The sequence below is a fragment of the Synechococcus sp. PCC 7502 genome, from assembly GCF_000317085.1.
Taxonomy (GTDB): domain Bacteria; phylum Cyanobacteriota; class Cyanobacteriia; order Pseudanabaenales; family Pseudanabaenaceae; genus PCC-7502.
In genome coordinates, this window is record NC_019702.1 from 1721740 (window position 1) to 1837082 (window position 115343).

Consider the following 115343-nt stretch of genomic DNA (forward strand, 5'->3'; position numbering starts at 1 on the left):
GCTTGTCATGATTAACTACTTCTAACCAATTTCTATACTCAAGTTCTGCTAAGGACATGGTGCCGTAAACTAAGGCGGAGATACCTTGAATTGTGAATTTAAATTCGGGCTTCACTAGAGAACTGGGCTTAACGTTAAGCAGATAATTAACGGCTTCTATGGAAAAAACATGACTATGCCAATCCTGGGGAGAATCATCAATTTGGATATTAATTGCGCCATGATCATGAACGGGTAAATTATGAATTGCTGCCACCAGATCAATCACTCTAACCATATAAGGCGGAGTTTTAATAGTAATTTCGTATCCTGACATCACATCACCAAACCATTGCTGGAAGTTAGTCCCAAACGGTACATCTAAGTAAAGATCATTAATCTGATCTCGATGTTTCGCAAAAAAACTAAATAGCCTAATTCGAGATTCAATATCCGTATAAAAATAATGATCTAGATAAATTTTACGTTCGATAATTGTCGAGTTAATCCTGTATATGCCGACAGCTAGAATTTTTCCCTGCTGCTTCACAAGTACACATTGCCGATCTTTAGTTACATCCTGCCATTGCGCTTGTTGCCAATAACTGGGAATGACCTCACCATGATTGAGAGTTGTATGTTTTAGGAATTCTAATAATTCAGTTTGGACACTAGGAGCAGACACCCGTTCGTATTCCCAAGTCGAAAAATTATCCGTGAAGTCGGAAATAATGCTAGCAATTGGTACCCTAACTTCAAGATTAGAATTAGCTGTAACATAGCCAAATTTCTGATAAAAGCTTTGCCTGAAAGGAATTAGCATACTTAATCCCTGTCCTTGGGCTTGCATTAACCTAAAGGCGACATGGATTAGTTCCTTCACACAACCCTGATTGCGATATTCGGGATAGGTCCATACACCGCCGATTCCTCCCATCTCTTTGATTACCCCCCGCAGGGATTGCTGAAACCGATGAATCCTTAACGCTGCGACTATTTTGCCTTGAATAAAACACCCTAGGGTTTGATTGGGAATTATGGTATCTAAAATATTATCTGAACTAGATGGATTAACTGACTGCTCTTGCCAATTACCGTAAGCATAGCGATCGCCCAGTAAAATTTCTTCCCGTTCTGAGTCCTTAATCTTTCTAATTTGCATGTTTATACCCTACAAGATACCGCCCGCAGTACCTCTGGAATTTGATCATCACTAAACTCTAGGGTGATTTCCTTAAGACGTAAATATCTGGATTCACTAAAGGACAACAGCATTCGCTGCAAAGCAAACCAAACATCAGCCTCATATTCCCAGTCGCGATCGCTTCTATGGGTGGCAGCAATGGAACGCAATGCCCAAAAATAACTATTCCGAACTATGGAGCCATCTTTTTTATATTTAGGCAGGTCTTCATGATCGATAAATAGAACTTCATCTTTGATTTTGGCACGCATAAAGACAGGAATTTTAATAAAATCGAGAAAATGCCATACTGGAAACTAAGTCTAAGTTTAAAGCAATTCTTCATAAATTCATGACCTCAGTTCAAGATGACCTAACCATTAGACCGATTCCAACTCCGACTCCTTTAGTAATTCAACTAGATCAAGTTTATAAAATCTATGGCATGGGTGATACAGAGGTAGTGGCACTGGCGGGAGTCAGCCTAGAAATTCAGCAGGGTGAATATTGCGCCATTATGGGAGCATCGGGATCAGGGAAATCTACGGCGATGAATATCATTGGCTGCTTAGATCGTCCGACTTCAGGTAGCTATTATTTGGATGGGCAGAATGTGGCAGAATTGGCTGAGTCTCAACTGGCAAAAATTCGTAATCTCAAAATTGGCTTTGTGTTTCAGCAGTTTCATCTTTTACCTCAGCTTAGTGCGATGGAAAATGTGATGCTTCCCATGGCTTATGCAGGAATTAAGGGGAGTGAACGGAGTGATCGGGCAGCAACAGCCTTAAAACGCATGGGTTTAGGACATAGACTTAATAACAGACCTAATCAATTATCGGGGGGACAACAACAACGGGTAGCGATCGCCCGTGCCATTGTGAATGAACCTGTACTTTTACTTGCCGATGAACCCACAGGTGCGCTTGACTCCAAAACCACAGAAGAAGTCATCAATATTTTTAGTGAATTAAATGCCAGTGGAATTACGGTAGTTATGGTCACCCATGAACCAGATGTGGCTCGCCATAGTAAACGGGTAATTTGGTTTAAGGATGGTCAGGTGATCCATAGCAAACTCGATCCTGCGGATTTACATCAATCTCTAAATTAATTTCTCTTATATTAATTTGCACTTAGGCTCAAGCATTTAGTTAACTTCATCCTCAAAACTGACTCTTGATTAATTCTTGATTAACGGGAGCTTCATTAAACTAATTGGCTGAAACCCATTTGCTATATCATTACTAGAATGTAAATCAAACCCGCACTCTGCATAAATTTTAGCGCATAAGTTTTAACGCATAGATTCTAGGCAAAATCATCGAGAGGATCATTATGAAATGGGTTAGTGGCATTTCGACTAAGGTTTCCTTAGAAGCAGCAGTAACAGAAGTAGTCCAAAAAGTCCTAGAAGGTTTGGCGGGGCGATCGCCAGATTTTGGTGTGGTCTTTATTTCTAACGCCTTTGCCAGTGAGTATCCTCGGTTGATGCCTTTATTAGCAGAACAAATCACGATTAAGCACTTAATTGGTTGTTCAGGTGGTGGGATCGTCGGAGATGGTCAGGAGCTAGAAGATATAGCCGCATTATCTTTGATGATTGGACATATTCCTAATGCTGGGATTAAAACCTTTCATATCATGGATGAGCAGTTGCCAGACCTTGATAGTGCGCCCGATCGCTGGCAAGAATTAATTGGGGTGAGTGCCTATGAAGAAGAACCAAATTTTGTCATTCTCGCCGATCCGTTTTCCTTTGCCGTTAGTGATTTTTTGCGAGGTTTAGATTTTGCCTATCCCCAAGCAGTAAAAGTTGGAGGCATGGCAAGTAGTGGGGGCATTGGCGCAAATGCTTTATTTTGTAGCTCTGGCGATGGCAAGTATGGTATTTATCGCAGTGGTTCAGTGGGGGCAGCGATTTGGGGCAGTATCGTGATTGATGCGGTAGTATCTCAGGGCTGTCGTCCCATTGGGAAGCCTTTACAGATATCTGAATGCGATCGCAATATTATTATTTCCCTAGAGGATCAGTCGCCTTTAGTAGCGTTGCAAAATATAGTTAATGACTTGAGTGCCAGTGATCGGGACTTGGCGCAAAATTCTCTGTTTGTGGGCGTTGTTATGAATGAGTTTAAGCCCATTTTAGAGCAGGGGGATTTTTTAATTAGAAATATTATTGGCGTTGATCCTAGAAGTGGAGCGATCGCCGTTGCGGATCGAATGCGACCCGGACAAAGAATTCAATTACACCTTCGGGATCGACAGGCATCCGCAGCAGATTTAGAAGATGCCCTAATTCGTTACCAGACAGAGCATGAGCAAGGTAGTATTTGCGCCGCTTTGATGTTTGCCTGTGTGGGGCGGGGGGAAAAACTCTATGGCAAGTCGGGGTTTGATTCCAATCTCTTGCGTCAGTATGTGGGTAATATTCCGATTAGCGGGTTTTTCTGTGGTGGTGAAATTGGTCCAGTGGGCGGCACCACCTTTGTGCATGGCTATACGTCTTCCTTCGGCATTTTTCGAGATAAAAGCTAAAACTTAAGCTAGTCAAATCTATGCAGACTATTCCTAATCCGCTCAGACGTTTTCCGCCTTTAGATCGGCTGTGGCAAAGGCTAGAATCTTTACCGATCCCCGAAACCGAAGAGTCTATTCCCCTCAGGATATTAGTCCAGATTTTGGTATTTATCGGCATTGCCGCAAGTGATGTAGCAGCAGGAACTAATAATAGTGTGTGGGGAATTCCCTTAAGTGCGATCGGTGGCGTGTGGGGTTGGTATGCACGGCGCAGTAAAAATGTAATGGTTAAGTTTGCGATCGCCATTGCCATGATTGTCATGCTGGTGGTATTTCTAGGGAAAATCGTTGCCCAGTCCGAAGATACAAAATTATTACTAGCAGGATTATTAATTCAACTTCAGGTGCTGCATAGCTTTGACCTACCTCGGCGTAAGGATTTAGGGTACTCCACGGTCATTGGCATTATCTTACTGGGTGTAGCAGGTACCCTGAGCCAGACTACGGTGTTTGGCATCTGGTTATTGGCATTTTTGGCGATCGCCCTGCCCGTATTAGTTTTAGATTATCGCTCACGGTTAGGACTATCTAAACATAAATTGAAAATTAGCCAAGCGGGGGGGATACCTTTGCGATCGCTGGCGGGATTTTTAGGGTTGGTATTGGTGATGGGCTTACTGATTTTTATCCTATTACCCAGATTACCCGGATTTCAGCTCCGTAACTTTCCTGTGAGTGCCAACTTAAATGTGCAGCGTCAAATCCCTGCGGGTGGAATTATTACCCGTAATCAAAAAAATTCCCAGTCTAATCAAACCAATGGTGGTAACACTGGCAATGGCACAAGTACCGATCCCAACGGTACAGGGACAGGGGGAAAAAATGAAGTACCTTTACTCCCACCCCTATTTGCGCCTGAAATTGATTTGGCATCTACGCAGTTCTTAAAATTGCAACTTAAACCTGAACTGGTGATGCGGGTGCGATCTCAGGCAGAATTATTTTGGCGAGTGATGGCTTACGATGACTACACGGGCAAGGGGTGGAAAATTTCCCGCAATCAGAAACCGCAAATTCAAACATTACGGCGATCGCCCTTTAACTATGAGTTCTTTATTCCGCCCCTACCTACAGCCAGTTTCAGTACGAAAAATACCCAAGAGGTAATTCAAACCTACACAATTACCACCGAGTCTTTTCCCAATTTAGTGCCTGCTGCCTACGATCCCACCCATTTATATTTTCCCAGTGATGAAATTGATCGAGATGTGGAAGGTAACATCCGTGCGCCTGGACCACTACCCTTGGATTTGACCTATACCGTAATTTCTCAGGTTCCCCTACGTGATCGCACTCTGCTAAGCCAAGCTCCAAAACGCTATCCCCGATCTATTTTCAATACATACTTAGATTTACCTGATACCGTAGATGAGGATGTGAGGGCTAAGGTTCTCAAAATTATTGCTGAGGCAACTAATGTGGTGGGAAATAAACCTCTAAATCTGGATAATCCCTACGATCAATCTTTGTATTTAACTCAATACCTCAAGCAAAAATTTCAAATCAAAAATGTGGCTTTCGATCCAGCTAAAGGTGATATTGCCTCTCAATTTATTACTAATCGTGGGGGTAATCCCGATCACTTTGCCACAACTTTGACTGTGATGTTGCGATCGCTTAATATTCCCGCTAGGTATGTGGTGGGCTTTGCTCCGGGTAAATTTAATGCCTTTACAGGACTGTACGAAGTCATGAATACAGATACCCAATCCGTGGTAGAGGTGTTTTTTCCTCGCTATGGTTGGATTTCTTTTGATCCCTTACCCGGTCGAGATTTATTTCCACCTAGTGTGGATTCCGATCAAACCTTTAGTGTCCTACGGCAGTTTTGGCAGTGGGTAGCGGGGACTTTACCTTCTCCAGTGACGGGATTCTTGGCAGTTATATTTAGCACAATTGGCAAGGCGATCGCTTCGGGATTAGCAGCTTTAGTTAACTGGTTGGCAAGTCTAGGTTGGGTAGGGATTTTCATTGGGGTTGTGATTTTATTTGGGATTGGGTTCCTTGGCTGGGGACTTTGGCAGTTTTATCAGTGGTGGAGCAATCGCCTGAAAATGCAAAGATTACATCCCATTGCCAGAACCTATAGACAAATGCTAGAGCTATTATCGGAACGGGGCATACCTAAGTCCAAGGCGCAAACGCCCCAAGAGTATTTTGATCAAGTTAAACCTAAAGTCAGCCCAGAACAAGCCTCACTAATTCAGCAAATCACTGTGGCATATCAAGACTGGTACTATGGCGACCACTCTATTTCATCCACTAGTCTTGATCGGATTTTGCAGAAATTAAAGGGCTTAAAGTCCTCTACTTCAAACAAATCTGGCTTTAATTTGACTAATTTAATCTAAGTGAGCGATCGGCTGCGCTTGCATTAATACTTTTTGGGTCAATAAATCCGTAACTGTGCCAATTAAGATTCTTTGGCTATTCACTGCTAACTTAATCTCTAGGCGATCAATCCCCATTTCCGCGGGAGGATTTAGCTTTAAACTGACATGACTACGATCGCTTTTAACAAGACTTTTGATCAAACTTTGGGCATAATTCAAAACTCTAAAGTCACTATGTTTTTGTAAGCGGGTACTAGTCATGCGTCCTTGGGCATCATAGGTTAATTCCAATTCGGCGGTATCTGCTAATTCCCCAATTTCCAAGCGAATTTCCGTTTGCCCATTGTTTGCCCCTTGTAAAATTAAAGGCTGCGATCGCTCACAGGGATGTTTTGTACCGCGCTCAAATAGGGTGTAGTAGTAGTGAGATTTAGTAAAGTTATCCCACAGCCGAATCCCATAACCGTGGTGTAAATAGTCCTGAATTGCCTCAAACTTCCCCACCGCTAAAGCCCCATAGCCGATCGCTTCTAAGGGACGATCCAACTTCACCCGAGATTTCCCAAAATAGGAAATGACTAAATCTTGAACCGCTCGAATTTGTGAACTCCCACCCACCATTAACACCTGTTGAATTTCTAGTTTACTTACTCCCTTACCATAGGCAATCGCTAACACTTCATCTAAACTCTGACGCACCTGTTCAATTAACTGCCGACTTTCCAATATTTCCGCCAAATCCGTTGCGGTTAACTGCAATTCATAGGCAAAGAAATTTTGATCATCAAACCAACTTTCTCTAACTTGTCCTAGGGTAGAAACCCGTATTTTCATACTTTCGGCAATTTCCAGTAAATTCAACCAGCCCGTACCATCAACTTGCTCCCTGGGTTTCCCCAGTTGTGCTAAAAAATATTCAGCCAGCCACAGATCAATATCAATACCACCAATGTAAGCATCAGCCTTGGCAATTACTTCCGCTTTCAGGGTAGTTTGCTGATCGTCAGTTTTAGCAGTCCGTACCAAGCTCAAATCCAGCGTACCGCCACCAAAATCTATCACTAACACTAAAGCTGACGGAGAAGATTGCATAGACGAGGCAGAAGAACTAACCGCATAACCCAAAGCCGCCGCCGTTGACTCATCCACAATCCGCATAGCTGGTAATTCCAGACTAGTTGCCAAGGAACGAAACCAGCCTAAATAGGACTCAAACGCTCCCACTGGTGCCGTAAAAATAACTTGAGTGGGTTGATATTGGCTTAAAACTTGCTGCCAAAGGGTTTCGATAAATTTTGTGGCGATCGCTTCCGCCGTATAAATAGTTCCATCAAGTTCTAGGGGTGGAGACCGAAACTCCGCTACTAGTTCCCGCTTAAAACCTTGGAATAACCTCTGGGGTTGGACAAATCCTAATCTTTGCGATCGCACCTGTTCCCCAATCATGATTTCCCCCGACTCAGCCACAAATACCAAACTGGGAATTACGTTAATATTACCCAAAATGCGAGATATGCTGGGAAATTTTAGAGTTATGGGACTATCGGTAATTGGGTCTTGGATACATACAACCGTATTACTCGTACCAAAATCGATCGCAATCGTAGTCATAATTTGATCGTAATGTGAGAATCAAGCAACTAGTTATAATCTCCACTCTAAATAAAAGCCAACTCGACTATCAGAACGCACAGGCGATCGCCGCCATTGAATATTGCTACCGATATTTAAGCGATTAGTTAGGGCATAGCTAGTGGATAAAGTTGTAATGCTAGTTTCGCGATCGCTTCCCGGTGCGGTAAAAGTTTGGGAAAGGCGTAAATCGGAGCTACGGGGCGACAATACTAAAACTCCCTGTACGCCAATATTAATACCAGAGACATTCTCCCCAAAGAAATCAATAGAGCGATAGCCAACCTGTGGTGCAAAATTAAAGTATCCCCCCAAAGGTAAAACATAATACTTCAAATCTGCATTTAAATCCGCCTCACGTCCACTAAACTCCCTCTGATAGCCAGCACTAATGGTGACAGGACTATTCCGACCTAAAAATAAATCGACCACGCCTAGATCAAAACCCAAAGACTGATCACGGGAAGTTAGTCCCAAGCGTAGTTTAGTTGTAAAGCTAGGATTTTCATAAATGTCCAATAAAATATCCGGTGGTTCCACTAGCCACCGCCGTAAGACTGGACTGTTATCAATAATCTCTTGATTTAATTTTAAGTTGTTAGTCTCCGCTCTAGCCCCATAACTAGTTAGCAAACTTGTTAAACCCACACAGAAGATACAACCCACTGCCCTAGAAGACATAACTAGCTACTTAGATTCAAATAGGTTTAATCATAACCCCAGATGTATCAAGGTTTGCATCAATTTATAAATTAAAACTCCAACTTGAAAAGCAGCAAGAGAATTCAGAAATGATAATGTAAGTGTCTATCTATAAGAATTTCTAAAACTAATTGCCTAATGACCAACGTTAAGCGCACTCGTGAAGATATTTTAGAAGCAGTTTTGGAGTTAATTCATCGCCAAGGTTTTCAATCTACGGGTTTAAAGGAGTTATTTACAGTCAGTCAAACTTCTTCGGGCAGTTTCTATAACTATTTTCACTCCAAGGATGATTTAGCCCATGCCCTTATTGATTTCAAATGGGAAAAAATCAAATCTGGTTTTCTCAAAATTGCCAATGATAAAGATGATTGGGCTGATAATGTAATTGCTCAAAAGGCGATCGCTAAGGTATATGCGCTTATAGATTTTATGGAAGCCAGCCATGCGGAGGAGCTAGATTGTAGTGGCTGTTTTTTAGGTAATTTGATTGTCGATTTAGTTGCCTATGATCCTTCGTTTCGGACACACCTTATAGAGATATTTAATCAATGGCAGGAATTAATTGCTCAACTTTTACACCAAGCAAAAAATCAGCTAAAACCAGAGATAAATCCAGATATGTTAGCTGAAGAGATATTAACCGTAATGCAGGGAACCTTACTGATGAATCGTCTATATAATCAGAGCGATCGCCTGCACCGAGGATTTAATTTAATGCGTAGTCTAGTTAATGCAGCCCTTATTCCTTGATTTGTTTAGGCTCAAGTTTAGTACCCAATCACTCTATAGGCTTGATAATCACCATCATAGAAGGGTTCATATAGTACTCCACTGCAATTGTATTGGGTCGCATCATTAAAGTTAGTGGGATCAGGAGTGCAGCCATCTGCCAGAGAATATACAACTGCCCCAATCGGGGGAGCGACCACAGTGTATCGGTTATTGATTGGGCGCAGAAATACTCCATCGGAATAGAGATAAGTATTTCCACTGACATATACATTGCTGTAATAGGGAGGCGGAGAAGTTAGAATTGCACCGATGATTAAGCCAGATACAAAATCAGCAATATTCCATCCAGGGGGGGTGTAGTAGCCACGACCATTCCATCCGCCTCCATACCAACCACGGTCTCTATTATTGAAAACGCTGACATAGTTGTTGTTATTGATAATAGTGGGGCGACTCCAATTATTCGGGCGAATTACAACATTACGGCGATTCCAATCATTGGAACGATTCACATTACGACGATCCCAATCGTTAGAACGATTTACATTTGAAGGATTTACATAAATATTGGGAACATTAGGGCGATTCCAATCATTGGGACGATTTACATTACGACGATCCCAATCGTTAGAGCGATTTACATTTGAAGGATTTACATAAATATTGGGAACATTAGGGCGATTCCAATCATTAGGACGATTTACATTCACATTGACGTTAGGACGAACCACATTAACAGGGCTGCGATTCCAATCATTGGGACGATTTACATTCACATTAACGTTAGGACGAATCACATTAACAGGGGTGCGATCGGGAGCATTAGTACGATTATTTCGATCATCGTTTCTTGTGGGTCTATTATCTTTATTGTCATTCCGATCATCATTATTGCGTTGACTTATTAAGGTCTTATTACTTTTAATAGAAGAGGTTTCAGTTTTCGAGAGCGCAAAGGCGGAATCAAAAGTAGAGATGCCAGCAGAGCCAAGCATGATTGCTAGCGTTAGAAGTGCCTGAGTTGTAGGGAATTTCATAAATTTAGAACCTTTTAGGGATGATTATTTTGATCAATAATTAATCAATAATTTGGGTAGGTTTTAGAAAGGAGGTTGATCTTATTTGCTCCTCTGAACACATTGAATTCACAACGATTTTTGATAGTTAGCCTAATAATTAGCTTGCCAATTCTATAAAGTGTGAGCATCGATTTTGACTTTTAGACTTTAAAAAATATGCTTTAAGTTCAAGGGATTGTATAAACACCTTGACAAGAATGTAGATAGAGAAGTTCCAAATTAATACCAAGTTAATAAATTTGCTCGGAATTTATTTGCGATCATGTCAATAGGATTGCGTCAACGAAGAAAATCAGGTTGGGAGTCCACATTCAAATTCAATTGCAAAGCTCTTGAAAACAGGTTTCCAATCTTTAATCAGCATCGACTGCTTTTTAGAAATATTATTAAGGGTGCCACTGGATATGCCTATTTATGCGGCAAAACACGGGAGTCCTTAGAAAAAACTGCTGCCTTGCTGGACGATCGCTTTTCTTTCCAATTACCAACTTCCCATCGCCACGATCAAGACCCAACAAATTTTAGATAGAGAAGATAAGTAGAGTTAGCTAGATGCAATTTTAATCTCCCCCACCATACGTGACCAATGAGGATTACGGGGTAGGTACTTAACTTGGATTTTTTCACCCTCTTGCGGTGGATTTTCAAGTAAAAAGCCAATAACACCTGATCGCTCAAATTTTTTATGACTTTGGGGCTCGATGAATCTATATCTGACAATACAATCACCCTCATCTATACGCACTTCAATAATATCAGCCCAGATAGTAACCCCTTGATTAAACACTTCACGTTCTTTTTTGACGGTATAGAGTTGAGCTATATAAGCCAAAACAAGAATACCTACCATCAGCGCAACAATAGCAATATAGTTAAGCATCTACATTAGATTCCTAATACTAAAAATTGGATTATATAGATGGGCTGTATTTACCCTTTAACCCCATTTGCAAATCGTTTTTGGTTGTTAGAGTGAATATTTAGTAAATTAATTAAATTAATCGAGTTTATTGATATTTTAATAAAAATATTACTTTAAAGCTAATTACAGCCCACTTCTCCCCCAGTAAAAGATTATGGTATTGAAGGTATGGAGGGCGATCGCTATATATTTCAAACCAAGGAATAGAGACCATCGTAGATATTTAGCTAACGACCAAATATTATTAATAAATATGAAGTATCAGCTTATGTTACGATTTTTTAATCGTTTGTAATTACTAAAAACCGTGGCTGTTCGTGTTCGTATTGCTCCAAGTCCAACTGGAAATCTTCATATTGGCACTGCTCGCACTGCTTTATTTAACTGGCTTTATGCTAAGCGGCACCAAGGAGAGTTTATTCTGCGTGTAGAGGATACTGATCAAGAGCGATCGCAGGATAAATATACACAAAATATTTTAGAAGGATTGAAATGGCTTGGAATCGACTATAACTCTGGTCCATTTTTTCAAACTCAACGCCTAGAACAGTATCGTGCTGCCATTCATATACTTTTAGACCAGGAACTTGCCTACTATTGCTACTGCACAGAGGCGGAACTGGAACAAATGCGAGAAGAGCAAAAAGCCCAAAAACAAGCTCCCCGCTATGATAACCGTCATCGCTATTTAACCAAACAACAACGTGCCGAGTTTGCTGCTGCTGGCAGAAAGCCTGTAATTCGCTTTATGATCGAAGAACCCCGTGAGGTCAGTTGGTTTGATATGGTGCGGGGCGAAGTCACTTGGAATACCAAGGATTTGGGCGGCGATTTGGTCATTGCTAGGGTGGATGATCACGGACAGGTATCTTTGCCTTTGTATAATTTTGCGGTGGTCATAGATGACATTGATATGGAAATCACCCATGTCATTCGAGGTGAGGATCACATTGCCAATACCGCTAAGCAGATTTTACTCTATGAGGCATTGGGGGCAGAGATTCCTGAATTTTGCCATTTACCCTTAATTCTTAATTCCCAAGGTGCTAAAATTTCTAAGCGAGATGGGGCAACTTCGGTGTCTGAGTTTCAACAATTGGGTTATGTACCTGAAGCATTTAATAATTACATGGTATTACTGGGTTGGTCAGACCCGAACGGCAGAGAAATTTTTACACCCTCAGAAGTGGCTGAAGTATTTGAGTTTGAGCGTGTTAACAAGGCGGGGGCAAGGTTTGATTGGGATAAGCTGAATTGGCTCAATAGTCAGTATCTGCATAGTATGGATGTGGAAGATTTATGCGATCGCCTGATTCCGTTTTGGCAGTCTGCTGGTTTTGAGTTGGGAGATCGAGGTTGGTTAATTGATGTCGTTAAATTAATTGCACCAAGTCTTACGGTTCTGACCGATGCCGTAGAAATGACTAGGTATTTATTTAGTGAAGACCTTGCGTATAAAGATGAGGCGATCACTGTGCTTAAACAAGAATCAACTAAACCAGTCTTAATCGCAGTGGCACAAGCATTAAAAGATATTGAAACCCTCACACCTGAGTCAGCCAGTAACTTATTCCAAACTGTGGCAAAGTCTCTAAGTTTGAAAAAAGGTGCGGTAATGAAACCACTACGCTGTGCGCTATCGGGAGATATTCATGGTCCTGATTTAAGTGCATCTCTACTATTGCTACATCAAAGAATACTGGATCAAAACAGCGTGGCTTTAACCAGAATTGAGAAAGCATTGAATCTCTAGATTGTTTAGCGGATATTAGATATTAATGGCTGCTGATTATCTGTAAATTTGGGGTAGTGTTAAAGAGGTCAGGGTTATGATTTTATTACCCTAATATTATTAATAATCACCTATAATCACATATTAATACTTTCTGTTTTCTATTAGATAGAACGTTCTAATTAACAAAATAAAATTTATGACTAAAACTGCAACCGCTACAGTCGCTACTCCGCTTCGTCCCATTAGTAAAGATGGCTTAATTGCCCTTGCGGAGAAAGCTAAGGCTAATCCCAATGTGATCAAGTCCCTTCCTGTCACCACCGTATGTGAAGGACAATTTCGCAACCTTACCTATGTGCGAGACTTACCTGCCCATGTCATTGATGAACCACCTTCGCTTTTAGGTGAGGATACTGCCCCTAATCCTTCGGAAGCGGTTTTAGCCAGTTTAGGGTCTTGCCTTTCTGTAGGTATTCATGCCAATGCCACCATGCGTGGAATTACTTTAACTAAGTTAGAACTACACCTAGAGGGTGATATTAACATCACTGGAGTTTGGGGAATTGGAGACTTATCAGAAAAACGCTTAGGTTTCACTGATATTAGGGTAAAGGTGGATATTGAAGGAGATGCCAGTCGGGAAGAATTAGATGCTTTAGTGGCTCACTCTAATATTTGGTCTCCAGTTGCCAACACTTTGCGGAATCCTGTCAGTGTGGAAGTCGGCTTAGCGTAGCATTCATAAACACTAGAGACAGAGGTTGTAACCAGATTGCGGAGGAATCATGCCAGTAGTTGGAAAAATTGAACAACTTGAACAACCAGTTAGCAAAGACTTATCCCAAGGTCATGAACATCTTATTCCTAAATTACGGCAGGCGATCGCCCAGAACTTAGCCCCTCAAGTTACAAGTATTGATCTTAAAGGTGAATATCCCACCCAGTTCATGTTTGAAATTGGCAAACTGGGAGCATATTCTCAAGCTGTAACTTCTGAATGTGGTGGAGTTGGCTCAGGTTTGCAGTCGGCATTGCGGGCGATCGAGGCTGTTTCAGAAACTTGTATGAGTACGGGCTTTATGGTGTGGTGTCATAATGCGTGCGCTTGGTATATCCAAAATAGTAATAATGATTACCTAAAGACTCAGATTTTACCGCAGGTGGCACAGGGGAAAGTGTTGTGTGGGACGGGTTTATCTAACCCTATGAAGCATTTTGCAGGCATTGAAAAGATTGCGATCGCCGCAAAACGTTGTGAAGGTGGATATATTCTCAATGGCATGTTACCTTGGGTTTCAAATATTGATGTGGATCACTATTGGGCGATCGCTGCTAAGGTTGAAGGCGGTGAAGATTACCTTATGGGAGTTGTTTCTGGTAACTTAAAAGGCTTAACCCTAAGACAGAATGCCCATTTTATTGCCCTAGAGGGAACTAAAACCTATAGCTGCGTATTTAGGGATGTATTTCTCCAAGATCAATGGGTATTAGCAGCACCCTGTGAAAATTATGTGGAGAAAATCAAGCCTGGTTTTATCCTGACTCAAGTGGGAATGGGACTAGGGGTAATTTCTAGCTGTATTGACCTGATTAAAAAAACTAATGTCAATAAATCCCATGTCAATTGCTATTTGGAGGATGGGGCTGAAGAATTAGAAGAAGAGTTAGATGCCTTGAGAATGAAGTCCTATCTATTAGCTGAAATTATTCACTGTGGGGGCAGGATTTTTAGTAAGGATATTCTCAAAGGTGTAATTGAATGCCGTGTTGCCTCTTCAGAACTATCCTTAAGAGCTTCTCAATCGGCGATGCTCCATGCCGGTGCCAGGGGTTATATTCATGGTAGTGAATTTGAGCGGAAGTTAAGAGAATCCTATTTTGTGGCGATCGTTACTCCCGCCTTAAAGCATTTGAAAAAGATGTTATACAAAATGCAATTTAATTCATAAATATTTGCTTAGATTTTGTTTAGATAAATGGTTTAAATTTTTTGATTTTAGTGGATTAGCTAAATAAATTAATTCATAGGAATAAGCTTAGATTTTAAGCATGATCATCTTTACTTTTTACATACATAACACTTCATTTAATAACCTTATTGTCTATGAATAGAAGTTATTTATAACAGTTTTATACAATTAATATATAAATATTTAGGCGAATATCCTGCTGTTTTAGATTTAATATACAGTCTATTTCAAGACTAAGAGTATACTGAGATTTCATTTCTATACACAGACCCATAAAGACTGTGAACCTTTCTATTTTTTATATTCAGATTTATGGGGTAATTTAGATGAAACCCAATTACAATCTATTTTAGAATTTCTCTAAGGTTAAAAACTTTATTTATTATAATTTATAGAATAAATTGAATTAAATCAACGCAGTCATAAGGACAGTAAAATAGGCAAATTTGATAATATATGTTAATGGTTTAAGTATCAGAGTTTACATATTAAGTATGGCGTGTTTTGTTAATATCTAGTAAATAATTTAGATGTTCAATAGGAAAGAAGACTCATGAATGCTCTAGTTGAAGAAATTGCGAATGGGGAAGCTTATTCTTTAGATAATTTCAGAAGTCAGATTAAGTGTTCCTGTGGTGGTTCTCATTCTGAAGATGAACATTGGAAATACGTTTCAGATATGCCTTCTGATCCCATTGCCTTAGCTGATGATTACCTGAGAATGGGATTATATAAACCAGAGGCGATCGCTTTAGGTGAGAATTTAACCAAGGCAGAAATGATGGAGGCTTTATTAATCCAAAATACTGCTGGTGATGATCCGTTAAGACGACAGCTTTGTGAAGAGTTAATTAAGGAAGCAGGTGGATTGGATGCGGCATTAAGTGCTGCTTTTGGCGTGAATGCTGATGAGTTTTTAGGAACTACCCTAAATAGAGGCGAATTTAGCAGAAGAAGGTTTCTGAAACAGATTACCATGGCGGCGGGACTTCTTTCTTTGGGATTTTCCACCCAAGCTGCCCTAACTCAGCAGGATTTACAAGCTCAGGGAAGCTTAGAGAAATCAAAACTAAGAATCGGCTTTATTCCCATTACCTGTGCCACGCCAATTTTAATGTCTAAGCCCTTGGGATTCTATAAGAAATACGGCTTGGAAGTAGATTTAGTGAAAATGCCTAGTTGGGCAGCAGTCAGAGACTCGGCGATCGCGGGAGAATTAGATGCCTATCACATGCTTACGCCTATGCCCATTGCCCTATCCATCGGTTTGGGTTCGGCTACGTTTCCTGTGCGGCTGGCTAGCATTGAGAATATTCACGGACAGTCGATCGTCCTTGCCAATAAGCATAAGGATAAAGTCAAGTCTGCTAAGGACTTCAAAGGATTAAGTATCGGTATTCCTTTCCCCTTTTCCAATCATAATCTGCTCATGCGCTATTATTTGGCGGCTGGTGGACTTAATCCTGATAAAGATGTCCAACTTCAAGTAATTCCTCCTCCTGATGCCCTAGCAAAGATGACCTCTGGACAGCTAGATGCTTTCCTGTTACCTGATAATGTGGGACAGAGGGCGGTATTTAATAAAGTTGGGTTTATTCATTTACTAACTAAGGAACTGTGGACGGGACATCCCTGTTGTGCTTTTGCTGCCAGTCAAGCATGGATTAGTACTAACCCTAATACCTTCCGTGCCGTGAACAAAGCAATTATTGATGGCTGTGGCTATTCTCGCAATGCAATTAATCGTTCTGTGATTGCTAAGGCGATCGCTCCACGGGAATATCTCAATGCCCCTGAACCAGTAATTAAAGCAGTGCTAACTGGAAATTTTGAAGATGGACAGGGTAATACCTTTAATATTAAAGACCGAGTAGATTTCGATCCCTATCCTTGGAAAAGCTTTGCCTACTGGATTAATTCCCAATTAGTACGTTGGAATCTGCTCCCTGCCCAAAAAGCCAGATATGAAGCAATTGCTAACCAAGTATTTTTAGATGATATTGCCAGAACTTTAGCAAAGGAAGTAGGACAGAAGCCGCCGAGTGCTGAGCTAAGGACAGAAAAGCTTAAGTATGATACCTTTGACCCCAAAAAAGCATCAGCCTACATTGTCGACCAAAAGAAGAAGTACGGAGTTTAGGATGGGTAGGTTTTGGGAACAAAATCGCAATCTTATGGCATTTGGGGTATTTATAGTTTCTTTTTGCCTAATTGCGGGCTTTTGGGAACTTGGTGCTAAATTACAAATTTTCTCTCCATTAATGCCATCAGCTAGTCAGACTGGGGCAGATTTCTGGCAATGGATTAGCGATCCCTTTTATGATCGAGGTTCTAATGATAAAGGCATAGGCTGGCAACTGTTAGCGAGTTTACGCCGAGTTTTAACTGGGTTTGCCATTGGGTCAGCGATCGCCATTCCTTTGGGAATTATCATCGGCTTATCTGAGGTGCTATCTAAAGCGATTGATCCCTATATTCAGTTACTCAAACCAGTATCACCGTTGGCTTGGCTACCTTTCCTTTAGGCTTAGGGTTACTTAAGGACTCTGAAAATACGGCTTTGTTTGTCATTGCCATCACCAGTATGTGGCCCACGTTAATTAATACAAAATTTGGCGTTAGTAATGTCGATAAATCCTACTTAGATGTGGCGAGATCGCTGGGAGCATCCAAATGGCGAACTATTCAAAAAGTGATTTTGCCTGCGGCGGCTCCGAGTATTGTAGCTGGACTTCGCATTAGTATCGGTATTGCTTGGCTAGTGATTGTGGCAGCAGAAATTTTACTCGGTGGCACAGGGATAGGCTATTTTATTTGGAATGAATGGAATAATCTCAGCATTACCAGCATTATCACCGCTATTATCGTGATTGGGTTTGTGGGGTTACTGTTTGATCGCCTATTTGGACTACTGCAACATTGGGTATCTTTTGGGAGACAGGTATGATTTTTTCTGATTCTAGTCTTAATCGCAGAGAAGATAGTGAACCTAGTGTCCAGTTATCTCTCCAAAATATCTCTATGGTCTATACAGGTCGAAGAGGATTTGTGGATAAGTTGCTGCACCGCACCTCTAGGGATTACGTAGCTTTGGCAAATATTAGCCTAGACATCGCTCCTAATACCTTTGTATCCATTATCGGACCTTCGGGCTGTGGCAAATCAACTTTACTGAATGTGATCGCAGGGCTTGTCCAACCCAGTGCAGGCTCTGTGATTATTAATGGCAAAAAGGTAACAACACCGGGCGCAGATCGAGGTATTGTCTTCCAAAACTATTCCCTCATGCCTTGGATGACCGTTGCGGAAAATATTCGGTTTGCGATCGAAACTGTCTATCCTAAGTTGTCCCTGAACGAACAAAACTACATTGTCCACGAGTATATTGATTTAGTAGGATTAAAAGGAACGGAAAAAAGACATCCCCACGAACTCTCTGGAGGAATGAAACAACGGGTCGGTATCGCTAGGGCATTGGCAATTAATCCACAAATATTACTTATGGATGAGCCTTTTGGTGCCTTGGATGCTTTAACTCGAGGATTTCTACAAGATGAAGTGGAAAGAATTTGGGAACAACAGCGCAAAACCGTAGTTTTAATTACCCATAGTATTGAAGAGGCATTATTACTGAGCGATCGCATTGTGATGATGACTAGAGGACCTGCTGCAAAGATTGCCCAAATTTTGGAAGTTCCCTTTCCCCGTCCCCGCCACCGTGATACCTTAGATCAAGACCCCGCTTACCACGATCTAAAAGCACAAATGGAGCAGCACCTATCCCGTGAAACCCGTGCAGTTGAAGAATCTCGCTTATAAACTAGAAATTAAATTAGAATTATTTAAATTTGTAAATTAAATTTGTAATTAAATTCATTCACAAGGAGAAATCATGTCTATTACTTCCAAACTTTTAGCCGCCAAAAAAGCCAAAAACATCTCATTTAGCGATCTAGAACAATTAGTTGGAAGGGATGAAGTATGGATTGCGGCTTTGTTTTATGGTCAAGCCAGCGCCTCTACGGAAGAAGCGGAAAAAATTACCCAAGCGTTAGGGCTAGGTTCAGATGTAATCGAGGCTTTAACTAGCTACCCAATCAAGGGCTTAGGTCCTGTTGTCCCCACCGATCCCTTAGTCTATCGTTTTTATGAAATCATGCAGGTTTACGGATTACCCATGAAAGAAGTGATCCAAGAGAAATTTGGTGATGGCATTATGAGTGCCATTGATTTCACCCTTGATATTGAGAAAATTGAGGACCCCAAGGGCGATCGCGTTCTAGTCACTATGAACGGTAAGTTTCTGCCCTATAAAAAATGGTAAAAAATAGCAAATTTCTGAATCCTACTTTGGCTAATTCTGGTAGATTGGACTAGCGATAATATCCAAGACTGTTAAAAACTAAGCCCAATGACCGAGCAACTCAAAGTTTTTGTAAAAAAGCACCCCTTAATTGATCATTGGTTGACGATCGCTAGAGATAAAAATACCCCTGTACCTATATTTCGTACTGCCATGCAGGAGTTAGGGAAATGGCTAACCTACGAAGCGATTAGAGATTGGCTACCCACTCAACCTGTCAATGTGGAAACTCCTCTGGCTGTGTCCCAAGGTGAAGTCATAGATGCTTCTGTGCCTTTGGCGATCGTTCCGATTTTAAGGGCGGGACTACCCCTGCTAGAAAGTTGTCAGGCTCTAGTTCCCAATGCCAGTATTTATCATCTGGGTTTTGTTAGGGATGAAGCTACCTTAGAAAATAGTTTATATCTGAACAGGCTACCCCGCCAACTGCTACCCCAAACCCGTATTCTAATTACAGAGCCAATGCTAGCAACGGGGGGAACGATTATGTCTGCTTTGAATTTACTTACAGCCAGTGGTGCCGATCCCAGTTTAATTCGGATTATTAACATTGTGTGTGCGCCACCTGCTCTGCAGAAAATCAATCAAAACTTCCCTTCTGTGCAAATCTACTCTGCCATGATTGATCCAGAGGTAAATGCACAAGGTTGGATTGTTCCCGGTTTAGGCGATGCAGGCGATCGATCATTTGGTACTTTTTGATAAAATTTTTAGCGAGCTTTTTTGTAAGGCTTGTTTGTAAGTAATTGCAAAGGTTTGGAAGTTTTATATATCACCAATAGCCTAAATAGCATATTATGCCATTAGTAAATACCTGTAATGATTATGGAACCCTTACCTCCTGCAATTACACCTTACCAGATGGACATTCTCAGAGTAGTCACGGCTATGGCATGGTCTGATGGTGAGCTAGAAGTCGATGAAATTACCGTGATGCTAGAGCAGTTTGCTCAACTATTTGCCTCTAGTGATGCCGAACGTAGTGCCTTAGTTCAAGAATTAAGAGAATACTTTAATCAAAATCTGCCCCTTGAGGATTGTCTAAAACGCCTCCGCCGTCATGAGGATAAGCAGTTAGTCCTAAAATTATCCTATCAAGTCATTCAAGCCAGTCGTCGTCAGCCCGATGAGCCGTTGATTAACCTGGATGAGGCAGCAGCATACCAAAAATTAAAACAACTATTAGAATTATCAGATACTGAAGTGGCAGAGATCGAAGCCGAAGTGACAGAGAATTTGAGTATTACTGATATAGCTACTAATCTCCAAGCTTTAACATCTAGGTAAAATGGCTGAAAAATCCGATTCCCAGCAAAAAATTCTGTCAATGCCGTTTTTTTTGGGCTTACCTGAAGAAGCATCATTACGGGCTACAACTCAAATTGTTACGAGAACTCATCCCCCTGAACAGGTGATTTTACTGGAAAATGATTGGGGAAATTCCGTGTACTTTATCCTTAGTGGCTGGGTCAAAATTCGCACCTATAACCTTGACGGTAAAGAAGTTACCCTAAATATTCTTGGTACTGGGGAAATGTTTGGCGAAATGGCATCCCTCGATCAAATTCCTCGCTCAACGGATGTAATCACCCTTGCTCCTACAACGATCGCCTCGCTACCCGCCACAAATTTTATACACCTAGTGGAAACGGAACCGATCGCTGGTATCCATTTAGCTCGCCTTTTAGCAAAAAGATTACGTCAAGTTAACCGCCGTCTGCGTTTACGCGAATCCGATAGCACTTCTAGGGTGGTCGATGTTTTATTATTTTTGGCAGAAGGACAGGGAACCATGGGAAGTATGGGTGTAGAAATTCCGAATCTGCCCCATCGAGAACTTAGCAGTCTAAGTGGTTTAGCGCGGGAAACTGTGACAAGAGTTTTGGGTAAACTAGAACGTAAGAACCTAATCCAAAGAGATACTGAACGGGATGTTTTGTGTATTACTAATCCCACGGGACTAGAAAGCTTAATGGCTTAGAAAATTAACCCTTCCAAAGACTGCGGGTATTTACAATGGCAAAGCTTGAGTACAAAATTTTAGTCGCTAAAAGTCATAGCTCAGCCCATAAAGGTCAAGTTAGAGACCAAAGTTGTGACTATGAAAACTGGTTACGCAGCGATCGCCAAGTTAGTTATCATCTTCAGGAATTGGTACTTACGCCAAGTCAACTTGATCTAAATTCCATAGAGCAGATAGAGCAAATAAAACAATTTCAGAATACGGACTGTATCCTCTGGGATCGAGAACTTGATGATGGGTATCTTAAGAAATTAGAGAATTTGAATGTAGCGATCGTGATCCTAGTTGATCCTGCTGCTAACCTAGATCAGATCACGGAGTTAAATTATCTATCTAAAGCCACGCTCTCGCAGGAATTATTAAGCTCTACGATCCGTCATCAGATTACAGAAACTCGTCTAAGCCAAAAACTCCTTAAAGCTGAAGCTGCCCTAGCAGAACAGGAATTACTGAAACAAAAACTCCAACTAGAACAGTCGGTCAATCTATTACTGCAATCAATTTATAGCACCTTTGACCTATCTTCGATATTTACCGCCGCCACTACGGGGCTTGGGAAACTGTTAAAGCTAGATCGTGTGGAAGTAATCAAATATTTACCTGATCTGGAAACCTGGACTTCTTTAGTTCAATATCAGGAAATTAAAGACCTGATAAGTAAAGACCAAGAGGTGGAGCGATTGGATCGAGTAATGCCAGAGCAGAATTACCTGATCGCCGAAAAACTCAAGCAGGGAGAGATTATAGCCGTTAATAGTTGCAGTGAACTAGACTCTACCGTTAGTCAAGCTGTGCTTAGGGAATATCCCGAGAGTTGGCTAATTGTGCCATTAGTAGTTGGCTCAGAGCTATGGGGTGCAGTTAGTATGGAATCCCAGATCAAAAACCGTCACTGGTTGGGTATTGAGGTGGATTTAGCGATTAATATTTCTACCCAATTAGCGATCGCCATTCAGCAATCCAATTTTTACACCGAATTACAACAGGAACTAGAGCGTTACCAAACCGTAGAAACTCAACGCAAACAAGCGGAAGCTGCACTTTTGGCGAGTGAAAATCGCTACTATCAAGTAATTCAAGCCCAAAAAGATTTTATTTTGCGATCGCTGTCTGATACTACTATTACCTTTGCTAACGATTCACTATGTCATGTTTTAGGCATAACTACAGAGCAAATTATCGGACGTAAATGGGCAGATTTCGCCATAGCAGAGGATTTACCAAAGTTAATGACACAGTTATCTAATCTAAGTCCTGCCAATCCCAGTTTTTTAATTGAGAAACAAGATTATCTTCCTAACCAAAAAGTAAGATGGACGCAGTGGATTAATCAAGGCATTTTTAACGACGCTGGACAACTCATTGAAATTCAGTCGGTTGGGCGAGATATAACCGCCCTCAAGCAGGCGGAAGCAGAATTAAAACAACTAAATCAAGAGCTAGAAACTCGCATTGAAAAAAGAACTACTGATTTACGCCGTAGTAAGGAAATTCTCCAAATTAGTGAACAACGGTTCCGCAGTTTCTTTACCCTTGCCCCCATTGGCATTACGGTAGCGGACGCTAGTACTTTTCAAATTGTGGCGGTGAATCAAGCCTATTGTCGATTTCTCGGATATACAGAGGATGAATTATTAAAAATTGAATCTCTCAATTCGATTACTGAATCGGCAGATTGGGCATTGGAGAAACCATTGGCGGATTCCATGATCAAAGGCGGTATTAATGCCTATCAACTGGAGCAAAGATTCATTAAAAAAAGTGGACAGGTAGTGATCGGCGAAATCACTGCTACAAAAATTTCTGATCTTGATGGCAACGTCACCCATATTCTTAAAATGGTGCAGGATATTACAGATCGCAAACGGGACAAAGAAGCATTAAAGCGTAGTAAAGAGCTATTACGTTTAACCATTGAGAATACCCCCATTGGCATTTTAACTTTGAGCTTGGAAGGTAAGTTTCTTACTGTGAATCAGGATGCCTGTCGCATTTTTGGCTATTCTTCTGATCAATTATTGCAGATGACAACTAGAGATATTACCCATCCCGACTACTTAGAAAGTACGATCAATGTCCTCGAACAAGTGGTTAGAGGGGAGGTTTTAAATGTGCAGCTTGAAAATCAATATATTCACAACACTGGCAGAATCATTGACGCTATCAGCCGCATCGGTATTGTCAGAGACGAGGATGGAAGACCCTTACACTTTGTGGCAGGAGTAGAAGATATTACCGAGAAAAAACGCACAGAAAGAATTCTCCGCCAACAGTTTGAACGCCAAAATTTTATTACAAAAATTACTCAACAAATTCGCCAATCCCTCGATTTAGAGGAAGTCTTAACCGCAGCAGTCAATGAAGTTAGTAGTTTACTCAACTGCGATCGCATTATTATTTTTCAGCTATTTCCCAATGGTGCTAGTCAAGTGGTCAAAGAAATTGTCAAACCACCGTACCCATCAATTATTGGTATGAACTGGCAGGATGAGCATTTCTCCCACGAAGGATTTGAATATTACATTAACTCTAATCCCCGTACTGTTAATGATGTATTTGAGGATAATGTTTTTGCCGATTGCCTTAAGGAGTTTATGTCCCAAGCGCAAATCAAATCAAAAATTGTCGCTCCAATTATTCAGCATATTCAATCCTGCTCCCTAGAGCCTTATAACCGATGGCGGCGAGATAACTCCCAACTCTGGGGATTACTGATTGTACATTCCTGTGGTGAATATCGGCAGTGGGATCAAGAAGAAGCTGACCTATTACAACAGGTTGCCAATCAACTGGCGATCGCTATTCAGCAGGCTGACCTTTACCAACAAGTTCAACAGGAACTCCAATCTAAAGAAAAGCTATATCTGAGACTTGCCAACGAGTTAAGTCAAAAGGAAATCTTACTAAAAGAAATCCACCATCGGGTCAAAAATAACCTGCAAGTTATGTCTAGTTTGTTGCGGATGCAGTTTCGCAAGACTACGCCAGAGGTTAAAGCCCTATGTGAAGAGTATCAAAATCGGATTCAGTCTATGGCACTAATTCACGATCAACTCCATCGCAGTAATGATTTAGCAAATATTGACTTTCACACCTATATCACTAACCTCACCACTAATCTATTTCAGTGTTACGGCACCAATACGAACGTAGTGCAGCTAAAGTTAGCCGTAAAAGATATATTCCTACCCCTAGATCAATCCATTCCGTTGGGGCTAATTATTAATGAATTAGTTTCTAATGCGCTCAAATATGCTTTCCCCGAAGGATATGGTGAAATTAATATCAATCTCACTACATCTAATAATTCCTTGCATCTGTGCATAGCCGATGATGGTGTGGGCATACCTGAGGACTTTGATTTTGAAACCAGTGATAGTCTAGGAATGCAATTGGTATATAGCCTCACGGATCAGCTAGAAGGAGAAGTGCAATGTGATCGCACCAGTGGCACCAAATTTGAGATCACCTTTCCCATTGTTTAGTCTCTGTTCTACCAAGAGATTAGAGTGATAAAATCAAGTTTAAAACCTGCCCCAAAATATCATGGTTGCTACTGCGGTCAAACTACCCTCAATTACATGGGAACCTCTACCGATTGACTACGTTTTACCTGATGATCCTGTGGAAAATATTCAACAACCCCTATTAGCAGCAGCCTTGACAGATGCGCTTCAAGATATAATTAAGCCCGAAATGCTGATTGGTTCTAATTTTGGTTTAGTAGCAACGGTTAATAAAAAGATTATAGTTAAAGCTCCCGATTGGCTATATGTTCCTCGGGTTTACCCCCTAGCCTCTGGCATAATTCGGCGTAGCTATACCCAAAACCTAGAAGGCGATCCCGTAGCGGTGGTCATGGAGTTTTTATCAGATACTGACGGCGGGGAATTATCCATGCGATCGACTCCTCCCTTTGGAAAATTTTATTTCTATGAACAAATCTTACAAGTACCGACCTATATCACCTACGATCCCTACGAATCTAACCTAGAGGTTAGGTATTTAGAGCAGGGTAAATATATTTTGCAACCAGCAGACGCTCGGGGAAGATGTTGGATTCCCCAGTTAGGCTTATTTTTGGGAATATGGGCGGGAGAAAGACTGGGAAATCAGATTAACTGGCTCAGGTGGTGGGATGCTGATGGCAATTTATTACTTTGGGGATTTGAGCGGGCAGAACAAGAGCGACAAAGAGCAGAGCTACTAGCAGCTAAGTTACAAGAACTGGGAATTGATCCTAATAATCTTTGAGTTAAACAATGAATTAGGCAATAAATGAGCCAAGAATTAGCAAAACATGACTAGTCAAATTGTAATTGTTGAAGATGAACGCCTAGTGGCACAGGATATTGCTCAACTACTTAAGGATGAGGGCTATACAATTTGTGCGATCGCTGCCGATGGTAAAACGGCTATTCAAAAAATCATAGAATTTTCCCCCGACCTAGTACTGTTGGATATTCGGATTAAAGGCGAAATCGATGGTATTGAAGTTGCCGAACATATTCAGTCTTTTTATGCCATTCCTGTGATTTTTTTGACGGCTTTTTCCGATGCTGAAACCCTCAAACGCGCGCAAGCTACTCATCCTATGGGCTATGTCTTGAAACCCTTTCGCCGTGAGCAGTTACTATCCTCAATTACGATCGCCCTCTCCACTTACCAAAACCATAAAATCGCCCCCGAACCAGAAAAAATTCAATCCAGCTACCGTCTTAAATCTACGATTACCTACATTCACGATCACTTACACCAAAATATTAATTTAGAAATGTTGGCAGGGGCGATCGGCATGAATCCCTCATACTTCTGTCGGGTTTTTCAACAGGACATTGGCTGCTCTCCCTATCAGTTCATTATTCAGCAAAGGGTAGAAAAAGCAAAAACTCTACTAAAAAATCGAGAACTTACCATCAGTGATATTGCCCTTCAGTGCGGGTTTGCCAACCATAGTCATTTAGATCGCCACTTTCTCAAAATTGTCGGAATCACGCCAAAGGCTTACCGTAGCAATATTTTTTAATTAAGCTCACCTCAACAAAAGGATCGCAGGGCTGGGGTTACCGTATTGGTTTTAGTATTTTTAGCTCTGATCACAATTTGCTGTGGGAGCCACAATCTTAAAACTAATGTCAAGAATGTACTAGTTAGACAAGAACAGATAAGACTGCGAATTAAGACTCTTCTATTCTAGTTTCCATAGAAAACAAGTTTTAATGAACGTTTTAATAAACGCAGATAGCCATGAAAAGTGATATTACGGCTCAAAACATAGAAGAAGCAATTGATAATGGCGAAATGCTTCTACACTACCAACCTCAGAGTAATTTAACCTCTGGAGAAATTACAGGATTGGAAGCTCTCGTACGTTGGCATTCAAAAACCCTAGGTCATGTAGATACCGCCCACTTCATCAATATTTTAGAGCATTCCGATATAAACTTGATTGCTAAATTTCATCGATGGCTGACTATAACTGCCTTTGAGCAAATTTTGACATGGCAACAAGTAGGCATATCACTACCTGTTTATCTCAACTTTTCTACTCGTTATTTACAAGAAAGAGACTGTTTAAACCTAATTAAGTCCCTTATTCATGACTACCAAATTTCACCATCTGCCTTTGGCATTGAAGTTACCGAAAGTTACTCGATTAAGGATATGGATGGCATTAAGTTTGTGCTAAGTGAACTCCACAATATGGAGATTAGGATTGCCCTAGATGACTTTTGTACTAGTTACTGCTCTTTAGAATATTTAAGCGATTTACCTGCGGATATTATCAAAATTGATAAACGCTTTATCCAAGGTTTAACCAGCGATAACTTTCAACGGCAGAATTCCATTCAGATTATTGTTGAATCAACAGTAGAAATGGCATTCAGACTAGGAATAGAAGTGGTGGCTGAAGGCGTAGAAACCCTAAAGCAGCTTGAAGCCGTAACTTTTTTAGGATGTGATACCTATCAGGGTTATTTACTCTGCCCGCCTGTACCTGTGGCTTTAATTACCCAGATGATTATCAGTGAACGTACTCGTCGTGATTCCCACATAAATCTATCTTCCGAACCATTTTGGCAGGCGATCGCCATTTAATCTCTAGCAAAATTAACTTAGGTCAAAACCATGTCTAACTCATCCAATTCATCTAATCCCCCCAGCACCCAAAAGCCTGAGCCGCTAGTTCCTCCAAAGCAAACGGTGTCCTCTATGCGGATAGTTATAGCTGAGTCTAATCTAACTCATCTATCTACACTATTAGAAACCATTGAGAGTATTGGCAAGTGGGTACTGTATCCCTGTGCTGAGTATCCAGAGTTAATTCAAACCCTATCTTCTGGGGCTGTTGACTTACTGATACTTGGCAACGTCGATCAAGGTAGTTGCTTTGAGATTTGTCGCCTCTGTCGCAAAGAGTGGGAGCATTTACCAATTATTCTAGTATCCCATGATGCCACCATTCCAGATTTCTATCGCCATTGGGTATCAGAGAAAGGGTTTGGCGATGTAGTTAGTAGTGACCCCTCAAATCGCAACGACTTAGTGCGAGTGGTGCAGAACGTTACCAGTGTGATTCGCGCACAAAAGCAAGCCTTAACCTTTGCTGTCCCTGATGTGCAGGATACCGAAACCTATATTGGTCTCAAAATCGATGGTAAACACGCCACCACGCCAAGGGAAACTAGATTACTCAGCATTTTACTCAATAACAAAGTATCCATCTTGAAAGCCTGCGGTGGTCAGGGTCGATGTGCCACCTGTCATGTTTTTGTTGATAAAGGCATGGAGTACCTTACTCCGCCCACAGAACAAGAATTAATGACCCTGAGCATGATGAAAATTGAGCAACCTAATGCTCGCCTTGCTTGTCAATGTAAAGTTCTCGAGCAGGGTGTGGAGGTTACTGTTCCTAAGGGTAAATACCTAGGTTCAGAAGCAGAACTAGAATCTTTAGTCGGTAAGCGTGCTCAGCAAACTTTAATTCACCCTTTAACTGGAGAAATCTTGGTTCATGAAGGGAAATTAATTTTACGTTCTGCATTGGAAAAGATGCAGTCAGTCAATAAAGAGTTTGAAAAAGAAATGGGTGTTTTACTATCCCGTAAATCTAAAAGGAGAAATTAACAATGACAGAAATTAGAACTTTCGCTACCCCACCTGTGTCCATGCCCTCTGTATGGAAAGTGTGTCACTATAGTCGCTATGACTTCTTCAACTTTGATATGAAGAATGGAGAGATCAAAGACTACAATCAACAGCGTAATCTGCTGGCGGGTGAAGATTTTATTATCTCCTTACTCAAGGGCTTAGAGCATGAAGTCGGTGATGCCGCAGGATGGTTACTCTATACAATCGGACAAAACTGGGGAAAACAGGATGCGATCGCCTTTAATGTCTGGTTTAAAGAGCAGTATAATCTGACCCTCCAAACTGCCAACTTAAACTTTGCGATGGAAACTTGGTGGTGGCCCCTCACGGCGCAAGGCTGGGGAACTTGGAGTTTAGATTTGAATTCCCTGAAAGATGGTTATATTTTCGTTGACCTATTTGACTCAGCAGTTGCTAAAACCCTAGGCTATGTGGGCAAGCCCGTCTGTCATCTCTATGCAGGTATGTTATCTGGATTTTTTAGTGCGGTATTTGAGAAAAATCTCAGTAGTACTGAAGTCCAGTGCTATGCCATGGGCAATGAGTTTTGTCGGTTTTTAATTGGTTCTGAAAAGCGCATCCGTGCCACTGAGTTTTGGATGTCTTCAGGTGCAACCCTTGCTGATATTGAAAATCGCCTCATGACAGATGAGATTTCCGCAGATGTTGAATTATTGGTGAGAACTAATAGTTAACCAATAGTTAAAAACTGATACTTAAAAAATAGGTGAAAGCAATGAAAACAAAATTTAATTTTTCTCAAGTTCTAATTAATTGGTTCAAAGGAATTTGGAATAAGTTCAATCGGTGGTTAATGCGTCGGCTGCGTCCCAAGCAGGGTTTGAGAGGCTCAGGCATATCTACTGCTACTCATAATACTCCATTGAGTGGTGTTGCACAGTTCCGCCATCCTGAATCTTTAACCGTCCAAGAGCTATTAGCTAAGGTGCAGTGGCAGTTACCTAAACAAGCTAATAAAACGGTTTCTACCGTAAGAGAAGAAATTAACTGGGATTAATTAACCTCTCAAGTCACTTTCTCAATATCCAAACCACAAAACCCATAAAAATACACAGAAAAGGAATAAAGCAATGATTACTCTATTAGAAAATGTACTAGAACGTGCTGATGGAAACTATGTTACTGCTCAAGATTTACGCTTACTAGATAAAGCTCTATCTTCGTGGCAAGCTCGTAAGGAAGCTTACAATAATATTCAAGTGCATGAAGCTGAAATTATTAATCAAGCTGTGGAGGCAATGAGAACTAGCGATCGCTTCACTGCCAAACCTATGGATACTTTAGGTGTTGATCGGTGCCGACGGGACATGATTCTAGGATTACGTTGTTGTGCTTTAGCTATGCTATTAGAAGATGCCGAAATGCTAAAAGATCGCGTTCTCTATTGGCAACAAAATATCTTTCTAGCGATGCAGCTTAACTACCACGGCTATAAATTTATCTGGTTAGCTTTACAATCTCAATTACCTAAAGAACAAGCCGAGCTTTTTAGCCCCTATTTGAAGATCGCTCACGAAATGATGAGTGGTAAGTAATTTGATTCCATTAATTGCATTCAGGGGTGGCTTCACCCCACCAGTCTTTGCAAAATTCGCAAATCAAAATTCGCACATAAAATTCTCAACCATCACTAAATTTTTACTATAGGAGATTCAATTATGGGACTCACGGAAATGCGCAGAGACACTGTTCCTGCCAACTACTTCAATCCGAGGGCATATGTAAAAGCTAACCCCGCTACAGGTTTGTTATATACCCGCCAAGGTAAACGCCTAATTGCGATCCCAGAGATACTTGTGCAAAGTATTCACCAAACCTTGTTATCAGAGGCAGGAGATGCAGCTTCCATGGCTTTTTATACCTTTGGGTATAGCTGGGGCAAATCCTTTTATGAAAGAATCAAAAAAGAAATTGAAATCTACTATGAAACCTCGATCGCTCAGATGAATGCTGCCGAATTTTTTGCTGTAGTTCAAGAAGTTTGGGGAGTTCATGGTTTAGGTAAAATTAATGTGGACTTTACCGCAGCTAAACAGGGCTTACTCATAGTAACTATCGAGAATTCGGGTATATCCGCATCCCAAAATGATCAAAAAGAGTCCAAAGAGTTTAGTGTTGAGGCTGGGTTTCTTTCTGGTTGGTTTTCTGCAAATACTCGTCAAGAGTTAAATGCGATCGCCACCGACTGGGAGCAAAATAGAACTCAATATTTAGTTGGGGCGAAGCTGCACATTGAGCAAATTAAACTGAACTTTGTGAGTAAGGGCATGAAGACAGCCGCAATTTTGGCAAAGAACCAGTTCACCCTCTAGGATTGGCGGTGAGATTACTGTGGGATTACGGTAAGATTGATTATGAACTAAAAATGAAAAGTTAAAGCTCTGAACACTAATCGATCGCCGAACCTATCGCCAAATTTTAAAATTGCTCTCACCACATTCATTACCGTATTTCTAGCTGAAATTGGAGATAAAACTCAAATTACAACCATGATGATTACGGCTGAATCCGACTCCCCTTGGATTGTATTTCTAGGAGCAGCGATCGCTTTAATTTCCACTAGTTTTCTAGGGGTGGCAGCAGGGAAATGGTTATCCCGTATATTTTCACCCTATTGGCTAGATACCTTAGCAGGACTAAGTTTTATAATTTTAGCGATCGCCCTACTCTGGGATGCTACGAGCCACCCTTAGGTTTAAGCGCAATTAGAAGCTCAAACTTACTGGTGTTTTTATTAGGCACTGAAGCAGTAACACCAATACCTCGGACAGTTTTAATCAGGGCTGTGATCTCTGGGGTAATTGATGACTGCTCTGTGGGTGGAATAAATCGGCTGCTATACCATGCCCAAGCTTTATCCATATCTAGATAAAAGTAACCAATATTAGATTTATCCAAAGAGCCAGTGACAGATTTAAATGTAGCTGAGCTATCCAAATTAGCTGTGGGTTTAGCAAGAGCATCAACTAAAGCACCCACCGATAAAAATACTGTATCTTGCTGGTACCAACCATAGCCGATCGCAAAACCGGGAGCTTGAGGACTAGTCCATTCCGTTACTGAGACTCCCTTCACATCCTTAGTGCTAACTTGAAGTCCGTTGCCCTTGACAAAAGTATCCAATTTTTTCAGAGTTGCTTCCGCCGCCGCCCGATTACTGGTTTGAAAAATTAAAGCAGGTCCAACCCCAGATTGAGCTAGTAATCCTTCCGAAGAAGCGATCGCCCCCACCGCATACTCCCCATCCATCCAGCCAAATACATCTTTATCTAAATCCAAGGCGATCGGTGAATTTTTTAGCCCATTTCTGACCTCGTCCAGTTGCCCTTTAAGAGTCGGGTCTTTTGCGGCATCTTTGGCAAACTGCTCCCATCGGCTTTTAATATCAATGCCTGTAATCAAGGCAAAGGTTTCAGGTGGGAACTGGGCAATGACTTTACCCGGCGAGGGCTTATATTCAATCTTAATAGCACTAGCATCTAAGTCCGTAATCCCTTTAAGCCTTAGACCATCACTATCTACACCTAGACCCATGGTTATAGACTTAACCGATTTTAACTGAGCAAGGGTCTGCGGTGGAATTGGTCGAGCATTGGGATTGAGAGATATTAACTTCTCAACGGAATTCGCAAAATCAGGCACATAAAACTGTACCAACGGGGTCTTTAACTCCAAACTAGCGGGAGCGATCGCTGGTGCTAAAGAAGCTTCACCTTGAAAAGTATCAATGGCTTTTTCCACAGAACCAGACTGGGGTGAAAATACCGTATAGTCGCCGAGCAAAGCTACATTAGTGGGCTTACCAGTTTTTCCCGTCACTATAGAAATTTGTACGCCTTTATAGTCCTTTTGCGTGACTGTAGCATTAGCCTTAACCTTATCAAAAAACTTATTGGCTGCACCTTTATCTTTAATCTGAACCACAACCAAAATATTGGGATCAGAGTTATCCAAGGCTTGAGCAATATTGGTAGTAGAAACTGGTAATAATTTTGGTAAGGTCTGCGCTTTAGGGGCAGCAGGAGGTAAAATTGCCAGCACTACATCTCCGACCCAGGGCTTAATATCCGTAGCAAAATTTAGATCACCCCTACTTAAAGCCTCTTTTTCTACCTTTTGTAACTCTTCATCAAGGTATTTTTTTACCTCTGGTGATTGAAACTGCTCCAACTGCGACCAAGCATTACTATCCCCAGAAATAGAAGTAGCAAATAAAACTTGCCTAGGGACAACTTTAGCTATATCCGCAACTCCCGAACTACCCGTAAGTGAGCTTTGTTTATATAAAATATAGGCACCAATTCCACCCGCTATAACTACTAGACCTCCAATTACAGGAAGTAGAAAATTTGATTTTTGATTTGACATTGTTTTAGTTCAAGTTTCAGTTCAATTGAATCCCTAGCAATGAGCAAGAATATCATTATTTGCACAATTTTGTTGTGCTTAGCAAAATGGTTAATGCCGTAATTTCAACAACTTGGTAATGAAGTTACTAAAATCTAAAGGCTTGGGATTATAGAAAAATATGGAAAAGAAATTTGGATCGTAGGGAATTGATAAACAGTTATGGTGATGCTCAGAGAAATTTAAAAATTAGGGAATTCTATAATTAATCCTTACCAATCGATATTTATCCAATCCTAGGGGCTTAAAGCGGTCATAGTAACCCTTTATGGTTTCAAGGGCAACCTGCTCTAGCTTACTATTGGTACTTTCTAAAACTATGGGGTCTTTTACCACCCTTCCGGATGGGCTAACCACAAGTACAAATACCACCGATCCACTGATGTTAGGTATAGATTTTTGATCAAGGGGAATCCACTCCATAGGTTCTCTTTGATCGGGAGAAACAGCAACATTGGGAGCAGCAATTTGACGCTGAATAACTTTGTCTGCCCCATACTGGCTAATAATGCTATTAATATCAGTATTCCTAATCATCAGATCGGAGGCTCTATAGCTATAACGAGTCACAGGGTCAAGCATAGGCACTGGCAGTGGTTCGGGTTGTATAGGTTTGGTGTTATCAATTAGATTAGGAGAATTATTTGGAATACCTAAAACTTCAGGCTTGATATTACTGCTAGTTACAGGAAAATTTAAGTTGCTTTGATTATTACCCTTGAGATTATTTCTAAGATTTGGCTGGAGATTACCAGCACTAGGCAGAATTTTCAAATTACTTTGCTGGGGGTCTTGGGGTAAAACCGATAGTAATGGTGGTGGCAGTATAGATGGATTATAACCAGAAGGAGGTGGAGGAGGTGACGGCAAATTAATTTGATTGAGATTTAAAGGAGTGAAAGACTGTGGTAGTCGTAGTTTTGACTTCAGTAATAATTCGGGTGGCAGGGTGACTACGGCAATAGTTGAGATTTTCTGGGTGTTGACAGTATTAGGATTACGTTTAATTGGGTTTGGTAAAAGTAACCAAAAAGCAGTATGAGCAGCAATTGTAGCAACCATAATCAGCCACACAGACTTCTGTGACCAGAATTGATCTCTGGGTGATCGAGATTGCCAAAATTTTAGACTTTTAGAAATCTCTGGCTCTACTGCTGATGGGTTAAAAATCTCTGACATAGGTTTACTTGGTGGTTCCTTAATTCTCTACCTTAACTTTAAGTAGCTAATTTAAAAAGCTAAGATTTAGATGTAGCGATCGCCACCCGATCTCCCGCCACCTTGCGTAAAGCCTCTAGGGTATTAACCACCTGTTGATAGCTCACACTGGCATCTTCAGCATTAAGAACTACTAGTCCTTGGGGAAATGCACCAATATAGCCCTTAATAGCAAGGTCTAAGCCTTCGGGGGTAAGCAGATTTCCATCTATACGGGTTTTACCATCAATATCAAGGGTTACTACTAACATCTCATTTAGAGCTTTAGTATTTTGGGGAGCCTTAGTATCCTGACTTTTAGTTGGTAAATCGACACCTATTTTTTGAATTGGAGCTAAACCTGCTGATACCAGCACAAAAAAAGAAAGAATCGCAAAGACTACATCTAATAGTGGAATAACGTTTACTTCGGTTGGGCTGCTTGGCTTATCTGTGGAACGGATTTTCATACTCTTGGGATACCACTAATTTTTTTATGACTTTATTTAAGGACTTTTAGGTTTGAACTTTTTAGGTACACTTTAAGTACAGAGGCTGAAATAATACATACTTAGCTATTAAATATTAAACTTCAAAAACAGCTAACTTCGGGTAAATAAAGATATGACCGTGACCTTAAAGGATTTTTTAGAAGAGTGTGACTCCTTACAACTGCTCCGCATCATTGTGAATACTGGTGTTGCCGTTTTAGAAGTGCGAGGACATATTCAAAATTTATTTTATGCCGATTTACCCAAGGGTCGCTACGCCAATATGCACACTGATGGGTTTGAATTTCACCTAAATATGGACAAAATCTTGAAAGTAAAGTTTGAAATTGGAGAGGCAAAGCGGGGTAACTTTACAACCTATGCTGTGCGCTTACTGAATGATCAAGATCAACCCGAAATGAGTTTATTTTTGCAATGGGGCAAGCCCGGCGAATATGCTGAAGGGCAGGTGGAAGCATGGGAATCTCTCAAAGAAAAATATGGCGAAGAATTTGCGGTAGCTGCTGGCTAAAAATTAGTAACTAAAAACCTAAATCTGCCTTGGCAACTTCAGCTACTCTTAAGACCTCAGATGTAGATATTTCTTCCCAGGGCACTTCGCCGACTTCTCGATAGAACTGATCATCATAGGCGCGAGTTTGGATCACTACTGGCATAGGAACGGCATGACCCAGAACTAAAGCTTGCTGTTTAGAATCCAGTTTAGACAGTACCGATCGCAGGTTTGTACTCCCAGCTACCCCTGTAAAAATTGCTTCGATATCTTTTTCATCATTTAGGAGAGCAGTAATTCTCGTACCAATTTGGGACATAACTTCATTATCTATACCCGATGGTCGTTGATCTACTACTAACAAAGTTACAAAATATTTCCGCATTTCTCGGGCGATCGTGCCAAAAATGGTTTGTTTTGCGGTCATGGGAGCCAGAAATTTATGGGCCTCTTCAATGGTGATCATGAGTTGTTGGGGGCGATCGCATATATTTTTAGTCTGAAGAAACTTCTCAGCTTTACGCACATACTCATGGTGAATCCGCCGAGTAATAATATTAGTTGCCAACATATAGGAAAGGAGATTTGATTGGGAGCCGAACTCGATAACTATATGTTTTTGAGCAGCGATCGCATCCAAGATTTGCTTAATATAATTATGGGGACAGCTACTTTTAATATATTTAAGATCATCAAGTCGATTTAACTTGCGTTGTAGAGCCATGATCGAGGATTTACTCCCCATCTTTTCTTCACAAAATGTTTGAATTTCCACATTAGACATCGCCAGAAGGCGGGTAATCCAGTTTTTGCCGAATTCATTGCGAAGGATAATGGCATTTTCTAAGCTTGCTTCCGATAGATTTAATTCATCCTTAATGAGCATCAAATCTTCCACATCAATTTGATCGTAGCTGATGTAAAGTTCTTGGGCATCTCTTACACCACGTCGCAAAGTTGACTCTGGATCAAGGGTATAAATTTGGACTTGGGCAGGAAATAGCTGTCGTAAGCCCTTAACAGTACTAAATTTTTTACCTTCCCTCGCTGCTTCCCAGCCATATTCAGAGTGCATATCAAAGATTAAATTCACGGCGGCTTGTTTGCGAATTACCCCTGAAAGCAGAAGTCTGGTTAAGAAGGATTTTCCCGTTCCCGATTTTCCAAAAACCCCATTACTCCTTTCCACAAAGCGATCTAAGTCTAAACAAATCGGCACAGGCATATCAATGGGCTGCCCGATCGCAAAATTGCGTTTGAGGGGATTATCTTCTGAACCAAAAATTATTTTGAAATCATTTTCAACGGCATCAAATACCTGACTGAAATGACTAGGAACAGTTTTGACTGGTTGCAGGCTTACTTCTTGATCTGGTTCGCCATGATTTAAATGCCCTAGTTGACGGATAACAGCATATTCGGGTGTTTGCTTTTTGCCCTTGGTTTTCTTAATATCAATCAAAATATCCAAGGGATCGGGCGGTGTAAACATTAGCATTGGCATTAAATTAATGGTGCCAAAGGTGGTAGTTCCTGATAAAACTTCAGCTAAAAAAGTATTACTTGGATCGGGAGGATTAATTAAAATGCGCTGACTAGAAGTACCTAAACTTACGTCCGTGAGCATACAAAAGAATCGCGATCGCTTGCCTTGGACTACTAAAAATTTACCAACACGCATATCTTCCACAGAAATATCGCCATTTAGTCTGACCTCTAAACCCTGACTTAAAGAGCCTTGGACAACTACCCCTAAAGATGATGATAAATTCATGGAGATTACTGGTTATGTTCTTCTGCTCATAATTATATGAAGTTACTAACAGAAAATAATACAAAACTTGGGTTAAATATAGATATTTTGACTTAATTTTTGCGCTCAACTGTAATGCTTAGCTCAATTTGTAGCGATGCAAACCGTTAAATTTAACTATTGAATAGCTTAAATGCCAGTTGATTATGCCTCTCTAGCAGTGGCTCTAATTCAATCGTAGTTAATCTTCCTTGATCCACAACTTTATATCCATTAATAAAACTGTAATCTACTTTATTTATCTGACAAAAGATCAAGGCTGCAACTAAATCATGATAGGCACCTGCCAATTCAATGCGGTCAATATCAATCGCAATAAAATCTGCGGACATCTGCGGAGCGATCGCCCCAATATCATCTCTACCCAAAACTTCTGCCCCACCAATAGTCGCTAACTCTAGTACCTCTCTAGCAGTAATAGCAGCCGCATCAAGTTCCCGTACCCGTGCCATCAGAAATGCTGTACGTGCTTCATTTAATAAATTAGAACCATCATTGGATGCTGAACCATCTACTCCTAAACCCACTGGCACTCGATAATTAAGCATTTGGCGAATTGGTGCCATCCCACTGGCAAGTCTCATATTACTACAAGGACAATGTGCCACCCCAGTGCCGGTTTTGCCAAATTTCTGAATTGCCAAATCATCTAACTGCACACAATGGGCGTGCCATACATCTTTCCCCAGCCAACCAACAGATTCCACATAGTCACAGGGAGTCATGCCGAAATTAGCGAGGCTATAGTCAATATCTGCCTTATTTTCTGCCAAATGAGTATGTAACCGCACTCCCGAAAATGATCTAGCTAGACTTGCCGATTCTCTCATTAAAGCTGTAGATACTGTAAATGGAGAACATGGTGCTAAGGTAATTCGTAGCATTGAATGGCGGTAATTATCGTGATACTGCTCAATTAACCTTTGACTATCCTTTAAAATATCTGCTTCTTTTTCCACTAGGTGATCGGGAGGCAGCCCACCTAAACTCTCACCGACGCTCATACTGCCACGACTGGCATGAAATCTTAGCTTAATTGAGTTAATCGCCTGAATTTGATCATCTAACCTACAGCCATTGGGATAAATGTAAAGGTGATCGCTGGCAGTGGTACAACCAGATAATATTAACTCTGCGGCTGCTATTTGTGAGCTTATAGATATAGCCTCTGGGGTAAGATTGCCCCAAATTGGATATAGAACTCTCAACCATTGAAATAGGCTACAGTTTTGGGCTGCGGGAATTACACGGGTAAGTGTTTGAAAAAAATGATGGTGGGTGTTAACTAATCCGGGCAGGACTATATGCTTATCCTGTAAATCTAAAATTTCATCGGGTGGCTCTGATAATTCAGAATTTATACTGTCCTGCTCAATTACTTGCTCAATCACATTATTCCTGACTAAGATCGCTGCATTACGTAATTCCCGCTGTGCCGCATCCATAGTCACAAGGGTATGAATATTTTTGACTAAAAGGGTGGACATAAGCTGCTATGGAAGCAATCAGATTTTCCAGATTACAACCGCGTTTAAAGCTCAATCTAGAACTAATAAGAAGCTAGTAAGGATAATTTATGAGTGAGCGGAAAGGGCAGAAATGACAGACTTTGCATCCGTAGTCCAGCCGATAATACCACCTTGGGCACGTAGCATTTTGATCGTAGCTTCTTTGAACTCAGGGAAATAACTTTCCGTTGCATCTTCCACTAACAGACATTCATACCCACGATCATTTGCCTCACGCATAGTGGTCTGTACGCATACTTCCGTAGTTACACCCGTAATTACAAGATGGGTAATCCCCTCTTTTTGCAGAATTGCCTCGAGGTCGGTGCGAGTAAATGCTCCTTTGCCCGGCTTAAGAATGACAATTTCGCCATCCTTGGGAGCTAGTTCAGGAATGATATTATTTCCTTCTTCTCCGTAAACTAGAATTCTGCCCATAGGTCCAAGGTCGCCAATTTTTAGTCCACCTTTTCCCCGATTTAGTTTTGAGGTGGGGCAATCGGAAAGGTCAGGTTTATGACATTCGATGGTATGGATAATTGGGAGGGAGAGCGATCGCCAAGTTTCCAATAATGCTTTGACTGTAGGTACGATCGCCTGTAAAAGCTGCACATTATTACCGAGGGCATCACCAAAACCCCCAGGCTCAAGGAAGTCACGCTGCATATCAATAATTACGAGTGCGATTTTTCCCTCTGTGGGAAGTTCATATTCGTAAGGTTGGGCGGCAATTGCGGTCATAAATTTACTAGTTCTCCATTACAACTGGTTTTTCCCAAATAATTAGGACTACACATCCATCTTTGCTATAAACATCGTGATTAGTACTTGGGGAATTAATTACCAAAGTGCCTGCTTCGTAGGTGCCATTTTGGTCGGATTGAGTTCCTTCTAAAATAAAAATATGCTCAAACCCTGCATGGGTGTGACGGGGAACCTTGGCTCCAACTTCGTACTTTAAGAGAGCTGCTTCTGCGCCACTATCAGCACCATAGAGTTTATGAATTTCCACTCCTTCCCGAAATGGACTCCATGCTAGAGCCTGATAGTCATAACCCTGCTTAAAAATATCCTTATAAATCACAATATCTAGTGTCCCGCCATACGCTGACCAATGGTAACAATATCAGCTTCTTCTCTAGTCCCTTCATAGACAAACTTGCCATCACTGATAACTAAGATGCGATCGGATAATTTTAGGACTTCATCTAGGTCTTCACTGACAAGAAGAACAGCTACCCCCCGATTACGAGCTTCAACTAATTGGTTATGGATATATTCCACCGCCGCAAAGTCTAAACCAAATACAGGGTTTGCTACAATTAATAACCGAATTTTATCTGCCGAGAGTTCCCTTGCTAGAACTGCCCTTTGCACATTTCCCCCAGAAAGAGTACCAATTAAGGCATTTGGCGATGGCGTTTTGACCGAAAAGACACGGATTAAATTAGTTGCCATTTCCCGCATGGCTTTAAACATGAGCAGGATGCCCCAAGCTTGGGGAGGGCGATCAAAGGTTCGCAAAGCTAGGTTTTCCGCAACACTCATATTAGGAACACAGGCATTTTTCAATGGCTCCTCTGGCAAAGAAAATACATGATGCCGAGCCATTTCCTGACGAGTGGCAGTGTAGTGTTCACCATTAACTTTAATTTCTCCACCTGTGCGTGGACGCTGTCCTGCCAAGACTTCTACCAATTCCCTTTGCCCGTTTCCAGAGACTCCAGCAATTCCGACGATTTCCCCACTTTTGATCGAAAGATTCATGTCAGCGATCGCTTCAAAGCCGTTATCTTTATCGGCATGGAGATTTTTTACTTCCAATATTAATTCCGTACTATCAACTTGAGTTTTTGAAACTTCCTTCGCTTCACGCTCTTCCCCTAGCATCATTGCTGCCATATCTGATACGGTCAGGTCTTTAACCAAACCATGCCCTGCAAATTTACCCTTACGCAGAACTGTAACTTCATCGGTAAATGCCATAATCTCACGGAATTTATGACTGATCATGAGTACGCTTAATTTACCATCATCAACTTCCTTGCGGATTAAACCCAGAACTTCATCAGCCTCTTGAGGGGTTAATACCGATGTGGGTTCATCTAGAATAAGAATTTTACTTTTGAGATAAAGCTGCTTAAGAATTTCTAATTTCTGTTTTTGCCCCGCTGCTAACTGGGATACAGGCATATCAATATCAATTTTGAAAGGGGAAGCATCCATAAATTCCTGAAGCTTCTCATACTCCTCTTTCCAGTTAATGAGGCTAGGTGTATCGGGACGTACCAGTAATAAATTTTCAGCTACGGTCATTGCTGGAACTACCGTAAAATGTTGATACACCATGCCAATCCCATATTTACAGGCATCTCTGGGGCTATTAATTTCTTGAGGCTTTTTATCAAAGAGAATTTCGCCGTGGGTAGCGGCATGAAAACCCATAATACATTTAACCAAAGTACTTTTGCCTGCTCCGTTTTCTCCCAATAGAGCATGGAAAGTTCCAGGTCTTAAGGTTAGAGAGACATCTTCTACCGCAGTAAAATTGCCAAACCGCTTGGTAACATTAACTACGTCTAGCTCTGGAGGTAAATTAGAGTTGGTTTCTGGATCATCAGCGATCGCTTCGGTAGTTTTTGCAGTCATTGGTATCTCTCTCTTTTTAAATTTTTACCTTTTAAACTTTTTAAAGCTATGCCAGCCATATATTTATTTATCAATCTACTTAAAAGTTGCTATTAATTGCTGTAACAAATGTGTCAGAATCCGTCACTGTACCAAATACACCACCCTGCATTTTGATCATTTTGAGAGCAGCAAGATAGTTACCATAATCCGTGGCGGCGGTACAATCTGATAGGACTAGACATTCATAGCCACGATCATTAGCATCTCGCATAGTAGTATGTACGCACACATCAGTAGTTACCCCAGCAAGAACGATATTTTGAATACCCTTACGCTTCAGAACTAAATCTAAATCAGTGGCATAGAAAGAACCTTTTCCGGGTTTATCAATAATTACTTCATTGGGTAAAGGTGCTAACTCGGGAATAATTTCCCAGCCCGACTCACCTCTAATTAAAATTTTGCCACAGGGACCATCATCTCCTATGCCTGCTCCCATTTGCCGCGATCGCCACTGCTTATTTTCGGGTAAATCTGAGAGATCAGGGCGATGTCCTTCACGGGTGTGCATGATATGAAAGCCTTTTGAGCGCAATACTTTAAGCACTTTCTGAATTGGCTCAATGGGCGCACGAGTAAGGGAAAGGTCATACCCCATTTTGTCCACATAACCACCATGTCCACAGAAATCTATCTGCATATCAATAATCAGAAAAACCGTGTTTTCGGGACGCAAATCACCGTTATAAGGATAAGGATAGGGATCGGCTTCAATAAACATAGGGAACTAAAACTACTGGCTTTAATAAATTAATACTTTGAATTTTTAATCTAGATAGGGCAAAAGCTATTCATTAGTCCCCAATGCCCCCGGAGAACCAGCCAATGTCCGTTTCGGAGAGCAGGTAATGATCATCACGATTAAAGTAAAAATATAGGGCGAAGCATTAAACAAGTAGCGGAAAGAATTAACTCCAACGGACTGTAAAGCTGGACCGATCGCTTGCGCTCCCCCAAATAAAAGAGCCGCCCATAAACATTGCATCGGTTGCCAACGGGCAAAAATGACCAGAGCTACAGCCATTAATCCCTGTCCACTGGAAATATTCTCTGACCAAATCCCTGGATAGTAAAGGGATAAGCAAGCTCCACCTATGGCAGAAAGAAAACTTCCAACCACCACAGAGAAAAATCTCACCCAAAATACCGAAATTCCCATCGCTCTGGCTGCACTAGGACTATCACCTACAGCCCTAACGTATAAACCCCAACGGGTAGATTTAAAGAACCATTGCATAATGGGGGCGATCGCAATCCCAATTAAAAGTAGAGGACTAATTTGCAAAGCTGATTGTAAAGGCGGATAACTACTCCATGCACCAAGATCAAAAATTGGGAGTTGAGGAGCTTTAGGTTGAATGAAAGCTTTACCAAAGAAAAAAGCTATGCCACTGCCAAATACGATCATCGCAATTCCCACAGCCACATCACTAACTCCGGGGCGCTGGGAAAGCCAAGCATGAATAGCACCTAAACACAAACCAGCACATCCTGCTGCTAATACTCCGAGCCAAGGTGAACCAGTCAGGAAAGAAACTGCATAGGCACTCATTGCCCCAGTTAGTAGAGTTCCCTCCAATCCCAAATTAATTTTCCCTGATTTTTCTGTTAAGCATTCTCCCAGACTTACGAATAAAAAAGGTGCACTTCCTCTTAGAGTTCCACCCAGAATTGCTAGAGGTACACCTAACCAGTCTGCTGTTTCTGCTGCCATAATCTGCTCCTTTACTGCTCTATTAGTTAATTGTGATGGATAAAATACTTAGGCTATAGATTGCGAAGTCGAACTAACTTTAGTTGGAATTATGCGATCCTTAAAGAAATCCAATTTCCCATACATGGACTCACTAAACAGAATCATCAAGAACACGATGCCTTGAAAAACCAAAACCGTAGCATCATTCAGTTCAAGCGATCGCTGTAATCCACTACCACTAGCTAAAAGACCACCGAGTAAAATAGCAACTAATACCGAAGCAAGAGGATTATTTCTAGCAACAAAGGCAACAAGAATGCCACTATAACCGTAGCCAGTATTAAGAGAAGCATTAGCACTATGATGAATTGCCGCAACTTCCACCATTCCCGCTAAACCTGCACAGGAACCAGCTAAGAAGCAAACAGATAGAATCAATTTACCCACTGGTAAGCCAGCAATCTTGGCGGCTCTGATATTTCCCCCTGCCGTTCGTACTCCAAACCCAAAGGTAGTACGCTGAATTAAAAAGTAAGCAATTACGCAAGCTATTAATCCATAAATAAGTCCATAATGAACTCTAGTACCAGGAATACTTTGCAACCAATTCACTTCTAATAATGGATAAGTTGAGGGTTTATTAAGGCTAGATGGATCACGCATTGGACCTTCAACTAAAGTATTAAGGATAGCGATCGCAATGTAGTTCATTAATAAGCTACTAATGGTCTCATTCACACCCCTAAAATACTTTAATGCCCCCACCCCCATAATCCAAACGCCGCCAAAGATAATAGCAGCGATCGCCATCGAAATTTGGACAACTAAAGGCGGTAAAGAACTAAAAGCTAAACCAGCAAGGATCGCCCCGATTCCTCCCATCACTAATGCCCCTTCGTTACCAATTACAACTAAACCTAAGCGGGCAGGTAAAGCCGTACAAAGGGCAGTAAGCATTAATGGAGCAGCCCTGACTAGGGTACCCTGCCAAGAGAAGGCACTGCCAAAAGCTGACTGATAAATTACACCGTATACAGCCAATGGATTTGTTCCTCTTACAGCACAGAAAATTCCAAACACAATAAATGAGAGAAATATGGCAGCAATGGGAATTACAACTTTTTCGGAAAGCGATCGCCAACTAGCTAAAACATTCATAGCCTTAAATATCCAAATTTATTTATCCAATCTTGCCGACTACACCTTCAACTAACCAATCCATCTGCTCTAACTTAGGATTAGTTTGCTCTAGTTTCACTCCCTTAGGAATAACAACCTTACCAGTATTATCCTTAATTTCACCAGCATAGATAATCTGGGTACCATCCATAAACTTAGCTAAAGCAGCATCAGCTTCTTTCTTGGTAGCTGCACTAACTGCCGCACCATAGGGAGAAAGCTTACAGAACTTCTCTTTTAATCCACCTCGAACTAGGTGAGGAATTCCCCCATCAGCTAAGGTTTTACCCGCCTTGACCTCATCCACATACTTGGTGTAAACCGTTCCCCAATCCCATTCTGAACCAGTTAAGAAGCCATTAGGAGCTAACTGAGATTGATCAACGTGATAGCCAGTAGAGAAAATTTTACGCTTTTCCGCAGTTTCAATTACCACCTTAGGACTATCAACGTGGCAAGTCATGACGTCAACACCCTGATCGACCATACTATTTGCCGCTTCTGCTTCCTTCACAGGAATAGACCAATCACCTGTAAAAATCACCTGAACCGTTGCCTTAGGATTAACACTACGCGCCCCAAGAGTATAGCTATTAATATTACGCAATACCTGAGGGATAGGCTTAGCCGCAACAAATCCTAGTTTTCCCGATTTTGTAGTTAAACCTGCGACAATCCCAGCAATATACTCCGCTTCATCAATGTAACCATAGTAGCTACCAACATTGGGAGGATGAACTCCATCTTTATATAATCCACCACAGTGTAAAAATTGCACTTTAGGATTTTCCTTGGCAATTTTCAGAATATGAGGGTCAAAATAGCCAAATGAGGTTGGGAAAAGTAGAGTAGCTCCATTTTGGTTGATCATACTCAACATGGTTTCCTGAACTGTCGCAGTTTCAGGTACATTTGCTTCATCAACTGTTTTTATTCCCGGTAGTTTAGAAATCACGCCTTCCCCTTGGAAATGGGATTGATTATAACCAAAATCATCCTTAGGTCCCACAAAAATGAAACCTATAGTCAAATCGGGAGTTGTGCTAGCCGTGGGAGTAGTAGTTGTCGACGGAGTCTCTGTGGAAGTACATCCAGTCCAAAGTTGAGAAGTAACGCCGAATGCTGTGGATGCCAAAATTCCACGAATTACCTGACGACGAGGTATAAAAAAAGGCTCTTTATCTTTCAAGGCTTTTGCTCCTATGGGTAGAGGTTATTTAAGGGAAAAATAAAACACTAGGATTAAAAGAGTATCTAACCCTAGTAAATATTGCTTGTTTAGAAACCAAATTGCAGTCTTAAGTTAGCCACAGTAACCGTGGGATTTGTTGAGACATTATTTGGGTTGAAAATCACATAGACGGCGGGAACAATGGAAACATTTTTGAAGATGGGATAGAAATAGGAAAGTTCTAGGTCATACTGCGTAGCACCATTTCCTTGACCTGAGACTAAGAGGTCACGACCACTGGTAAAGTTAAAGGGCATCACAAAGGATATAGTTCCTTGCGCCCCTTCTTTAAAGAGATCAGGGAATGCCGTACCAACCTGAAATGATTGGGTTGTTACATTACCGAATGAACCACCACTTAACTTATTGAGGTTTGTAAAGCTAATCCCGTAACGACCAAATAAGCCAAATCCTTTGGTAACTAACCAATCAAAGTTAGCCACAAACACATCAGACTGACCATTGCTAAGTCCAAGACCAGTACCACAAGCTGTTCCAGGTAATGATGGAGTTGCCCCAACACCACCGACACAACCAAATATATTCTGGAGGTTAGTACGGCTGTAGAGAAATCTGAGATTTACATCTTTAGTGGGCGCGTAATCAATTTCAGCAGTTAGAGCATTGGTGCCGCCAGTTAGACCTTCATTAGGGTTAGAGGCAGAGTTAAATAACGGAGTTGGTAAAAACTCATTGCTCTCAGCCAAATAAGCAAGTTTGAAGTCTAACTGCTTAGTCAAAGAAGTTAAAAAGACTGCCCCAGCACCACGTTTTGCATTAGTAAGTAGCGGACTGTTAATAGAGTTAAAGCTACTTGCTCCATTGAGGAACAGGGTAAAGCGATTATTGTCAAAGTACTTATAGAAGTTAACTCTTGGACCTACAACTAAGCTGGAATTAGCAAAAATTGGGAATTGGTAAGAAAGTTCTCTTAAAACAAAGACATTTGGAGTTGCACCTGCGGTTTGGTCAGTGAATGGAGTTCCTGTGGAGTTATAAAAACCTGTTACAGGTCCACCAAGTCCTGCTATTCCAGGATCAACATAGCTGTTAATTGGAGAGTTACCATTACCTGCGGCTAACTGAGTAACTAATAAATCCTTACCAGTAAATGATGTCTTAAAGTCTAACCACACTAGTCCACTGAATGTGGTGTTAGAACCTTTGGTTGGTGTTTTTCCATCTGGTGCTAGAACTCCACTACCGCCTGTAGCTCCAGTCAAGTTAAAGAAGGCAAGAATTCCCAGCTTGGTAGTAGTAGAAAATTGTTGTGCTTCAAGGGTTTCCGTTTTAGCTTCTAAGTCAGTAACACGACCTTTAAGTGAGCTCAGCTCTGCTGCGAACTCAGTTTGGAGCTTTTGGAGAGTAGCTAAATCTTCTTTTCCGACTTTATCAGCTAATCCTGTAGATATAAGTTCATTGATTTTGTCTAAACAAGCATTTAAGCCAGCCGCAAACTCGTAACGACTGGTAGCACGACTACCACGGAATGTGCCATTAGGATAACCAGCAATACAACCGTATCTTTCTACTAAAGATTGTAATGCGGTAAATGCCCAATCGGTAGGTTGTACATCACTTAGTTGAGATACAGAAGTAACTTGAGCAGTAGTTTGTTCTGCTTTCCCTTCTTTCCCAAGTTCTTCCAATTTTGGTAAAACACTACTAGTATCAGTAGATTTACCACTAGTAACTAAAGTCTCAGCATTTACACGGTTGGCAAGACCACCGCCAGCAAGACATAACAAGGTAGCACAGGAAACACTCTTTAACAGAGTCACTCTCTTAAGGATATTTTTTTTCATCACTTCACACCAGATATTAGGCTGTATTAATTACGATATGTAAACTTTTAAGTCCTTCAACACTATCAAAATCAAACTTTCAATTAAGCCAAACCAATCTAGGCATAGCTCAAAAACAATTTCAAGCTTTTCGACTAATAAATTAGCAGCTTAATTGTAAGAATTAATTTTTTTGAGATATGCTTAAAGTCTTTAAGTTTATGGGATCAATATATCCACTTTAAAATTGGTAGATTGTAATCTCAGATACATAAACCCAATTGAAGAAGGATAGATAAGCTTATGCAGAAAGAGTAAAAAAATTTCCCCTTTATAGAAAAACAAATTTCTCAGTTGCTTACTGAGCTTGCTGATTAGATAGCTTCAGTTGTTCTAACTTTACTAGCAAAAGTTGTTAAAAGTAGAGAAGATAAAACCTATCCAAAACGCATAGTCACAAATACGAATCTAGCCACAAAAATAAGAGCAAGAATCCAAGTTACTAAGGAAATCTCACTCGATCTGCCTCGAAATAATTTCATAATAACGTAAAGGATAACGCCAACCGATAATCCTTCAGCAATTGAGAACCCAAAAGGAATAAAGAATAGGGTGGCAAATGTTGGTAGTGCCTCTGAAAAATCATCCCAACGCACATTACTAATACTTCCCATCATTAGAACACCTACGACCACGAGAGCAGGAGTTGTAGCAAACGCTGGAATTGCAGCAAAAATTGGCGCAAAAGGTAAAGAAATTAAGAAAAGTATTGCCACTATAACAGATGTAAAACCCGTTCTACCCCCAACAGAAGTTCCTGCAGCTGACTCCACATAGGTTGTTACCGTAGATACCCCAAGAATGGAACCTGCAACTGCTGCTATAGAATCTGCCATTAAAGCTGAATTTGCTCGGGGTAGCTCTCCTCTTTCATTAATAAAACCAGCCTGCTTGCTAACACCAGCCAAGGTGCCAACATTATCAAAAACATCTACAAACAAAAATACTAACATTGCTGCTAGAAAATCCAAAAAGTTGTTTGCATTAACTCCCCCCAAACCTACAAATGCCTGTCCAAATGTATGAACTGGCAAAACTGGAAAATCAATGAAACTAGTTGGAGGCTTTGCAATACCTAGTATCCAGCCTAAGATCGCAGTACCCAAAATTCCCCATAATACTGCGCCTTTGATACGTCTTGATACAAACAAAACCGTCATAATGATACCAAAGGCTGCTAAAAGGGTTGCAGGATGACGAAAGCTTCCAAATGCTGTTTTAGTTGCTTCGCTTACAACTATCAGTCCTGCTCCTCCTTCGTTTAAATTGCTACCTAGCCCAATATATGCCAAGAATAGTCCAATGCCAGCTATTGTGCCAGTTTTGATACAATCAGGTATAGCAGTAATTAGATGACGACGGATATCGGTTATTGTTAACAAGAAAAAGATTATTCCCTCTACAAACACGCAGCCGAGGGCAAGTCGCCAGTCAAGTTTAAGCCCTATGACTACTGAGAATGTAAAAAAGGCATTCATACCCATGCCAGGAGCTAAAGCAAAAGGGTATTTGGCAAATAATGCCATTAATAATGTACCGATCGCTGCACTAACTGCGGTAGAAAATACTAGTTCCCCGAATAAATCCTTTGGTGTTTCTAGGAAAATAGCTTTAGACAAGATGAGCGGATTAACCACAAGGATATATGACATTGTCATAAAGGTGGTTAGCCCAGCTAGAATCTCCGTCTTGAATGTGGTGCGATACTCATCAAACTTAAAGAAATCAGCGATCGCCCCTTGCCAGCCTTCGTATTTTTTCCCCAACTGAGTTGAATCTAAGTCAAACAGATCATCATCTAATTCCATAGGGCATCCATTCGTAAACTTCCTAATGGGGTGGAAGATAACTTATAAATTTCCTAGAATTAGTGCTTTTCACTACTTATCAAACTTGATTGTATGATTCAAGCCAAAGACGCATTTCCGAATCAGAATCGGCATAAACCGATTGACCAGATTTTGGATCATAGGCATGCCACCACTTGTTTCCATCTGTGTCCAATATTTGTTTAACCTGTAGTCCTGTTTTAGGGACAAAATTATCGATAAAGCTATTTTTTAAAGTGTTCAGCCAATTAATCGTTACATCTATGAATGATGGGAATGCTTTTGGAGAATCAGAGCTTGTGTTAGACCTAATGGATATAGGACTAATTCCCTTTCTTTCTGTCTCTAGGACTTGGACAAGTTGATAATTTTGTTCTAGCTTGGCAACTTTAATGCGGTGTTCTAAAGATGCCATCATATTTAATTGATGAGTATTAAGTACATAGGTACAACTCAATGGAAGTAATTTAGACATAACTGATACTAGAAATAAACTGCATATGTCTATATTATACAAAATTTCTGTATTAATTGCTACAAAATCATCATGAATGAATTTTCTTTAAATAATGAATCGATCACGCCAATTACTCTAGTTATCTCAGAGGTTATTGATCCAAATTGCATTGATGAGTATGAAGCATGGACAAAAGGCATTAATCAGGCGGCGCAGAAATTTGCTGGTTTTTTGGGGGTAGAAGTGATCAGCCCTAGAAATGATGAATATCCTGAATATGTGGTCATTGTTAAGTTTGATCATTACCAAAATTTTCGGACTTGGATGACTTCACGGATTTATCAGGAGTGGCTAGAAAAATCTCGGGGCTTAGTTGCGACTAGATCATTACAACAGCTACCCAATGGCATAGAAATGTGGTTCTCTCTTCCTAAGAATAATGGGGCTGAATACAAAGAGCCACCGTATTACAAGAAGGTGATTTTGGGTGTGTTAGCGGTATATCCATTGATTGTATTAGCGAATATTGTCTTGAATCCTTTTTTACAAAACCTCAATTCATCCCTAAGCCTATTAATTTCAGTTACTTTTGTTTCAGCATTATTGACCTATCCCGTTATGCCCAAATTAACGGAATTACTGCGCTTTTGGCTCTATCCATCCTTACCACGACGCAGATATACCAAAAGATAGGAAAAGTTAGGCTTCACCACTTACATAACTATGAGGATTTTTCCAGAATTTTTCTAATGCCTTAATGCAAACTTGATCGTTATAGAGGCGATCGCTATTATTTTTAATCTTTTCCACAATACTGGCACGCCAAGGGTGATCCAATCCCAACTTTACGGCAATGTCTATATACTCAGACTCACTAGAGGCTATGGTTTCTGTAACTTCTAACATTTGCAGCATGGCATAGCTGTGGCGACCGCGCATAAATTGAGTAGGCAGAGTGACAACGGGTAAATTACAAGAGATAGCTTCTAGGGTAGTATTGCCCCCAGACCAGTCAATGGTATCTAAAAAAATGTCAGCAATACGATTTAAGCTGAGGTATTCATCCCGATTGAGGCGGGGCATGATCAGACAATGTTCCTCACTATTCTGATTTTGCCGGGCAAAGGCTATGTCCAACCGTTGCTTAAATTGTCGGGTCACATAGTCGCCGTTATTACTATAGATAAATGCAAATTTTGCCTTGGGTACTCGTTTAGCGATCGCCGCAAAAATATAATCGTACTTGGGCAGATATTTATATAGGGACTGACAGCACAGATAAACTATGGCATCTTCGGAAATTTGAAATTGCGATCGCTCCAGTAGATACTGGGGAGATTCGGGTCGGGCATAGGCAATACTAAGATTGGGCAAACGAATTAATTGCTCTCGATAATGTGCCTCTGCTCCCTCTGGTTCCATTAAATCGCTAGACAAAAAGTAATCGATCGTGGGTAGTCCAGAGGTGACTGGATGTCCCCAAGCCAAACACTGCACAGGAGCTAATCGTAAAGCTGCTACTTGAGTAGTTTCAGGGTGCATTCCAATATCGGTAAACACCAAAATATCCAGTTGATCTTGGGCAATTTGGTCAATTACAGTATCAAGGCGAGGTAGGTGGTAAATAAAATCACTGACGGCAGCAAAAGCATCGGTTGCAGGCGTAGGTAGCTTACCCGTGTAATAACAATAAATTTCAAATTGCTGGTGATCGCAGGATTGGAGCCATCCTAAAAATAATTTACCAACGGTATGATTCCGAAAATAGTTGGAAATAAAGCCTAAGCGAATTTTGGTAGATTTAGGTCGATTAGGATTAATTTGGGCATACTGGGGATAGGCTGCGATCATAATTCGATGCACTAGGTCGCCATACTGAGTTTGCAACTCCAGATCGTTTTGGGCTTGGTAGGCAAGGTAGAAATTAGTGGAATTTTGGATAGCTTTGACTGCCTCACTAATTTGGATGGGAGTATCTAGGGGAACGCTTTTAATCAACTGATTTAATCCCTCAATGAATCGAGTACGCCATTGGCTAACTTGGGCTGTGGTTTCATAGATAATCGGTAGCAGTAGCCAAATTTTTAACCGAGCTTCTAAACAATCTGGTTTATACATCAATGCGGTTTGAAAGGTGGCGATCGCCTCTGGGATTTTATTTTGATCCTTGAGTAAAGTACCTAGGGTAATATACCAATCAGCACGGTCATGTTTAATTAGTAGTGCCTGACGATAGGAAAACTCTGCCTCTTCAGCCCTTGCTCTAACCGTATAGGCATTGCCGAGATTATAGTAAGCCTCCGCAAAATCTGCTTTAAGTTCAATTGCTTTGTGATAAACCACGATCGCCCGATCAAAGTCATAATTTGCCTGTAGAGCATTACCTAGATCGTTATAAATCTCTGCGGATTGCGGCGACAGTTCCAGAGCTTTCATGTAAATATCCAAAGCCTCTAAAATCAGTCCCGACTCTTGGAGCGCATTCCCAAGACTATGCAGAGCTTGGAGATAGTTGGGATTAATTGCCAATGCTTGACGATAGGCGGCGATCGCCTTAGTAGTATCACCTTGAGCTTTTAATAAGAAACCAAGATTATGATGTGCCTGGGCTAAATTTGGGATTAAATCTATTGCCCGTTGATAGTGAGAGATTGCCTGCTCCAGATTACCCTGAGCTTGCAAGGCATTACCGAGGTTATAGTGGGTTTTGCCATTATGGGGTTGAAGTTTTAGGGCTTTTTGGAAACTAGCGATCGCCTCTGTAAACTTACCTGATAATCGATATGCTTCCCCTAAATTGCCGTAGAAATCTGGATTGCGGGGATTAAGCTTGATTGCAGTTTCAATATAGGCGATCGCTACGTCATAGTTACCAACTTGGTGGGCAAGAACTCCAAGTAAATGATTGGCATCAATGTGGTGCGGTTGCTGAATCAAAATCTGACGATACAGTCGCTCCGCTTCAGCTAAATCTCCCGCCTGATGATACTTAAATGCTAATTCAATGGAAAGTGTTGGCATAACCTAAGTAGCTTAAATAAATGAACTTAAATAAATGTATAGCTAAACACCATTACCTCCCAATCTGGCTCACAATAACAAACATAAAAAACTACATTATTCACCTAAATTTACCGAGTTAACTAAAAATATGGCAATTTATAAAGTTAGACTGATTGACGAAGCCGATGGACTAGATGAAACTATTGAAGTGGATGAAGATGAATTTATTCTTGATGTGGCAGAAGCAGAAAATATTAAGTTACCCTTTAGTTGTCGGGCGGGAACCTGCTCAACCTGCACAGGTAGGTTATTAGAAGGGGATATTAAAGAATCTGGCGGTAATCCCGATATGTTTTTTAATAAGGCACAACGGGAGGCAGGATTTAGACTTTTATGTATTGGCTGTCCCACTTCTGACTGTACAGTATTGATTCATCAAGAACCTAATATTTCTAAATTTTAGGAGTATTAATTATCCAATATGCAGTCTGATCGCTTCACAATTATTTGTCCTGGCAATCGCCAATAACTTCTCGGAACTAAACAACTAAGCGAACCATTTTCGAGTGCTTAATTTCGGCTAGAAACGGACAACCTTAACGGGCATATTGCTGTTGGCATAACGGCATCGCATCAGCGGACGGCGATGCATGATAGAGATGATGATTACATGATGCCCCGTTCCGCTGCATGCAGTAGTTAGACACACGGCTTAGACAAAATGCTTCCTTAGCGCCAGTTTCGTAAAATATGCTTGACATTTGCTTATTAATAATTAATACTATAGTATTCAAAATTTCTGGGTGACTGATGTTCTACTACTACGGAAGAAAAAAACAAATAGCAAAACATTATCCCTCTCCCAACTTTGACAGGATTATAGAGCCGTTTGCAGGATCAGCCGCCTATTCACTATATGGGGAGAAATGGAAAAAGGAAGTTATTTTAATTGAGAGAGATGAGCGAGTTTCTGGAATCTGGGAATGGTTGATTAATGAGGCAACACCATCAAAAATCAAAAATTTGCCCGACTTAAGTATTGGTGAAAAAAGTTCTGAATTTCTTCACATTATTCATGCTGCTACAAAAATGGCTTTTCACTACAAGACCATTAAAGTAACTCCTGTTTTAGCAAGAAACTGGGAGATCAGTAAACGATATATGTCAGAGAATATATATAAGGTTAAGCATTGGAAAATTATTAACGGAGATTACACATTAGCACCTGAACTAGAAGCAACTTGGTTTATTGACCCACCTTACAAAGAAGATGCTGGCAGAGGTTATCGATACGGTAGCAAACTCATTGATTACAAAAAATTGGCAGAGTGGGCAAAGGAGAGGAGAGGAGAAGTCATATTTTGCGAGGGGCATTGCGGTGACTATTTGCCATTCACTCCTCTACTAGAATTAAAGGGTGTGGCAGGTAAAACCAACAAAGAAGTCATTTATTATCAATCTGAGAGATCAAACAAACAGCTTGAGCTTCTTCAACTTTCTTTTTGAACAGAAAACTTCATAATCTTCTGGTAAGCTTCCGAATAACTCTGGTCATTAATTAATGCCACCCAGCCTTGTCCCATCTTTTGCTTACCACTTACTTTCATACCTGTAACTTTAGTGTTCCTGCCTTCTGTTCCACTGATCTCTCCCCAATCGTTTGTAGTAAGATTGTCTGCATAAAATATAGCTGTAATTCTAGGATAGTTGAAATCATGTTCGCTCTTTACAAAGTCCCATACTAAACCCAGAAGCTTCTCAACCTCTCGATGATGAGCTTGCCAAGTGATCCCTTCCAATGCTCCAATTCTAGGCTGTCCCGCTCTTAAATTTGCACCTTTTGTTATGTTTCCAACAGTACATTTGATTTCCAACCCTACAGGATAGTTACGCAGTTCTTCCTCTGAAGAGTTTTCACCTGCCTTTGGAATAACATCAGGATGCCCCTTTTCAATCGGATTAACCATAGCCCCCGTTGTACTTGCAATGAATTGACAGAATATTGAGCCAACGATTGAACTTGTAGTTTTATAGTCAATATTTTTGTAAACACTTGATGGGATAATTGCCAAAAGTTCATTTGTTTGATGCACAGCAGATTCAATATGGTGACTATTTACCTCAAATCCACAAGAAATATTTAATAGAGGGTTTATGGTGTAATTCATCTAAGATATGTCATTCATGATTTGTTCCACCTCGGCAATTAAACTACTGGCTGTGGTGTTTAACGAATTTGAAACTTGAAACAAAACGGACAAAGTTGGGGACTTCAAACCGCGCTCCATTTGACTAACATAGGTGCGGTGAATCCCAGCTCTGTCAGCAAGCTCCTCTTGAGAAATTTTTGCTATAGTTCTGTACTTGGCTAAAACTTTACCCAGAGCTTTATTAATGTCTGTCATGTATGAAATATCTCAGAAGAAGAGACTCTGAGTCTACAGACAATAGTATTCAAACGTATCTAAATCTCTTTTGAAAAGCCTTGCTGTTAGCTTATTGATGATTGAAGAGAAAAAGCTGAGGCAGGCTAATAAATGTAGTGCGTCTAACTATGTATTAGACGGAAAATTTCTGCCTAATCACCCAATAAGGGATATTATACGGAAAAAATCTATCTAATCTAACAACATTTAGGGGTTATACCAAATCGAAGAGTATAGGCTACAGATGGTATAAATATATAAACCGAGTTCAAAGAAAAAAATGGCAGGAGTATACAAATTAGAGATCAGCGAAAGTGAAGAAGAGCTAAAACATATGCTGAGAGTGCAAAAGACCGCATCAGATAAAGAAAGAATTCAGATGCTGTATCTGTTAAAAACAAAACAAGCAAGCACAATCCAGACAGCATCGACAATACTGGGACGGCATCGAGTTACATTGCAAGATTGGTTAGGGAATTATCGCAAAGGGGGAATAGTAGGACTAAACCTAGAACAGGGCGAAAACAGAGTATTCCACAATGGGCGCAGAAAGCATTGATAAAAAAGCTGGAAGAAGCAGAAGGCTTTGAAAGTTATGGGCAGATCTGCCAATGGTTAGAGAACCAATTAGGAATCAAATCAAACTATAAAACTGTGCATCATCTAGTCCGATATCGGCTGAAAGCCAGACCGAAAGTGACACGTCCAGTCAGCGCAGGAAAGTCAGAAGAGCAAGTAGAAGCATATAAAAAAACCTTGCCAGTATTATAAGCATGATTGCCTGGTTCGGCATTAATATAATCGGACTAAATGGCAAAGTGAGATTCTTTTGTCAAGATGAAACACGAATTGGGTTAAAGACAATTAGTGGAAGGAAGATCACAGCAAGAGGAGTCAAACCCAAAGGTAAAGTTCAGTGGCAGTTTAAGGCAACTTACCTCTATGGAATTGTAGAACCATCAACAGGGGAAAGCTTTTTCTATGAATTTACTCACCTTAATAGTGAATGCTTCCAAGTATTTCTGAACTTAGTAAGCGCATATTTTCAAGGTGACATCATCGTTATGCAAGTGGATCAAGCAGGAGCACACAGAGCAAAACGGTTAAAGATTCCTAAAAATATTATTTTGCTATTTCAGCCTGCCCATGCACCTGAGACTAATCCCATTGAAAGAGTGTGGCAGCATTTCAAATTAGGGTTGAGGTGGAAACTGCCAAAAGATCTTGACCAGTTGCGTGCATTAATGCGGGAAAGGTTAGAAGTTATGACTCAGGAGGTAATTGCTTCGATTGTTGGGTGGGATTATATTTTAGAGGCTTTATCTGTAGCTCGTATTTAACGATTTGGTATTATTCTAAGGCTCAGATATGGCGTACAACCCGTAAACTCCACCTAGAATTAAAGCGATAAAAAATACTTTTTTGAAATCAAGGGATTCCTGAAAAAGTACCACTGCCAAAATTTGTTCCAACTAAGCCAACCCCTGTCCAGATTGAGTAGGCAATTCCCACGGAAATCTGATTCAGCACCTTTGATAAGTGATAAGCTGACAACAGAGGCGATCTCGCATCCTCTTGCTCGTATTGATTAGAGGTGATCGCGTGATCGATTTCTTCGCAATTCCATCAGGCTTATTCTCTTTCTTATTCTGGATTTGCTAATTTTGATCTTCTTTCTCTTTTATCGCACATACTTAAGGCTTTCCGTATTCTTGAAGAAGAAATCCGTGAAAAGACTAATAACAGTACGATTACGAATTTTGATGTTAGCAGATAAGGACATTCCTGACTGGAGCCGAATTTCACGCCCATTTACATTTAATGACTGCTTTTCAATGGCAATTTTAGCAGGGAAGCGATAACTAGGATTTGATTGATCTGGAGGTAGGGCATCAGAACCAATCCAAATTAGCTTGCCCTTCACATCACCAAACTCACTAAAAGGGAATGAATCTAGCCTGACATCTACGGGCATATTTTCTTTCACAAAGCCAATATCTTGATTGGTAATATAAACTTTGGCAATTAGCTGATCATCTGGAACGATTTTAAGAATGGTTTCTGAAGTGTTAGTATTTGCCACATAACCCAGACCAGCTTTAAGTTCAAATACTGTTCCAGACGTAGGAGCACGGAGTTCTTCATATTGCAAAGCAACTTCAGCTTGGCTAATTTGACCCGTAATTTCAGCTAGGCGTTTACTGTTATCAATTAGAGCTTTAGTTAATTGGCTATCAATTTCGGCAATACGCTTAGTATTATCAGCAATCTGCGTAGTTAACTCTTTACGATTGACATCAAAGGTATTAGTTAAACGAGAACGTCCCTCAGCGATCACAGCTTTTAATCGCATTTCTTCTTGAGTTAATTGTTGAATTTCTGCTTCCGTATTTATGACTTCATCCTGCTGTTTGAGATATTGAATTTTAGATATTCCACCCGCTTCTGCAACTTCTTTAATATCAGCTAAAATCTTCTGACTAAGGGCTAAGGACTGTTGACGGGCAAGGCGTTTAGTTTGAGTTTGATTTAACTGTTGAATGGATTGATTGACCACTGCTTCTGCCGCCTGTGACCTTGAACTTAGTTCAGCTTGATTAGCATTCAGGCGATCTTGCTGATCTCCCGTGAGACTTCCACCGCCACCATTTACCTGCATTCGATACATTTGCGATTCAGATATAAGTATATTGCGGTTACGAGCAAGGTCTAAAAAATCCACAGGAATTACAGCTAGGTTAGGACTAGAAATGGGAAAACCATTAAGAACATTGCGATAAAACTGATTTTCAGCTTGGAGATTTTGCTGTAATTTCCTTAATGAATCTAACTGGGCTTTAGTAGCGGTAGAATCTATCCGCAAAATCACCTGTCCTGCTTTGACTCGATCGCCATCTTTAACCAGAATTTCCTTAAGCACACCACTGGCAGGAGCTTTGACTTCTTTAACTGCTCCTTGGGGTTCGAGTTTGCCTTGGGCTGGGACAGATTCCTCAATACTAGCAACTGATGCCCAGATCAGACCAAAGGTAACAGAGCCAAGTAATGTCCAAATGATTGCTTGTGTCCATTTGGGAGATTGAGTTAAAACTAAGGGCTGATCAAAGGGAGCGATCGCCTCTGCATTTTTTTTAACCAAGGCATGACTATTATTACCTTGCGGAACTAAGGATCCATCAGATTCTAGTTTGGTGGTTTGAGCACTTAATTCTTGATCGTTATGATTAGTCATATCTATTTAACCTATATTGAAAACTTGCATCATGATTCTCCTGCGGCTTCCTGTTGGTGATAGAGCGTATAGTAGCGTTCTTTTAGCACCATTAATTCACTATGGGTTCCCTGTTCTGCCACTCTGCCACTATCCATCACTAAAATCAAATCTGCATTCTGAATGGTAGCAAGGCGATGGGTGATAAAAAATACGGTTCTGCCTTGGAATTCTTCGGCTAAGTTGCTACAAACCTGACGTTCAGTGTTGTAATCTAAGGCACTAGTTGCTTCATCTAAAATTAGTAATTGCGGCTTTTGTAAGACTGTGCGGGCGATCGCAATCCTCTGTCTCTGTCCACCCGATAGTGCGGCACCTCTTTCTCCAACCCGTGACTCATAACCTTGAGGCAATTGCATGATGAAATCATGGGCGCAAGCGATTCGGGCAGCATCAATAATTTCTGCGGGTGTAGCATCGGGATTAGTGAGAGCAATATTTTCTTGAACCGTGCCATCAAATAGTAATGTATCTTGCAGGACTACACCGATCTGACGGCGCAGCGAATAAAGCTCGACTTTGCTAATATCGTAGTCATCAATTAATATCCGTCCTGATTCTGGCTCGTACAGGCGGGATAATAGCTTGGTTAAGGTACTTTTTCCTGCACCACTAGCTCCCACTACGCCCACAAATTTACCCGCAGCAACTTCTAAACTGACATTGTTTAATTGCAAACTGCCATTGGCAGCAAAACGAAAGTTGACATTTTCATAGCGCACAGTTCCAGCGATCGCAGGCATGGGGATATTACGGCGACCCGCTTCTTCTTGCTCTTGGGGGTAATTAATAATATCGCTGAGGCGTTCGAGGGATAGGGCAGTCTCTTGGAAGTTTTGCCATAGCTGTATCAACCGTAAAAGTGGTGTTGTGGTATAGCCTGCAATAATCCGAAATGCAATTAGCTGTCCAAGGGACAATTTGTTACTCAGTACTAAATATGCACCAACCCACAGCAATAGTAGGTTAGATAATTGGTTCAAAAATTGACTAGTCGATCCCGCGGTGGTGGAAGTTACAACAGTTTTAAATCCATCGGAAACATAACGGGCATAGCGACGTTGCCATTCCCATCGGGATTTTAATTCGATGCTCTGTGCTTTTACCGTCTGAATTCCTGAAACCACCTCAACCAGATAGGACTGCGTGGCAGCATTACGTTCAGCTTTGCTTCGTAGTTGCCCCCGAATGATGGGCGCAACGATAAATGTGAGCAGTGCAAATAAAGGAACTGTGCCGAGAGCGACTAAGGTTAAAAGCCAGCTATAACAAATCATTACGATGATATAAATCACCGAGAAAACTGCGTCTAAAACGACAGTAAGAGCCGTGCCTGTCAGAAATTGGCGAATGTTTTCTAGTTCCCCAATACGGCTAGATAGTTCCCCAACTGATCGCTTCTCAAAGTAGCGTAGAGGTAAGCGCACCAGATGATCGATGGTTTCAGAACCGAGGGTTAGGTCGATGCGATTGGTGGTATTGACGAATAGATAGGTGCGTAAGGCACTTATCAGTGCTTCAAAAACTGAAATTGTGATTAATAGAATCCCTAGGGTATTGAGAGTCGTGGGAGCATTTTGAATGATGACTTTATCAATAATTACTTGTGTGATTAAAGGATTGGCTAGTCCTAATAGTTGGACAAAGAAGGAAGCAACTAATACCGTGATTAAAGTGTTTTTATACCGCTTGAGAGAAGGCAAGAACCAAGATAGTCCAAACTTCTGTTTTGGTGTGTCTTTGGTGGGCTGAATTAATAAAACCTGCCCTGAATCTCCCCAAATATCGGCAAACTGAGCCATCTTTTTCGTCACAATCCCTTGCTCTGGAATCCCCAAAACTAGTTCCCGATCGCTAGCTTTATAAAGTACGGCAAAGGTGTCTTGCCAAGCTAACATTGCAGGGGTAGGAACTTGAGTGATCGACCTTGTCGGAATTGTCACTAATTGTCCATTTAGTCCCATTAGTTCTGCGATCGCCCCACATACCTGCAATGACAACTTAGGTGATCTGGCAAATTGACTGTCTAATGCCCGTTTGACCACATGGCGAGCAAAAGGAACCTGCCAATATCTTGCTAACATCTGCAAGCAGGCAAGGGAAGCATCTACGGATCCACGTCCATAAAAGTGCGGGTAATCTGTACCCTTGGGATCAGGGCGATCTCCCACTGCTGGTAATTCGGGAGCGTAGGGAATATCATCGGCGGTTAGAGTCGGTATTTCTTCTACGACCTCTACTTTCACCGCAAATGCGTCGGGGATACCAATTAGTCGCACAAATCCGTTCTGTGGAACTTCAAGGAAGTCATTCCCATTTAGCGATTCAATCCGACTGCCAATTGGAGCAGGAAAATTATTGCCACCACTAACTAACCATACAAAGTCACGATCAAGCTTAGCTAATGGTATTTTCCCCGCTTCTAACGTCATAACCACAGCTTCTGGTAGCGACTCACGCGCTAACTGAGCTGGATTGGCAGGAGACTGTGCCCGTCGCTCCATCTCTGCTGTCAAGAGGTCGAATACTTCAATCATTGATGGCTTATCAGTAAAAGCTGACTTGAAAACAGGATCGCGATCGCAAAACCGCCAAAAATCTGAAGCCTCTAGAGCCAGACATGTACTTTCAACTGAAGCAATCACCATCTCACAGGGGACATTGCGGATCAAGCTCAACCAACCAACTGACGCACCAGATTTGAGGATATCTAAAGTTACCGGGGACGGGGACTTAGGGATTTGTCCAAGCACTCTTGCCTGTCCTTCCATCAAAAATAAAATTTGTGCTGGCATCGTCTCTCGCCGCAAAATCACCTGTCCCATGCGATAGCGTAATGGCTGTAATCGCTCACCTAATTCTTTTAGAGTAACTCGATCAATAGTCTGTAACTCTGGGATGGAATGAAGAAAGTCTTGAATAGAGACGGTTTTAGCTGTCATGAAGGCGTTTATGAAACTATGGGAGCTATATATTTATATGGAGCTTTAAAATTGACAATAATATAAATTGGGGTTTCTTAAGTTAAGACCACTTTAAGAAATCAAATGGTTTTATTGCTTTTAAAAATTGAATCTAAGTTTTTCTTGAAATATACCTACATAATTACTACATAATTACTTTAGATAGTAGTTAAATTTTTAATACTTAAATTTTATTTAAATAAATTAAATTACAAAAATATCAAGATATTGAAATAGATTTAATTTTTTGGTGAATAGAATCTTCTAACCATTTATTGAAATTCTCATCAATTAGCCTTTGCTTCATGGCAGAATCCAGCTTAGCAGGTAGAATTTTCTCTAGTCTTACGAGAATAATCCAATCACCAATTACAGTTGGAATATGAATTTTCCCAACATCAATGGATCTTAAAATTTTTCCTAAAGTTGGGTCAATAGAAGCAAGTTTCACAGGTCCAACCAAACCTCCAGTCTCAGCTTCGGGACCCATTGAATACTCTCTGGCTAACTGATCAAATGGTTGTTCTCCTTCATTAATGCGAAAATATAGTTCTTGAGCAGTACAAAAATCTTTAGTACGAATGAGTGAATAAATAACTCGTTCAAGGTTTTGTTTTCGCTCCAAAAAAGTAAAATTAACTTTTGATTCCCATTTTTGTTGCTTGAATTTTGTTAACTTTAATGCTCTTATCGCCCTTAATTCTAACTGATTCATTGACATGCAATGGTATCTTAGCCATTGTTCCAGCTTTTCATTGCTATCAATGTTTAGCTGTTGTAGTGCTTGTTGTAGAGCCAACTTTCCTTCATCTTGAGTGATTTCTATGTTAGCAGTGACTTGATCAATAATAATTTCCCTAACTAACTGAGGAATCATGCCATAGTTAACAACTCTTTCAATTAATTCTTCTGATAAGAATTTTTGATTATTAATTTCAAGATGTTTATACTTCAGTCTATCAATTTCTTGATACATTACACTTAATTTGCTTTAACTTGGAATTAAACTTAGACGCAGCATGCTTCAGGTATTAATTTTTACTATACATTAGTCTGCAAACAAATTATAAAATATTAAATCTTAGATTTAAGTTAACCTTAACATAATACTTTCTTAACCAAATCCTATAAAGACAAATAAACTAATTAGCATAAGTAAGTTATTTTGTGCCGTATCTAATTTGTAATTTGCGATATTAATACAGTTTAATTTTGGGTTAAGATTCGGTTATCTTTGTGCAATATCAATTTTATTGTTACCACTTCTAGTGCATAGTTTAGAATAAACATTTTTGAAGAAAATCATTTGTTGATGTGTTAGAGAATACCTAGATTTGTCAATTTTATGTGATAAGTTCATCAATGGTTGGACTTAAACTCCAACTTATAAAACGGAAATAAAAAACAATAGTTGCGGAACTAAAGCTATGACAAGCCTTTCATTTGATACAACCCAGCCCTCACAAACTATTGGGCTTAATGGCTACACAGTTGACCCCATCTTTACCGTTGGCGACAAAATTGGAACCTACGTTCCTCCTGGTATTCTTGATGGTATTGGAGCAACATCACTTAATGACACTACAGTTCGCTTTTATGTCAACCACGAGTTAGGCAATACTGTTGGTTATAAATACACACTTGCAAACGGTACACAACTCTCTGGTGCTAGAGTTAGCTACTTTGATGTTGACAAGCGTACATTTCAAATTGTTGATTCGGGACTTGCTTACAACACCATTGTCAACCGCGCAGGCAATGTAGTATCTTCTTCTGCGGTCTATTCAGCTACTAACGTTAACGGTATAGATACCCCTAGTGGATTTAATCGTTTCTGCTCAGCTTCTTTGTATGAACCAAATCAGTTTGGAGCTGGTAATGGTCTAGTAGATAAAATTTACTTCGCTAATGAAGAAAGCGGAACCTCTGCAAGCGAGGCTTCTGAATATGCCCTAGACGTTAAAACCAATACTTTGTACGCAGTGCCTTGGTTTGGTCGTGCTGGCTTTGAGAATGTTACAGAAATCAATACTGGTACTACAACTAAAGTTGCCTTTTTAATTGGTGATGATCGCTCTCCTGCTACTGGAGTTCCTCTGACCCTCTATGTTGGTGATAAAGTTGCAGGTAGCTCTAACTTCTTAGAGCGTAACGGTTTGTCTGGTGGCAAGTTATATGTTTGGGTTGCTGACGATCCTACTAATGCTACCGATGTAATCGAAAAAGATCCTAGAGAATTCAACGGTAATAATTCTTCTTTAAAGGGCAAATTTGTTGAGATTGATCAGTACGATGCCGCTAAAGCTGGCACTACTGGATATGACAGTTTAGGTTTTGTCACTCAAGCACAGCAGGATTCTTTAGCATTTGCTGCTGGAGCATTTGGATTTGTTCGTATTGAAGATGTCTCTACCAATCCTAAGGATGGTACTCAAGTTGCTTTCAATGCAACTGGCAACTCTAGTTTGTTTGGAGGTCAAGATTCTTGGGGTACTACTTACAGAATTGATATTGACTTCAATAACATCGCTACTGGCGACATTGTTGGAAAAGTTGACATCCTTAACGATGGAAATGTTAGCAAAGATGCTGGTGCGCGTAGTGTTGACAACCTTGATTGGGCTGACGATGGCAAAATTTATCTTCAAGAAGATCCTGCTTTCAGTGGTTTTGGTCAAACATCCAAGATTGCTAACTCGATCTTCAGCATTGATCCTGCAAATGCTAACCCCTCTTCAACCGTAACCCGCGTTGCTACGTCTGATCGCTCGGCGGCTGGACTTCCTGCAACTCAAACCGATTCTGAGCCATCTAGTATTGGTGCTTGGGAAACCTCTGGTATTCTTGATGTCTCTAAATTGTTTGGTAATCAAGGTGGTCAGGTTTTAGTGTTTGATACCCAAGCTCACTCATTAAAAGACGGCACTATTATTACTGCTACTAATATTGATGGTAATGGGGATGGAACTAAAACTGCTGCTGAGAACCTTGTGGAAGGTGGTCAAGTTGCATTTTTGATCGCTCCTAACGCTAATTTGATTCAAAACTCTTCTTTAGTTTCTGGTACTTCAGGAGATGATGACATCGCCGCAACTGTCACCCCAAAATTTGATGGTGTCAACGACATTGTGTTTACTGGTGCTGGTAATGACACGATTGATGCTCCGATTGGCGGTGTGCTTGCAAGTGGTAACCGTGTTGATGCTGGTAGTGGCAAAGATACAATTTTTATCGCTAACAATGATCGCACCTTTGGTGGATCAGGTGACGACATACTAGACGCAACTGATGCAAGTGGCTACCGTGCTTCTGGCGGCACTGGAAATGATGACTTCTTCCTTGGTTCCAATGGTCGGGCATTGGGTGGCGACGGTGATGATCGCTTCTTCGTTCAAGCTGGCGGCGGTAACTTATTATCTGGTGGTGCTGGTGCTGATCAGTTCTGGATTTTTGGTGGGCAAGCTCCAACTACATCTAATACTGTGCTTGATTTTCAAGCTGGAACTGATGTAATCGGCTTTATTGGCGCTGGCGCTGGGGTTGGCTTTGCTCAGTTGACACTCACTGGTAATACCATTGCCCTAAGTAGCGATCCAACTAAAGTTATAGCTACATTAACTGGTGTTGATACAACCACCCTGACTGCAGCAAACTTTGCGTTTATCTAAATGCAACTCACTAATCAATTTATGAACTAATCTTGATTGCAAACAAGATATGTATCCTAGATTAGTTCTTGATTTTGACAAACCTATTCAGAACTTTTTTCTTACTTAGTTTTGAATGGTTTGTCTTTTTGAGTATTAAAGTTTGTGGCTAAAGATGCTGTTCCCAAAAACCTGAATGTCTGACATTACTAATCCTTGTAACTTTTTAACAGATAAGTAGTTGAGGGGATTAACTGAAATTTAAATAATGAGAGGAAAATTTAATGACAACAATTAACGGTACTCCTAACGATGATGATTTGTTCATCGCCGCAGGTATTAGTGGTGATACTCTGCTAGGTTTAAAGGGGAATGATACCCTTGATGCTGGATTTGGAGCAGGTAATAACATTCTTAAAGGTGGCGATGGCGATGATCAGCTATTTGCTTATTTTAACGATCAACTATTTGGCGAAGCAGGAAATGATGTCCTATCTGCTACAGATGGTAAGGGTGGAAATATACTATCTGGTGGTGAAGGAAATGACACTATCTTCGCTTCAGTTAATGACAGTGTTTTCGGAGATGCAGGCGATGATGTTATTTTCGGTGGGCTGGGCAACAATACTCTAACTGGTGGTTCAGGGAAAGATGTATTCTGGATTGCTAATGTAGATGTGCCTAATAATTCCAATACCATTACTGATTTCAATCAAATTCAAGACACTATTCGAGTAAATTTGGCGGGAGTTACCAAATTAAGTGACTTGGCGATCGCTCAATCAGGAAATGATGTCACTATTAGCCTTGATGGAAAACAAATTGCGATCGTCAAGAATATACAAGCTCAAAGCTTGAACTCTAACAATTTTGTAGTTGACCCCAATGCTCCGAATAGTAATGGTAGTAGTAATGTATCTAGCTATAACTTTACTAACCTTCCAAAATTGGGAACCACTTCCAAAGGGCAAGATATTTTCTTAGGTGGTTTTTCAGGGTTATCTTTTCAAGGTACTAATCCTGATAATGGTAACTTGAAGTTCATTACTCTTACGGATCGTGGTCCAAATGGTGATCCAACTGGACAAAATCGTCCTTTCTACTTACCAGACTTCCAGCCAGAAATTATAAGTTTTGAACTTAATCGCAGCACAGGCGAGATTATTATCACTAAAAGAACAGGATTATATAGAGCCGATGGTAAAACAAAGCTCACTGGACTTCCTAATTTACAGGCAGGAGCAGGAGGAACCGCATACACCGATGAAATTGGCGTTAATTTAGACAACCAAGTTTTATCTAATGATCCATTGGGTATAGACTCTGAGGGGATTGTTATCGATCCTAATGGTAATTATTGGGTGGTAGATGAGTATCGTCCTGCAATCTATCAATTTGATGTGAATGGGAAATTGCTAAATCGGTTTATTCCTAAAGGAACTGCTGCTGCCCCTGCTGGTACTGCTAATGATTTTCCTGCAGGCACTTTTGGAACTGAAGTATTACCAGAGGTATATGCTCAGCGTCGTAATAATCGGGGATTTGAAGCTGTAGCTCTTGAAGGGAATAAGCTTTATGCTTTCATTCAAAGTGCGATCGATAACCCAGATAGTACTGGGGATACAACCTCCAGAGCTTCACGTAATTTAAGAATCCTAGAATTTGATATTGCCTCTAAAACGGTTACAGGGGAGTATCTTTACTTGCTAGATGACATCAGTGGCAGTGGTAATGCTAAAACCGATAAGATTGGCGATGCCGTATCTTTGGGCAATGGCAAATTTGCAGTTGTAGAACGAGACGATCTTTCTACTACTAGCTCTAATAAACTTATTTACCAGATCGATCTAGCTAAAGCAACTAACATCAATAACCTTGCCGTCACATTTCCCTCTGGAAAAACTACCATTGAACAGCTTACAGAAGCGGAACTAAGTGCTGCTAATATCAAGCCCGTGAGTAAAAACTTAATTGCCAATGCAGCTAAGTCAGGTTATACAGGGGTTGAGAAGCTCGAAGGGTTGGCACTTGTTGATCCTAATACATTGGCACTAGTTAATGATAATGATTTCAATGTTGTTCCTGGCTCAGCAGTACCAGAGAAATTAGGAATTTTAGAATTATCTAACACACTTCCTGTACCGTTACAATTCCAAAAAAATGACTTGGGAATATTTAGCATTACTGGGGGTACTTCTGCGAAGCCTTCCTTATCCTTCACTGTTGCTAGCAGCGAAGCTAATCAAATAAGTGAACTCGGTGTATTTATTGTTGATGATGCAACTGGCACTATTGATGGCATAGCTCCAAATCAAACTGGATATACAGAAAAAGCCTTAGCAAGGGCGAGGGTCATTTTCTCAGCGATCGACAATAATCCTGATGGTTTTAGTGCCAGTGGATTAAATCGCTTGTTAGACTTTAACTATAGTGATAAATTGCGTTTTTATGCTATCAATGACAAAACCACAACGACCGATTTGGTCTTAAAAACTAAGTCTTTTGATAAGGTTTCTTTTCCACCTTCCTCCGATCTTAACCTTAAAGAGTTAAGTAGTAGTGAGTCTTCTATTACCTTTAATAATCTTGTAGTCAATATTAAGGCTAATAATGATGATTTATCCATCGGTACCAATTTGCAAGGCAAGAGTCAAAGTGAAGTTCTGGATTTGCGTGGGGTTGATAAAAGTTCATTCCCAAAAGTCAAAGCGGATTTTGTTGTGAATCGTGAAGCTGCCTTTGATAACTTTGTAGGATTCTATAAAGTTGAAAATGAGAAAGGTGATATTAAAAAATCTGATGGAACTATAGTATCTGTCGGACAATCTGGCTATATTCAAGCGGCAGTTGGTAGTAGAGTCTCAGGAATCGACTTAGCTGTTAATAATCAATCAACTCAAACTAGTTCTGGAATATTCACTTCTGGTTCGATCTTTGCACCTTTTATTATTATCAACGGAAGACCAGATGCTCTTTTAGATAGTAATTCTAGTAATGATCCTACAGTTTATTTTCCTTATCTAGGTGCAAATTCTGATGGTATTGATCATGTGCGGTTATTCGGAAATAATACCTTCGGATTTGAGGATATCTTAGGAGGAGGGGATTTTGATTACAACGATTTTATTGTTAAGGTGAAACTCACCCCAACTGCCTAAACTCTGTTTAAGTTTATTGCTGTTAATTGATTCTACTTAAATTAAGTTAAGAGAGCCAGAAATTCTTGTTGGTTCTCTTATTCTTTAAGAGGGGTCATCCCAATGTTAAAACTAACGGCAATACGTTCCTCTTGACTCATGTTTATATCCACACCATGTAAAAGCCAACTTGGGAATATTAGCATCGTGCCTTCATGGGGCTTATAACTAATTTTGGGTATTGTCCATAGGTTAAAATCCAACACAGGTGGAACTAGCATTTGAGAAGCTGGGCGTGGATCGGTAAAGTATATACTTCCACAGTTTTTGGGGGCTTTCAAGTAATAAGCTCCACTTAATATCGAATTAGGGTGATTGTGTACGGAGTTGGAGGCAAGCTTCCCATTAATGATTGCCCAACAAGTGGTGATATTTAATGAAAATTTCTGTAAATCCCACTGTAAAAAATTAGCTATTTCTATGACGTTTTTATCGATGATTTGTGTAAATTCTTGGAAGCGATCGCATTGATGAAGATTGTTTGCACTATGCCATCCAAGGATACTTGACCATTTCTCCCCTTTGGGGTCTTGCTTTTGGGCTTCTCTAATTTCAGCTAAAAGTGAAATATTCAAATGTTGGTAGTTGTCAAGATTGAAGTGCCATACTGGGGTGGGAAACCAGTCATTTCTATAACTGGACATAAGCTCTTTTGTGATACCAGTAATAACTATATATTACCCCAAATTTGTCTTCAGGTAAACTCAAAGGGTTTATAGCAGTAATTCTCATTTTGCAACAAATTATACCAAATCGAAGAGTATAGACTACAGATGGTATAAATATATAAACCGAGTTCAAAGAAAAAAATGGCAGGAGTATACAAATTAGAGATCAAAGAAAGTGAAGAAGAGCTAAAACATATGCTGAGAGTGCAAAAGACCGCATCAGATAAAGAAAGAATTCAGATGCTGTATCTGTTAAAAACAAAACAAGCAAGCACAATCCAGACAGCATCGACAATACTGGGACGGCATCGAGTTACATTGCAAGATTGGTTAGGGAATTATCGCAAAGGGGGAATAGTAGGACTAAACCTAGAACAGGGCGAAAACAGAGTATTCCACAATGGGCGCAGAAAGCATTGATAAAAAAGCTGGAAGAAGCAGAAGGCTTTGAAAGTTATGGGCAGATCTGCCAATGGTTAGAGAACCAATTAGGAATCAAATCAAACTATAAAACTGTGCATCATCTAGTCCGATATCGGCTGAAAGCCAGACCGAAAGTGACACGTCCAGTCAGCGCAGGAAAGTCAGAAGAGCAAGTAGAAGCATATAAAAAAACCTTGCCAGTATTATAAGCATGATTGCTTGGTTTGGCATTAATATAATCGGACTAAATGGCAAAGTGAGATTCTTTTGTCAAGATGAAACACGAATTGGGTTAAAGACAATTAGTGGAAGGAAGATCACAGCAAGAGGAGTCAAACCCAAAGGTAAAGTTCAGTGGCAGTTTAAGGCAACTTACCTCTATGGAATTGTAGAACCATCAACAGGGGAAAGCTTTTTCTATGAATTTACTCACCTTAATAGTGAATGCTTCCAAGTATTTCTGAACTTAGTAAGCGCATATTTTCAAGGTGACATCATCGTTATGCAAGTGGATCAAGCAGGAGCACACAGAGCAAAACGGTTAAAGATTCCTAAAAATATTATTTTGCTATTTCAGCCTGCCCATGCACCTGAGACTAATCCCATTGAAAGAGTGTGGCAGCATTTCAAATTAGGGTTGAGGTGGAAACTGCCAAAAGATCTTGACCAGTTGCGTGCATTAATGCGGGAAAGGTTAGAAGTTATGACTCAGGAGGTAATTGCTTCGATTGTTGGGTGGGATTATATTTTAGAAGCTTTATCTGTAGCTCGTATTTAACGATTTGGTAATACCAAATCTAGAATCGCCGATGTATTTGTGCAAAAAACGGAGAAGTTGCAATAAGTGCAACTTCTCCGTTTTTAGATATTTTTCAACAACAACTTAAGTATTCTTAAAATTTGGATTACTGAAATACGAAGTTAGAAGCAGTTAAAGAAGAAGTATCAACTCCAGTTAAGGTCGCAATCGCATTATTTCCAATAATGATGCTATTACCAGTGAGAGTCAAATTGGCAAAGCTGAGTATTCCTCCGCCATTGATGCCAATGACATCTGTTCCCGCTTGGAAATCAACAATGGTATTTGCAGCAGTGGGAGCAGAAACATTGAAAATCCAAAATTGGTCAGCACCAGCACCACCAGATAACAAGTTATTGCCACCAGTACCAACAAAGAATTTGTCATTACCGTCACCACCCAGAGCGCGATCTCCAAATCCTAAGAAGAAAGTGTCATCGCCAGTACCACCAGACATGCGGTTGCCGCCTTTGGCATCAGTAGCTTCAAAAGTATCGTTGCCAGCACTACCAAATACGCGATCGCCCTGAGTGACGAAGATTGTGTCGTTGTTGCTGCCAGTGTCAATACGACTATTGCCAACTGCAAACGAAGTGTTAAATTGCAGATCGACAGTGTCATCACCTGCACCTGTGAACGCGATGTTGCTACGACCATCAAACACACCGCCATTGGTGGCAATCAAATCGTCATTACCTGATGTTCCGATACTAGTCAATTTACTATCCGCCACAACCGCATTGGGTGTGACTTCAAACTGACTGACAATTTGCGGTTGCAGGGAAGTAAAGGCGCTGGGATTTGCTTCCAACTGAGCGCGGGTATAGGCATCAATACCCCACGTTGTGACGGTCAACTTCTGTGTGGTGGGATCGATATTAAACTCAGTCCAGCCATAGGTATTGGTGGCAACATAATCTCCCTTCAATAACTTGGCATTAATTAATCCATTTGCTTGAGAGAGATTGTTATCTAGACCCACAGGATCGTAACCCAATGGAGTCAAGCCACCATTGACAATATTCTTGATGAAGGCATCCTTACCAGCATTAGGGAAGGAATCATATAAAGCCTTTTGCGGAGCTGTGATTAATCCAGCCGCAAGAGCTAGCTCAGCTACAGTAGGACCGAATGGTGCATCATAGGCAACTGAACCAGTAACAACTTCAAAAGCACTAGTAGCAATTTGAGGTTTGCCAACTCCTTCTTGATAGGTAAGGTTATTTACCAATGTGCCGTGAATATCGGCGGAAACGAAGACTACGTTAGTAATTTTGTTGTCATTGATGAATTTGAGGATTTCCGTCCGCTCAGCGGCATAACCTTCATAGCGATCGCTCGCAGCAAGCACACCCAAATTCTCAATTGGTTCGGGAATATCGATGAACTTCCAAGTTACTCCATCCTTTTGAGCTTGTAAAAGATCGCGCTTGAGGTCATCAACCTGAGCGCGACCTAGGAGGGTGCGCGTAGGATCGAAGGACTTAGTTAAGAAAGCCCCAATTGCAGCAGTGTCAGCAGGATTAACGACACCATCAAGCTCCTGACTGCGGAAAGAACGAGCATCTAAAACGATATTGATTGCATCGCTACCGTAAGTATTTGCCCGATAGAGTTTGCGTTCGCCAGCAGTTTTGGTGTCGCCAGTTTGTCCGTAGAACTGGTCTTGGACTGGTTTGTAATCTTGGAAAGCTTGTAAGCCATTCTCAAAAAGCGTACTGTCATTAATCAGAGTATTAGGATTGTCGCTTGGGAAAGCTGCTAAAAATCGATTAGTTCCGCCAGCGCCACCCTTATCGCTACTAATAGGAGCCGCACCTGCAAAGTCATTGGTAACTTCGTGATCGTCGATAGTAGCCAAAATGGAAGTTGAAGCGCGAAGATCGGCAAAAGTATTTTGACCGTAGCGACTTCCATATACTTCGGCATATTTTGCGCGGTAGTCATCTATGGATGTAGCTTGTTGCTTCTCAGTACCATCTGCATTCTTTAGCCCAGGGGATGCAACATCACCGTAAATGGTATCGCCAAATTCTACAAAGAATTTGAGATTGCGTTCGTCAGCATTAGAGATGGAAGGATAGGGGCTGAGTTCACCACGCCAATCGCCAGAAATACCAAAGCCCAAACCTGTCTGAGTTCCACTTGCTGCCGCTGTGCTGAATTGACCAGTAGCGCGATCGCCTAATGCATCGGTAACTCGATAGAAATAATTCGTGTTTGGATTCAAGCCATCGACACCAACCTTTACGGGTTGCAGGGAGTTGGTAACGGTAGCCGTTTTCGTACCAGCGATCGTACTAAAATCGGCACTTGTGGAATATTCAAAAGTGACGTTACCGAGAATCGGCGTGCGTGTCCAAAGAACTGTGGAAGTTTGTGTAGTATCGCCAGAAGCAACACCATTAGGGAATGCACCAGAGAAATCAACCGTAAGTGCCACAATTTGAGTAAACTGCGACTGGTTAAAGGTGTTATTTGTCGAATTTGCGGCGGGAGTTTTGTTGAAATTGTCATCAGCTACTAAGACAAGCGTTGGCTTCCCATTTACCGTTGGACCAAAGGTTACGCCTTCGATATTATCAAGTCCTGTAGACAACTTCAGATCGTCCAAATTCAACAACAGTTGTTTTTGTGCGGGCTTGATCTTGGCAAAATCGGTATCGGAAAGAGCCTTTAAGCTATTGATGCTGCTGATATCGTCCGCATCGCCAATGCTGACTCGATAAATTTTGATAACATTACTTGTCTCTGGACTATTAGGCGTATTCGCTGGCACAGAAGAGAACGATCGCTCTATAGCTAAGTAGTTACCGTTATTGTCTAGAGCCGTGAGCGCCACCAATCCTGCCGTGCTGAAATTGTTAGTGTCATTTGTAGGATTCTTAGAAGGCGCAACTGCCGTGGGATCAACGTTATACAGATACTCACCGACAGCTTGGTTGGTGTCTAAATTGAACTTCAGTAAGCGCGATCGTCCAATACCAGATGGATTCAAAGCATCGGAACCTGGGAAGCTAGTACGCTGACCGTCTTGAATAAGAGCATTTTCCGTAGCAGTCAGCAAGGTACGCTTATCGGGACTAATTGCCACGCTTTCAAAGGCGAGGTTGTCGTAAGTTCCTCTGGTTTCAGTGGCGGCTAGATTAGTATCTGGCAGAAACTTAGTGGGAATTGGCAATGTTCTCAACAATTGTCCTGTTGAGAGATTGTACTCATTCACAAAGGGATTAGTACGAATCTGTCCAGCCGCATCTACTTGCCCTTCAGAGGAGATAAATACTGTACCGCGATTAGTCAAGCCAATGTCTTCAGTATCAGTGCTTTGAGGCGTGTAATTAGTTCCATCCGCTTTCTTTAAGAGCGTGACATTTTGGAACGAAACTTTACTGTTATCTAAACTTCCTGAACTTAAATCAATTTTGAGATTGTAAAAACGGGTAGGTTGACCGGGTTCGTTGGGATTGCTCTTGCGATCATCAGAAATGCTATAGAAAACATTGTTTTTGGCATCGTAGGTAATGCCAGACAAACCACCTACAGTAGTATCGTTGCCATTGGCATCTTTAACATTTACTGATTGCGCGGGATAGGTTGCTTGACCAATAAAGCTCAACTTCGGCAGAGTTGCATTAGTATCCATAAGTTAGTTTTATTTTTGTAATATTGCAAACGTTTTGAGGGAATAGGAAGTGGGATTAGCAAATGAATCTGCGGTGCTGCTACTATCTATGCCTCTATGTGATGTGAATTCAATTACAGTCGAACATAAGAAGCGATCGCTTGCGACCGTTGAAAAATACACTCTACATTCCTGACTTGGATAAGGTGAGCCAAGAACCCTTGGATCTCGTCTTGTTCAAAACCTCCATTTCCATAAACCCTAAGTAGCTGTTGCTAAATTTCTTAAGATGTAAATATCCACATCATACAAGGACAACCAATAACTCAAGGTTTAGAATTGGTTATGCCTTAGTTAAATTTCTAGGTAGATTTTATATCAATAGGACTAAAAACTCATTTAATAAAGCATATATACTTGGTAAAGAAAAAATATTAGTAATAAAAAATGCGCCAAAGCTACGACAGTGATTTAACAGATCAGGAATGGGAAATAATTGGAGGAATGCTACTAACCCCATCAAAGCTAGATAGACCAGTAATTGTAGATAAGCGAGAAGTCGTGAATGGTATTTTCTACATATTCAAAAATGGCTGTACATGGAAAAACTTACCGCATGATTAACCGTATATTTCTACTTCCGAAGATGGACATTCATCGGGTTAATGGTAGAGATAAATCAGAAATTAAGTGAACGAGTAAGGATAGAGGATGGAAGAGAAGCAACAGCAAGTTTGGCAAGTCTACATAGTCAAACGGTGAAGACAACGGAAAGTGCAGGGAGCTGAGGTTTTGATGGAGGCAAAAAAATCAAGGGTAGAAAACGGCATATTATCGTAGATACTCTGGGATTATTAGTAGGAGTGGTTGTACACACTGCTGACATTGGAGAACGAGCCAGTGCAAAGTTACTATTAGAAAGCTTAAAATATCCATTGACAAGACTAAAAAAGATATTAGTAGATAAAGGATATTCTGGAGCAGAGATGACAGATTGGGTTAAAGAAAACTTTAATTGGGTCTGGGAAGTAAGTAAAAGTCCAGATAATCAGAAGGGATTTATAGTGGAATCGAAACGTTGGGTAGTAGAGAGAACCTTCGCATGGTTAGGTAAATGTCGGAGGCTGAGTAAAGACTATGAATATCATGAAAAAATGTCTGAGTCCTTTGTATACTTGTCTTTAATCCGCATAATGCTCAGAAATTTGTCCCCCGTGAATTCTTAAATGGGCTCTTAAGCTGCTTGTCTACTGCATTTTAGCTTTATACTACCATTTGTAGATGTCAAATGGGCTCTATATGACATTCTCATTCACCTAGAAGAATAGGGATAAAAATAGTACTCATTAAAGTAATGTATATACTCCCTCACATTTTTGCAGTCAGGGAGTACCTGGTACTAAGAAACTAGTTCATTAACAACGTTCTACGCTTGGTAATCATACGGAATGCTTCGATCGAATCCCCTTCTTCCCATTCTTGGAATTTAGGTAACGCAATCCCACATTCAAACCCCGCAGCAACTTCCTTAACATCATCCTTCATCCGCTTCAGGGAATCTAGGGCAGACTCATGTACTAGCTCACCGCGACGTTTAATGCGGATGCGAGAGTTCCGTACTAACTTCCCAGACTGAACATAACAGCCCGCCACTACACCTCGCCCAATGGGGAATAATGCCCTGACTTCAGCAATACCCAGATGTTCTTCAATTAACTCTGGCTCAAGTAAGCCTTCCATTGCCCCTTGAATATCTTCTAAGAGCTTGTAGATAATGCTATAGTCACGCACATCCACACCCATAGAGTCTGAAGCCTGTCTAGCACCGGGTGCCATCGATGTATTAAAGCCAATAATAATGGCATCACTGGCAGCAGCTAACTCCACATCATTTTCCGTAATTTCACCAACGGCTGACAGCAGGACTCGCACTTGCACCTCACCCTGTGGTAACTGCTCTAGGGAACCCAAAATCGCTTCCAGTGAACCTTGTACATCTCCCTTGAGGATTAAGTTTAGTTCTTTGAGTTCGCCTTCTTGCGCCTTGGCTGACACTGTACCTAGGGTAACTCGACGGGATGCCATTGCTTGCTGTAGTCGAGATTGGCGTTGCTCCATTGAGCGATCATTAGCGATCCCTCTCGCCAGCTTTTCATCGGTATATACTTCAAATTCATCCCCTGCGGCGGGTACATCACTTAACCCTAAGACCTCAACGGCAAAGGAAGGAGATGCTACTTTAACCATACGCATGCGATCGTCGACCATTGCTCTAACCTTACCAAAGGAAGAACCAGCTACTAAAATATCACCGACACGCAGAGTCCCATTTTGGATTAGTAAAGTTGCCACAGGACCACGGGCTTTATCAAGGTGTGCCTCAATGACAGTACCACGGGCGGGACGATCAGGGTTTGCCTGTAAGTCTTCAACCTCTGAGACTAGAAGAATCATTTCTAAAAGACTATCAAGATTTTCCCCCTTCAAAGCACTGACAGGAACCATAATTGTATCTCCGCCCCAAGCTTCATCAACTAAGCCATACTCTGTAAGCTCTTGGCGAATACGATCAGGTTGAGATTCAAGCTTATCAACCTTATTAATTGCGACAATGATTGGTACCTTTGCTGCCTTAGCGTGACTGATTGCTTCAATGGTTTGGGGCTGGACTCCATCATCGGCGGCAACGACCAGAATTGCCACATCCGTAACCCTTGCACCTCTTGCTCGCATGGCTGTAAAAGCTTGGTGACCGGGGGTATCTAGGAAGACAATTTGTTGCTTTTTGCCATCATGTTCTACATCAACATGATATGCACCAATGTGCTGAGTGATTCCTCCCGCTTCACCTTGTGCTACTTTGGTTTTGCGAATTGAGTCTAGTAAGGTGGTTTTACCATGATCGACATGCCCCATGATTGTAACTACGGGTGGACGACGCTGTAGGCTTTCTAGGTCACCAATTTCGATCATTTCTGTAACCTTACGGGCAGGTGCATCGACACTAGTGATTTCTACTTCATACCCTAGCTCTGTTGCCACCATGCTAGCGGTTGGGATATCTAGGGTTTGGTTAATATTCGCCATTACCCCCTTCATAAATAGGGTACGAATAATATCGGTTTCTGGAAGAGACATCTGGTGAGCTAGTTCCTGCACACTAATACTTTCTTGCAGAGTAACTTTAGTTGGCTTTTCGGGTGGTGCCTCTACAGGAGAACGACGATCTCTATGGGATGTTCCACGTTTGACAACTTTATTAGCTGATGTTAACGAATCAGGAGTTGTTACTTTAATACTGCGTTGTTTGGGGCGAGATGCAGGTCGTGCCAAAGATAGGCTAACTTGAGCTATATCAGTGGTTTCCAAATCTTCAATAATGTCATCTTCGTCAATGACTTTAAGAAATCGTTTATTTGGTCTGTTGAGCTTTGCTTTTTCCTTTTGTTCTAAGAGGTCTTGCTCTTCATCCTCTTTTTTGGATTTTCCCCGTTTAGCTAATCTAGTGGGTATGGGAGTACCTCGTCCGGGTAAAATTGGCGGTGATATTGGGGCGATCGCTACTAAGTCAGTTTCTTTGCGAGGGCTAGATGGTGGTGTGGGACGATCTGGTGATCTTAATGGTGGAGCATTAGGCGTGCGCATGGGACGAGGGGGATCGTTAGGCGCAGTGATGCCTCGCTCTATTAATACGGAGTCTTTAACAGGTAGGGGACGGGTCGGTTGACTGGGACGAGGGGATGGGTTACTAGGAGTACTGGGTTTAGTGGGTTTGTCGAGGCGGGGTTTGGCTACAGCTTTAATAGCAGGCTTTTCCTCTTCAGGCGATCGCCCAGTGGGAGATTGGTTAAGAGTAATAGCGGCTTTAGGTTGCTTAGGTGACGTATCTGTAGGAAGTGTAGGTTTACTAACTATGGTGTTGGCTATGGGAGTATTTATCCTAGGAGTAGTAGAAGCGGTGACCGGAGAGGGACTAGTTGGTTTGGGTTGCTTGATAATGGTGACGGGTTGCTGAGGTTTTGGGGGTTTGGCTACAGTTGGATTGGTATTTGGAGTGGAATTGGAACTAACTGGGGCGATCATCTCTACGGTAACCTTGGGTTTCTTAGTCTCGATTACTGGCTTGGGAGCTGATGCTGGAGTTTTAGTTACGCTATTGTTTACGGCATTACTTGAACCATTGCTTGAATCTGAGGCGGCTCGTGCTAAGGGCTTAAGAGGTTCTCGACTAAAAGTTGGGGGCTTAGCTACGAAAGATGGAGCTACAACTTCACTTTGCTGAGCAATACTTTGGTTTACCTCCTGATTCCCTCCTGGATTTACCAAGCTAGTGATATCAGGCTTTACTAGCTCCTGAGGGCTATCTACTTTTTTAAGTTCTTGAGTAGGAGATGAAACCATCGGCGGGGAGATCAGATTTACAGTTGGCTTACTCACAGTAACAATTTGCTGTTTTGATACCTGATTGCTAGATTCTTTCGATTCCTTTATTTTTGTTGAAGTAGGCGGAATAGTCAACTTTTTTTCTGGGGCTAATGACCTTATCTTTTCTGCATCTGCCTCTGATATTGAGCTACTAGCAGTTTTAACAGCAATACTTAACTGTTCGCACAGGGCGATTATATCTTTTGTCTCCAAACCTAGTTCTCTTGTTAACTCGTAAACTCTGACTTTATTCATTTAGATAATTTGGGGTGATTGGTTGATTTACATAAAAACTGCTACCTGTGAATAATAAATATTTTGATATTAGGAGCGGTGTGATGTGGTTTATGCATTCATACAGCAAATTTGACTATATGCATAGCAATAACTAAATTCTATTATTACTCATAGGGCTGCGAATGTCCCAAGTTGCTATGAATCTTGCTATAAATCTATAGCTCAGTTTCACATTTAATGCAAAAAATGGCGGGTATGAGTTATTGCCATAATTAAACCCAGTTCTTCAGCAGCTTTGATGGAGTCTTGATCACGGAGGCTACCACCAGGTTGGACAATATATTTGATCCCCTTGCTCGCAGCTAGTCTTACGGTGTCATCAAAGGGGAAGAACCCATCACTAGCTAAAGTCGCATTTTGTATATTCGCACCTGAAGTTTTGCTTTCTGCCTGAGTTAGAGCAATTTGAGCAGAGCCAACTCGATTCATTTGTCCTGCACCTATGCCTAAGGTGGTGCGATCGCTAGTAATGACAATGGCGTTAGATTTCACATGGCGAGCAACTTTCCATGCAAATACCATTTCTGCCAGTTCTTCTTCTGTTGGCTTTAGTGTGGTGACAATTTCCCAAGTTGTGGGATCAACAGGAATATCATCGCTTTTCTGCACTAAGACTCCACCCGCAATCACTTTAACAGTGGTGGTTTCACCTTGGCTTAGATTTGGCAGTCTTAAAACTCGCAGATTAGGTTTAGCTTTTAGTATTTCTAAAGCTTCAGGATCAAAGTTTGGAGCAACTATACATTCCAAAAATGTCGTAGTTAAAGCAGCCGCAGTCTCAACATCTACCGTTCGATTAAATGCCACAATCCCACCAAAAGCTGAAATTGAATCGGCATTAAAAGCATTTTTATAGGCATCTACTAAAGTGGGAGAGATCGCCACACCACAGGGATTATTATGCTTAACAATTACCGCCGCAGGATCATCATCAATAAATTCAGCAATAATGGTTCTGGCTGCCTCAAGGTCTAGGAGATTGTTATAGCTAAGTTCTTTACCTTGTAATTGCTGGGCGGTTGTCCAACCATAAGCAGTATCTCCAAGCTGATACCAAGTTGCGGGTTGATGGGGATTTTCCCCGTAGCGTAAGGTTTGCAATTTTTGCCCCTTGAGCGTAAAGAATTCCGTAGCATTTTGAGAGTCTTGAGCAAAGTCTTGGGCTAAGTATTGACTAATAGCGTAATCATAGGATTGGGTGTGCTTAAATGCTGCTAGGGCAAGCGATTGCCTAAATTCCAATCTAGTTTTACCATTATGATTTGCTATTTCCTCTAGATAGCTGGAGTATTGGCTAGGATCGGAGAGTACTGTAACGTATTGATGATTTTTAGCGGCGGCTCTAATCATAGCGGGACCACCAATATCAATTTGCTCGATCGCTTCTTCTAGCGTGACTCCACTCTTGGCAATTGTTTGTTCAAAGGGATATAAATTTACAACCACTAGGGCGATCGCTGGAATTTCTTGTTTTTCCAGGTCTGCCAAATCTTCTGGCAATTCTAATCTTGCTAAAATTCCACCGTGGACTTTGGGATGGAGGGTTTTAACTCTGCCCCCTAAAATTTCTGGTGCGCCAGTATATTCAGAAACTTTGGTCACCGGAATCTGTGCTTGCTTTAAGGCTGCGGCTGTACCACCACTACTAATAATTGTGAATTTATATTTTTCAACTAGGGTACGAGCAAGCTCGATTAGTCCAGTTTTATTAGAAACACTCAGCAGGGCAACAGGATTCATAGATTGGAATTGAAGTTAATACAGGGATTATAGATCAGCAATGCCTCAGAAATTATTTTTGCCAACTTTCGCATTTCGGCTGTTTTTTATCTTTATGACTTTTTTTAAATATTAAATTAATAAAGAAGTTTGTCGTATTCTGCATGAGTGCCAATCCAAAACCATAAAAACCCATCTTGAATTTCTGTAGAGATCGCTCGATAATTGGAGCCTATACGAGCTGACCACACCTTACCAACCTTCTTAAATTGTAGTGAGGGATGAGAAGGATTATTTTTCAAAAGCTGAAAATTCTTGTCGGCAAGATGTCGAACTTCCATAGGTAAACGATTATAGCAATTCCAGAAACTAGAAGATGTTTTGTGCTTCAAAGCTCTCTTACCTTACCTGTTTTATACTCGTCAAGTGCAGCATTAATGAGAAAGTCTAATTTCCCAGCACTGGAATCTTGTTCAATCTGCTGATCCCAACGGGTTTGATCAAATTCAATAAACCAGTCACGCAACTTTGAAAAGGAATCATTATCTAATTCGGCAATGAATTGTTCTAAGGTTTCTACTGGCATCATAAATGAGTGGCTCTAGATTGCTTAATATTAATCTTATGCTAATTTTCTAATTTGAAATTTGATTTACATATTTTGGCTCTTAAAAGTTTACTGGTACAAATTCTTGATTTGCTTTGTTTGGGTCTAGTAAGCCATGAGTCTAAACTTTAGAGCAATTATAAATTCCATAGGTTAAATCTTAGTTTCCATGCACTACGCGATCGACTTCGGCACTAGCAATACCGTAATTGCCCGAATTAATAACAATGGAGAAATTGAAACTCTAAAACTAGAGCAGTTCAGTCAATTTCAGCCCCATAATCCACCCGTAATTCCCAGCTTAGTGTTTGTGGAGAATGCTGCCTCTAGTGAAGTTGTTGTTGGACAATCGGTACGGGATCGGGGTTTAGATTTTAGGAATCATAATCAACGGTTTTTTCAAAATTTCAAACGGGCGATCGCTCAACCTCTATCTGGATTTTTACCCGAACTAGATGGTATTGAAATCACTTCAGCAATGATCGGCAGGTGGTTTTTAACTGAGCTAATTAGGCAATTACCTGAGGTTACATCGTTGGTTGTAACGGTGCCAGTGGATAGTTTTGAGTCCTATCGCCAGTGGTTATCTGGGGTATGTGAGGACTTGGCGGTATCTCAAGTTAGTATTTTGGATGAGCCAACGGCGGCAGCTTTAGGCTACGGCTTAAATACCGGTAACGAGACGATTCTGGTTATAGATATGGGTGGGGGAACTTTAGATATGTCCCTTGTTAAACTTAACTTGCACATCCAAAATCAAATTGAAAATCAAGATCAAATTCAAGCCCGTAAGCAAACTTTAGGTTTTTTATTGAAGTGGGGCGATCGCATTTTAAATCAGTCAGTAAATCAATCGGTCAATCCATCAACTAATCAAGTTCCAAAACCTACTATTGCTAGAGTTATTGCCAAAACAGGTCAAAATCTGGGCGGAATAGATATAGATAACTGGTTAGTAGGCTATTTTTGTGATTCCCTAGGCTTACCCCATAATTCTGTAGTCGCTAGGTTAGCGGAAAAATTAAAGATTACCCTGTCCACATCCGAACAAGCTACGGAAGTATTTTTTGATGATGAAACTTTTAATAGCTATAGCTTAGAATTGGGGCGATCGCAATTTGATAATATTCTCCAAGCACATAACTTCTTTAACCGACTAGATCAATCCTTAGACCAGATTAAACAGCAAGCATTACGACAAGGGCTAGACCTAGCAAGTATAGATGCAGTTTTATTAGTTGGGGGTACGGCTCAAATTCCCGCAGTTCATAACTGGATCAAGCAATATTTCCCACCCCAAAAGATCAAATCCCATAAACCCTTTGAAGCGATCGCCCACGGTGCCTTAAATCAAAATTTTCAACTCCAAGATTTTCTTTATCACAGCTATGGGGTGCGCTATTGGGATAAACGCTATCGTCAACACAACTGGCATCCCATTATTAAATCGGGTGCAGCCTATCCCACAGAACCAATCGAACTAGTTTTGGGGGCATCACAGCTAGATCAACCTAGTATTGAATTAGTAATTGGAGAATTGGGAGAAACTAGCTTAGAAGTATATTTTGAAGGCGATCGCCTAATTACACGCCTACTTAAACAGTCGCAAACTGTCGCCCAAAAACTAAATGAACAGGTCATAACTCCTCTTGATCCCCTTGGACAGCCGGGTAGCGATCGGCTAAAGGTATCATTTCAAGTTAATGCCCAACGCACTTTATGTATTTCGATTGAAGACCTATTAACTAAGCAATTAATTTTGCAGAATCAACCAGTAGTAAAATTAGTATAGTAAGTCACTTGGCATACATCCTATTTCCCTAAAAGATGTTATTTTTTTTGACTAATATCTGTTTAATATCTATAAAAGATATTGCTTTATCATCCTCATTGTCTAATTTTTTCACTATTTACAACCTTGATTTAGATTCACCTAAACCTTAAATTTGACCTAGATGCCAGCTAATATCTCTAATCAATCTAGTCAAACCATAAAATTACTGAGGGCTTACCATCGTTCCCAGTCTCTAACGTCACAGGTGCAATTAAAAGCAAAAATCATTCAATTAAATTTAGACCTTGTGCAGCAAGTCCTCAAAAGTTCAACTCAGCCGCAAGATAATTCCCAAGAAGATTTTGTCCAAGCAGGATTACAAGGATTAGCCCATGCCGTAGAAAGTTTTGATCCCGATAATTGTAAGCAACCATTTAGAGCTTTCGCAACTCCGTACATTCATCAGTATGTACAAAACTATGCAGGAGAAATATTAGAACAGGCTTTAGAGGAGCAAGTACAGACCCATAAAATTCTGAGTGACGATACCCCATCTGGCATTCTTAAGGCTGAAACCCTAGTTGTATTTGAACTCTATCGTAAGGAACCAACTCACGCCCTGCGCGATCGTATTGTGAAATTAAATATCGGACTAGTCAAAAAAGAAGCACACCATTGGTCTAATCAATGTACAGAGAATTATGATGACTTGCTTCAAGTTGGTTCTATGGGACTATTGCGAGCAATTGATCGGTTTGATATGGATAAGGGTTATGCCTTTAGTACTTTTGCTGTTCCATACATTCGCGGGGAAATTCAGCATTATCTGCGAGATAAAAGTCCCACCCTAAAAATGCCAAGACAATGGTTAGCATTGTATAACCAAGGTTGTAAAACCATACGGACATTACGACCAAAACTTAATCGAGATGCCACTGACCAAGAAATTGCAGAGGTTTTGGGTATAAAAGTAACTGAATGGCAGGAAATAAAACTTGCCTGTAAAAACAGATCACCATTAAGCCTAGATGCGCCAGTTAACGAAGAAGAAGAGGGGTTTACCTCCCTAGGAGAATTAGTTCAGGATCATCAGTACAGAAGCTTTCAGTTGGCACAAGAGGATAGTATCCGCTTACATCAAGCACTCGCTCACCTAGAAGACCGCACCCGTGAGGTAGTAGAGTTTGTATTTTTAAAGGAATTTACCCACCGAGAAGTTGCCGAAATACTAGGTATCAGCGCTGTAACTGTATCAAGGCAAGTAAAGAAGGGGATAACCTTACTCAAACAGATTATGATCACTCCTTTAGATTAAATATCAGTAGATTAAATATTAATTCCAGACTTATTAATTCCAGACTTCTGCATTAACCAATTTTCCCAATCACGGAATATTTGCGATCGCCCGCCCAGCCATGAAGTCTCTTTCCCTTGATTTGGTGGTTGAATTAAAATTGTAAACATCCCAAGGCGATTGCCCACGATTGTATCTGTCAGAATGCGATCGCCCACCATTCCAACTTGATTACAAGGGAGTTCCATAGCTGCTAAAGCCTCTCTTACCACTCGACGTGACGGTTTAGCTGCTCGACTGCGATAGGGTAAATCTAGATTGGTGGCAATAGCCTGAATCCGACTATTACTAAAGTTATTACTAACCAGATAAATTTTGCAAATCTTACGCGTCTCATCTAGCCAGTTTCTTACGGCTGGCGAAACTTCTCTGTCATCATTTCCCAACAAAGTATCATCCACATCCAAAATTAGACCACTCAAACCATAATTGGCGATCAAGTCCGCAGTTAAATACCAAATGGGCTTAGCTAAGATTAAATTGGGCTTGATTAATTGCTGAAGATTCATGACAAAGCTGAGGAGAAAGTTTGATAAATAGAAGGACTAACTGCAATAAACAAAATGATTTCACAAAAATGACTAAGTAACAATAACCTCGTTTAGATAAATAAAGGCTTTAATGCAAATACGCCATAACTTCATGAAAGAGATGCTTTTAGAACTATATTTTGACTATATTTTTTAAGTGAGAAGAGAGTATATGCTTACCCAATTCTTAATTAGTTGGTATATGGTCTCCAAAACTATAAATAACTATAAATCAAGACTTGCTTTGCAGAAGTGATGAAGGTCTAAACTCTATTACATAAAAACGCCCATTAATTAAAATGAGCGCAGATAGAAAATTCAAATTCGATAACTTGGAGTTATTAACGTTTAGAGTATTGAGGAGCTTTACGAGCCTTACGCAACCCATATTTTTTCCGCTCTTTTGCCCGTGGGTCACGAGTTAAGTAACCTTCGACCTTTAAGGGTTTACGATTTTCAGGTGATAATTCACATAATGCTCTTGCCACACCTAGTTTAATTGCGTCTGCTTGACCAGTTACTCCACCGCCGTGGGCATTTACAATAACGTCATACTCATTTTCCAAACCAAGGGTTTCTAAAGGTGCTTTAACCCCAGAAATATAGCTGGCATTAAATTGCAAATATAAATCACCAGGTTTACCATTAACAGTAATTGTTCCACTACCAGGTACTAGCCTGACTCTGGCAACTGCGGTTTTTCTCCGACCTGTACCCCAATACACAGCACGGTTAGATTGATCAGTAGCTTGCATTATTTATCTCCTGGAATAGTATTGATTGCCAAAACTTGAGGCTGCTGGGCAGCATGGGGATGATTTGCTCCCGCATAAACATTGAGCTTAGTAAAAAGTTGACGACCCAAGGTGTTTTTGGGCAACATTCCTTTAACAGCCTTTTCAATAATCCGCTCGGGAACTCTTTTGATCAGTTTATCAAAGGTTTCTTCTTTCATCCCGCCTGGACGACCAGAATGACGCTTATAAACTTTTTGGGTACTTTTCTTGCCTGTAACTGCAACTTTTTCGGCATTGATAACAATTACAAAGTCTCCTGTATCAAGGTGAGGAGTATATGTAGGTTTATTTTTGCCCCGCAGGATCGTAGCGATCGCTACAGCCAAGCGACCTAAGCGTTGACCTTCAGCATCCACAACATACCACTGACGATCAGGATTTGTAGGGAGATAGGTACGATTTTGATTAATTAAGGGAGTAGTCATAGATTTACTGGAGATGAACAAATAGGAAACTTCAAAATTTAACAGTTATAAGGGGGCAGCAGTTATAAAGGGGTTTTCATTATACCCAATATCAAGCAGACATAAACCTTGGGGTGGAGCTGCATACTTAACATCACACCGACGGCGTTGCTGCCAAATATTTGTAAACTCCTGAACCGATAAACGCTTGCGCCCAACCTCGACTAAAAGACCAATTAAAAGCCGCATCATGCCATACAAAAAACCGCTAGATCGGACTTCTACATAAATAGAGTCTTTTTCCCGCCAACATAAAGCATCTTTCACCGTTATCCATCCATGGGCACGCTTTGAACCTGATCTTTGCAAAGCTGAAAAGTCATGATTGCCCAACATTGGAGTTAGAGCTTGCTGCATGAGGTCTTGATTCAGAATATCTAAGTAATAATGCCAACTCTGATGCTGAATAAATAAATTAGGCAGGCGAGAGTTAAAAATCATGTACCGATACCTTCGCCAAGCTGCGGAAAACCTAGCATGCCAATCTAGGCTCACTGGCACAGACTCACAAACTAAAATATCTGAAGATAAATTAGAGTTAATTACTTTTGCCCATCTGGCTGCGGGGATTGGACTAGTAGTATCAAAGTGAGCAACTTGAGCATAGGCATGAACACCAGTGTCGGTGCGCCCTGCGCCATGTAAAGTCACTTTATGATGACAAAAGCTAGTCAATATATCTTCAATGGTTTGTTGAATACTGGGCTTATTTGCCTGTCTCTGCCAACCATAAAAATTTGTCCCTAAATACTGAATCATTAGGGCAACTCTTTGAACTGGTAGTGGGGCAGATTCAACCATCATCATGCTTAGACTAGTTGTACCACTGCCATGGGAGCATTATCACCACGACGGCTAACAGTACGAATAATTCTTGTATATCCACCTTGGCGATCGCCATAACGAACGGGGGCTTGCTCAAATAACAAATCCACTAACTTTCTGACTCTGTCTTCATCAGGGGTATCCCTAGGCTGGACTTGTGGCTTTACAGGTTGACCTTCTTTTACAGATAAATCAAATAGATAGCTTAAAGCTTGACGACGGGCATGGAGAGAACCATCTTTAGCAAGACCAATCATTTTATCCGCAGTGGCACGAATTACATCAGCCCGAGCGCGGGTAGTTTTAATTTCACCTCTAAGTAAAAGTTGAGTGGTAAGCGATCGCAATAAAGCCTTGCGTTGGTCAGCAGGCTTACTAAGTTGGGGAGTACGACAACGGTGGCGCATAAGTTTTTAGTCAATAATTAGTCAGTAATTGGTTTATTCAAACAGAGTTAATCAAAACGCAGATATTAGCTAGCTTTTTGGGTTTTTTCCTCAGGCAGGGTTAAGCCTAAATGTTGCCTTAAAGCTTCCATTACCTCTTCAGCAGACTTTTGCCCAAAGTTTTTGATTTCTAACAGATCATCTTGACTATATTTAAGCAAGTCAGCCACTGTATTAATTTGAGCACGCTTCAAGCAGTTATAAGCTCTAACCGAAAGTTGAAGCTCTTCAATATGAATTTGCTTGGTTTCATCTTCTTCGTCTTGACGTAGTTCCTTAGGTGCAACTAAAGTAATTTCCTGTAAAGGTGAGAATAAACCAACCAGAATATTCGCAGCTTCACTCAAAGCCTCTTGGGGGGTAAGGCTACCATTAGTTGTAATTTCCAGAACCAGCCTATCTTTAAAGACTGTTTCACTGGCACGGGTATCCTCAACAGTATACTTAACCTTGGTTACAGGCATAAAAATAGCATCGATCTGGAGAAAATCGATAGCAGAAATTTCATCCTTACTACGACTAATTGCTCTATATCCCTTACCTCTTTCTACCTTAAACTCCATCTCTAGGACTGCACCTTCACAAAGGGTGGCAATATATTGATTGGGGTTTACTACTTCAATATCTGAGGGTAGGATAAAGTCCGCAGTAGTAACTGTCATTGGACCTCTGGCTACTAATCTACCAATTTGCGGGTCGGAACTGTAGGACTTCAAGATCACTTCTTTCATGTTGAGCAGTAAATCTAGAACATCTTCACGAACACCGGGAATAGTAGCAAATTCATGATTTACGCCTGCAATCCTAACAGCAGTAACGGCAGCACCCTCAAGATTAGATAGCAATACTCTGCGTAAGGAGTTACCAATTGTAATTGCCTGACCTCGCTCTAAAGGTTCTAAAACAAACCTACTATATTGACTGTTAGTTTTGTCTGTGTAAGACCCAATGCATTCGACTTGAAAGTTAGCCATATCTGTATTAATAAACTCAGGGAAACTAGCACATACTCACAAAATAAGTTGACATTAGATAGTTCAACAAAATTTAGTGGCTGTGTAAAAATTAAGGAAACCTAGATAATAAGCAGTTAAACTCTACGACGTTTAGGTGGTCGGCAGCCATTGTGGGGAATTGGAGTAATATCACGAATAAGTGTGATTTCTAAGCCAGTTGCTTGCAGAGCTCTAACGGCAGTTTCTCTCCCAGAGCCAGGTCCAGATACCATTACTTCGATCTGACGCATTCCTTGATCCATAGCCCGCCGAGCAGCACCTTCTGCGGCAGTTTGGGCGGCAAAAGGCGTACCCTTCTTAGCTCCTTTGAATCCACTGGAACCTGCTGATGCCCATGAAATCACATCACCACCAGTATCAGCAATAGTAATGATGGTGTTATTAAAAGTGGATTGAATATAAGCAACACCACTGGGAACATTGCGTTTTTGCTTGCGTACTCCAGTACGACGAGTTGGTTGACGAGCCATATTTATTTAATCTTATAGATTCTTGAAATGATTATTTGAAATAAACTTACAGGTACTTGAGGTTACTACTTATTTCTTACTTGGAGCTTTCTTTTTACCTGCCACAGTACGACGCACTCCTTTACGAGTACGAGCATTAGTTTTGGTTCTTTGTCCTCTGAGGGGTAAACCTAATCGGTGTCTCCTACCTCTATAGGTACCAATGTCGATCAGGCGTTTGATATTAAGCCCTTCCAGACGGCGCAAGTCACCCTCTACTTGGTAGTTTGTTTCAACTTCTTGACGCAATGAAGTGATTTCAGCATCACTGAGGTCTTTTACCCTAGTATCAGGGTTTACGTTGGTTGCTTCTAATATGGCTTGAGCACTGGGTAAACCAATGCCAAATATGTATGTCAACCCAATTTCTATGCGCTTGTCCCTAGGAAGGTCAACGCCTGCAATGCGAGCCACTAATACTTATCTCCCTTTGCTTTCATTTTTACAAGTTAAACTATTACTCTTACTTTAGCTTAAATAGCAATTTAGACTAAAATACAGCGAACTCTATAATATATGCAGAGAGTGGTATTGTGTCAACTTTATTTCAGAATTTCTTAAAATAAATTTTTCAATACCTAAAATTAATACAGTTTTTAGATAATCACAACTTAAGCTTAAATGAAGCGGCTATATTTTGGGGATAATTTGCAGGTTTTGCGGGAGAGCATTAACTCCGAAAGCGTTGATTTGGTTTATCTCGATCCACCGTTTAACTCGAATGCTGACTATAACGTGATTTTTGGTGGTCGCAAGTCGGGGGATGCACCACCACAGGCGCAGATTACAGCTTTTGAGGATACATGGCATTGGAGCGATGAGTCGGCGCGGACTTTGCAGGCTTTGTATGATGTGAATGGGGATTTGGCGGAGTTATTAGATTTGTTGGTGCGGGGATTGGGACATAATGATCTGTCGGCTTATTTGGTGATGATGGCAATTCGTTTAGTCGAGCTTCATCGTGTTCTCAAACCTACGGGAAGTCTGTATCTACACTGCGATCCAACCGCAAGCCATTATTTAAAAGTTATTTTAGATAAAATTTTTGGAATCGTAAATCATCGAAATGAGATTACATGGAAACGTCAATCAGCCCACAGTGATGCAAAGAAGAAGTTTTGTGATGTTTCGGATATCATTCTTTACTATGTGAAATCAAATAAGGCTAAATTTCAACCTCAATATGGAGAACACAATCCAGAATACATAAGTAAGTTCTATCGTCATGATGATAACGATGGCAAAGGTCTTTACCAACTTGCAGATATGGCAAGTCCCAATCCTAGACCAAATATGATGTATGAATGGTTGGGCTTTCCATACCCTGATAAAGGTTGGCGATATCAAACAGATACAATGCAGCAATTACATGATGAAGGACGCATATACTATCCAAAATTATCTGATGGAACATTTGATACAACAAAAAGACCTCGATTGAAACGCTATCTCAATGAACAAGAAGGATCAATTGTTACGAATGTTTGGGACGATATTCAACAAATTGGAACTCACGCCAAAGAACGTTTAGGATATCCAACTCAAAAACCTCTCTCACTACTAGAAAGAATTTTAAAAGCAAGTTCTAATGAAGGCGATATCGTTCTCGATCCCTTTTGTGGATGTGGCACAGCCCTTCATGCCGCCCAAAAACTAAACCGTAACTGGATTGGCATTGACATTACCCATCTCGCAATTTCCCTGATCGAAATCCGCCTCATCTCCGCATTCCCGCAAATAGAATTTGAAGTATTCGGCACACCCAAAGACTTTGCCAGCGCCCAAGACCTTGCCAGACGCGACAAATATCAATTTCAATGGTGGGCTTGCTCCCTTGTCAAAGTGCCACCCTATCAAGGCAAAAAGAAAGGTGCTGATGGAGGCATTGATGGCTTGCGCTATATTTCTGATCTTGACGAGAAAAAGCGTGACCTCAAACGCAAAATTATTGTTTCTGTCAAAGGTGGTGAAAACGTCAACGTCGCAATGATTCGTGATCTCATCGGTACAATGTCCACCAACAAAGCTGATCTTGGGTTCTTTATCACCCTTGCCGAACCTACCAAAGCCATGATCACTGAAGCAACCAAAGCAGGATTTTATCGAGCTGCCAATGGCAAAGACTACCCCCGTGTCCAAATTTTTACAATCGAAGACTTACTTTCAGGAACCAAGAAACCCGAATACCTCGATCTCAGCCTTGGAGACATTACCTTTAAACGCGCCGAAAAAGAAAGTGTAGTTATCTCTCAAACAGAATTATTTTAACTACAATAAGTTCATCCAGATTTCCATGACAACCACTACGAGCCACGCTTTCAAGCCTTGATACAATAGGAAAATACGATTTATGGAAAGCAAAGCATTACTTGAACGTATTAAAAAACTTGTATGTGCGATCGAGCCAACCGCACAAATATTTCTCTATGGCTCCCGCGCCCGCAATGATGCAAGACCAGACTCAGACTGGGATATATTGATATTAGTAGATGGTGTCGTCAATCCATCCCGACGCGATCACCTACGCCATGAAATCTATGAAATTGAATGGGAAACAGGAGAAGTAATTTGTTCGATCATCCGCAGCCGTCAAGAGTGGTACACCCCACAATTTCAACAAACTCCATTCACCCAAGCCATAGATAAAGAAGCTATTCTGCTGTAATCAATATGGGAACTCCTCCAAATGAAGCAGTTAAATATCGCTTACAACGAGCCGAAGAAGCTTACCATGATGCTCTGACGCTTGCGGAATCAGGAGGCTGGAATAGTTGCGTTAATCGCTTATATTACAGTTGTTTTTATGCAGTATCAGCCCTTCTATTGAAAGATAACCTGTCGTCACCAAAGCATACAGGCGTTCGTGGCATTTTCAATAAAGAGTATGTAAGGACTGGCATTATCTCTAAAGATCACGCAAGACTTTACAACGATCTATTTGAACGTCGGCAGGAAGCTGATTATGGCGATTTTGTTTACTTTGAAGAGTCGGAAATTTCTCCTTTACTACCTCAAGTTAAAGATTTATTGGACTCAATTACAAGGATATTAGTACAAGATTAGCGATCGCAAAACCGCTTCCAGCTCTGATAAAATAGGGGGAAACCATTACTAGGCTATTTGAACAAGTCTTTGCCGCCGCTACTAAACTCTCCCAAGAGAGACAAGACGAATTAGCAAAACTAATCCTGCAAGAAATTTTGCGACCACGGTATCAACAAGTCAATAAAGTCAATAAACCACCTGCACAATAAAGTCCCCTCCAAATATTTACAGAACTTGGTTTAGTTGAATGCGCGGATATTCTGTAGTTGTTATTTAAGAGTTTGGGATAATTGGGGTGAATAATCCCTTTTTAATTCCCTGTTAAACTATCTATAGTGAAATAGTTTTATAGGGTTAATGCTAAATTTTGTAAACCATGCCTTGCTTACAGTTACTGTAGCCGTTTTGATGCCAATTTCTGGAGCGATCGCCCAAAATGCAGGTACGGTAAATTCTCAAATCAATGCCCAAATCAAGTCAAGTCACTGGGCTCAAGTTTTTATGCAGGGGTTAATTCAACGCAACCTCATTAGTCAACCCCAAAGCCTCCAACCAGATCAAAAAGTCACCCGTGCGGAATTTGCCATTACCTTAGATCGAGCATTTCCATTTCAACCCGCTATTAGACAGGCGATCGCATTCAATGATGTTCCTTCTACTTTTTGGGCAGCGGATGCAATTCAAAGTATCTATGCTAAGGGTTTTTGGAGTAGTGATGATATACAGTTCTTTCGTCCCGAAGGGTATATGACTCGATGGGAAGCAATGGTAGCTATTGCCAATGGACTGAGCCTCAATGCTGCTTTAAATTCTAAAGTTAATTCTAAAAAAGTTGATCCCAAAGTATTTCTATTTTCTATCTATACCGATGCCGCTTCTATTCCTGCTGGAGCGATCGCTTCTATAGCGGCACTTACGGATAAACAGATTATAGTTAACTACCCTAACGTGCGCCAACTTAACCCCAATGCGGTGATTACAAGAGCCGAGTTAGCTGCTTTAGTTTACCAATCCCTAGTATATATGGGGCAGTTAGACAGGGTTAGCTCTAATTTTATTGCTAGTCGGAATAATCCTCTATTCAATGCCACCGACTTTACGGCAAAAGAAATCATTACCCATCTTAGGGTAAATCTACGGCGACGAGAGGTTGTGGTGTATCAAGGGGATAAAAAGCTGAAAACCTATCCCTTGGGTGTGGGTAGAGCAGGTTGGGACACGCCCTCAGGCTCCTATCAAGTCAAACAAATTATTCGCAGTCCCGATTGGAAAAATCCTTTTACGGGCGACGTGATTAAAGCCAATGACCCTGATAATCCCCTTGGTGGCTATTGGATCGGTTTTTGGACAAATGGCAAAGATTGGTCGGGGTTTCATGGTACCTCGCAACGGGATTCTGTCGGCAAAGCTTCTTCCCACGGCTGCCTACGGATGTATAAGGAGGATATTAAAGCTATTTTTGATAAAGTTACTCTTGCCACAGTTGTCGAAATTATCCGCTAGGCTTATTTGGCTTCCATCCAATTTTTACCGATATGAATATCCACAACTAGGGGAACAGATAACGGAATAGCCGATTCCATTACTGATTTAATTTGGGGTTGTAATTCTGTTAGTTCTTCAGGCAGAATTTCTAACACTAATTCATCATGAACTTGCAATAATAATCGAGACCTATAGTTTTTCAAAAGCTTATGCAAGCCGATCATTGCCACCTTAATAATATCGGCACTGGTACCTTGAATGGGTGCATTAACCGCCGATCGCAACATTGCCGCTTTTTGATACCCAGAGGTATATTTAAGTTCATGGAAATAACGTCTGCGTCCTAAAACAGTCGTCACAAAGCCTTGGGTTTCTGCTTCTTGTTCTACAGTTTTCATGTAAGTAAAAATCTGAGCATACTGTTTATTAAAAGCTTCAATAAATTTCTTAGCTTGGGATGCTGGAATCCCAGTTTCACGACTAAATTTTTGGGCTCCCATGCCATAGATAACGCCATAGTTAATAATTTTAGCTAAACGTCTTTCTTCACTAGTAACTTCATCTTTTTCTAACAGTAATTGCGCTGTCCGAGTATGTACATCTATACCTTGATTATATGCCTTTACTAATTCTGGTTCTTGACTAAGATGTGCTAATATTCTCAGTTCGATTTGGGAGTAATCTGCTGCTAGCATCAGCCATCCAGATTCAGGTAAAAATCCTGAGCGAATCCTGCGACTAAATGCCGTTTTGATCGGAATATTTTGTAAATTTGGATTAGAGCTACTTAGTCTACCCGTTGAGGTCACAGTTTGATTAAAGTCGGTATGCACCCGTTGGGTTTGGGGATGAATTAAGGCTGGTAAAGCATCAACATAGGTGGATTTAAGTTTAGCTAAAGTGCGATTTTCCAGAATAGTATCAATTAAGGGATCATCACCTTGAAGCTTATTTAAAACTGCCACATCTGTGGAATAACCAGTACTGCTTTTTCGTGATTTTTTAGTAAAGGTTTCTCCTAATTTCTCAATTAGAATTTCACTTAATTGTTTCGGTGAGTTCAGATTAAATTCTTTACCAACTTGTTTATAGGCTGATTTAGCGATCGCATCTAAATCTATTTCTAACTCTTGGGAAAATTGTTGTAAATATTCTCGATCAACCCTAATACCGAGCCATTCCATTTCTGCCAAAACTATTTCTAGGGGCAATTCAACTTGGTAATATAAATTTGATAGTTCAGGGACTGATACTAGTTGTTGTTTGAGAAATGGCATAATCTGCCAAGTACTATAGGCATCCATTCCGCAGTAATTAGCAACTTGAGGAATAGAGATTTCCGCAATAGATTTATGTTTGCCTAGCAGTTCTTTATAACTTTGGGGTGTAATTTGGAGATAGCGTTTAGATAATTCACTGAGTCCATGATTGGCATCGGGATCAATTACATAACTAGCAATCATCGTATCGAATACTACCCCATTAATATCAATACCTATAGATTTAAAAATTAATCGATCAAATTTCGTGTTTTGGAAAACCTTGGGGCGATCGCTACTTTCTAAGATTGGTTTAAGCTGCTCAATTACTAATTGCAAATCTAAATTTTGACCTGATAAATGGGCGATCGGAATATATGCAACATCACTAATTTGCTCGCCCCAACAGCACCCAATCCCCACAAGTTTGGCATCATGGGGGTTAAGGGCAGTAGTTTCCGTATCCCAAGCTACAGGCGAAGTTAATGACTCTAACTTGAGTTTCAACTCTTCTAATTTCTCTGGAGTATCAATAATTTGAACTTCTAGCTGGAAATTATTATTTAAGGGAGCGATTTCTGCCGTATCTACAAAATCAAACCATAGGTCTTGATCTTGATCACTTAATCTATCATTTTTAGAAGCGGAATTATTCTCTGGTAGTTTAGGCTCAATTTTTCCACCTAGTTGCACTTGAATTTTATCAATTTTGTTTATGAATGCTTTAAGTTCTAAGGTTTCTAAGAGGGGAATTAATGTATTGGTATCAAATCCCTTAAGCTCGTAGTCTAATAAATTAGGATTTATTTCTACATCTTGAATAATCTTTGCCATGAACTGTGAATGCTTAGCATCTTCAATTCCCTGTTCTAGCTTTTGTTTAACTGCACCTTTCATATTGGGAATAGAAGCTAAAATATTTTCTAAGCTGCCATATTCATCTAATAGTTTGACTGCAGTTTTTTCGCCTATACCTCGCACTCCAGAAATATTATCGGAGTTATCTCCACACAGAGCTTTATAGTCGATAATTTGATTGGGCATGACTCCTAATTTGGCTTTCACATCTTGGGCATGAAATTCAGAGATTTTATCTTTTTGTCCTAAATGTAAAACTGAAATTTTTCTTTGATCATCTATTAATTGAAATAAATCCTGATCACCGCTTAAAATTTTGACTCCATAACCAGAATTAGCAGCAATTTGACTTAAGGTTCCCAGAATATCATCAGCTTCATAGCCTTCTTTAACTATAGTTTTAATATTCATTGCCTCTAAAATTTGCTGTAAATTGATTAAGTCTGGAATAAAATTTTCTGGAGTTTCTTTGCGACCTGCTTTGTAATTTACATCGGCATCATGACGAAAAGTGGGAGTAGCCAAATCGAAAGCGATCGCGACGGCTGTAGGTTTTTCTTTTTGTAAAATATCTAGTAAAGATTTTAAAAAACCGTAACAAATGCTAGTAGGAATACCTGTAGAAGTGCAAAGCCCTCCATCCTGTTTATAGGCAAAGGCATAGAAAGAACGAAATGCTAGGGAATGTCCATCTACTAATAATAAAGTGGGTAATAGACTGGGAGTAGATATGGATGACATATTAATTTATTGGTTTTGTTAATTTTAATGCAGGTTTACAGCCTATTGAGGGATAGAGGAACACATTACAGGCGGTAATATTGCGAAACAGACTAAGAGCTTATATTTTAAGCCCTAATATTTCCAGTAAAGTACAATCCCCGAAATTGAGTCGAAACTATAACAAATCATTGAACAAACGCTAAAATCTACATCTTTAGACTAACAATAGATATAGACTAAAGTACGTTTTTCCGTGGGTTGAGTAACTAAAATGCTGAATAAACTACCTAGGGATACAGAAAATAAGCAACTAGCTCGTCCCATCAGTCCCAAGAAATTATATTTCGGTCTAGCGATCGCAGTATTGGTCATAATGAGCGGAGGTATATGGGCTTTGCAATGGTTTGGCAAACAAATTAAGGCTACTACTACGGAAAATCTTTTAGCGATCGCCGAGTTAAAAGCTAAACAGGTAAATGTATTGCTGCGTGAGCGTAAATCTGATGCTGCTATTTTTGCGGCAAGACCAGCCGTGGGAATTACCCTGAAGTCGATTGAAACTGGCATTACAAATAGTGACTCACAGCGACAACTTAAGTTCTTGGAAGCAGGTGCAAACTCAACCATAGTGCAGTATGGCTATCGTAAAATCTTCTTGATTGATCGCAAGGGTAAAGTGGTGTGGCAATCTGGACAGCCTGAAAGTTTATCCAAATTGGTGGAAACTACCTTTCAAGAAAAGATCAAAGCATCATTATTCTCAGAGAAACCCCAAGTAGTTGATTTACATTGGCAAGAGACTAAAACTGGCAAGATCGTAACCTATGGCATCCTTGCTCCTGTCTTTGACTCTTTACGGGGTAGCAATGACTTAATTGGGGCAGTTTATTTACAAGCAGACCCCTATAGATTTCTTTTCCCCTTAGTAACCGAACTGTCCAACTCCAGTTCCACAACTGAAACCATGCTGGCGAGAAGAGAAGGAGCTATTGTTAGATATCTCAATCCTCTGCGATTTGACAATTATGGGGCAATGGAACTCACAAAATCTATTGATCAGACTGAATTTTTAACAGTACAAGCTATTCAAACTTCCCAATTCTTGGGTAAAGCTAAGGACTATAGGAATACGGAGGTGCTTGGGGCATCAGTCAAGATTAAAGATACACCTTGGGTAATGATCGCCAAGATTGATGTAGCAGAGTCTGATGCACCTTTAGAAAAATTGGCGGTGACGATCTATAGCCTCATGATTTTATTGATCGGAGTTATCTTTTATATTGTTTATCAGATTAGGCGATCGGGGGAATTAGAACTACAAGCATCTGAACAAAAAGGAGCAGCAGAAAAGATTTTAATTGCTAGTGACCATGCTAAACGCTATCTGACCGCAGTTAAAACCTCCATTGATGGCTATGCTATGCTCGATCGCCTTGGCAAATTTATTGAAGTTAATGATGCGCTTTCGGATATTACAGGTTACAGTACCGATGAATTGTTAAAGCTTACTATTTTTGATTTAGTAGATCGTCCAGACTTTGATCTAGAAGGCTTTATCTCTAATTTGGTCAATACTAAAACCATCAGATTAAACCAACAATGGCAGCAAAAAAATGGCGATTCAATTAATGTCAAAATCAATATTTCTTATCTGAAAATTTCTGATCTAGAACCAAAGGCGGGGCAGTTCTTTCTATTCGTGCAGGATATTACCGAGCAGCTTAAGCTCCAGTACCAGCTAGAACGGGCTAATCAACTCCATACATTTTTAAGTCGTGCCAATGAAGCGATCGTGCGGATTCGTGAACCTAAGGAGCTATTGGCTCAAATCTGTCAAATTGCCTCTGAGTATGGGAAGTTTCGACTGGCTTGGGTTGGGATTGCTGATCCTGAAACACAAATAGTAGAAGTAGCCGCAGCAGCAGGGGAGGCGATCGACTATATTCACGGAATTCCCATTTCCATCGATCCAAATCTGCCCATTGCCCAAGGACCCACAGGTATAGCCATCAGAGAAAAACGCATTGTTGTAATTAATGACTATGCTTCCGATCCCACAACTACACCTTGGCAACCCAGAGCCAAAATTCACGAAATTAACGGCAGTGCTACTTTTCCCTTAGAAGTCAATGATCAAGTTCTAGGCGCAATCATGTTCTATGCTGCTGAAAAAGACTTTTTTACCGATGAGGTCGTAAATTTACTCATTGAATTAACGGAAGATGTTCGCCTTGCCCTGCGATTAGCTGATTCTGAGAAAAAGCGTACTACCGCAGAACAAGAAATGCGAGAATATGCCTTTCTGTTTAAGTCCCAATTTGATGCAGGTTTACTGGGTATTGCTATTAGCTCAGTTGATAAAAAATGGGTACGGGCTAATTCTAAACTATGCGAAATGTTGGGCTATAGCGAAGCAGAACTATACCAAATGTCATGGATGGAAATGACTTTCCCCGATGATCTGCCTCTAAACCTTGATAAGTTTCAACGCTTGATTAATGGTGAAATTGATGGCTATGAGCTTGAGAAAAGATTTATCCGCAAAGATGGTTCTCTCCTCTATACAATTTTGAATGTGTCCTGTTACCGAGATGAGAGTAATTCTGTTCAATATTTAATTTCCTCTCTTCAAGATGTGACTTCCCGTAAATTAGCAGAAATTGCCGTGTTAGAAAGTGAAGAACGGTTTCGCTTGGCAATTATTAATGCTCCATTTCCCATCATTTTATATTCAGGCGATTACAAACCCTTGCAAATTAATCGAGCTTGGATTAACCAATTGGGATATAGCGATCGCGACATTACCGAAATTACAGCTTGGACAGATGAATTTTGCCAAAACTATTTACCCGCCCTGAAACCAACTAATGACCATTTAATCAGTGATGATAGTCACCCCAATGCCCACGAAATTGAGATTTTTGCTCAGGATGGTTCTAGTAAAGTTTGGCAATTTGACTCGGCTCGACTGACAAGTACAAACCAATTTCATACTACAGCTCCCAAACAAGTAATTATCGGGATCGCAATGGATATTACCGATCGCAAAGCGAATTTACTAGCATTAGAACAGGCAAAGCAACAGGCAGAAGCTGCAAACCAAGCCAAAAGTACTTTTCTAGCAAACATGAGCCATGAATTACGAACTCCCCTCAATGGCATCTTGGGTTATGCTCAAATTTTTATCAATGATCCAGATTTAAGTGAAGATCACAAGCAAGGATTAGAAATAATTTATCAGTGTGGCAATCATCTCCTCGGACTGATTTCCGAAATTCTTGATCTAGCCAAAATTGAGGCTCATAGGTTAGAGCTAGTTTTAAGTGAAGTTGACTTGGCTCAGTTTTTATTAGGAGTGGTGCAAATATGTGAATTTAAGGCTGAGGAAAAAAATCTAATTTTCCAGTATGAACCTGCAACCAACTTACCCGCACGAGTGGTGATCGATGAACAGCGTTTACGGCAAATATTACTAAATCTGTTGGGTAATGCCATCAAGTTTACCGATCAGGGTACTGTGACTTTGCGAGTGGAACCAATTTCACCCAATTCAGAAAGTGAGGATACCCAATTAACTAAAATCCATAAAATTCGGTTTGCGATCGCTGACACAGGTAGAGGTATTGATCCTAAAAATCTCCAACAAATATTTATTCCCTTTGAGCAGGTGGGCGATCGGCGCAGTCGTCCTGAAGGTACAGGGCTAGGACTGGCAATTTCCCAAAAATTAGTAGCAATGATGGGTAGTACCATTCAAGTTACAACGGAGTTAAATCGAGGTAGCTGCTTTTGGTTTGATCTAGACCTACGCCAAGGCAGAGCAATAGAGCCACAAACTCTGATCGACAAGCCTAAAAATTGCCAACCCATTAGCGGCTACGAAGGTCGCAGGTTGACTATTTTAGTGGTCGATGATCGATTAGTTAATCGGTTAGTCTTAAAACGCTTACTTGAACCCTTAGGTTTTACGATCCTAGAGGCAGAAAATGGTAATCAGGGCATAATCATGGCGCAAACCTCCCCCATTGATGCGATTATTGCCGACTTAGTAATGCCTGAACTAGATGGCTGGGAAATGACACGCAGATTAAGAACAATCCCAGAATTTCAAAATATGCCCATCCTTGCCCTGTCTGCCAGTGTTACAGAGTCAGAGAAAATTAAAAGCCTTGAGGTAGGTTTCAATGATTTTCTGCATAAACCCATCAACTCAAATTTACTTTTAGAAAAGCTCCAAACCTATCTACACCTCACATGGCTGTGTAATGAAGGTAATCAAGAAGTAATCGTAAAAAATACAAATACTCCGAAACTAAGCGATCGCCTAATTATTCCCACCGAAGTAGAACTAGAATCAATCCGAGCCGCCTTAGAAGTTGGTGATTTTCATACAATTAAACAGGAAGCTCAACGCCTCAAGCAATTGAACTCAGAGTACGAGCAATTCTCTGCTAAATTAACAATACTGGCACAATCCTTTGATGAGAAAGGAATTCTAGACATAATTTCTTCAAATATTCTCAAAAATACCCCTGAAAACATAGCAACGGCTAATCCAGAGCAAAAATCATGAATCCTATTAAGCCAGCCGTAATTTTCATAGTAGAAGATAACCCTGATAATATTCGAGTGCTGGTGCGTGTCTTAGAATCGGCTGGATATAAGACTTTAGTAGCAATGGATGGGACTAGTGGCATTCAGAAAATCACTAAGGCAATGCCCGATTTAATTCTCTTAGATATTATGATGCCGGGGATAGATGGGTTTGAGACCTGTAAACTGCTTAAACAGTCGCTAATTACCCAGGATATTCCGATTATCTTTATGACTGCTCTAGCAAGTGTGGCAGATAAAGTCAAAGGATTAAGCCTAGGGGCTGTTGACTACATCACTAAACCATTTCAACAGGAAGAAGTCATAGCCAGAATTGAATTACACATTAAGCTGCGTCAACTAGCTCAAACCCTTGCCCTCCAAAATCAACAACTGAAACTAGAAATCAGCCGCCGTGAAAAAGTAGAAGAAAGCTTACAAATTCTCTCCAAAGCTACAGAGCAAAGCCCCGCTTCCATTGTCATTACCAATGTCTATGGCGAAATTGAGTATGTTAATCCTAAATTTGAAGAATTAACAGGTTATACTCTCGCGGAAGTAAAGGGAGCTAATTCACGCATCCTTAAAACTGGTTTTACCTCACCAGAGTCATATCAGGATATGTGGCAAAGTATTTCTAATGGCGAAGATTGGCATGGGGAATTTCAAAATAGGAAAAAAAATGGGGAGCTATATTGGGAGTACGCCTCGATTTCCGCAATTAAAAATATTAGAGGAGAAATCACCCACTATGTTGCTGTCAAAGAAGATATTACCCAACGTAAATTAGCACAACAGTCATTACTTCAGCTTAATCAAGAGCTAGAAGATATGGTCACAAAAAGAACATCTGCCCTCCAACAAAGCGAGCAGCATTTAAAGCAAATTAATGAACAGTTAATGCTTAGTAATTTAGATTTAGCTCGGGCTACTCGACTCAAAGATGAATTTCTGGCGAATATGAGCCATGAATTACGCACACCTTTAAATGCGGTATTAGGGCTATCTGAAGCTTTGCAGGAAGAACTATTCGGTGAATTAAACGATCGCCAAAAGAAATCCCTAGCCATCATTGAAAATAGTGGCGAACATTTACTACGGCTGATTAATGATATTCTCGACTTGGCAAAAATTGAGTCGGGCAAGCTGGAGTTACATATTGGCGAGGCTTCTGTCCAGAGTCTTTGCCATGATAGTGTTACCTTTATTCAGCAAATCGCCTTAAGCAAAAATATTAAGGTATCTATCCTGATTAGCGATCGATTTAAAGATGAAAAAAATTTTAAGATTCAAGTAGATGAGTTACGAGTGCGTCAGGCATTAATTAATCTACTTTCTAATGCTGTCAAATTTACACCCGAAGGCGGAAATATTAGCTTAGAGATTACAGAAGAAGTCACTGATGATCAGGAAGATCAAAAGGAAGTATCCTATATTTGTTTTGCTGTGCGAGATAATGGCATCGGCATTGCCCCCAAAGATGTTAAGCAACTTTTTCAGCCGTTCATCCAAATTGATAGTGCTTTAAATCGTCAATATAATGGCACAGGTTTGGGGCTGGCTTTAGTTAAAAATATTGCCCAGTTACATGGTGGTACTGTTAATGTAGAAAGCGAATTGGACAAAGGTAGCTGTTTTACAATGAGGCTACCCTGTAGGCAGGTTGATAAAATTAGCCCTGCGACCACAAATATTCCCGCTTCTAATCAAGAACAGCCCTCAAGTTTACAAATGGCTCCGTTCAAAATTCTCATTGCCGAAGATAATCAAGCTAACATAGATAGCCTCTGGGACTATTTAGAAAGTAAAGGCTATATTCTATCCGTAGCCCATGACGGACAAGAAGCGATAGATGTGGCTCTTAGTGATCATCCAGATATTATTTTGATGGATATTCAAATGCCTAAAATGGATGGCTTAACCGCAATTACTCAAATTCGAGCTAATCCAGTTACAGCTAATATTCCGATCATTGCCCTTACTGCTCTTGCCATGAGTGGCGATCGGGAAAAATGCCTAGGGGCTGGTGCTGATGAGTATTTAAGTAAACCCGTTAAACTCAAGCAGTTAGTAAGTATCATTCAAAAATTATTAGCTGCGGCGATCGCCCAACGATTAGAAAACTGATTTGGATTTTGTGGTTTTAAAAACTAGCACATAACAATTACTAAGAAATTAACAACCTGCCTACCAAACTTGTACGGTAAAGCGAACAAAACATTGATGTATAGCCGATCTTTGTGCTAGAGCTATTCCCTCTAATATGATTCCAGACCAGTTACAAGTCTTAATTCAAGCCTTATTAATATGCAGCCTACTCAAAACCAATTCACCGAAAAAGCTTGGGAAGCGATCGTGCGGACTCCAGAAATGTCCAAAGCTGCCCAGCAACAACAGATTGAAAGTGAACATTTAATGAAGTCTTTATTAGAAGAGGAAGGTTTAGCAACCAGTATTTTTAATAAGGCAAATGTCAGTGTGGAAAAACTGCGCGATCGCACTGAAGAATTTATCAATCGTCAACCGAAGGTAACAGGAAGTAATGCTGCCTCTGGCTATCTAGGTCGGAGTATGGATACCTTGCTGGATCGGGCAGAATTGGCACGAAAATCCTTTAATGATGACTTTATTTCCATTGAGCATTTAGTTTTGGCATTTGCTAAGGACGATCGCTTTGGGAAAACATTACTCCAAGAATTTAGCTTAGATGAGGCTAAACTGCGTAAAATCATTGAGCAAATTCGCGGTAATCAAAAAGTGACTGATCAAACGCCAGAGAATAAATATGAGGCTTTAACTAAATATGGCAGAGACCTAACGGAATGGGCAAGGCAGGGCAAGCTTGATCCAGTAATTGGTCGAGATGAGGAAATTCGCCGCACCATTCAAATTTTATCCCGCCGCACTAAAAATAATCCTGTATTAATCGGCGAACCGGGTGTGGGTAAAACTGCGATCGCCGAAGGTTTAGCCCAGAGGATTTTAAGTGGAGATGTCCCTGAATCTTTGCGTGATCGGAAGCTAATTGCCCTAGATATGGGAGCATTGATTGCAGGGGCAAAATATCGAGGTGAGTTTGAAGAGAGGCTAAAGGCTGTTCTCAAGGAAGTGATGGAATCCCAAGGACGAATCGTGCTGTTCATCGATGAAATTCATACCGTAGTCGGTGCAGGTGCAACCCAAGGAGCCATGGATGCCAGCAATCTCTTAAAACCAATGCTTGCCAGAGGAGAACTGCGTTGTATTGGTGCCACCACCTTGGATGAATATCGCAAATATATTGAAAAGGATGCAGCTTTGGAGCGACGATTCCAGCAAGTTTTTGTTGATCAACCTTCCGTAGAGGATACAGTTTCTATTTTGCGAGGCTTAAAGGAACGCTACGAACTCCATCATGGGGTCAGAATTGCTGATAATGCCCTGATTGCGGCTGCGACTTTATCCACTCGTTATATTAGCGATCGCTTTTTACCCGATAAAGCCATTGACCTGATGGATGAAGCTGCTGCCAAGCTCAAAATGGAAATCACTTCTAAACCTGAAGAATTAGATGAAATTGATCGCAAAATTCTGCAACTGGAAATGGAGCGTCTATCCTTAAAAAAGGAAACCGATGCTGATTCTAAAGAACGTGTGGAAAAATTAGTTAAAGAACTAGCAGAACTAAAATCTGAACAAGTTACCCTGACGGCAAAATGGCAATCGGAAAAGCAAATTATTGATAACGTGCGTCGATGCAAAGAAGAAATCGAACGGGTAAATCTGGAAATCCAACAGGCTGAACGGGATTACGATCTGGAAAAAGCAGCAAAATTGAAATATGGCAAGCTCACCGATCTACAAAGGGAACTACAAAAGGCAGAAGAACGCATTAATGAAACCCACACCGTCTCTAGTCGTCCCATGCTCAGGGAAGAAGTCACAGAAGAAGATATTGCCGAAATTATTTCTAAATGGACAGGCATTCCCGTCCTAAAGCTGGTGGAATCAGAAAAGGCAAAGCTGCTATACCTAGAGGATGAACTCCATGAACGGGTAATTGGACAGAGCCAAGCTGTAACTGCGGTTAGTGATGCCATTCAGCGATCGCGCGCAGGATTATCCGATCCCAATCGTCCCATCGCTAGTTTTATTTTCCTTGGTCCTACAGGCGTGGGTAAAACTGAACTTGCTAAGGCTCTAGCCAACTATCTGTTTGATACCGAAGAGGCAATGGTGCGGATTGATATGTCTGAGTATATGGAAAAACATTCCGTTTCTCGACTTGTGGGCGCACCTCCGGGCTATGTGGGCTATGACGAAGGAGGACAGTTAACCGAGGCAATCCGTCGCCGTCCCTATGCTGTGATTCTATTTGATGAAATTGAAAAGGCACATCCCGATGTTTTTAATATCATGTTGCAAATCCTTGATGATGGACGAGTGACAGATTCCCAAGGGCGCACTGTGGATTTTAAGAATGCCATTATTATTATGACCAGTAACATTGGTTCTCAATATATTTTAGATATCGGTGGAGATGATTCTAAGTATGAAATCATGCGCGATCGGGTGATGGAATCTATGCGTTCCAGTTTCCGTCCAGAGTTTTTAAATCGGATTGACGAGATTATTATTTTCCATTCTCTGCGCCGCGAAGAACTCCGCCAAATTGTCAAACTTCAAGTACAACGCCTAGAACAACGTTTATCTGAACGTAAAATGTCTTTGCATCTATCGGAATCCGCCCTAGATTTTGTAGCAGAAGTTGGTTACGATCCTGTCTATGGTGCGAGACCACTAAAACGGGTAATTCAACGTCAACTGGAAACCCAAATTGCTAAGTCCATTCTCCGTGGTGATTTTATCGATGGCGATCATATCTTTGTCGATGTGGAAAACGAACGTTTATCTTTTACTAAAAAGAAGCTAGATTAATTAAACTACTAGGAATTACCTATGACCTACCTCGACACGGCTGCCCAGTTTTATGCGGAAGCGGCGGAAACTCCGCAAGTTGGCTTGTGCTGTATTAGTACGCCACCCCTGCAATTTCCCGATCTTAGAATTCCACAGATCATGCAGGAAATGAATTATGGCTGTGGCACAACTATTCACCCTACGGAACTAACTGGTGCGCCCACGGTGCTGTATATCGGGGTAGGCGGAGGGTTAGAAGCTTTACAATTTGCCTATTTCTGTCGCCGTTCTGGTGCAGTAATTGCCGTTGATCCAGTGGCGGAAATGCGTAATGCTGCTAGTCGTAATCTCCAAGTGGCTGCCCAAGAAAACCCGTGGTTTAAGCTAGATTTTGTCAAAATTTTAGAGGGTAATGCTTTTTCTCTGCCCATACCCGATGCTTCTGTGGATGTGGTAGCTCAGAATTGCTTATTTAATATCTTTGAGGCTGCGGATTTGGATCAGGCATTAGCGGAAGCCTATCGAGTCCTTAAACCCAATGGCAGGCTAATTATGAGCGATCCGATCGCCACGAGACCTATTCCCATCCATTTGCAGGCTGACGAAAGACTAAGGGCAATGTGCTTATCGGGAGCAATGACCTACGACCAATATACCCAACATCTGGTTAAGGCGGGGTTTGGGCAGGTGGAAGTTCGAGCTAAACGTCCCTATCGTCTGCTTGATGCCCATAGTTTTAACCTAGAGCAACCACTGTTACTTGAAAGCTTAGATACGGTTTCCTATAAAGTTGCGATCGCTCAGGATGGAGCCTGTATTTTTACGGGTAAGACTGCGATTTATCATGGTCAGCAGGAGTTTCTCGATGATCGGGCGGGGCATATTCTGTTTCGGGGTAATCCTCTGGCTGTATGTGATAAAACCGCAAATAAGCTAAGCTTACAATTCCCCCAAGAAGTCATAATTACGGATTCGACTTGGCACTATAACGGCGGTGGCTGCTGCTAAATTTGGAAAATTCGGATGATTCAAAATCTTTATTCTAATTTAAATTTCAATCCCCAAGAATGGTTACAAACTGCCTTGCAATGGATCGAAGGTCTTGGCTATGGGGGTGGGTTGGCGTTTATTGTGATTTACATTATTGCTACCGTTGCCTTTTTACCCGGATCAATCCTAACTTTAGGAGCAGGGGTGGTTTTTGGCGTGATCTGGGGTTCGATTTATGTATTTATTGGGGCAACTCTGGGGGCGATCGCCGCTTTTTTAGTAGGACGCTATGGGGCAAGGAAATGGATTAGTCAAGAAATTGCAGGTAATCCCAAATTTGCTGCGATCGATCAAGCTGTGGCTAAGGAAGGATTTAAGATCGTATTTCTAACTCGGCTCTCACCGATTTTTCCTTTTAACTTACTCAATTATGCCTTTGGTGCCACAGGGGTTTCCCTGAAGGACTACAGCCTTGCTTCGGTGGGAATGATTCCGGGTACAGTCATGTATGTTTATATTGGTTCTCTAGCAGGGGATATTGCCCGCCTTGGGGCTGGGAACTCGCCCAATAACTTGATAATTCAGTGGATAATTCGGATTATGGGTTTAATTGCCACCGTTGCCGTAACTATCTATGTTACCCGCCTTGCTCAATCTGCCCTAGCTACTAAAGTTACGGAATAAAGTTACTGAATAAATCATGACCACACTTTCCCTCCACCGTCGCCATAGCACTCTTGCTAATCCCCAAGCTCAAATCGCTCTATTAGAATCTATCGATCTATCCCATTTGCCAGAGCAGGGAAACTTTGACTCGACCCTTAAAAGCAGTGGTTGGCAAAAGTTACAGCCCGCCCCATTGGAAATATTTCAAATTAATCTTGGTAAGCTCTGCAATATGACCTGTCAGCACTGTCATGTGGATGCCGCCCCCGATCGCAGGGAAAATATGGATAGACCTACCATTGATGCTTGCCTTGCTGCCCTTGACCAAACAGCAGCCCATACGGTGGATATTACAGGTGGTGCACCCGAACTTAATCCGCACTTTCGCTATTTAGTTGAGCAATGTGTAAGCCGTGGCAAACATGTAATTGATCGGTGTAATTTGACGGTGCTACTTTTGCCGACTATGACAGATTTACCCGCATGGTTTGCTGAGCTTGGGGTTGAAGTTGTTTGCTCTTTACCCCACTACCGCCAGCCCAATACCGATAAGCAACGGGGTGATGGGACTTTTACCCAATCGATCGAAGCTTTACGCCGCCTTAATGCTGTGGGTTACGGACAGGGAAATCCCCAACGTCAACTAACTTTAGTTAGCAATCCCACGGATACCTCTTTACCTTGTAATCAAGCTGCTTTACTAGAGCAAATGTGGAAAAAAGGGCTGTGGGAAAATCATGAAATTACCTTCGATCGCCTGATTTCAATTAGTAATATGCCGATCGTTCGACAGTTGGAATGGCTGGAACAATCGGGTAATTTACAAGGTTATATGGAGTTACTGGTCAATTCCTTTAATCCTGCCACCATAGCGGGGCTGATGTGTCGCAATACGATTTCTGTGAGTTGGGATGGGAAATTATATGACTGTGACTTTAACCAAATGCTGGAGCTAGAAGTTCAACTAGAAGGTAATCAAAAAGCTAAGAAAAATAGCCGCTATACCCATATTCGTGATTTTAGTCCAGAATTACTTGCCCAACGGACAATTGTTACAGGTCGTCATTGCTTTGGCTGTACTGCGGGTAAGGGGAGTTCCTGTAGTGGGGCGATCGCTGCCAGTTAAAGAACTAATTAAAGAAAAATTATTAAAACTACACATTTATCAAAGTAATGACATTAAATTTTATTAACAAATCTCAACAATTTGATTGCAAAATGTTTCAAATCCCCAATTTCACCATTAATCCCTAAAATTCTTTGCTAAAACTGAGTCTATACATAGAGATTAAATGCTTTAGGAGACTTCATGCTCACTTCTGTGAAACCTACGACCAGACACATTGCCCCCAATTTACAAAACGATAATCGGGCACTTATGAAAGTCGTCTATGTTGTATTAGAACCACAATATCAAAGTGCTTTGAGTGGAGCGATCGCCTCAATTAATAAAAATAATCCTAGCCTAGTGATTGAAGTCAATGGCTATTTAATTGAAGAATTACGCCAACCTGAGGCTTATGAGGCATTTAAGGCTGATGTTGCCACTGCCAATATATTTATCGGTTCGTTAATTTTTATCGAGGATTTAGCAAATAAAGTTGTAGATGCCGTTGCCCCTCACCGCGATCGCCTTGATGTTTGTATCGTTTTCCCTTCTATGCCCCAGGTCATGCGCCTGAATAAAATGGGTAGCTTTAGTATGGAAAATTTAGGGCAGTCCAAAAGTGCGATCGCCCAGTTCATGCGTAAGCGTAAAGAGAAATCGGGTAGCTCCTTCCAAGACAGCATGCTCAAGGTTGTCCAGACTCTACCCAAGATTCTCAAATATATGCCGATGGATAAGGCGCAGGATGCTCGTAACTTTATGTTGAGCTTTCAGTACTGGCTGGGTGGATCGGAAGAGAATATTAAAAACTTCCTATTAATGCTGGCAAAGAATTATCTCCCTGCTGGTTCTAAATCCATCACTGTAGCCGATCCTGTCACCTATTTAGATATGGGAATTTGGCATCCTATGGCTCCAAAAATGTTTGACGACATTAATGAATATCTAAACTGGTTCAATGCCCGTCGGGATATTTCTGCGGATATTAAAGACCCCTTAGCACCTTGCATCGGTTTGGTTTGCGCCCGTAGCCATATTGTCACTGGAGATGACGCCCATTATGTGGCAGTGGTTCAAGAAATGGAATCAAAAGGAGCTAGAGTAATTCCCGTATTTGCAGGCGGCTTAGACTTCTCTAAACCAGTGGATGCCTATTTCTACGGCAAAGATGGCAAGTGCCTAGTCGATAGTGTAGTCTCACTTACAGGTTTTGCGCTCGTGGGCGGACCCGCACGGCAGGATCATCCTAAGGCAGTTGCTGCCCTGGAAAAATTAAACCGTCCCTACATGGTGGCGTTACCCCTCGTCTTCCAAAGCACTGAAGAATGGCAAGATAGTGATTTGGGCTTACATCCTGTGCAAGTGGCTTTACAGGTTGCTCTTCCTGAACTAGATGGAGCTATGGATCCAATTGTCATGTCTGGGCGGGATGAAATGACAGGCAGAGCGATCGCCCTATCAGATCGGGTAGAAATGATTGCTAATCGTGCCATTAAGTGGGGAACCCTACGCCGCAAGCCTAGATTAGAGAAAAAGATTGCAATTACGATTTTTAGCTTCCCCCCAGACAAGGGCAATATTGGCACAGCCGCCTACTTAGATGTATTTGCCTCCATCCATAAAGTAATCAAGGCTCTAGCAGGTAACGGTTATGACGTGCAAGATATTCCCGCCGATGCCAATGCCTTAATGCAGGATATTCTCCATAATCCCAATGCCATGGCTGGTAGCCCCGAATTAAATATTGCCGCCAAGCTTTCTGTTCGTGATTATGAAGAAAATACTCCCTATTGCGATCGCATTACCGAACAATGGGGCGCACCTCCAGGGCATCTTAACTCCGATGGGCAGAGCCTTTTGATCTACGGTAAGCATTACGGCAATGTATTTGTCGGTGTGCAACCCACCTTTGGCTACGAAGGCGATCCCATGCGCTTACTTTTCAGTAAATCAGCTTCACCCCACCACGGATTTGCAGCTTACTACACCTATCTCAATCAAATTTGGAAGGCTGATGCGGTTCTACACTTTGGTACCCATGGATCGCTGGAATTCATGCCTGGCAAGCAGATTGGGCTTTCAGGTGAATGCTATCCCGATAACTTAATTGGAGCCTTACCCAATATCTATTACTACGCTGTTAATAATCCTTCCGAAGCGACGATCGCCAAGCGCAGAGGTTATGCCACTACCATCAGTTATCTCACTCCTGCTCCCGAAAATGCAGGCTTACACCGAGGCTTAAAGGAACTGAGCGAATTAATTGGCTCCTATAAGGAACTACGTCTAGGTAATCGTGGGGTTTCCATCGTCAATACGATTATGGATAAGGTACGGTTAGTAAATCTCGATCAAGATGTGGATTTAGGCGATCTAGATGCTAAGGATATGAGCCTCGAAGAACGTGACAACATTGTCGGTCAGGTTTATAACAAACTAATGGAAGTGGAATCAAGGGTTCTACCTTGTGGACTGCACGTTGTCGGTGAAGCTCCAAAACTTGAAGATATTACGGATGTGCTTTCCAGCATTGCCAGTTTTGATCGCCCTGAAGATAATGTCAAATCTCTATTACGGATTATTGCCGAAAGTATTGGACGAGATTTAGAACAAATCTATAAATCCAGTGATAAAGGCAACTATGCTGATGTGGAACTGTTAGCAACAATGAAAGCTACAACCAATAAGGCAGTGGGAGCATTAGTCAAAGCTAAAGCTGATGTGGACGGGCGCATTTCCAAGCTATCAGTGCTGAACTTCCTGAATATGGGTAAAGTGGAGCCTTGGATTGAATCTTTAAAATCCTCAGGTTATGAAAAAGTCAATAAGGATGAAATCAAGCCCTTATTTGAATTTTTAGAATTTTGCTTGAAACAAATCATTGCTGATAATGAACTTGGTGGCTTGATTAAGGCTTTAGAAGGTGAATATATCCTGCCTAGTCCTGGTGGCGATCCCATCCGAAATCCCAACGTGCTGCCTACGGGTAAAAATATGCACGCCCTTGATCCTCAGTCAATTCCCACCAGTGCTGCGGTACAAGCTGCTCAAGTCGTAGTGGAAAGACTACTGGAACGCCAAAAAGCTGATAACAATGGCAATTACCCGGAAACGATCGCCCTAGTACTTTGGGGGACTGATAATATCAAAACCTATGGTGAATCCTTAGCACAAGTGCTGTGGATGGTGGGGGTCAAGCCTTTGCCTGATGCCCTTGGTCGTGTGAATAGATTGGAATTAGTTTCCTTAGAAGAATTAGGTCGCCCTCGTATTGATGTTGTCGTTAATTGCTCAGGCGTATTCCGTGATTTATTCATCAATCAAATGGATTTACTAGATCGGGCTGTGAGAATGGCAGCAGAAGCTGATGAACCCCTTGAGATGAATTTTGTTCGTAAGCATGCGATCGCCCAAGCAGAAGAACTAGGAATTAGTACCCGTCAAGCGGCAACTAGGGTATTTAGTAATGCTTCGGGTTCCTATTCATCTAATGTCAACCTTGCTGTAGAGAATAGCACTTGGGAAAAGGAAGAAGAACTACAAGAGATGTATCTAGCTCGTAAGTCCTTCGCCTTCGGTTCTGAGGTTAGCAATACCCAACAACGCCAAATCTATGAGTCGGCACTCAAGTCTGTAGATGTCACTTTCCAAAACCTTGACTCTTCGGAAATTAGTTTAACCGATGTCTCGCACTACTTTGATTCGGATCCAACCAAGCTTGTAGCTAGTCTGCGTAAGGATGGTAAGCAACCCAGTGCTTACATGGCAGATACGACTACGGCGAATGCTCAAGTGCGAACTCTTTCTGAAACTGTGCGTTTAGATTCCCGAACTAAGCTGCTCAATCCCAAGTGGTACGAAGGCATGCTCAATCATGGCTACGAAGGAGTCAGAGAAATCTCCAAACGCCTTGTTAATACTATGGGTTGGTCGGCAACGGCTGGTGCTGTAGATAACTGGGTCTATGAAGATGTCAATGATGTCTATGTTAAAGATGCGGAAATGCGCGATCGCCTCAAAAACATGAATCCTCACTCTTTCCGTAAGATTGTTGGCACTCTATTAGAAGTGAACGGTAGAGGTTATTGGGAAACCAGTGACCAAAACTTGGAAATGCTGCGTGACTTGTATCAAGAGCTGGAAGACCGTATTGAAGGTGTAGAGTAATTGGTGATTTGATTTATTTGGCAGGGATCAGGAGGGCACGATAGATAGTTCAGTTTAGATTTCAGAATTGTAGTGATGGATAAGTATCCAGATAGCTCCAATATGATTTTCTAATTTCTTAGGGGAAGAGAAAGTCTTTCTGACAAGGCGAAAAATTCTTTACCTCTAAGTACAGTTGAACATTTCAATATGATTAGTCTGTTATGACAGATTATTCCATAGTTACTTGAACCTCTTTTTATCATCTATCATGCCCTATTAATCCCTATTCCAATTTTTAATAATTTCCTATACTAAACCTTTGGGGTGGACTTAATTCAAATTTTGGTTTTACTATCTTTTTAGTATTGGGATTAGAAATGGGAGTTTTAAATTTTTCCACTATTCAGCAATGCCATCATCAATAGCATTTATGGGCATATTGCTACCAAACAAAGAAGCCTCCTTTACAAACAGGGGAGGCTTAACCTAAACTCAGGTTCCGTTAAGTAAAAAGACTATAAACAACTAGGAGTGATAACTAAACTAAAGCTTCACCCTTTAATAGACGCTTAGAAGCTGTGATGACTTCTTCTTCCAGATAGGGTTTGGTAAAGTAACCCTTTGCTCCTAACTCCTTAGCAGCATTGCGGTGGCGATCTGTACCACGGGATGTCAACATAGCCACTGGAATTTTGGACAGAAACTCATCTTTTTGTAATCGAGAGAGCAGTTCCAATCCATCCATTCTTGGCATCTCAATATCGCAGAAGATCAGGTTGCACTGCATACCCGCGCGGAGTTTTTCCCATGCGTCTTTACCATCTTTCGCTTGCTCAACTCTATAGCCTACCTTACTAAAGGTTAGAGACAGTAATTCTCTTACCGTAATTGAGTCATCCACAATTAGTACCGTAGGATCAGTAGTTTCATCCGCATCAGGAACTGGAGCTTCTGGTGCAGCATAGGAAGGTTTAAGCCTACCACTGGCAATATCAAATAGCTCTAGCACGTTGGCGATCGCCATAACTCGACCATCCCCTAAAATAGTTGCCCCAGCAATACCAACTGGTTTGGGGATTGGTCCTTCTAACTGCTTAATTACAATTTCACCTTCGCCAAGGAACTGATCAACCTGTAACGCCAAGTATCCTGTGTCATTACGCAAAACAATGATCGATATAACGTCATCCTCTAGCTTGTTATAGATGCTGCTACGGCTAACCTGTCTTGTATAGGTCAGTAAATCAGAAAGGGGCTGAAAAGGCAGAGTTGTATTGCGCCATGTTAAGCAGGATTGTCCTTGAGGGTTCGTAAATATTTGATTTTGAGGCACTTCAACCATATCCTCAAATCCATCTACAGGGAAAGCAATTCTTGTGCGATTGCTAACACATAACATTGCCTTAGAGATACTTAAGGTTAGAGGTAATCTAATAGTAAAAGTAGTTCCCTGCCCTAGGATGGATTCCGTAAAGATCGAGCCTCTAATATCATTTAAGGCAGAGTTGACCACATCTAATCCAACCCCTCGTCCTGCAAATTCATCAGCTTGACTCTTGGTACTGAATCCAGCTTCAAATAATAGCTCAAAAACCTCATCATCAGTCAAATGATTAACTTCTTCTTCTGTTCTAACTCCTTTAGCAACAGCACTACGTTTTACTCTCTCTATATCAATTCCAGCCCCATCATCACTAACTGAAATAATAGTTTGATTGCCCTGATGATAGGCACGCACCGTAATCATGCCCTTTGCTGATTTGCCCGCACTAAGTCTAGTATTAACATCCTCTAGTCCATGCACGATGGCATTGCTAACTAGGTGGGTCATTGGATCGTATAACTGCTCCAGAATAGCCTTATCAATCAGAGTTTCCCGTCCCCTAATATCTATATCTGCTTCTTTCCCAGTTTTAATCGCTAAATCTCTAACTGCCCTAGGTAAGCGATCGGCAATTTGAGCAAATGGAACCATCCGAGATTGCTTTAGATCATCTTGAACTTGGTTGGTAATTACTCCCAACTGACGAGTAACTTGTTCAGTTTCACCAACAACGAACTCAATGTCTGAAGCTGATTCCCGAACTCGTACAATCAACTCAATAATTTCTTGAGACAGAGCATGAAAATCACTAAATCGGTCAAGTTCAATCGAGTCGAAATCAGTAGATGTACTTCTTGATCTTGAGTCACTGTCTAACCGACTTTGCATTAATGCGGTAGATACTCTACTTTGTTCACGAGTAGCAACCAGTGAACTTTCAAGCAAAGATCGGTCATATTGATCTCTCATTTTTTGGGAGGCATCACTCAAAAGCTGTACTTGGGTGAGTAAATTAGCTAGAAACTGCTGCATCTTTTCTTGATCTTGATCCAACAAATTACGATTGACCACAAGCTCACCTACCAAGTTATTCAAACTATCAAGGTGTTTAACGTCAACTTTCATCGTCTGAGATATGATCTTGCTTGTTTGCCTCTTCGCAGCTACAGGACGTTTCGAGACTTTTACCCCAATTCCCCCTGCTTCGCCAGAATCTCGTAGTAGTGCTTCTAGGTCATCAAAGTCATCATTAGCTGCTTTTTTAACCGGAACAGGAGGTGGAGTCTCAATTAAGGTTTCCAACTCATCAAAACTAATAGGACTTGACTCGGATACTGATTCTTGAATTGGCTCAGCAGAGATTATTTCTAACTCATCAAGCTCACTAGTAGAAGTAATTTCAGTAGTAGGCTCAGCTAAATCAACATTACTGAATTCTGCACTGGTAATGCTTGGTTCTTCGGTTGTGAGTTCAAATTCATTAAAGTCTACAGATTCTTCTGGCTCCTCAATGCTGTCATCACTGAATTCTGCACTGGTAATGCTTGGTTCTTCGATTGTGAGTTCAAATTCATTAAAGTCTACAGATTCTTCTGGCTCCTCAATGCTGTCATTACTAACTTCTGCACTGGTAATACTTGGTTGTTCGATTGTGAGTTCAAATTCATTAAAGTCTACAGATTCTTCTGGCTCCTCAATGCCGTCATTACTAACTTCTGCACTGGTAATACTTGGTTCTTCGGTTGTGAGTTCAAATTCATTAAAGTCTACAGATTCTTCTGGCTCCTCAATGCTGTCATCACTGAATTCTGCACTGGTAATGCTTGGTTCTTCGATTGTGAGTTCAAATTCATTAAAGTCTACAGATTCTTCTGGCTCCTCAATGCTGTCATTACTGAATTCTGCACTGGTAATACTTGGCTCTTCGGCTGTGAGTTCAAATTCACCAAAGTCTACAGATTCTTCTGGCTCCTCAATGCTGTCATCACTAACTAGGTTGTCAAGGTTAAGTTCAGAAGCTTGATCTGTAACTATTTCGTTATCACCCGCTTCGGTTGCCTCAGTTACCATCGAAAACTCATTGATAAAATCATCGATGGGTTCAGAGCTTTCTGTAATGTCTCCGCTCCACGCCCCTGCATCAATGGATTGCAAAGACTCTAAGTTATTTTCATCGGTGGCAGAAAAGAAATCCTCTAA

General features: G+C 40.9%; 96 protein-coding genes and 2 pseudogenes (2 of these 98 only partly in view). 53 read left to right on the top strand and 45 right to left on the bottom strand.

The features are described from left to right. Window positions 1-1141 carry the 5' portion of a GNAT family N-acetyltransferase gene (locus SYN7502_RS08535; protein ID WP_015168439.1) on the bottom strand. Its footprint begins 59 nt before the window's first position, so 1141 of the gene's 1200 nt are visible here — the first part of the coding sequence; the start codon lies at window positions 1139-1141; its stop codon lies off the left edge, out of view. A gap of 2 nt (window positions 1142-1143) precedes the next feature. Next, window positions 1144-1434 (bottom strand): hypothetical protein, encoded by a 291-nt coding sequence (locus tag SYN7502_RS08540; protein WP_015168440.1) that lies wholly within the window; start codon window positions 1432-1434, stop codon window positions 1144-1146. Window positions 1435-1514: 80 nt separating this feature from the next. Here SYN7502_RS08540 and SYN7502_RS08545 point away from each other — a divergent pair, with 80 nt between their 5' ends. From SYN7502_RS08545 to SYN7502_RS08555, 3 genes are all read left to right on the top strand, one after another. Next, window positions 1515-2273, top strand: coding sequence for an ABC transporter ATP-binding protein (locus SYN7502_RS08545; RefSeq protein WP_015168441.1), 759 nt, complete (start codon window positions 1515-1517; stop codon window positions 2271-2273). 224 nt (window positions 2274-2497) lie between these two features. Then, window positions 2498-3697, top strand: a complete 1200-nt coding sequence (locus SYN7502_RS08550) for an FIST signal transduction protein (RefSeq protein ID WP_015168442.1) — start codon at window positions 2498-2500, stop codon at window positions 3695-3697. A gap of 20 nt (window positions 3698-3717) precedes the next feature. Next, window positions 3718-6090: a transglutaminase TgpA family protein gene (locus tag SYN7502_RS08555; protein WP_015168443.1), complete on the top strand. Its 2373-nt coding sequence runs from the start codon at window positions 3718-3720 to the stop codon at window positions 6088-6090. Here SYN7502_RS08555 and SYN7502_RS08560 read toward each other — a convergent pair. Both SYN7502_RS08560 and SYN7502_RS08565 read right to left on the bottom strand, forming a co-directional pair. Further along, the gene (locus SYN7502_RS08560; RefSeq protein WP_015168444.1) at window positions 6082-7683 is read right to left on the bottom strand and encodes an Hsp70 family protein; all 1602 of its coding nucleotides are present in this window, start codon (window positions 7681-7683) and stop codon (window positions 6082-6084) included. The two genes, SYN7502_RS08555 and SYN7502_RS08560, sit on opposite strands and share 9 nt — an antisense overlap. A gap of 33 nt (window positions 7684-7716) precedes the next feature. Then, entirely contained in the window at window positions 7717-8385 is a 669-nt protein-coding gene (locus SYN7502_RS08565; RefSeq protein ID WP_015168445.1) for a hypothetical protein, read from the bottom strand. 159 nt (window positions 8386-8544) lie between these two features. Here SYN7502_RS08565 and SYN7502_RS08570 point away from each other — a divergent pair, with 159 nt between their 5' ends. Further along, window positions 8545-9159, top strand: a complete 615-nt coding sequence (locus SYN7502_RS08570) for a TetR/AcrR family transcriptional regulator (RefSeq protein ID WP_015168446.1) — start codon at window positions 8545-8547, stop codon at window positions 9157-9159. A gap of 17 nt (window positions 9160-9176) precedes the next feature. On the opposite strand, the gene SYN7502_RS18255 is transcribed toward SYN7502_RS08570, so the two are convergent. Further along, window positions 9177-10178, bottom strand: coding sequence for a DUF6515 family protein (locus tag SYN7502_RS18255; RefSeq protein ID WP_015168447.1), 1002 nt, complete (start codon window positions 10176-10178; stop codon window positions 9177-9179). Window positions 10179-10482: 304 nt separating this feature from the next. Between SYN7502_RS18255 and SYN7502_RS20550 the strand changes: the two genes are divergently transcribed. Then, window positions 10483-10749, top strand: a complete 267-nt coding sequence (locus tag SYN7502_RS20550; protein ID WP_041429331.1) for a hypothetical protein — start codon at window positions 10483-10485, stop codon at window positions 10747-10749. Between the two features lie 15 nt (window positions 10750-10764). Here the strand turns inward: SYN7502_RS20550 and SYN7502_RS08585 are convergent, their stop codons facing one another. Continuing rightward, the gene (locus SYN7502_RS08585; protein WP_015168448.1) at window positions 10765-11100 is read right to left on the bottom strand and encodes a hypothetical protein; all 336 of its coding nucleotides are present in this window, start codon (window positions 11098-11100) and stop codon (window positions 10765-10767) included. 349 nt (window positions 11101-11449) lie between these two features. Here SYN7502_RS08585 and gltX point away from each other — a divergent pair, with 349 nt between their 5' ends. The 21 genes from gltX (at window position 11450) to SYN7502_RS08685 (ending at window position 31099) form a co-directional block, all read left to right on the top strand. Next, window positions 11450-12895, top strand: coding sequence for a glutamate--tRNA ligase (gene gltX / locus SYN7502_RS08590; protein WP_015168449.1), 1446 nt, complete (start codon window positions 11450-11452; stop codon window positions 12893-12895). Between the two features lie 178 nt (window positions 12896-13073). Further along, entirely contained in the window at window positions 13074-13613 is a 540-nt protein-coding gene (locus SYN7502_RS08595) for an OsmC family protein (protein ID WP_015168450.1), read from the top strand. A gap of 49 nt (window positions 13614-13662) precedes the next feature. Next, on the top strand, window positions 13663-14826 hold the full coding sequence (locus tag SYN7502_RS08600) for an acyl-CoA dehydrogenase family protein (protein WP_015168451.1): 1164 nt from the start codon (window positions 13663-13665) through the stop codon (window positions 14824-14826). 574 nt (window positions 14827-15400) lie between these two features. Beyond that, on the top strand, window positions 15401-16987 hold the full coding sequence (locus tag SYN7502_RS08605) for a CmpA/NrtA family ABC transporter substrate-binding protein (protein WP_015168453.1): 1587 nt from the start codon (window positions 15401-15403) through the stop codon (window positions 16985-16987). A gap of 1 nt (window position 16988) precedes the next feature. Continuing rightward, complete coding sequence (locus SYN7502_RS21390; protein WP_371257819.1) at window positions 16989-17372, top strand: ABC transporter permease; 384 nt, start codon at window positions 16989-16991, stop codon at window positions 17370-17372. Beyond that, complete coding sequence (locus tag SYN7502_RS21395) at window positions 17354-17794, top strand: ABC transporter permease (RefSeq protein ID WP_371257820.1); 441 nt, start codon at window positions 17354-17356, stop codon at window positions 17792-17794. The genes SYN7502_RS21390 and SYN7502_RS21395 overlap by 19 nt, the downstream gene beginning before the upstream one ends. Then, window positions 17791-18666, top strand: coding sequence for an ABC transporter ATP-binding protein (locus SYN7502_RS08615; protein ID WP_015168454.1), 876 nt, complete (start codon window positions 17791-17793; stop codon window positions 18664-18666). Before SYN7502_RS21395 ends, SYN7502_RS08615 begins: the two co-directional genes overlap by 4 nt. Window positions 18667-18739: 73 nt before the next feature. Further along, window positions 18740-19171 (top strand): cyanase, encoded by a 432-nt coding sequence (cynS, locus tag SYN7502_RS08620; RefSeq protein WP_015168455.1) that lies wholly within the window; start codon window positions 18740-18742, stop codon window positions 19169-19171. An 87-nt stretch (window positions 19172-19258) separates the two neighbouring features. After that, the gene (gene upp / locus SYN7502_RS08625; protein ID WP_015168456.1) at window positions 19259-19912 is read left to right on the top strand and encodes a uracil phosphoribosyltransferase; all 654 of its coding nucleotides are present in this window, start codon (window positions 19259-19261) and stop codon (window positions 19910-19912) included. A 117-nt stretch (window positions 19913-20029) separates the two neighbouring features. Further along, window positions 20030-20497, top strand: coding sequence for a tellurite resistance TerB family protein (locus tag SYN7502_RS08630; RefSeq protein ID WP_015168457.1), 468 nt, complete (start codon window positions 20030-20032; stop codon window positions 20495-20497). A gap of 1 nt (window position 20498) precedes the next feature. Continuing rightward, window positions 20499-21191, top strand: coding sequence for a Crp/Fnr family transcriptional regulator (locus SYN7502_RS08635; RefSeq protein ID WP_015168458.1), 693 nt, complete (start codon window positions 20499-20501; stop codon window positions 21189-21191). Between the two features lie 35 nt (window positions 21192-21226). Beyond that, the gene (locus SYN7502_RS08640) at window positions 21227-24718 is read left to right on the top strand and encodes a PAS domain S-box protein (RefSeq protein ID WP_015168459.1); all 3492 of its coding nucleotides are present in this window, start codon (window positions 21227-21229) and stop codon (window positions 24716-24718) included. A gap of 61 nt (window positions 24719-24779) precedes the next feature. Beyond that, the gene (locus SYN7502_RS08645) at window positions 24780-25487 is read left to right on the top strand and encodes a Uma2 family endonuclease (RefSeq protein ID WP_015168460.1); all 708 of its coding nucleotides are present in this window, start codon (window positions 24780-24782) and stop codon (window positions 25485-25487) included. A 46-nt stretch (window positions 25488-25533) separates the two neighbouring features. Further along, complete coding sequence (locus SYN7502_RS08650) at window positions 25534-26259, top strand: response regulator transcription factor (protein WP_015168461.1); 726 nt, start codon at window positions 25534-25536, stop codon at window positions 26257-26259. A gap of 221 nt (window positions 26260-26480) precedes the next feature. Next, window positions 26481-27332, top strand: coding sequence for an EAL domain-containing protein (locus SYN7502_RS08655; protein ID WP_015168462.1), 852 nt, complete (start codon window positions 26481-26483; stop codon window positions 27330-27332). A 30-nt stretch (window positions 27333-27362) separates the two neighbouring features. Continuing rightward, a complete protein-coding gene (locus SYN7502_RS08660; protein ID WP_015168463.1) occupies window positions 27363-28361 on the top strand; it encodes a 2Fe-2S iron-sulfur cluster-binding protein in 999 nt (332 codons plus the stop codon). A gap of 2 nt (window positions 28362-28363) precedes the next feature. After that, window positions 28364-29080 carry a V4R domain-containing protein gene (locus SYN7502_RS08665; RefSeq protein ID WP_015168464.1) on the top strand — a complete coding sequence of 239 codons (717 nt, stop codon included), beginning with the start codon at window positions 28364-28366 and terminating at the stop codon, window positions 29078-29080. A 41-nt stretch (window positions 29081-29121) separates the two neighbouring features. Further along, window positions 29122-29403 carry a hypothetical protein gene (locus tag SYN7502_RS08670; protein WP_015168465.1) on the top strand — a complete coding sequence of 94 codons (282 nt, stop codon included), beginning with the start codon at window positions 29122-29124 and terminating at the stop codon, window positions 29401-29403. 73 nt (window positions 29404-29476) lie between these two features. Further along, a complete protein-coding gene (locus SYN7502_RS08675) occupies window positions 29477-29941 on the top strand; it encodes a globin family protein (RefSeq protein ID WP_015168466.1) in 465 nt (154 codons plus the stop codon). 138 nt (window positions 29942-30079) lie between these two features. Continuing rightward, a complete protein-coding gene (locus tag SYN7502_RS08680) occupies window positions 30080-30718 on the top strand; it encodes a hypothetical protein (protein ID WP_246828982.1) in 639 nt (212 codons plus the stop codon). Window positions 30719-30847: 129 nt separating this feature from the next. Further along, entirely contained in the window at window positions 30848-31099 is a 252-nt protein-coding gene (locus tag SYN7502_RS08685) for a TMEM165/GDT1 family protein (protein WP_256377873.1), read from the top strand. Here SYN7502_RS08685 and SYN7502_RS08690 read toward each other — a convergent pair. From SYN7502_RS08690 to SYN7502_RS08700, 3 genes are all read right to left on the bottom strand, one after another. Next, entirely contained in the window at window positions 31083-32774 is a 1692-nt protein-coding gene (locus tag SYN7502_RS08690; RefSeq protein ID WP_015168468.1) for a DUF3352 domain-containing protein, read from the bottom strand. The genes SYN7502_RS08685 and SYN7502_RS08690 overlap by 17 nt on opposite strands. A 228-nt stretch (window positions 32775-33002) precedes the next feature. Further along, window positions 33003-33992 carry a TonB protein gene (locus SYN7502_RS08695; protein WP_015168469.1) on the bottom strand — a complete coding sequence of 330 codons (990 nt, stop codon included), beginning with the start codon at window positions 33990-33992 and terminating at the stop codon, window positions 33003-33005. A 59-nt stretch (window positions 33993-34051) separates the two neighbouring features. Then, complete coding sequence (locus tag SYN7502_RS08700) at window positions 34052-34480, bottom strand: ExbD/TolR family protein (RefSeq protein WP_015168470.1); 429 nt, start codon at window positions 34478-34480, stop codon at window positions 34052-34054. A gap of 154 nt (window positions 34481-34634) precedes the next feature. On the opposite strand from SYN7502_RS08700, the gene SYN7502_RS08705 reads away from it, so the two are divergent. Beyond that, on the top strand, window positions 34635-35033 hold the full coding sequence (locus tag SYN7502_RS08705; protein WP_015168471.1) for a ChuX/HutX family heme-like substrate-binding protein: 399 nt from the start codon (window positions 34635-34637) through the stop codon (window positions 35031-35033). Window positions 35034-35043: 10 nt separating this feature from the next. Here SYN7502_RS08705 and SYN7502_RS08710 read toward each other — a convergent pair whose 3' ends face one another. The 12 genes from SYN7502_RS08710 to SYN7502_RS08765 all read right to left on the bottom strand — a co-directional run bounded on the left by SYN7502_RS08710 (window position 35044) and on the right by SYN7502_RS08765 (window position 49281). Continuing rightward, on the bottom strand, window positions 35044-36789 hold the full coding sequence (locus tag SYN7502_RS08710; RefSeq protein ID WP_015168472.1) for a helicase HerA domain-containing protein: 1746 nt from the start codon (window positions 36787-36789) through the stop codon (window positions 35044-35046). Window positions 36790-36941: 152 nt separating this feature from the next. After that, window positions 36942-38315 (bottom strand): 8-oxoguanine deaminase, encoded by a 1374-nt coding sequence (locus tag SYN7502_RS08715; protein WP_015168473.1) that lies wholly within the window; start codon window positions 38313-38315, stop codon window positions 36942-36944. 87 nt (window positions 38316-38402) lie between these two features. Then, entirely contained in the window at window positions 38403-39077 is a 675-nt protein-coding gene (locus SYN7502_RS08720) for a cysteine hydrolase family protein (protein WP_015168474.1), read from the bottom strand. A gap of 7 nt (window positions 39078-39084) precedes the next feature. Then, window positions 39085-39420 (bottom strand): cupin domain-containing protein, encoded by a 336-nt coding sequence (locus SYN7502_RS08725; protein ID WP_015168475.1) that lies wholly within the window; start codon window positions 39418-39420, stop codon window positions 39085-39087. 5 nt (window positions 39421-39425) lie between these two features. Beyond that, window positions 39426-40985, bottom strand: coding sequence for an ABC transporter ATP-binding protein (locus tag SYN7502_RS08730; RefSeq protein WP_015168476.1), 1560 nt, complete (start codon window positions 40983-40985; stop codon window positions 39426-39428). A 79-nt stretch (window positions 40986-41064) separates the two neighbouring features. After that, window positions 41065-41748, bottom strand: coding sequence for a biuret amidohydrolase (biuH, locus tag SYN7502_RS08735; protein WP_015168477.1), 684 nt, complete (start codon window positions 41746-41748; stop codon window positions 41065-41067). 66 nt (window positions 41749-41814) lie between these two features. After that, window positions 41815-42741 (bottom strand): ABC transporter permease, encoded by a 927-nt coding sequence (locus SYN7502_RS08740; RefSeq protein ID WP_015168478.1) that lies wholly within the window; start codon window positions 42739-42741, stop codon window positions 41815-41817. Window positions 42742-42789: 48 nt separating this feature from the next. Beyond that, complete coding sequence (locus SYN7502_RS08745) at window positions 42790-43881, bottom strand: ABC transporter permease (RefSeq protein ID WP_015168479.1); 1092 nt, start codon at window positions 43879-43881, stop codon at window positions 42790-42792. Between the two features lie 22 nt (window positions 43882-43903). Further along, the gene (locus SYN7502_RS08750; protein ID WP_015168480.1) at window positions 43904-45091 is read right to left on the bottom strand and encodes a BMP family ABC transporter substrate-binding protein; all 1188 of its coding nucleotides are present in this window, start codon (window positions 45089-45091) and stop codon (window positions 43904-43906) included. Window positions 45092-45180: 89 nt separating this feature from the next. Next, complete coding sequence (locus SYN7502_RS08755; protein ID WP_015168481.1) at window positions 45181-46938, bottom strand: iron uptake porin; 1758 nt, start codon at window positions 46936-46938, stop codon at window positions 45181-45183. A gap of 416 nt (window positions 46939-47354) precedes the next feature. Then, entirely contained in the window at window positions 47355-48785 is a 1431-nt protein-coding gene (locus tag SYN7502_RS08760) for an NCS2 family permease (RefSeq protein ID WP_015168482.1), read from the bottom strand. 79 nt (window positions 48786-48864) lie between these two features. Then, window positions 48865-49281: a hypothetical protein gene (locus tag SYN7502_RS08765; RefSeq protein ID WP_015168483.1), complete on the bottom strand. Its 417-nt coding sequence runs from the start codon at window positions 49279-49281 to the stop codon at window positions 48865-48867. Between the two features lie 72 nt (window positions 49282-49353). Between SYN7502_RS08765 and SYN7502_RS08770 the strand changes: the two genes are divergently transcribed. Further along, window positions 49354-49956, top strand: a complete 603-nt coding sequence (locus SYN7502_RS08770; protein ID WP_015168484.1) for a putative antibiotic biosynthesis monooxygenase — start codon at window positions 49354-49356, stop codon at window positions 49954-49956. A gap of 6 nt (window positions 49957-49962) precedes the next feature. Here SYN7502_RS08770 and SYN7502_RS08775 read toward each other — a convergent pair whose 3' ends face one another. Next, entirely contained in the window at window positions 49963-52284 is a 2322-nt protein-coding gene (locus SYN7502_RS08775; RefSeq protein WP_015168485.1) for a tetratricopeptide repeat protein, read from the bottom strand. Between the two features lie 130 nt (window positions 52285-52414). Here SYN7502_RS08775 and SYN7502_RS08780 point away from each other — a divergent pair, with 130 nt between their 5' ends. Continuing rightward, entirely contained in the window at window positions 52415-52729 is a 315-nt protein-coding gene (locus tag SYN7502_RS08780; protein WP_015168486.1) for a 2Fe-2S iron-sulfur cluster-binding protein, read from the top strand. Window positions 52730-53076: 347 nt separating this feature from the next. Next, window positions 53077-53772 carry a DNA adenine methylase gene (locus SYN7502_RS08785; RefSeq protein ID WP_015168487.1) on the top strand — a complete coding sequence of 232 codons (696 nt, stop codon included), beginning with the start codon at window positions 53077-53079 and terminating at the stop codon, window positions 53770-53772. On the opposite strand, the gene SYN7502_RS20555 is transcribed toward SYN7502_RS08785, so the two are convergent. Both SYN7502_RS20555 and SYN7502_RS08795 read right to left on the bottom strand, forming a co-directional pair. Next, window positions 53757-54434, bottom strand: a complete 678-nt coding sequence (locus tag SYN7502_RS20555) for a hypothetical protein (RefSeq protein ID WP_015168488.1) — start codon at window positions 54432-54434, stop codon at window positions 53757-53759. The two genes, SYN7502_RS08785 and SYN7502_RS20555, sit on opposite strands and share 16 nt — an antisense overlap. Then, window positions 54435-54671, bottom strand: coding sequence for a helix-turn-helix domain-containing protein (locus tag SYN7502_RS08795; RefSeq protein ID WP_015168489.1), 237 nt, complete (start codon window positions 54669-54671; stop codon window positions 54435-54437). A gap of 301 nt (window positions 54672-54972) precedes the next feature. On the opposite strand from SYN7502_RS08795, the gene SYN7502_RS20560 reads away from it, so the two are divergent. From SYN7502_RS20560 to SYN7502_RS20570, 3 genes are read left to right on the top strand one after another with little or no spacing between them, the layout of a single operon-like run. Then, window positions 54973-55251, top strand: coding sequence for a helix-turn-helix domain-containing protein (locus SYN7502_RS20560; RefSeq protein WP_210391274.1), 279 nt, complete (start codon window positions 54973-54975; stop codon window positions 55249-55251). Beyond that, window positions 55248-55463 carry a winged helix-turn-helix domain-containing protein gene (locus SYN7502_RS20565; protein WP_210391275.1) on the top strand — a complete coding sequence of 72 codons (216 nt, stop codon included), beginning with the start codon at window positions 55248-55250 and terminating at the stop codon, window positions 55461-55463. Before SYN7502_RS20560 ends, SYN7502_RS20565 begins: the two co-directional genes overlap by 4 nt. Before the next feature lie 2 nt (window positions 55464-55465). Next, window positions 55466-56032, top strand: coding sequence for an IS630 family transposase (locus SYN7502_RS20570; RefSeq protein ID WP_015168490.1), 567 nt, complete (start codon window positions 55466-55468; stop codon window positions 56030-56032). 88 nt (window positions 56033-56120) lie between these two features. On the opposite strand, the gene SYN7502_RS21400 is transcribed toward SYN7502_RS20570, so the two are convergent. From SYN7502_RS21400 to SYN7502_RS08820, 4 genes are all read right to left on the bottom strand, one after another. Continuing rightward, complete coding sequence (locus SYN7502_RS21400; RefSeq protein ID WP_371257827.1) at window positions 56121-56222, bottom strand: hypothetical protein; 102 nt, start codon at window positions 56220-56222, stop codon at window positions 56121-56123. Window positions 56223-56373: 151 nt separating this feature from the next. Continuing rightward, window positions 56374-57924 (bottom strand): biotin/lipoyl-containing protein, encoded by a 1551-nt coding sequence (locus tag SYN7502_RS08810; RefSeq protein WP_015168491.1) that lies wholly within the window; start codon window positions 57922-57924, stop codon window positions 56374-56376. A gap of 29 nt (window positions 57925-57953) precedes the next feature. Further along, window positions 57954-60905 (bottom strand): peptidase domain-containing ABC transporter, encoded by a 2952-nt coding sequence (locus SYN7502_RS08815; protein ID WP_015168492.1) that lies wholly within the window; start codon window positions 60903-60905, stop codon window positions 57954-57956. A gap of 241 nt (window positions 60906-61146) precedes the next feature. Then, window positions 61147-61902, bottom strand: a complete 756-nt coding sequence (locus SYN7502_RS08820) for a peptidylprolyl isomerase (RefSeq protein WP_015168493.1) — start codon at window positions 61900-61902, stop codon at window positions 61147-61149. A gap of 451 nt (window positions 61903-62353) precedes the next feature. Here SYN7502_RS08820 and SYN7502_RS08825 point away from each other — a divergent pair, with 451 nt between their 5' ends. Together SYN7502_RS08825 and SYN7502_RS08830 are read left to right on the top strand one after the other, a co-directional pair. Beyond that, window positions 62354-64594 (top strand): hypothetical protein, encoded by a 2241-nt coding sequence (locus SYN7502_RS08825; protein ID WP_015168494.1) that lies wholly within the window; start codon window positions 62354-62356, stop codon window positions 64592-64594. 263 nt (window positions 64595-64857) lie between these two features. Then, the gene (locus SYN7502_RS08830; protein ID WP_015168495.1) at window positions 64858-67731 is read left to right on the top strand and encodes an esterase-like activity of phytase family protein; all 2874 of its coding nucleotides are present in this window, start codon (window positions 64858-64860) and stop codon (window positions 67729-67731) included. A gap of 77 nt (window positions 67732-67808) precedes the next feature. Here the strand turns inward: SYN7502_RS08830 and SYN7502_RS08835 are convergent, their stop codons facing one another. Then, the gene (locus tag SYN7502_RS08835; RefSeq protein WP_015168496.1) at window positions 67809-68414 is read right to left on the bottom strand and encodes a TIGR02466 family protein; all 606 of its coding nucleotides are present in this window, start codon (window positions 68412-68414) and stop codon (window positions 67809-67811) included. Between the two features lie 165 nt (window positions 68415-68579). Here SYN7502_RS08835 and SYN7502_RS20575 point away from each other — a divergent pair, with 165 nt between their 5' ends. From SYN7502_RS20575 to SYN7502_RS20585, 3 genes are read left to right on the top strand one after another with little or no spacing between them, the layout of a single operon-like run. Then, entirely contained in the window at window positions 68580-68858 is a 279-nt protein-coding gene (locus SYN7502_RS20575; protein ID WP_210391276.1) for a helix-turn-helix domain-containing protein, read from the top strand. Then, window positions 68855-69070, top strand: a complete 216-nt coding sequence (locus SYN7502_RS20580) for a winged helix-turn-helix domain-containing protein (protein WP_210391275.1) — start codon at window positions 68855-68857, stop codon at window positions 69068-69070. Before SYN7502_RS20575 ends, SYN7502_RS20580 begins: the two co-directional genes overlap by 4 nt. Window positions 69071-69072: 2 nt before the next feature. After that, on the top strand, window positions 69073-69639 hold the full coding sequence (locus tag SYN7502_RS20585; protein ID WP_015168490.1) for an IS630 family transposase: 567 nt from the start codon (window positions 69073-69075) through the stop codon (window positions 69637-69639). A 127-nt stretch (window positions 69640-69766) separates the two neighbouring features. Here the strand turns inward: SYN7502_RS20585 and SYN7502_RS18260 are convergent, their stop codons facing one another. Then, on the bottom strand, window positions 69767-73303 hold the full coding sequence (locus SYN7502_RS18260; protein ID WP_015168497.1) for an esterase-like activity of phytase family protein: 3537 nt from the start codon (window positions 73301-73303) through the stop codon (window positions 69767-69769). A 426-nt stretch (window positions 73304-73729) separates the two neighbouring features. Here SYN7502_RS18260 and SYN7502_RS20590 point away from each other — a divergent pair, with 426 nt between their 5' ends. Both SYN7502_RS20590 and SYN7502_RS20595 read left to right on the top strand, forming a co-directional pair. After that, window positions 73730-73906 carry a transposase gene (locus tag SYN7502_RS20590; RefSeq protein WP_081581074.1) on the top strand — a complete coding sequence of 59 codons (177 nt, stop codon included), beginning with the start codon at window positions 73730-73732 and terminating at the stop codon, window positions 73904-73906. A 176-nt stretch (window positions 73907-74082) separates the two neighbouring features. Continuing rightward, window positions 74083-74508: pseudogene (locus tag SYN7502_RS20595) on the top strand (IS5 family transposase); the annotation flags it as partial. A gap of 181 nt (window positions 74509-74689) precedes the next feature. On the opposite strand, the gene infB reads toward SYN7502_RS20595, so the two are convergent. The 4 genes from infB to SYN7502_RS08875 form a co-directional block, all read right to left on the bottom strand. Continuing rightward, complete coding sequence (infB, locus tag SYN7502_RS08860; protein ID WP_015168498.1) at window positions 74690-77962, bottom strand: translation initiation factor IF-2; 3273 nt, start codon at window positions 77960-77962, stop codon at window positions 74690-74692. Window positions 77963-78178: 216 nt separating this feature from the next. Then, window positions 78179-79744, bottom strand: coding sequence for a bifunctional phosphoribosylaminoimidazolecarboxamide formyltransferase/IMP cyclohydrolase (gene purH / locus SYN7502_RS08865; protein ID WP_015168499.1), 1566 nt, complete (start codon window positions 79742-79744; stop codon window positions 78179-78181). A gap of 116 nt (window positions 79745-79860) precedes the next feature. Further along, window positions 79861-80064 (bottom strand): type II toxin-antitoxin system HigB family toxin, encoded by a 204-nt coding sequence (locus tag SYN7502_RS08870; protein ID WP_246828897.1) that lies wholly within the window; start codon window positions 80062-80064, stop codon window positions 79861-79863. 47 nt (window positions 80065-80111) lie between these two features. Then, a complete protein-coding gene (locus SYN7502_RS08875; protein WP_015168501.1) occupies window positions 80112-80312 on the bottom strand; it encodes a hypothetical protein in 201 nt (66 codons plus the stop codon). A gap of 187 nt (window positions 80313-80499) precedes the next feature. On the opposite strand from SYN7502_RS08875, the gene SYN7502_RS08880 reads away from it, so the two are divergent. Together SYN7502_RS08880 and SYN7502_RS08885 are read left to right on the top strand one after the other, a co-directional pair. Next, window positions 80500-82122: an Hsp70 family protein gene (locus tag SYN7502_RS08880; protein ID WP_015168502.1), complete on the top strand. Its 1623-nt coding sequence runs from the start codon at window positions 80500-80502 to the stop codon at window positions 82120-82122. Window positions 82123-82285: 163 nt separating this feature from the next. Beyond that, window positions 82286-83419, top strand: a complete 1134-nt coding sequence (locus SYN7502_RS08885; protein WP_015168503.1) for a sigma-70 family RNA polymerase sigma factor — start codon at window positions 82286-82288, stop codon at window positions 83417-83419. 11 nt (window positions 83420-83430) lie between these two features. Here the strand turns inward: SYN7502_RS08885 and SYN7502_RS08890 are convergent, their stop codons facing one another. The 8 genes from SYN7502_RS08890 to rpsM form a co-directional block, all read right to left on the bottom strand. Continuing rightward, window positions 83431-83967, bottom strand: a complete 537-nt coding sequence (locus SYN7502_RS08890) for a YqeG family HAD IIIA-type phosphatase (RefSeq protein WP_015168504.1) — start codon at window positions 83965-83967, stop codon at window positions 83431-83433. Window positions 83968-84329: 362 nt separating this feature from the next. Next, the gene (rpsI, locus tag SYN7502_RS08895) at window positions 84330-84743 is read right to left on the bottom strand and encodes a 30S ribosomal protein S9 (protein ID WP_015168505.1); all 414 of its coding nucleotides are present in this window, start codon (window positions 84741-84743) and stop codon (window positions 84330-84332) included. Continuing rightward, window positions 84743-85210 (bottom strand): 50S ribosomal protein L13, encoded by a 468-nt coding sequence (gene rplM / locus SYN7502_RS08900; RefSeq protein WP_015168506.1) that lies wholly within the window; start codon window positions 85208-85210, stop codon window positions 84743-84745. Before rplM ends, rpsI begins: the two co-directional genes overlap by 1 nt. Window positions 85211-85255: 45 nt before the next feature. After that, window positions 85256-86056, bottom strand: a complete 801-nt coding sequence (gene truA / locus SYN7502_RS08905; RefSeq protein ID WP_246828898.1) for a tRNA pseudouridine(38-40) synthase TruA — start codon at window positions 86054-86056, stop codon at window positions 85256-85258. A gap of 2 nt (window positions 86057-86058) precedes the next feature. Then, the gene (gene rplQ / locus SYN7502_RS08910; RefSeq protein ID WP_015168508.1) at window positions 86059-86481 is read right to left on the bottom strand and encodes a 50S ribosomal protein L17; all 423 of its coding nucleotides are present in this window, start codon (window positions 86479-86481) and stop codon (window positions 86059-86061) included. A 65-nt stretch (window positions 86482-86546) separates the two neighbouring features. After that, a complete protein-coding gene (locus tag SYN7502_RS08915) occupies window positions 86547-87494 on the bottom strand; it encodes a DNA-directed RNA polymerase subunit alpha (RefSeq protein ID WP_015168509.1) in 948 nt (315 codons plus the stop codon). A gap of 116 nt (window positions 87495-87610) precedes the next feature. Beyond that, entirely contained in the window at window positions 87611-88006 is a 396-nt protein-coding gene (gene rpsK, locus SYN7502_RS08920) for a 30S ribosomal protein S11 (RefSeq protein WP_015168510.1), read from the bottom strand. 69 nt (window positions 88007-88075) lie between these two features. After that, window positions 88076-88459, bottom strand: a complete 384-nt coding sequence (gene rpsM / locus SYN7502_RS08925) for a 30S ribosomal protein S13 (RefSeq protein ID WP_015168511.1) — start codon at window positions 88457-88459, stop codon at window positions 88076-88078. A gap of 207 nt (window positions 88460-88666) precedes the next feature. Between rpsM and SYN7502_RS08930 the strand changes: the two genes are divergently transcribed. The 4 genes from SYN7502_RS08930 (at window position 88667) to SYN7502_RS19345 (ending at window position 92593) form a co-directional block, all read left to right on the top strand. After that, the gene (locus SYN7502_RS08930; RefSeq protein ID WP_015168512.1) at window positions 88667-90313 is read left to right on the top strand and encodes a site-specific DNA-methyltransferase; all 1647 of its coding nucleotides are present in this window, start codon (window positions 88667-88669) and stop codon (window positions 90311-90313) included. 82 nt (window positions 90314-90395) lie between these two features. Beyond that, on the top strand, window positions 90396-90710 hold the full coding sequence (locus SYN7502_RS08935; RefSeq protein WP_015168513.1) for a nucleotidyltransferase domain-containing protein: 315 nt from the start codon (window positions 90396-90398) through the stop codon (window positions 90708-90710). Window positions 90711-90715: 5 nt separating this feature from the next. Further along, window positions 90716-91108, top strand: coding sequence for a HEPN domain-containing protein (locus SYN7502_RS08940; RefSeq protein WP_015168514.1), 393 nt, complete (start codon window positions 90716-90718; stop codon window positions 91106-91108). A gap of 339 nt (window positions 91109-91447) precedes the next feature. Then, window positions 91448-92593: a L,D-transpeptidase family protein gene (locus tag SYN7502_RS19345; protein WP_015168515.1), complete on the top strand. Its 1146-nt coding sequence runs from the start codon at window positions 91448-91450 to the stop codon at window positions 92591-92593. A gap of 2 nt (window positions 92594-92595) precedes the next feature. Here the strand turns inward: SYN7502_RS19345 and polA are convergent, their stop codons facing one another. After that, window positions 92596-95433 (bottom strand): DNA polymerase I, encoded by a 2838-nt coding sequence (polA, locus tag SYN7502_RS08950; RefSeq protein WP_015168516.1) that lies wholly within the window; start codon window positions 95431-95433, stop codon window positions 92596-92598. Window positions 95434-95686: 253 nt separating this feature from the next. On the opposite strand from polA, the gene SYN7502_RS18275 reads away from it, so the two are divergent. From SYN7502_RS18275 to SYN7502_RS08985, 7 genes are all read left to right on the top strand, one after another. Further along, on the top strand, window positions 95687-99988 hold the full coding sequence (locus SYN7502_RS18275; protein WP_015168517.1) for a PAS domain S-box protein: 4302 nt from the start codon (window positions 95687-95689) through the stop codon (window positions 99986-99988). Continuing rightward, window positions 99985-102135 carry a response regulator gene (locus tag SYN7502_RS18280; protein WP_015168518.1) on the top strand — a complete coding sequence of 717 codons (2151 nt, stop codon included), beginning with the start codon at window positions 99985-99987 and terminating at the stop codon, window positions 102133-102135. The genes SYN7502_RS18275 and SYN7502_RS18280 overlap by 4 nt, the downstream gene beginning before the upstream one ends. 180 nt (window positions 102136-102315) lie before the next feature. Beyond that, entirely contained in the window at window positions 102316-104925 is a 2610-nt protein-coding gene (gene clpB / locus SYN7502_RS08965; RefSeq protein WP_015168519.1) for an ATP-dependent chaperone ClpB, read from the top strand. 21 nt (window positions 104926-104946) lie between these two features. Further along, entirely contained in the window at window positions 104947-105915 is a 969-nt protein-coding gene (arsM, locus tag SYN7502_RS08970) for an arsenosugar biosynthesis arsenite methyltransferase ArsM (RefSeq protein ID WP_015168520.1), read from the top strand. Between the two features lie 15 nt (window positions 105916-105930). Beyond that, window positions 105931-106581: a TVP38/TMEM64 family protein gene (locus tag SYN7502_RS08975; protein ID WP_015168521.1), complete on the top strand. Its 651-nt coding sequence runs from the start codon at window positions 105931-105933 to the stop codon at window positions 106579-106581. A gap of 16 nt (window positions 106582-106597) precedes the next feature. Next, window positions 106598-107689, top strand: a complete 1092-nt coding sequence (gene arsS / locus SYN7502_RS08980; RefSeq protein ID WP_015168522.1) for an arsenosugar biosynthesis radical SAM (seleno)protein ArsS — start codon at window positions 106598-106600, stop codon at window positions 107687-107689. A 183-nt stretch (window positions 107690-107872) separates the two neighbouring features. Beyond that, entirely contained in the window at window positions 107873-111838 is a 3966-nt protein-coding gene (locus SYN7502_RS08985) for a magnesium chelatase subunit H (RefSeq protein WP_015168523.1), read from the top strand. A 54-nt stretch (window positions 111839-111892) separates the two neighbouring features. Here SYN7502_RS08985 and SYN7502_RS20965 read toward each other — a convergent pair. Both SYN7502_RS20965 and SYN7502_RS08990 read right to left on the bottom strand, forming a co-directional pair. Next, a pseudogene (locus tag SYN7502_RS20965) lies at window positions 111893-112039 on the bottom strand (IS1 family transposase); the annotation flags it as partial. Window positions 112040-112358: 319 nt separating this feature from the next. Continuing rightward, window positions 112359-115343 carry the 3' portion of a hybrid sensor histidine kinase/response regulator gene (locus SYN7502_RS08990; RefSeq protein WP_015168524.1) on the bottom strand. Its footprint extends 1194 nt past the window's final position, so 2985 of the gene's 4179 nt are visible here — the last part of the coding sequence; its start codon lies beyond the right edge, outside the window; it ends in the stop codon at window positions 112359-112361.

Coding starts and splice junctions, on each gene's coding strand:
- SYN7502_RS08595 (WP_015168450.1), top strand. CDS start 13,074: ATGACTAAAACTGCAACCGCTACAGTCGCTACTCCGCTTCGTCCCATT.
- SYN7502_RS20560 (WP_210391274.1), top strand. CDS start 54,973: ATGGCAGGAGTATACAAATTAGAGATCAGCGAAAGTGAAGAAGAGCTA.
- rplM (WP_015168506.1), bottom strand. CDS start 85,210: ATGACTACTCCCTTAATTAATCAAAATCGTACCTATCTCCCTACAAAT.
- SYN7502_RS08780 (WP_015168486.1), top strand. CDS start 52,415: ATGGCAATTTATAAAGTTAGACTGATTGACGAAGCCGATGGACTAGAT.
- SYN7502_RS08830 (WP_015168495.1), top strand. CDS start 64,858: ATGACAACAATTAACGGTACTCCTAACGATGATGATTTGTTCATCGCC.
- SYN7502_RS08680 (WP_246828982.1), top strand. CDS start 30,080: ATGCGCAGAGACACTGTTCCTGCCAACTACTTCAATCCGAGGGCATAT.
- SYN7502_RS08870 (WP_246828897.1), bottom strand. CDS start 80,064: ATGGAAGTTCGACATCTTGCCGACAAGAATTTTCAGCTTTTGAAAAAT.
- SYN7502_RS08820 (WP_015168493.1), bottom strand. CDS start 61,902: ATGTATCAAGAAATTGATAGACTGAAGTATAAACATCTTGAAATTAAT.
- SYN7502_RS08630 (WP_015168457.1), top strand. CDS start 20,030: ATGATTATGGAACCCTTACCTCCTGCAATTACACCTTACCAGATGGAC.
- SYN7502_RS08600 (WP_015168451.1), top strand. CDS start 13,663: ATGCCAGTAGTTGGAAAAATTGAACAACTTGAACAACCAGTTAGCAAA.
- SYN7502_RS08635 (WP_015168458.1), top strand. CDS start 20,499: ATGGCTGAAAAATCCGATTCCCAGCAAAAAATTCTGTCAATGCCGTTT.
- rplQ (WP_015168508.1), bottom strand. CDS start 86,481: ATGCGCCACCGTTGTCGTACTCCCCAACTTAGTAAGCCTGCTGACCAA.
- SYN7502_RS08670 (WP_015168465.1), top strand. CDS start 29,122: ATGAAAACAAAATTTAATTTTTCTCAAGTTCTAATTAATTGGTTCAAA.
- SYN7502_RS08880 (WP_015168502.1), top strand. CDS start 80,500: ATGCACTACGCGATCGACTTCGGCACTAGCAATACCGTAATTGCCCGA.
- SYN7502_RS08675 (WP_015168466.1), top strand. CDS start 29,477: ATGATTACTCTATTAGAAAATGTACTAGAACGTGCTGATGGAAACTAT.
- SYN7502_RS08650 (WP_015168461.1), top strand. CDS start 25,534: ATGACTAGTCAAATTGTAATTGTTGAAGATGAACGCCTAGTGGCACAG.
- rpsK (WP_015168510.1), bottom strand. CDS start 88,006: ATGGCTCGTCAACCAACTCGTCGTACTGGAGTACGCAAGCAAAAACGC.
- SYN7502_RS19345 (WP_015168515.1), top strand. CDS start 91,448: ATGCTAAATTTTGTAAACCATGCCTTGCTTACAGTTACTGTAGCCGTT.
- arsM (WP_015168520.1), top strand. CDS start 104,947: ATGACCTACCTCGACACGGCTGCCCAGTTTTATGCGGAAGCGGCGGAA.
- infB (WP_015168498.1), bottom strand. CDS start 77,962: ATGAATAAAGTCAGAGTTTACGAGTTAACAAGAGAACTAGGTTTGGAG.
- SYN7502_RS08660 (WP_015168463.1), top strand. CDS start 27,363: ATGTCTAACTCATCCAATTCATCTAATCCCCCCAGCACCCAAAAGCCT.
- SYN7502_RS08745 (WP_015168479.1), bottom strand. CDS start 43,881: ATGAATGTTTTAGCTAGTTGGCGATCGCTTTCCGAAAAAGTTGTAATT.
- SYN7502_RS08795 (WP_015168489.1), bottom strand. CDS start 54,671: ATGACAGACATTAATAAAGCTCTGGGTAAAGTTTTAGCCAAGTACAGA.
- SYN7502_RS20570 (WP_015168490.1), top strand. CDS start 55,466: ATGATTGCCTGGTTCGGCATTAATATAATCGGACTAAATGGCAAAGTG.
- SYN7502_RS21390 (WP_371257819.1), top strand. CDS start 16,989: ATGGGTAGGTTTTGGGAACAAAATCGCAATCTTATGGCATTTGGGGTA.
- SYN7502_RS08720 (WP_015168474.1), bottom strand. CDS start 39,077: ATGACCGCAATTGCCGCCCAACCTTACGAATATGAACTTCCCACAGAG.
- rpsI (WP_015168505.1), bottom strand. CDS start 84,743: ATGCAAGCTACTGATCAATCTAACCGTGCTGTGTATTGGGGTACAGGT.
- SYN7502_RS08570 (WP_015168446.1), top strand. CDS start 8,545: ATGACCAACGTTAAGCGCACTCGTGAAGATATTTTAGAAGCAGTTTTG.
- SYN7502_RS08815 (WP_015168492.1), bottom strand. CDS start 60,905: ATGACAGCTAAAACCGTCTCTATTCAAGACTTTCTTCATTCCATCCCA.
- SYN7502_RS08810 (WP_015168491.1), bottom strand. CDS start 57,924: ATGACTAATCATAACGATCAAGAATTAAGTGCTCAAACCACCAAACTA.
- SYN7502_RS08655 (WP_015168462.1), top strand. CDS start 26,481: ATGAAAAGTGATATTACGGCTCAAAACATAGAAGAAGCAATTGATAAT.
- SYN7502_RS08585 (WP_015168448.1), bottom strand. CDS start 11,100: ATGCTTAACTATATTGCTATTGTTGCGCTGATGGTAGGTATTCTTGTT.
- SYN7502_RS08715 (WP_015168473.1), bottom strand. CDS start 38,315: ATGTCCACCCTTTTAGTCAAAAATATTCATACCCTTGTGACTATGGAT.
- SYN7502_RS18280 (WP_015168518.1), top strand. CDS start 99,985: ATGAATCCTATTAAGCCAGCCGTAATTTTCATAGTAGAAGATAACCCT.
- SYN7502_RS08740 (WP_015168478.1), bottom strand. CDS start 42,741: ATGGCAGCAGAAACAGCAGACTGGTTAGGTGTACCTCTAGCAATTCTG.
- SYN7502_RS20585 (WP_015168490.1), top strand. CDS start 69,073: ATGATTGCTTGGTTTGGCATTAATATAATCGGACTAAATGGCAAAGTG.
- SYN7502_RS08760 (WP_015168482.1), bottom strand. CDS start 48,785: ATGGAATTAGATGATGATCTGTTTGACTTAGATTCAACTCAGTTGGGG.
- SYN7502_RS08550 (WP_015168442.1), top strand. CDS start 2,498: ATGAAATGGGTTAGTGGCATTTCGACTAAGGTTTCCTTAGAAGCAGCA.
- truA (WP_246828898.1), bottom strand. CDS start 86,056: ATGATGATGGTTGAATCTGCCCCACTACCAGTTCAAAGAGTTGCCCTA.
- SYN7502_RS08775 (WP_015168485.1), bottom strand. CDS start 52,284: ATGCCAACACTTTCCATTGAATTAGCATTTAAGTATCATCAGGCGGGA.
- SYN7502_RS20550 (WP_041429331.1), top strand. CDS start 10,483: ATGTCAATAGGATTGCGTCAACGAAGAAAATCAGGTTGGGAGTCCACA.
- SYN7502_RS08615 (WP_015168454.1), top strand. CDS start 17,791: ATGATTTTTTCTGATTCTAGTCTTAATCGCAGAGAAGATAGTGAACCT.
- SYN7502_RS08930 (WP_015168512.1), top strand. CDS start 88,667: ATGAAGCGGCTATATTTTGGGGATAATTTGCAGGTTTTGCGGGAGAGC.
- SYN7502_RS08690 (WP_015168468.1), bottom strand. CDS start 32,774: ATGTCAAATCAAAAATCAAATTTTCTACTTCCTGTAATTGGAGGTCTA.
- SYN7502_RS08975 (WP_015168521.1), top strand. CDS start 105,931: ATGATTCAAAATCTTTATTCTAATTTAAATTTCAATCCCCAAGAATGG.
- SYN7502_RS20555 (WP_015168488.1), bottom strand. CDS start 54,434: ATGAATTACACCATAAACCCTCTATTAAATATTTCTTGTGGATTTGAG.
- SYN7502_RS08835 (WP_015168496.1), bottom strand. CDS start 68,414: ATGTCCAGTTATAGAAATGACTGGTTTCCCACCCCAGTATGGCACTTC.
- SYN7502_RS18255 (WP_015168447.1), bottom strand. CDS start 10,178: ATGAAATTCCCTACAACTCAGGCACTTCTAACGCTAGCAATCATGCTT.
- SYN7502_RS08985 (WP_015168523.1), top strand. CDS start 107,873: ATGCTCACTTCTGTGAAACCTACGACCAGACACATTGCCCCCAATTTA.
- polA (WP_015168516.1), bottom strand. CDS start 95,433: ATGTCATCCATATCTACTCCCAGTCTATTACCCACTTTATTATTAGTA.
- SYN7502_RS08640 (WP_015168459.1), top strand. CDS start 21,227: ATGGCAAAGCTTGAGTACAAAATTTTAGTCGCTAAAAGTCATAGCTCA.
- SYN7502_RS08785 (WP_015168487.1), top strand. CDS start 53,077: ATGTTCTACTACTACGGAAGAAAAAAACAAATAGCAAAACATTATCCC.
- SYN7502_RS08545 (WP_015168441.1), top strand. CDS start 1,515: ATGACCTCAGTTCAAGATGACCTAACCATTAGACCGATTCCAACTCCG.
- SYN7502_RS20590 (WP_081581074.1), top strand. CDS start 73,730: ATGCGCCAAAGCTACGACAGTGATTTAACAGATCAGGAATGGGAAATA.
- SYN7502_RS08765 (WP_015168483.1), bottom strand. CDS start 49,281: ATGTCTAAATTACTTCCATTGAGTTGTACCTATGTACTTAATACTCAT.
- SYN7502_RS08605 (WP_015168453.1), top strand. CDS start 15,401: ATGAATGCTCTAGTTGAAGAAATTGCGAATGGGGAAGCTTATTCTTTA.
- SYN7502_RS08540 (WP_015168440.1), bottom strand. CDS start 1,434: ATGCGTGCCAAAATCAAAGATGAAGTTCTATTTATCGATCATGAAGAC.
- SYN7502_RS08940 (WP_015168514.1), top strand. CDS start 90,716: ATGGGAACTCCTCCAAATGAAGCAGTTAAATATCGCTTACAACGAGCC.
- SYN7502_RS08555 (WP_015168443.1), top strand. CDS start 3,718: ATGCAGACTATTCCTAATCCGCTCAGACGTTTTCCGCCTTTAGATCGG.
- SYN7502_RS08565 (WP_015168445.1), bottom strand. CDS start 8,385: ATGTCTTCTAGGGCAGTGGGTTGTATCTTCTGTGTGGGTTTAACAAGT.
- SYN7502_RS08885 (WP_015168503.1), top strand. CDS start 82,286: ATGCCAGCTAATATCTCTAATCAATCTAGTCAAACCATAAAATTACTG.
- SYN7502_RS08705 (WP_015168471.1), top strand. CDS start 34,635: ATGACCGTGACCTTAAAGGATTTTTTAGAAGAGTGTGACTCCTTACAA.
- SYN7502_RS20575 (WP_210391276.1), top strand. CDS start 68,580: ATGGCAGGAGTATACAAATTAGAGATCAAAGAAAGTGAAGAAGAGCTA.
- cynS (WP_015168455.1), top strand. CDS start 18,740: ATGTCTATTACTTCCAAACTTTTAGCCGCCAAAAAAGCCAAAAACATC.
- SYN7502_RS08560 (WP_015168444.1), bottom strand. CDS start 7,683: ATGACTACGATTGCGATCGATTTTGGTACGAGTAATACGGTTGTATGT.
- SYN7502_RS08700 (WP_015168470.1), bottom strand. CDS start 34,480: ATGAAAATCCGTTCCACAGATAAGCCAAGCAGCCCAACCGAAGTAAAC.
- SYN7502_RS08665 (WP_015168464.1), top strand. CDS start 28,364: ATGACAGAAATTAGAACTTTCGCTACCCCACCTGTGTCCATGCCCTCT.
- SYN7502_RS08755 (WP_015168481.1), bottom strand. CDS start 46,938: ATGAAAAAAAATATCCTTAAGAGAGTGACTCTGTTAAAGAGTGTTTCC.
- biuH (WP_015168477.1), bottom strand. CDS start 41,748: ATGTTTATTGAAGCCGATCCCTATCCTTATCCTTATAACGGTGATTTG.
- SYN7502_RS08915 (WP_015168509.1), bottom strand. CDS start 87,494: ATGGCTAACTTTCAAGTCGAATGCATTGGGTCTTACACAGACAAAACT.
- purH (WP_015168499.1), bottom strand. CDS start 79,744: ATGAATCCTGTTGCCCTGCTGAGTGTTTCTAATAAAACTGGACTAATC.
- arsS (WP_015168522.1), top strand. CDS start 106,598: ATGACCACACTTTCCCTCCACCGTCGCCATAGCACTCTTGCTAATCCC.
- SYN7502_RS18275 (WP_015168517.1), top strand. CDS start 95,687: ATGCTGAATAAACTACCTAGGGATACAGAAAATAAGCAACTAGCTCGT.
- SYN7502_RS18260 (WP_015168497.1), bottom strand. CDS start 73,303: ATGGATACTAATGCAACTCTGCCGAAGTTGAGCTTTATTGGTCAAGCA.
- SYN7502_RS08710 (WP_015168472.1), bottom strand. CDS start 36,789: ATGAATTTATCATCATCTTTAGGGGTAGTTGTCCAAGGCTCTTTAAGT.
- SYN7502_RS08645 (WP_015168460.1), top strand. CDS start 24,780: ATGGTTGCTACTGCGGTCAAACTACCCTCAATTACATGGGAACCTCTA.
- SYN7502_RS08695 (WP_015168469.1), bottom strand. CDS start 33,992: ATGTCAGAGATTTTTAACCCATCAGCAGTAGAGCCAGAGATTTCTAAA.
- SYN7502_RS08770 (WP_015168484.1), top strand. CDS start 49,354: ATGAATGAATTTTCTTTAAATAATGAATCGATCACGCCAATTACTCTA.
- SYN7502_RS08935 (WP_015168513.1), top strand. CDS start 90,396: ATGGAAAGCAAAGCATTACTTGAACGTATTAAAAAACTTGTATGTGCG.
- SYN7502_RS08825 (WP_015168494.1), top strand. CDS start 62,354: ATGACAAGCCTTTCATTTGATACAACCCAGCCCTCACAAACTATTGGG.
- SYN7502_RS08875 (WP_015168501.1), bottom strand. CDS start 80,312: ATGATGCCAGTAGAAACCTTAGAACAATTCATTGCCGAATTAGATAAT.
- SYN7502_RS08890 (WP_015168504.1), bottom strand. CDS start 83,967: ATGAATCTTCAGCAATTAATCAAGCCCAATTTAATCTTAGCTAAGCCC.
- clpB (WP_015168519.1), top strand. CDS start 102,316: ATGCAGCCTACTCAAAACCAATTCACCGAAAAAGCTTGGGAAGCGATC.
- upp (WP_015168456.1), top strand. CDS start 19,259: ATGACCGAGCAACTCAAAGTTTTTGTAAAAAAGCACCCCTTAATTGAT.
- SYN7502_RS08730 (WP_015168476.1), bottom strand. CDS start 40,985: ATGACTGCAAAAACTACCGAAGCGATCGCTGATGATCCAGAAACCAAC.